Annotated in this window: 92 protein-coding genes, 3 tRNA genes and 1 pseudogene; 50 read left to right on the top strand and 46 right to left on the bottom strand. The window is 59.0% G+C overall.

The window, feature by feature from the left end; translation table 11 throughout:
• Nucleotides 1-203: 203 nt before the first annotated feature.
• From H8K11_07995 to H8K11_07985, 3 genes are all read right to left on the bottom strand, one after another.
• Nucleotides 204-1,253 (bottom strand): hypothetical protein, encoded by a 1,050-nt coding sequence (locus H8K11_07995; GenBank protein ID MCS6263686.1) that lies wholly within the window; start codon nucleotides 1,251-1,253, stop codon nucleotides 204-206.
• Nucleotides 1,254-1,900: 647 nt separating this feature from the next.
• Nucleotides 1,901-2,614 (bottom strand): hypothetical protein, encoded by a 714-nt coding sequence (locus H8K11_07990; protein MCS6263685.1) that lies wholly within the window; start codon nucleotides 2,612-2,614, stop codon nucleotides 1,901-1,903.
• Nucleotides 2,611-2,820: a helix-turn-helix domain-containing protein gene (locus tag H8K11_07985; protein MCS6263684.1), complete on the bottom strand. Its 210-nt coding sequence runs from the start codon at nucleotides 2,818-2,820 to the stop codon at nucleotides 2,611-2,613. The genes H8K11_07990 and H8K11_07985 overlap by 4 nt, the downstream gene beginning before the upstream one ends.
• A gap of 202 nt (nucleotides 2,821-3,022) precedes the next feature.
• Here H8K11_07985 and H8K11_07980 point away from each other — a divergent pair, with 202 nt between their 5' ends.
• Nucleotides 3,023-3,688, top strand: coding sequence for a hypothetical protein (locus tag H8K11_07980; GenBank protein MCS6263683.1), 666 nt, complete (start codon nucleotides 3,023-3,025; stop codon nucleotides 3,686-3,688).
• A gap of 52 nt (nucleotides 3,689-3,740) precedes the next feature.
• Nucleotides 3,741-4,868 carry a site-specific integrase gene (locus tag H8K11_07975; GenBank protein ID MCS6263682.1) on the top strand — a complete coding sequence of 376 codons (1,128 nt, stop codon included), beginning with the start codon at nucleotides 3,741-3,743 and terminating at the stop codon, nucleotides 4,866-4,868.
• On the opposite strand, the gene H8K11_07970 is transcribed toward H8K11_07975, so the two are convergent.
• From H8K11_07970 to rph, 4 genes are all read right to left on the bottom strand, one after another.
• Nucleotides 4,819-4,895 (bottom strand) — tRNA-Arg (locus tag H8K11_07970). The two genes, H8K11_07975 and H8K11_07970, sit on opposite strands and share 50 nt — an antisense overlap.
• Before the next feature lie 105 nt (nucleotides 4,896-5,000).
• Nucleotides 5,001-5,077: transfer RNA gene (locus H8K11_07965), tRNA-Pro, on the bottom strand.
• Nucleotides 5,068-5,682, bottom strand: coding sequence for an XTP/dITP diphosphatase (locus H8K11_07960; GenBank protein ID MCS6263681.1), 615 nt, complete (start codon nucleotides 5,680-5,682; stop codon nucleotides 5,068-5,070). The genes H8K11_07965 and H8K11_07960 overlap by 10 nt, the downstream gene beginning before the upstream one ends.
• A 2-nt stretch (nucleotides 5,683-5,684) precedes the next feature.
• Nucleotides 5,685-6,428 (bottom strand): ribonuclease PH, encoded by a 744-nt coding sequence (gene rph / locus H8K11_07955; protein MCS6263680.1) that lies wholly within the window; start codon nucleotides 6,426-6,428, stop codon nucleotides 5,685-5,687.
• A 473-nt stretch (nucleotides 6,429-6,901) separates the two neighbouring features.
• On the opposite strand from rph, the gene H8K11_07950 reads away from it, so the two are divergent.
• Both H8K11_07950 and H8K11_07945 read left to right on the top strand, forming a co-directional pair.
• A complete protein-coding gene (locus H8K11_07950) occupies nucleotides 6,902-8,080 on the top strand; it encodes a response regulator (GenBank protein ID MCS6263679.1) in 1,179 nt (392 codons plus the stop codon).
• Complete coding sequence (locus tag H8K11_07945; protein ID MCS6263678.1) at nucleotides 8,077-8,574, top strand: hypothetical protein; 498 nt, start codon at nucleotides 8,077-8,079, stop codon at nucleotides 8,572-8,574. The genes H8K11_07950 and H8K11_07945 overlap by 4 nt, the downstream gene beginning before the upstream one ends.
• Before the next feature lie 107 nt (nucleotides 8,575-8,681).
• On the opposite strand, the gene metH is transcribed toward H8K11_07945, so the two are convergent.
• Complete coding sequence (metH, locus tag H8K11_07940; protein MCS6263677.1) at nucleotides 8,682-12,365, bottom strand: methionine synthase; 3,684 nt, start codon at nucleotides 12,363-12,365, stop codon at nucleotides 8,682-8,684.
• A 187-nt stretch (nucleotides 12,366-12,552) separates the two neighbouring features.
• Here metH and H8K11_07935 point away from each other — a divergent pair, with 187 nt between their 5' ends.
• Nucleotides 12,553-13,332, top strand: coding sequence for a hypothetical protein (locus H8K11_07935; GenBank protein MCS6263676.1), 780 nt, complete (start codon nucleotides 12,553-12,555; stop codon nucleotides 13,330-13,332).
• 68 nt (nucleotides 13,333-13,400) lie between these two features.
• Here H8K11_07935 and H8K11_07930 read toward each other — a convergent pair whose 3' ends face one another.
• The gene (locus tag H8K11_07930; protein MCS6263675.1) at nucleotides 13,401-14,054 is read right to left on the bottom strand and encodes a DUF4124 domain-containing protein; all 654 of its coding nucleotides are present in this window, start codon (nucleotides 14,052-14,054) and stop codon (nucleotides 13,401-13,403) included.
• A gap of 168 nt (nucleotides 14,055-14,222) precedes the next feature.
• On the opposite strand from H8K11_07930, the gene H8K11_07925 reads away from it, so the two are divergent.
• Nucleotides 14,223-14,675, top strand: a complete 453-nt coding sequence (locus H8K11_07925; protein ID MCS6263674.1) for a hypothetical protein — start codon at nucleotides 14,223-14,225, stop codon at nucleotides 14,673-14,675.
• Between the two features lie 39 nt (nucleotides 14,676-14,714).
• Here H8K11_07925 and H8K11_07920 read toward each other — a convergent pair whose 3' ends face one another.
• Both H8K11_07920 and H8K11_07915 read right to left on the bottom strand, forming a co-directional pair.
• The gene (locus H8K11_07920) at nucleotides 14,715-14,984 is read right to left on the bottom strand and encodes a DUF2007 domain-containing protein (protein ID MCS6263673.1); all 270 of its coding nucleotides are present in this window, start codon (nucleotides 14,982-14,984) and stop codon (nucleotides 14,715-14,717) included.
• 228 nt (nucleotides 14,985-15,212) lie between these two features.
• Nucleotides 15,213-15,497: a hypothetical protein gene (locus H8K11_07915; GenBank protein MCS6263672.1), complete on the bottom strand. Its 285-nt coding sequence runs from the start codon at nucleotides 15,495-15,497 to the stop codon at nucleotides 15,213-15,215.
• 62 nt (nucleotides 15,498-15,559) lie between these two features.
• Here H8K11_07915 and H8K11_07910 point away from each other — a divergent pair, with 62 nt between their 5' ends.
• The 4 genes from H8K11_07910 (at nucleotide 15,560) to H8K11_07895 (ending at nucleotide 19,187) form a co-directional block, all read left to right on the top strand.
• A complete protein-coding gene (locus tag H8K11_07910) occupies nucleotides 15,560-16,297 on the top strand; it encodes an iron-containing redox enzyme family protein (protein MCS6263671.1) in 738 nt (245 codons plus the stop codon).
• 5 nt (nucleotides 16,298-16,302) lie between these two features.
• Nucleotides 16,303-17,193, top strand: a complete 891-nt coding sequence (locus H8K11_07905) for a formylglycine-generating enzyme family protein (GenBank protein ID MCS6263670.1) — start codon at nucleotides 16,303-16,305, stop codon at nucleotides 17,191-17,193.
• A 174-nt stretch (nucleotides 17,194-17,367) separates the two neighbouring features.
• On the top strand, nucleotides 17,368-18,513 hold the full coding sequence (locus H8K11_07900) for a response regulator (protein ID MCS6263669.1): 1,146 nt from the start codon (nucleotides 17,368-17,370) through the stop codon (nucleotides 18,511-18,513).
• 38 nt (nucleotides 18,514-18,551) lie between these two features.
• The gene (locus H8K11_07895) at nucleotides 18,552-19,187 is read left to right on the top strand and encodes a response regulator (GenBank protein MCS6263668.1); all 636 of its coding nucleotides are present in this window, start codon (nucleotides 18,552-18,554) and stop codon (nucleotides 19,185-19,187) included.
• An 11-nt stretch (nucleotides 19,188-19,198) separates the two neighbouring features.
• Here H8K11_07895 and H8K11_07890 read toward each other — a convergent pair whose 3' ends face one another.
• The 3 genes from H8K11_07890 to H8K11_07880 are packed head-to-tail and all read right to left on the bottom strand — an operon-like array spanning nucleotide 19,199 to nucleotide 20,468.
• Complete coding sequence (locus H8K11_07890; protein ID MCS6263667.1) at nucleotides 19,199-19,888, bottom strand: hypothetical protein; 690 nt, start codon at nucleotides 19,886-19,888, stop codon at nucleotides 19,199-19,201.
• Nucleotides 19,889-19,891: 3 nt separating this feature from the next.
• Nucleotides 19,892-20,209: a hypothetical protein gene (locus H8K11_07885; protein MCS6263666.1), complete on the bottom strand. Its 318-nt coding sequence runs from the start codon at nucleotides 20,207-20,209 to the stop codon at nucleotides 19,892-19,894.
• 31 nt (nucleotides 20,210-20,240) lie between these two features.
• Nucleotides 20,241-20,468, bottom strand: a complete 228-nt coding sequence (locus H8K11_07880) for a zinc ribbon domain-containing protein (GenBank protein ID MCS6263665.1) — start codon at nucleotides 20,466-20,468, stop codon at nucleotides 20,241-20,243.
• 81 nt (nucleotides 20,469-20,549) lie between these two features.
• On the opposite strand from H8K11_07880, the gene H8K11_07875 reads away from it, so the two are divergent.
• The 5 genes from H8K11_07875 to H8K11_07855 all read left to right on the top strand — a co-directional run bounded on the left by H8K11_07875 (nucleotide 20,550) and on the right by H8K11_07855 (nucleotide 23,461).
• Complete coding sequence (locus H8K11_07875) at nucleotides 20,550-20,804, top strand: hypothetical protein (protein ID MCS6263664.1); 255 nt, start codon at nucleotides 20,550-20,552, stop codon at nucleotides 20,802-20,804.
• A gap of 14 nt (nucleotides 20,805-20,818) precedes the next feature.
• Nucleotides 20,819-21,970, top strand: coding sequence for a radical SAM family heme chaperone HemW (gene hemW / locus H8K11_07870; protein ID MCS6263663.1), 1,152 nt, complete (start codon nucleotides 20,819-20,821; stop codon nucleotides 21,968-21,970).
• 69 nt (nucleotides 21,971-22,039) lie between these two features.
• Complete coding sequence (locus tag H8K11_07865) at nucleotides 22,040-22,237, top strand: hypothetical protein (protein ID MCS6263662.1); 198 nt, start codon at nucleotides 22,040-22,042, stop codon at nucleotides 22,235-22,237.
• Nucleotides 22,238-22,336: 99 nt separating this feature from the next.
• A complete protein-coding gene (locus tag H8K11_07860) occupies nucleotides 22,337-23,053 on the top strand; it encodes a hypothetical protein (protein ID MCS6263661.1) in 717 nt (238 codons plus the stop codon).
• A 114-nt stretch (nucleotides 23,054-23,167) separates the two neighbouring features.
• A complete protein-coding gene (locus tag H8K11_07855) occupies nucleotides 23,168-23,461 on the top strand; it encodes an ATP-dependent Clp protease adaptor ClpS (GenBank protein ID MCS6263660.1) in 294 nt (97 codons plus the stop codon).
• 49 nt (nucleotides 23,462-23,510) lie between these two features.
• Here H8K11_07855 and H8K11_07850 read toward each other — a convergent pair whose 3' ends face one another.
• A complete protein-coding gene (locus H8K11_07850) occupies nucleotides 23,511-23,858 on the bottom strand; it encodes a hypothetical protein (protein MCS6263659.1) in 348 nt (115 codons plus the stop codon).
• Between the two features lie 247 nt (nucleotides 23,859-24,105).
• Between H8K11_07850 and H8K11_07845 the strand changes: the two genes are divergently transcribed.
• The 6 genes from H8K11_07845 to H8K11_07820 all read left to right on the top strand — a co-directional run bounded on the left by H8K11_07845 (nucleotide 24,106) and on the right by H8K11_07820 (nucleotide 28,653).
• Entirely contained in the window at nucleotides 24,106-24,783 is a 678-nt protein-coding gene (locus H8K11_07845; protein MCS6263658.1) for a DUF3386 domain-containing protein, read from the top strand.
• Nucleotides 24,783-25,214, top strand: a complete 432-nt coding sequence (locus tag H8K11_07840) for a DUF5069 domain-containing protein (GenBank protein ID MCS6263657.1) — start codon at nucleotides 24,783-24,785, stop codon at nucleotides 25,212-25,214. Before H8K11_07845 ends, H8K11_07840 begins: the two co-directional genes overlap by 1 nt.
• Before the next feature lie 74 nt (nucleotides 25,215-25,288).
• Nucleotides 25,289-25,846, top strand: a complete 558-nt coding sequence (locus H8K11_07835; protein MCS6263656.1) for a hypothetical protein — start codon at nucleotides 25,289-25,291, stop codon at nucleotides 25,844-25,846.
• A gap of 502 nt (nucleotides 25,847-26,348) precedes the next feature.
• Nucleotides 26,349-26,945: a hypothetical protein gene (locus tag H8K11_07830; protein MCS6263655.1), complete on the top strand. Its 597-nt coding sequence runs from the start codon at nucleotides 26,349-26,351 to the stop codon at nucleotides 26,943-26,945.
• Between the two features lie 341 nt (nucleotides 26,946-27,286).
• Nucleotides 27,287-27,844: a universal stress protein gene (locus H8K11_07825; GenBank protein ID MCS6263654.1), complete on the top strand. Its 558-nt coding sequence runs from the start codon at nucleotides 27,287-27,289 to the stop codon at nucleotides 27,842-27,844.
• Between the two features lie 62 nt (nucleotides 27,845-27,906).
• Nucleotides 27,907-28,653, top strand: a complete 747-nt coding sequence (locus H8K11_07820) for a zinc ribbon domain-containing protein (protein MCS6263653.1) — start codon at nucleotides 27,907-27,909, stop codon at nucleotides 28,651-28,653.
• A gap of 81 nt (nucleotides 28,654-28,734) precedes the next feature.
• Here the strand turns inward: H8K11_07820 and H8K11_07815 are convergent, their stop codons facing one another.
• The 3 genes from H8K11_07815 to H8K11_07805 all read right to left on the bottom strand — a co-directional run bounded on the left by H8K11_07815 (nucleotide 28,735) and on the right by H8K11_07805 (nucleotide 31,040).
• Nucleotides 28,735-29,157: a CBS domain-containing protein gene (locus tag H8K11_07815; GenBank protein MCS6263652.1), complete on the bottom strand. Its 423-nt coding sequence runs from the start codon at nucleotides 29,155-29,157 to the stop codon at nucleotides 28,735-28,737.
• Nucleotides 29,158-29,264: 107 nt separating this feature from the next.
• Nucleotides 29,265-30,122 carry a universal stress protein gene (locus H8K11_07810; protein ID MCS6263651.1) on the bottom strand — a complete coding sequence of 286 codons (858 nt, stop codon included), beginning with the start codon at nucleotides 30,120-30,122 and terminating at the stop codon, nucleotides 29,265-29,267.
• Between the two features lie 561 nt (nucleotides 30,123-30,683).
• On the bottom strand, nucleotides 30,684-31,040 hold the full coding sequence (locus H8K11_07805; GenBank protein ID MCS6263650.1) for a hypothetical protein: 357 nt from the start codon (nucleotides 31,038-31,040) through the stop codon (nucleotides 30,684-30,686).
• Between the two features lie 296 nt (nucleotides 31,041-31,336).
• Here H8K11_07805 and H8K11_07800 point away from each other — a divergent pair, with 296 nt between their 5' ends.
• A complete protein-coding gene (locus H8K11_07800; protein MCS6263649.1) occupies nucleotides 31,337-31,723 on the top strand; it encodes a nuclear transport factor 2 family protein in 387 nt (128 codons plus the stop codon).
• Between the two features lie 381 nt (nucleotides 31,724-32,104).
• Here the strand turns inward: H8K11_07800 and H8K11_07795 are convergent, their stop codons facing one another.
• The 6 genes from H8K11_07795 to H8K11_07770 form a co-directional block, all read right to left on the bottom strand.
• Complete coding sequence (locus H8K11_07795; protein MCS6263648.1) at nucleotides 32,105-32,797, bottom strand: hypothetical protein; 693 nt, start codon at nucleotides 32,795-32,797, stop codon at nucleotides 32,105-32,107.
• A 367-nt stretch (nucleotides 32,798-33,164) separates the two neighbouring features.
• Nucleotides 33,165-33,902: a TPM domain-containing protein gene (locus tag H8K11_07790; GenBank protein ID MCS6263647.1), complete on the bottom strand. Its 738-nt coding sequence runs from the start codon at nucleotides 33,900-33,902 to the stop codon at nucleotides 33,165-33,167.
• Nucleotides 33,899-34,657 (bottom strand): hypothetical protein, encoded by a 759-nt coding sequence (locus H8K11_07785; GenBank protein MCS6263646.1) that lies wholly within the window; start codon nucleotides 34,655-34,657, stop codon nucleotides 33,899-33,901. The genes H8K11_07790 and H8K11_07785 overlap by 4 nt, the downstream gene beginning before the upstream one ends.
• Nucleotides 34,658-34,888: 231 nt before the next feature.
• Nucleotides 34,889-36,166 (bottom strand): FAD-dependent monooxygenase, encoded by a 1,278-nt coding sequence (locus H8K11_07780; protein MCS6263645.1) that lies wholly within the window; start codon nucleotides 36,164-36,166, stop codon nucleotides 34,889-34,891.
• A gap of 12 nt (nucleotides 36,167-36,178) precedes the next feature.
• Entirely contained in the window at nucleotides 36,179-36,724 is a 546-nt protein-coding gene (locus H8K11_07775) for a hypothetical protein (protein ID MCS6263644.1), read from the bottom strand.
• 214 nt (nucleotides 36,725-36,938) lie between these two features.
• Nucleotides 36,939-37,316 carry a hypothetical protein gene (locus tag H8K11_07770; protein MCS6263643.1) on the bottom strand — a complete coding sequence of 126 codons (378 nt, stop codon included), beginning with the start codon at nucleotides 37,314-37,316 and terminating at the stop codon, nucleotides 36,939-36,941.
• A gap of 395 nt (nucleotides 37,317-37,711) precedes the next feature.
• On the opposite strand from H8K11_07770, the gene thiS reads away from it, so the two are divergent.
• From thiS to H8K11_07725, 9 genes are all read left to right on the top strand, one after another.
• A complete protein-coding gene (gene thiS / locus H8K11_07765) occupies nucleotides 37,712-37,912 on the top strand; it encodes a sulfur carrier protein ThiS (GenBank protein MCS6263642.1) in 201 nt (66 codons plus the stop codon).
• A complete protein-coding gene (cysK, locus tag H8K11_07760) occupies nucleotides 37,909-38,838 on the top strand; it encodes a cysteine synthase A (GenBank protein MCS6263641.1) in 930 nt (309 codons plus the stop codon). The genes thiS and cysK overlap by 4 nt, the downstream gene beginning before the upstream one ends.
• 316 nt (nucleotides 38,839-39,154) lie before the next feature.
• A complete protein-coding gene (gene moeB / locus H8K11_07755; GenBank protein ID MCS6263640.1) occupies nucleotides 39,155-39,982 on the top strand; it encodes a molybdopterin-synthase adenylyltransferase MoeB in 828 nt (275 codons plus the stop codon).
• 13 nt (nucleotides 39,983-39,995) lie between these two features.
• Nucleotides 39,996-41,246 (top strand): threonine synthase, encoded by a 1,251-nt coding sequence (locus H8K11_07750; protein ID MCS6263639.1) that lies wholly within the window; start codon nucleotides 39,996-39,998, stop codon nucleotides 41,244-41,246.
• Nucleotides 41,243-41,515: a MoaD/ThiS family protein gene (locus H8K11_07745; GenBank protein ID MCS6263638.1), complete on the top strand. Its 273-nt coding sequence runs from the start codon at nucleotides 41,243-41,245 to the stop codon at nucleotides 41,513-41,515. The genes H8K11_07750 and H8K11_07745 overlap by 4 nt, the downstream gene beginning before the upstream one ends.
• Before the next feature lie 2 nt (nucleotides 41,516-41,517).
• Nucleotides 41,518-41,757, top strand: coding sequence for an NIL domain-containing protein (locus H8K11_07740; protein MCS6263637.1), 240 nt, complete (start codon nucleotides 41,518-41,520; stop codon nucleotides 41,755-41,757).
• 85 nt (nucleotides 41,758-41,842) lie between these two features.
• Nucleotides 41,843-42,646 (top strand): molybdopterin-synthase adenylyltransferase MoeB, encoded by an 804-nt coding sequence (gene moeB, locus H8K11_07735; GenBank protein ID MCS6263636.1) that lies wholly within the window; start codon nucleotides 41,843-41,845, stop codon nucleotides 42,644-42,646.
• Nucleotide 42,647: 1 nt separating this feature from the next.
• The gene (locus tag H8K11_07730) at nucleotides 42,648-43,160 is read left to right on the top strand and encodes a M67 family metallopeptidase (GenBank protein MCS6263635.1); all 513 of its coding nucleotides are present in this window, start codon (nucleotides 42,648-42,650) and stop codon (nucleotides 43,158-43,160) included.
• Between the two features lie 97 nt (nucleotides 43,161-43,257).
• A complete protein-coding gene (locus H8K11_07725) occupies nucleotides 43,258-43,587 on the top strand; it encodes a hypothetical protein (GenBank protein ID MCS6263634.1) in 330 nt (109 codons plus the stop codon).
• Nucleotides 43,588-43,693: 106 nt separating this feature from the next.
• Here H8K11_07725 and H8K11_07720 read toward each other — a convergent pair whose 3' ends face one another.
• The 13 genes from H8K11_07720 to H8K11_07660 all read right to left on the bottom strand — a co-directional run bounded on the left by H8K11_07720 (nucleotide 43,694) and on the right by H8K11_07660 (nucleotide 57,483).
• Entirely contained in the window at nucleotides 43,694-43,903 is a 210-nt protein-coding gene (locus H8K11_07720) for a hypothetical protein (protein MCS6263633.1), read from the bottom strand.
• Between the two features lie 44 nt (nucleotides 43,904-43,947).
• Nucleotides 43,948-44,142, bottom strand: a complete 195-nt coding sequence (locus H8K11_07715) for a hypothetical protein (protein MCS6263632.1) — start codon at nucleotides 44,140-44,142, stop codon at nucleotides 43,948-43,950.
• A 185-nt stretch (nucleotides 44,143-44,327) separates the two neighbouring features.
• Complete coding sequence (locus H8K11_07710) at nucleotides 44,328-46,007, bottom strand: ABC transporter ATP-binding protein (protein ID MCS6263631.1); 1,680 nt, start codon at nucleotides 46,005-46,007, stop codon at nucleotides 44,328-44,330.
• Nucleotides 46,008-46,076: 69 nt separating this feature from the next.
• The gene (gene def / locus H8K11_07705) at nucleotides 46,077-46,607 is read right to left on the bottom strand and encodes a peptide deformylase (GenBank protein MCS6263630.1); all 531 of its coding nucleotides are present in this window, start codon (nucleotides 46,605-46,607) and stop codon (nucleotides 46,077-46,079) included.
• Nucleotides 46,608-46,717: 110 nt separating this feature from the next.
• Nucleotides 46,718-47,521, bottom strand: coding sequence for a HEAT repeat domain-containing protein (locus H8K11_07700; protein ID MCS6263629.1), 804 nt, complete (start codon nucleotides 47,519-47,521; stop codon nucleotides 46,718-46,720).
• Nucleotides 47,522-47,548: 27 nt separating this feature from the next.
• Nucleotides 47,549-50,653, bottom strand: a complete 3,105-nt coding sequence (locus H8K11_07695; GenBank protein MCS6263628.1) for an efflux RND transporter permease subunit — start codon at nucleotides 50,651-50,653, stop codon at nucleotides 47,549-47,551.
• Between the two features lie 52 nt (nucleotides 50,654-50,705).
• Nucleotides 50,706-51,851, bottom strand: a complete 1,146-nt coding sequence (locus H8K11_07690; protein MCS6263627.1) for an efflux RND transporter periplasmic adaptor subunit — start codon at nucleotides 51,849-51,851, stop codon at nucleotides 50,706-50,708.
• A complete protein-coding gene (locus H8K11_07685; protein ID MCS6263626.1) occupies nucleotides 51,848-53,194 on the bottom strand; it encodes a TolC family protein in 1,347 nt (448 codons plus the stop codon). The genes H8K11_07690 and H8K11_07685 overlap by 4 nt, the downstream gene beginning before the upstream one ends.
• Nucleotides 53,195-53,291: 97 nt before the next feature.
• On the bottom strand, nucleotides 53,292-54,341 hold the full coding sequence (locus H8K11_07680) for a spermidine/putrescine ABC transporter substrate-binding protein (GenBank protein ID MCS6263625.1): 1,050 nt from the start codon (nucleotides 54,339-54,341) through the stop codon (nucleotides 53,292-53,294).
• Between the two features lie 21 nt (nucleotides 54,342-54,362).
• On the bottom strand, nucleotides 54,363-55,136 hold the full coding sequence (locus H8K11_07675; protein MCS6263624.1) for an ABC transporter permease: 774 nt from the start codon (nucleotides 55,134-55,136) through the stop codon (nucleotides 54,363-54,365).
• The gene (locus H8K11_07670; protein MCS6263623.1) at nucleotides 55,133-55,936 is read right to left on the bottom strand and encodes an ABC transporter permease; all 804 of its coding nucleotides are present in this window, start codon (nucleotides 55,934-55,936) and stop codon (nucleotides 55,133-55,135) included. The genes H8K11_07675 and H8K11_07670 overlap by 4 nt, the downstream gene beginning before the upstream one ends.
• 89 nt (nucleotides 55,937-56,025) lie before the next feature.
• Nucleotides 56,026-57,165 carry an ABC transporter ATP-binding protein gene (locus H8K11_07665; GenBank protein MCS6263622.1) on the bottom strand — a complete coding sequence of 380 codons (1,140 nt, stop codon included), beginning with the start codon at nucleotides 57,163-57,165 and terminating at the stop codon, nucleotides 56,026-56,028.
• A 39-nt stretch (nucleotides 57,166-57,204) separates the two neighbouring features.
• Nucleotides 57,205-57,483, bottom strand: coding sequence for a hypothetical protein (locus H8K11_07660; protein MCS6263621.1), 279 nt, complete (start codon nucleotides 57,481-57,483; stop codon nucleotides 57,205-57,207).
• 135 nt (nucleotides 57,484-57,618) lie between these two features.
• Here H8K11_07660 and glgC point away from each other — a divergent pair, with 135 nt between their 5' ends.
• Genes glgC through H8K11_07645 form a run of 3 tightly spaced genes read left to right on the top strand, consistent with a single transcriptional unit; the run spans nucleotide 57,619 to nucleotide 61,761 of the window.
• Entirely contained in the window at nucleotides 57,619-58,857 is a 1,239-nt protein-coding gene (gene glgC, locus H8K11_07655) for a glucose-1-phosphate adenylyltransferase (protein MCS6263620.1), read from the top strand.
• Nucleotides 58,832-60,694, top strand: a complete 1,863-nt coding sequence (locus tag H8K11_07650; protein MCS6263619.1) for a hypothetical protein — start codon at nucleotides 58,832-58,834, stop codon at nucleotides 60,692-60,694. The genes glgC and H8K11_07650 overlap by 26 nt, the downstream gene beginning before the upstream one ends.
• The gene (locus H8K11_07645) at nucleotides 60,691-61,761 is read left to right on the top strand and encodes a DEAD/DEAH box helicase (GenBank protein ID MCS6263618.1); all 1,071 of its coding nucleotides are present in this window, start codon (nucleotides 60,691-60,693) and stop codon (nucleotides 61,759-61,761) included. The genes H8K11_07650 and H8K11_07645 overlap by 4 nt, the downstream gene beginning before the upstream one ends.
• 190 nt (nucleotides 61,762-61,951) lie before the next feature.
• Here the strand turns inward: H8K11_07645 and H8K11_07640 are convergent, their stop codons facing one another.
• The gene (locus H8K11_07640) at nucleotides 61,952-62,983 is read right to left on the bottom strand and encodes a hypothetical protein (protein ID MCS6263617.1); all 1,032 of its coding nucleotides are present in this window, start codon (nucleotides 62,981-62,983) and stop codon (nucleotides 61,952-61,954) included.
• 509 nt (nucleotides 62,984-63,492) lie between these two features.
• Here H8K11_07640 and H8K11_07635 point away from each other — a divergent pair.
• The 14 genes from H8K11_07635 to H8K11_07570 all read left to right on the top strand — a co-directional run bounded on the left by H8K11_07635 (nucleotide 63,493) and on the right by H8K11_07570 (nucleotide 76,308).
• Complete coding sequence (locus tag H8K11_07635) at nucleotides 63,493-65,157, top strand: hypothetical protein (GenBank protein MCS6263616.1); 1,665 nt, start codon at nucleotides 63,493-63,495, stop codon at nucleotides 65,155-65,157.
• A gap of 114 nt (nucleotides 65,158-65,271) precedes the next feature.
• Nucleotides 65,272-65,347 (top strand) — tRNA-Arg (locus H8K11_07630).
• Nucleotides 65,348-65,947: 600 nt separating this feature from the next.
• Nucleotides 65,948-66,274 carry a YtxH domain-containing protein gene (locus H8K11_07625; GenBank protein ID MCS6263615.1) on the top strand — a complete coding sequence of 109 codons (327 nt, stop codon included), beginning with the start codon at nucleotides 65,948-65,950 and terminating at the stop codon, nucleotides 66,272-66,274.
• Between the two features lie 67 nt (nucleotides 66,275-66,341).
• Nucleotides 66,342-66,656 (top strand): BON domain-containing protein, encoded by a 315-nt coding sequence (locus tag H8K11_07620; GenBank protein MCS6263614.1) that lies wholly within the window; start codon nucleotides 66,342-66,344, stop codon nucleotides 66,654-66,656.
• 365 nt (nucleotides 66,657-67,021) lie between these two features.
• Nucleotides 67,022-68,497, top strand: coding sequence for a DUF4403 family protein (locus H8K11_07615; GenBank protein MCS6263613.1), 1,476 nt, complete (start codon nucleotides 67,022-67,024; stop codon nucleotides 68,495-68,497).
• A 176-nt stretch (nucleotides 68,498-68,673) separates the two neighbouring features.
• A complete protein-coding gene (locus H8K11_07610; GenBank protein MCS6263612.1) occupies nucleotides 68,674-69,090 on the top strand; it encodes a hemerythrin domain-containing protein in 417 nt (138 codons plus the stop codon).
• A 74-nt stretch (nucleotides 69,091-69,164) separates the two neighbouring features.
• Nucleotides 69,165-70,283 carry a Gfo/Idh/MocA family oxidoreductase gene (locus H8K11_07605; GenBank protein MCS6263611.1) on the top strand — a complete coding sequence of 373 codons (1,119 nt, stop codon included), beginning with the start codon at nucleotides 69,165-69,167 and terminating at the stop codon, nucleotides 70,281-70,283.
• A gap of 135 nt (nucleotides 70,284-70,418) precedes the next feature.
• The gene (locus H8K11_07600; protein MCS6263610.1) at nucleotides 70,419-70,769 is read left to right on the top strand and encodes a hypothetical protein; all 351 of its coding nucleotides are present in this window, start codon (nucleotides 70,419-70,421) and stop codon (nucleotides 70,767-70,769) included.
• A 16-nt stretch (nucleotides 70,770-70,785) separates the two neighbouring features.
• Nucleotides 70,786-71,193, top strand: coding sequence for a phage holin family protein (locus H8K11_07595; GenBank protein MCS6263609.1), 408 nt, complete (start codon nucleotides 70,786-70,788; stop codon nucleotides 71,191-71,193).
• Nucleotides 71,157-71,840: a hypothetical protein gene (locus tag H8K11_07590; GenBank protein MCS6263608.1), complete on the top strand. Its 684-nt coding sequence runs from the start codon at nucleotides 71,157-71,159 to the stop codon at nucleotides 71,838-71,840. The genes H8K11_07595 and H8K11_07590 overlap by 37 nt, the downstream gene beginning before the upstream one ends.
• A 144-nt stretch (nucleotides 71,841-71,984) precedes the next feature.
• Nucleotides 71,985-72,914: a YihY/virulence factor BrkB family protein gene (locus tag H8K11_07585; protein MCS6263607.1), complete on the top strand. Its 930-nt coding sequence runs from the start codon at nucleotides 71,985-71,987 to the stop codon at nucleotides 72,912-72,914.
• Between the two features lie 118 nt (nucleotides 72,915-73,032).
• Entirely contained in the window at nucleotides 73,033-74,145 is a 1,113-nt protein-coding gene (locus tag H8K11_07580; protein MCS6263606.1) for an AI-2E family transporter, read from the top strand.
• Entirely contained in the window at nucleotides 74,142-75,893 is a 1,752-nt protein-coding gene (locus H8K11_07575; protein ID MCS6263605.1) for a pyruvate oxidase, read from the top strand. The genes H8K11_07580 and H8K11_07575 overlap by 4 nt, the downstream gene beginning before the upstream one ends.
• 43 nt (nucleotides 75,894-75,936) lie before the next feature.
• On the top strand, nucleotides 75,937-76,308 hold the full coding sequence (locus H8K11_07570) for a sensory rhodopsin transducer (protein MCS6263604.1): 372 nt from the start codon (nucleotides 75,937-75,939) through the stop codon (nucleotides 76,306-76,308).
• Nucleotides 76,309-76,337: 29 nt separating this feature from the next.
• On the opposite strand, the gene H8K11_07565 is transcribed toward H8K11_07570, so the two are convergent.
• From H8K11_07565 to H8K11_07545, 5 genes and pseudogenes are all read right to left on the bottom strand, one after another.
• Nucleotides 76,338-76,598, bottom strand: coding sequence for a hypothetical protein (locus H8K11_07565; GenBank protein MCS6263603.1), 261 nt, complete (start codon nucleotides 76,596-76,598; stop codon nucleotides 76,338-76,340).
• 148 nt (nucleotides 76,599-76,746) lie between these two features.
• Nucleotides 76,747-79,356, bottom strand: a pseudogene (gene ligD, locus H8K11_07560) (DNA ligase D).
• A 45-nt stretch (nucleotides 79,357-79,401) separates the two neighbouring features.
• A complete protein-coding gene (locus tag H8K11_07555; GenBank protein ID MCS6263602.1) occupies nucleotides 79,402-81,423 on the bottom strand; it encodes a glycogen debranching enzyme family protein in 2,022 nt (673 codons plus the stop codon).
• 70 nt (nucleotides 81,424-81,493) lie between these two features.
• Nucleotides 81,494-83,401 (bottom strand): malto-oligosyltrehalose trehalohydrolase, encoded by a 1,908-nt coding sequence (gene treZ / locus H8K11_07550; protein ID MCS6263601.1) that lies wholly within the window; start codon nucleotides 83,399-83,401, stop codon nucleotides 81,494-81,496.
• A 49-nt stretch (nucleotides 83,402-83,450) separates the two neighbouring features.
• The gene (locus tag H8K11_07545; protein ID MCS6263600.1) at nucleotides 83,451-84,311 is read right to left on the bottom strand and encodes a Ku protein; all 861 of its coding nucleotides are present in this window, start codon (nucleotides 84,309-84,311) and stop codon (nucleotides 83,451-83,453) included.
• Nucleotides 84,312-84,777: 466 nt separating this feature from the next.
• Here H8K11_07545 and H8K11_07540 point away from each other — a divergent pair, with 466 nt between their 5' ends.
• Entirely contained in the window at nucleotides 84,778-86,511 is a 1,734-nt protein-coding gene (locus tag H8K11_07540; protein ID MCS6263599.1) for an HAD family hydrolase, read from the top strand.
• A 227-nt stretch (nucleotides 86,512-86,738) separates the two neighbouring features.
• Here the strand turns inward: H8K11_07540 and H8K11_07535 are convergent, their stop codons facing one another.
• Nucleotides 86,739-87,590, bottom strand: a complete 852-nt coding sequence (locus H8K11_07535) for a hypothetical protein (protein MCS6263598.1) — start codon at nucleotides 87,588-87,590, stop codon at nucleotides 86,739-86,741.
• A gap of 235 nt (nucleotides 87,591-87,825) precedes the next feature.
• On the opposite strand from H8K11_07535, the gene H8K11_07530 reads away from it, so the two are divergent.
• Nucleotides 87,826-88,263, top strand: a complete 438-nt coding sequence (locus tag H8K11_07530) for a hypothetical protein (protein MCS6263597.1) — start codon at nucleotides 87,826-87,828, stop codon at nucleotides 88,261-88,263.
• Nucleotides 88,264-88,361: 98 nt separating this feature from the next.
• Here the strand turns inward: H8K11_07530 and H8K11_07525 are convergent, their stop codons facing one another.
• Both H8K11_07525 and H8K11_07520 read right to left on the bottom strand, forming a co-directional pair.
• On the bottom strand, nucleotides 88,362-90,560 hold the full coding sequence (locus H8K11_07525) for a catalase (protein MCS6263596.1): 2,199 nt from the start codon (nucleotides 90,558-90,560) through the stop codon (nucleotides 88,362-88,364).
• A complete protein-coding gene (locus tag H8K11_07520) occupies nucleotides 90,529-91,101 on the bottom strand; it encodes a hemerythrin domain-containing protein (protein ID MCS6263595.1) in 573 nt (190 codons plus the stop codon). Before H8K11_07520 ends, H8K11_07525 begins: the two co-directional genes overlap by 32 nt.
• Nucleotides 91,102-91,209 lie beyond the last annotated feature (108 nt).

Here is a 91,209-nt window from a genome sequence, read left to right as displayed (position 1 = left end):
ACAGTCGAACCCGGACTCCAAACGTAGCTGCTACTCAAGATGGGGGGACGTCGGCACCACCACCCCCCTCTGAACCTCTGCCACAATCGTTTAATCGCACGCTCGCATAATGCGGGATGTTTTTTTATTTCAAATCCTTACCAGACGATACAGCTTTGCCACCGAGGATAACCCTTAAAAGTGCAAGTAAGTAACTCGACGCATTACACACTTACCAATAGGTAGATACAATATACAGTGATCATATGACCAATCATCGGAATGACGATATAAGCGGAATGCATATACCATCTCGTATCAGAGAGGCCCCACCACACGTGGTTCATAGGAAAAATAATCCCTGGGAATAGGGTGAAAGCAATCACTGAGACTATGAGAATCCTCTTTGTTCGTGGGCTACGCATTTTTTGATAATGATCGTAGATAGCGAAAGATGCCCGCATTTCGCTCAAAAGATTTTGCGCCTTCTGAATCCTCCCCCAAATATCTTTGAATGAGTCCGCGAACATGTGCTCTACGTGCGAGATACTTTCGCGAAAACTCCTAATTCCACTCACAAGGCTTTCTTTTTCCAGATCCTTACTAAGTTTATTTGAATCTCTTAAAAAACTATCGGAGGAAGCGTCTTCGAGGTGGCCTTTTTCTAATTCCCGAAGGCGAATTTCCCATTCGCCTAGAGTCTTCTTCAAGGATGCCAACACCTCACCTTCGTTGTCGGCAGCCTCAACCATCCTTAACAATTTCTGGCCATGCAATTTCTCAATCCACAAAAGAAAAGACACTGAATCCTCTAACTCTTTATGCCACGTCCTGTAAGCTTCCACACTTTGCTCCCCCTCACTCAATCGAATCGGCCGAAGGGAACCATCCGGGAGGGATTCTGTCCGAGGAATAAATGGATAATGATGCACGATAGCTACCAAGGACTCCATCACGAGTACACCACGCTTAGCTGCCTCATTAGGCCCAGGCAGTGAATGATGGGGATTTTCCATCCCTAACAACAACAGCCTAGAGGAAATCTCCTGTCGTTTAGTCTTATCACCTGTGTCGTACTCGGGTTGCAAAGCCGCTTTTATGCTGAGGGTCCCCGGGAACAAAGGTTCAATTTGCCGATAGGCGAGAAATATTCGTTCGAGAGTTGCTAGATTGCGATCACTAAGCAAGGAAATGAATATGCCAAATGCGGCCATTGTGATCGCCAAGATTGTCGCATTGATGCTCGCCACAGTAAGAAGATTGCCCTCATTCATCGAGCCCACCTTTAGCCTTGAGGAATTCGACGTAGCTCTGGAGCTACGAAAGAATGTTAACAGTTTCATAATGCCCCCTCTAACTCCTGGATTCTGTGTGCTTACGTTGCGATACTACTTTGACCATATATATCAAGTGAAGCGGGGGCTGCGCCCCCGATCCCCCCGGCCGTCCGGTCCAGTGGTCCGGAACGGCCGGGCGGCCTCGTTGGGCGGATCTTTGCGTGACCAATCTCCCCATGGTTTGAGTATCCCTATTCTCTCTTCTGTCTTTATAAGCAACGATCCAACAGAATGGCGGCCAAGCTGACGCATCGCCGCCTTGTGTATGGAGGAAGCATCGTTCCCTCTCACCCGTAGCGGATGGTGGACGGGTGACAGGGAGAAATTGATTTGATGGCTTCACCGTCGCCCCGTCAGCCCTGCACACTCCACACAAAGCCAGACTTCGCACATCACGTCGTTCTCCGCATAACAGAAGCGTGCCCAGGCTCGTTCGAAATGGCAGAATTCGCAGAGCCGTTCCTTGGTATGTTCGGGACAGAGCCAAGCTTTTCGTGCCCGGTCGTACGTGGTCGCTTCTCGTCCACAACAGGTCGGTCCAAATAGACTCGGCAGCTTAAGATCGCATTGATGCCAGATCATCCTCACACCTCCTGATAGACAAGCCCCTTTCCCAGCACCAATTGCAGAATCGTGCCGCTGAACCAAATCGGATGCCCCGAGAGCAGATCCTCCCAGGTCTTCAGAAACACAATGCGCGGGATTTCAATCTCACCCCTAATCCGGCGATAGGCATTCCGAGTCGACCATTGGTGCCGCATTTCTTCCCACAACCGACTGATAGGAAAGCCCAAGGACCGCTTCCAGGACCAGCACATATTCACGTAGCCACATTGATCCTGGACGTACTGGCTGATGACATAGCGGCTGAGACGGTTTCTTGAACGATGGCTGGGCTGATAGGCCTTGATCCAGACCACCGGAGCCCCGTGGAGGGCTTTCCACTGAGACGAGAGCCATTCCTGGGAGATCCAGAACCGGCGAGCACGTTCCCCATCCGGCACCCGCCAGGCCCAGAAGATGTGGAGGACGCCATGTCCTTCTTCCGTGCGAACCTGGTAATACTCCAACCCCTGAAAGCCCAGCTGGCGTTCGATTCGCTGCCGCAGTTGCTTGTGATGGTACGTCAGCTTCTCCGCATCCCCGCCTTCTGCCGTAGACAGAGTGACCCAGAGGACTTGGAATTGGTGGCATTCCCAGAACCACAGCAACGACCGCACCCGGTGATAGCCCCGTTTCTGCTTCCTGGTCCATTCCCCGGCGACTGGCTCCCGCCGGAACTCCTTCCAGCGGCTCATAGGGCACCTTCCGCCTGAGGAATGGCCGGCCTCAGACCGACAGCTAGAATCCGTTCCAGTTCCTCAATGGGAATCCGCACAGCGCGCACCGACGGCTTCACATAAGCGATCTGCCGTTTCAGGATGTATTTCCTGATCGTGCTTTCTTTGAGCCCTAACCGGTTCGCCGCTTCTCGAATGGTGATCAATTTTGTACTCGGGACCATCGGGCACCTCCTTGAAAGAATGGTTCAAAAATGATCACGGCTGATATTCGTGAGCCGTGATTCTTCTTGACACCCATTAGCAAGGCGGAGGTACACTTGCCAAACACATTCCGGTGGAAACGGCCCGTTCGCACGACACATTTTTCGGTGGTGTTGGGATCAGGAACCTAGGGAGGGGTCGGCATGAAAAAGGAGCGAAGGCATGAGCGCACAGGGACACGCGGAGCAGGACTTCCAACTGGAGTATCAGAAGGCGATGGAGCGTATCCAGACGATGCCGGATGGCGCCGTGGGGTGGGTGCTCCGGTTTTTACAGACCGATCTGGAGACCTTGACGCCCACGGAATGGACGCTGGTGGCGTTTGAGGTCGCGGCCTTTGTCGATGAGACGGGGGAGCGGTATGGCGGGATGGTGGCCCCTGAGAGTGGCTGGAGCGTGGAAGGCGTGCCTAACGCGAAGAACTATCAGACGATACCCAGTCGCAAAGAAGCCCTGGACATTCAGGCTGCCGTCTTGGAGCAGTTAGAGCTCTATTGGCATGAAGGATACACCGCCTTCACGTTTCCACAGATGACGCTGGTCGTGGTGTCGCCGGGTGAGGGCTCTGACGAGGCCGGGACGGTCATCGTGAGCGCGAAACGCAAGGCGAAGGAGTTTGAATACCGATTTGTCCACCTCCTGGCCCAAACGGGGGACTACATTCGGCGCTGTCCGGAATGCGCCACGATCTTTTTCGCGATCCGACGCGACCAGCTATACTGTCAGCCGCGCTGCCAAAACCGCGTCGCAGCGAGAAAGTGGCGCGAGTCCAATAAGAGCGGGGAACGAAAGGAGAGCCACCTTGGCAAGAAAAGCGGGAAAGGATAGAGGCATCGTCGAAAAGCCCGCGGGCTCGGGGAAGTGGTGGGTACGGCTAATCATGAACGGCCGGGAAAAATGGTTCCGTGCCACCAACAAGAGCCAAGCGAAAGCGCTGTATGGTCGACTCAAGGCAGAAGCGCGAGAAGAAACGTACTTCCCAGAGAAATATAAGAAGACAAAACAGGTCACGTTACGAGCATGGATTGCTCGCCATCTTGAGGGTTGTTCGAATCGAAGCGTGGCTAATTCACGACGGCATGGCCGTTTTTGGTCACTGTTGCTTGGGAATCGAACCCTGCGGGACATCTCTACGGAAGACCTACGGCGGATTCAGGCACAACTGAAGGCACGTTACGACTTGAAGAAGGCTAACGGAACCCGGCGCAAGGCTCCACCGACTATCAATAGATATTTCTCCTATCTAAGGCATGTCCTCACGTTGGCGGTGAATGACGGCAAGATTGACCGCAACCCGATGAGCGGCGTGAAATTCTTTCCAGAGGCCATCAAGACCCGGTTTCTCACAGACGACGAAATTGCTCGCCTCCGCCACTTGATGGAGCCGCGAGTTTGGGAAATGGTCGCATTCGCGATTGAAACAGGGTTGCGGCGATCGGAACAGTTTAATCTCCGATGGTCGCAGATCGACATGGAGAATCGAGTCCTCAGCTTACCGATGCCCAAAGGTTCGAAAAGCCGTTATGTGCCATTGACCGACGGGGTATGTGCGCTACTCTCCAGGTGGGATTCATTCACGAAGTCCCCTTTCGTGTTTCCCGCAAAAGACCCTCTCAAACCCCTGGACGCGCGCTCATTTGTCAGATGGCACTTTGACCCAATGCTACGGCGAGCCGGAATCGTTGGCGCAAGCTGGCATTCCCTGAGGCATACGGCAGCCACCCGGCGGGTATTATCCGGCGCGAGTCTCTACGGGGTACAGCAGCTTTTAGGACACCGCGATATCAAAACGACGGCGAGGTACAGCCATCTGACGCCCGGCTTCATGCAGGAGACCGTAGCCAAGGGCAGCTTGTTTACTTCGCCGCTAGAAAGTCAGGCCGAAGTGCGAACCGGGAGTAAAACCGGGAGTGGTCTAAGTAAACTTGGAGGGACTGCTTCACAACCTGTTGATTTTGTGGTGCGCCCGGTTGGAATCGAACCAACGACCCTCAGCTTAGAAGGCTGATGCTCTATCCGACTGAGCTACGGGCGCGATACTGAGAAACTCGTGAGGGGTCAGGCGTCCGAGGGAAGGGCGAACCATGAGGCAAGAAACTAGCGACCACCCCCTACATTCCACGCCTCACGTCGATTTATTTGGTCGGGGCGAGAGGATTTGAACCTCCGACATCCTGGTCCCAAACCAGGCGCGCTACCGAGCTGCGCTACGCCCCGACTGAGTTCTGTTCCGTCATCATCTGCTCAAGAAGAGTCCTGGCTTGGGTAAAGGCCCGGGCTCGATGGCTGATTCGATTTTTCACATCCGGCGACAGTTGGGCCAGAGTCTGATGATACTCCGGCAGAAAAAAGACCGGATCATACCCGAAACCACGGGAGCCCGCCGGCTCTTCGGCAATGCGTCCCTCTAACACCCCTTTAGTCGAGATGGTCTTGCCGGAAAGAAACGCAATGGCCGCCACGGTCACAAAGCGGGCACCTCGATTTTCTACCGGAACACCCTGAAGCTCGTTCAATAACTTCCGGCAATTGTCTTCATAGCTGGCATGTTCTCCAGCATACCTCGCGGCAAAGGCACCGGGACGCCCGCCAAGGGCATCGACTTCGAGGCCGGTATCATCTGCCACCGCCGGCAAACCCGTATACCGGGCGATCTCGACCGCCTTTTTCATCGCGTTGGCTTCACAGGTCTCGCCGTCCTCCACCACGTCCGGCGCGTCGGGAAAATCGTCCAGGGTACGGATCGTGATGTCCATACCGCCTAACAGGGCAACCAGCTCCTGCTTCTTATGCTGATTCCTGGTCGCCAGCACGATCTGCATGGTTAACTCAGCGCGCCGATCAACGACTTTTGCAAATCGACCAATTCACGGATCGCGCCCCAACCGAGGTCGAGAAACTCATCCATATCTTTCTTATTGAACGGCGTCTTTTCAGCCGTCCCCTGCACCTCGACATACTGCCCGGCGCCGGTCATCACCAGATTCAAATCCACCTCGGCATGCGAGTCTTCTTCGTAGGCCAGGTCCACCATGACCTGCCCCCCGACCTTGCCGATACTGATGGCCGCCAGGTAATCGGTCAACGGATTAACCTTGATCAAGTCCTTTTTCTTCAGCACTCCCACGGCATCCGCGAGGGCAATAAAGGAGCCGGTAATAGAAGCCGTGCGGGTTCCACCATCGGCTTGAATCACATCACAATCGATCCAGATGGTCCGCTCGCCCAAACGCGATGTATCAATAACCGCGCGGAGGGCACGTCCCACCAACCGCTGAATCTCCAACGTGCGGCCGCCCTGCTTACCCTTGACCGATTCCCGGGGCGAACGATCATGCGTGGCGCGAGGCAACATGGCATATTCGGCTGTCACCCAGCCGGCGCCCTTACCCTTCAAAAACGGCGGAACTTTATCTTCAATCGACGCCGTGCAAATGACCTTGGTGTCCCCCATTTCGATCAAGACGGAGCCCTCGGCATGTTTTGTAAAATTGCGCGTCACTTTGACCGGACGGATCTGATCCCGCCGACGGCCATCGATTCGACCTAGCCCTGCTCCGCTCGCCATTGAGTCGCACTCCTTCCTGCACAGCAAATCTAAAAGAGCGGATTATAGTGAACGGGGCTTCAAAGAGCAAATCCAGCCGCGCAACCGGTGACTGGTTTCTCAAACTGCGTTTCGGCTGGCAATCGGGAAAGCCCCCTGTATAATTCAGCGTGATGGCGCAGGTTGCTGGTTCCTCGGGAACGTCGCCTGCTCGAAAGCCGACGAACGAGCGTCAGAGTTGACGATCAGCGCCCCGGGCCTGGCAGAGCGGCCGGAAACCGCCACTCGTCGGATCTTGTCCCGAGAGAACAGATTTCCCAGCATTGATGCAGCAATGGGCGGGCGGCACGAGACAGTTGGTCGCACCGCGGCTTGAGTGGCATAAAAGGTGCTTTTCCCCTCAATCCATCATGCACTTCAGACTTTACGCCCAACGACCGATACTGACTCTATTGCTGATCGGCCACCACGATTAACCTAGCCCGGCGAACCATATGAGCATTCCGAGCGTCACCGAAGTCACCACTCAGCAAGCGATCCTCGAAAACCGCAACATCCTGATCGTGGACGATGAAGAGCCTATCCGTCGATTATTGGGCTACCTTCTCGAACCCCACGGCTACAAAGTGACCCTGGCTGGAGAAGCACGCGAAGCCCGTCAACGGATGGAGAGCGGTTCCTATGCGTTGGTGCTGTGTGACGTGAACATGCCGGGCGAATCCGGCATGGATCTCATTCGCCACATCCTGACGCAATACCCCAGCACCGCCGTGATCATGATTACGGGTCTCGACAGCCCCGTCCTCGCGAATGCGGCCTTGGATATGGGCGCCTTCGGCTACGTCATCAAGCCGTTCGAAGCGAACGAAGTCCTGATCAACGTGGCCAACGCGTTGCGACGACGCAAGTTGGAAATTGAAAACGCCATGCACCGGGAGAATCTGGAAGAAGTCGTCCGGACCAGGACGATTGCCCTGCAGCAAGCACTTGAATGGCTGGAGCGGAGCGAGAAGGAACTGCGCCTCTCCCGCGAAGAAACCATTCAACGGCTCGCGATCGCGGCCGAATACCGCGACAGTTCGACCGCGCAGCACATTCAACGGATGAGCCACTACTGCGAACTGCTGGCCCGTCGCTACGGGCTCTCACCCGAGCGATGCGATCTCATCCGCACCGCCAGTCCGATGCACGACATCGGCAAGATCGGCACCCCGGACCATGTGCTGCTCAAACCCGGCAAGTTCACCCCCGAAGAATTCAAGGTGATCACCCAGCATACGGAAATCGGGTATCGGATTCTGGCCGGGTCCGATTCGGAACTCTTGAAAGTCGCTGCGCTCATCGCCTGGACGCACCACGAACGCTTCGACGGCACCGGCTACCCGCGTGGACTCAAAGGCGAGACGATTCCGCTCGAGGGTCGGATCACCGCCATCGCCGATAACTTCGACGCCCTGACGACGCAACGCGTCTACAAGCCGGCCTATGATTTCGATCACGCGAAGGAACTGATGCTCAAGGAGCGAGGCAAGCACTTCGATCCGGAACTGCTGGATATCTTCTTCGACTCGATGGAGGAGATCACACGCATTTACGATCAATTTGCCGATCCGACGTGGTTGTCCACCTCCCGCCACCGCACCATTACGCAGGACCAGGGGGAAGTCGCATGACCCGCGCATCACGCAATTGGATCGCGTATCTGTGCGAGAACCTCGCCTCCTCCGGCATGATGCCGACCTGGGAAGCCGCCACCTACCTGACCGACAACCTGTTCGGCGACAAGCCCAACCCCCGGCTCTTGCGAACCGCCTGCCCCTATGAGGATACGACGCACCTGCTGCACCGGCTGTATCAACCGCTGGTCGAAGCCGCCACGCGCGATATCCCGATTCCCGCAGCAGCCATGATCCACGTCTTCACGGATATCAGCCTCACCGGAAAATCGGCAGTGCTGGTGGTGTATTTCCCGGGGCAGAATCAGCCGCACCAGCTCTTACTGCTGGATGCCGCCAAAGCCTGGGAACTGGTGTTTGAGAATTCAGAAGACTTCAATACCTGGGCGGAGGAACGGTATCACTGGATTAAGTCCTCGCTCACGAGTGTCATGGCAGGCGTATCCGTCTCCTCCGCCATTCCCTCGCCCCTCGAAGCCGTCAAGAACTGATTGGAAGGTAAGAGCCTATGGCCCGTGGCGGATAGCCTAGCCCGGAGCCTTCCTCGTCTTTTCTGTCCGCCATAAGCTATATGCTATCTGCCATCGGCTCTTCGCAATTACGCATCGTAGTTCAGATTGGGAGCCAGCCACCGCTCGACTTCGCCGACCGATAGTTTCTTGCGGGTCGCGTAATCCTCCACCTGATCGCGATTGATCTTGCCCACGGCGAAATACTTCGCCTCCGGATGCGCAAAATACAAGCCGCTGACCGCAGCGGCCGGCAGCATGGCATAGGATTCAGTCAGGGTCACGCCCGATTGAGCCTCGGCATTGAGTAGATCGAAGAGCGTTCGCTTCTCCGTGTGATCCGGACAGGCCGGATAACCGGGAGCCGGACGGATCCCGCGATACCGCTCGCGAATCATGTCCTCATTCGTCAACTGTTCGCTCTTCCCATATCCCCATTCGAGCCGCGCCTGTTTGTGCAGCCATTCGGCAAAGGCCTCCGCCAGCCGGTCCGCCAAAGCCTTGACCATGATGGAATTGTAGTCGTCATGATCCTTCTCATACTTCGCACAGAGCGCCTCCACGCCGATGCCGGCTGTCACCACAAACGCACCCACGTAGTCGGCTCGTCCTGACTCCTTGGAGGCGACGTAATCGGCGAGCGCCAGGTTGAACTGGTCGGCCGGCTTTTCCATCTGTTGCCGGAGCGTGTGGAAGGTAGCCAGCGGCTCACGTCGATCCTGATCCCGATAGAGATGAATGTCATCGCCCAGGCTATTGGCCGGAAAGAACCCGTAAACGCCGCGAGCGGTCAGCAACTCACCCTGAATGATCTCCTCCAGCAAGGCCTGCGCATCGGCAAGCAGTTCCTTGGCCTTCGGTCCCACCGTGGCATCGTCCAGAATCGACGGATACCGGCCGCGCAATTCCCACGTGTGAAAGAACGGCGACCAATCGATGTAGGGCACCAGGTCGCGCAAGGGCATGCGATCGATCCGGCGCACGCCGGTAAATGACGGCACGGGGATATCGGCAGCAGCCCAATCAGTCGGCAATTTGTGTTTTCGCGCCTCGTCCAGACTACGGAGGACTTTCTGCCCACGATCCTGATGCGCCTGCCGGATACGGTCATAGTCAGCACGGACGCCGGCCGAGAACCCCTCCCGCTGCTCGTCGTTGATCAAACTCCCCACGACACCGACGGCACGGGAGGCGTCGAGCACATGCACCGTTGCATGGCCGTACGAAGGGGCAATTTTTACGGCCGTGTGAGCCTTGCTGGTGGTGGCGCCGCCGATGAGCAACGGCACCGTGAAGCCTTGTCGCGTCATCTCCTTGGCCACATGCACCATTTCATCCAACGACGGAGTGATTAAGCCACTCAACCCGACCATATCCACCTGCTGCTCGCGGGCCGTCGCCAGGATCTTTTCGCAGGAGACCATCACCCCGAGATCGATCACCTCATAGTTGTTGCAGCCCAACACCACGCCCACAATGTTCTTGCCGATATCGTGCACATCGCCCTTGACGGTCGCGAGCAGAACCTTGCCGTTCGCGCGGGAGGTGCCCAACCGTAACTTTTCGGCTTCCATAAACGGCATGAGATAGGCCACGGCTTTCTTCATGACCCTGGCGCTCTTCACCACTTGCGGCAGGAACATTTTTCCCGATCCGAAGAGATCACCGACGATGTTCATGCCCGCCATCAACGGTCCCTCGATCACGTCGAGCGGCCGGGTGGATTTCTGTCGTGCCTCCTCCACATCCTGATCGATGTAATCGGTCAGTCCCTTCACCAGCGCATGGGCCAACCGCTCCTCGACCGGCCTGGTCCGCCACTCGTCGTCCTTCACGGCCGCCTTCCCCTTCTGCTTGACCGTGTCGGCGAACGTCACCAATCGTTCGGTCGCATCGGGCCGGCGATTCAACAACACGTCTTCGACCAACACCAACAGGTCCTTGGGAATTTCCTCATACACGGCCAGCTGCCCCGCATTGACGATCCCCATGTCGAGACCGGCCTGAATGGCATGGTAGAGGAACGCGGCGTGCATCGCCTCACGCACGACGTTGTTGCCGCGGAACGAGAACGAAATATTGCTGACGCCGCCGCTGACCTTCGCCAGCGGCAGATGCTGCTTGATCCATCGGGTGGCTTCGATAAAATCGACCGCGTAATTGTTGTGCTCTTCCAGGCCGGTCGCGACCGTGAGAATGTTCGGATCGAAAATAATATCCTGCGGCGGCACCCCGACCTGTTCCGTCAGCAGGCGATAGGATCGCTCACAAATCTCGATCCGTCGCGCGACCGAGTCGGCCTGCCCTCGTTCATCGAACGCCATGACCACGATCGCCGCGCCGTACCGACGGATGAGCCGCGCCTGTTCGAGAAACTTGGCCTCGCCTTCCTTCAGACTGATGGAATTGACGATGCCCTTCCCCTGCATGTTGCGAAGGCCCTCTTCGATGACCTCCCACTTGGAACTGTCCACCATGATCGGCACCCGGGCGATGTCCGATTCCGCCGCCAGCAGCCGCAGAAACTTCTGCATCGCCGCTTTGGAGTCCAGCATGCCTTCGTCCATATTAATGTCGATGACCTGCGCCCCGCCTTCCACCTGCTGACGCGCGACGGTCAGCGCCTTGTCATAATCGCCGGCCAGAATCAGCTTGGAAAAGGCCGGTGAGCCGGTGATATTGGTGCGCTCCCCGACATTGACGAAATTCGACTCAGGCCGCACCGTCAAGGCCTCCAGGCCGCTCAGCCGCAAGTAGGGCTCGACCTTGGAGGGCTGCCGTGGCGTCACACCTTTCACTGCCGTGGCGATCGAATGGATATGGTCGGGCGTCGTCCCGCAGCAGCCGCCGACGATATTGAGCCAGCCGTTCTGCGCCCACTCCCGCAACTGCGGCGCCAGCGAGTCCGGCGTTTCGGGAAAACCGGTCGGCAGCAAGGGATTGGGCAAGCCGGCATTCGGATGGCTGCTCACAAAAATCGGCGCGATCTGCGACAGCTCTTCGATCAGGGGCCGCATTTCTTTCGGCCCCAACGCGCAGTTCATGCCCACACTGAGCAACGGCACATGTGAGATGGAGTTCCAAAACCCTTCGACCGTCTGTCCCGAAAACCCCCGATTGCTTCCGGCCTGAATGAAGGTAACCGAAGCCATGATCGGCACCTGTCGGGCACCTTCCGCAAACAGCTGCTGGATCGCGAAAAATGCCGCCTTGGCGTTGAGCGTGTCGAAGATCGTCTCCACCAGGAGCAGATCGACGCCGCCGTCCAGTAAGCCGCGCACCTGCTCCCCGTAGGCTCGCACCAGTTCAGGATAGGTCGTGCCACGCGCCGCCGCATCGTTGGAATCGGTCGAGACCGAGGAGGTCTTGGTGGTAGGGCCGATCGCGCCCGCTACGAAACAGCGCCGCGCGGGCTGCGCCGCGACGACCTGTGCCACGGCCCGCTTCGCGCACTCGGCACCGGCTTTCGACAACTCATATCCCAGGTCGTCCATGCCGTAATCGGCCAGCGACACGGACTGCGAGTTAAATGTATTGGTTTCGATGATATCCGCGCCGGCTTCCAGGTACTGCCGGTGAATGGCCTCAATGACATCGGGCCGGGTGACATTCAGAAGATCGTTGTGTCCCTTGAGATCTTTGGTCCAATTTCGAAAACGCTCCCCGCGAAACGCGGCTTCGTCCAGCTTATACCGCTGGATCATGGTGCCCATGGCCCCATCCAGGATCAGGATGCGCTCTCGCAGGAGGTCGCGAACTTCATGTACCGGCATGACTACCTATGTCTTTCTGCCACCGGACGTCAGGCGTGCGACGACTGCGTCGATGACTGGCAATTGGACGGCCATCATATCGGGAACGGACTTTTTTCAGCAAGCTCTTGCACAGTCTTCGCCTTGACATTGACTACCCCGGCCGATACGATGCCCACCGTTGTCTGCCCGAGCCTGAGACAATCCTATGGCGCATCAGACAGTCTCCCGCCTGTTCATCTTGTCCCTGTTCTGTATCGGTATCGTCTTGCTGAGACTCGATCTCCTGTGGGCGGGCCCCTACTTTGAGGACGGCTACCTCGGTCTCACACAAACGGAACTGCACGACAAACTCGGCCTGCCGCAGGCCGTCCGGGACCGCAAATCTGCGCTGCGTGTCTTCACCTATTATCCGATCACCGATTGGGATCAGTACTTCAAGAAGGTGGCCTCACCGGAGAATGGAGAAGATGTGTACACGTTCAAACGTGACGGCATCGACGTGCGCTATTCATTCAGTTACACCTTCGATCCGAACGACCACAACGACCAACGGCCGCTCTTCGTGCGCCTGGTGGATATCGAATTCACGCCGCCGGTCGGGTTGAGCAAGGTTCCCCAGCTCGTCCCTGAGTTCAAACCTTCCGAAGACGCCAACGCGCCGGTCTTCCGTTCGAACATCATGTTGTTGTTTTTCTCCGGAAGCCCTTCGCCGGAGGCGCGTTTTCTTGTGCGAGAGAAAGGGAAGGAAGCCCTGGACTGGTCACTCGCCTTTCAAATGTTCGCCCTGCAGGGCCTCCCCGATCCGCTGACCTCGAAGGCCCCGATCGACCGACTGGAGATCAGCACGCAGAGTTTACCGCTGGTCAAGCTCCGCCAACGCAACACCCACGAACCGGTCCTGAACCCCTACTCCAAGGCCTTCGCGCAACAGCCGCCGCCCGCGCCGGCCGTGAAAAAGATCCCGGTGCCCAAGTACGCCGACTGACAAACTCCGGACGGGTCCATTCCCTTCCCACTCGTTGCGAAATAGTGGGCGAAGTTCTCCCGAGATCGTTACTGAGTGGGCGGTTCGATCTGTTCCAATTGGCGGGCCGTGCGGGCGTCTTGCGCGCGATAACTTTGCTCAGTCTGACTTCTCATTTTCCCCAGCACATTCTCCATGGCCTGTTCCGATCCCTGCTGAGGCGAGCCGGTCACCGCCTCGAGGGAAGGCATGCCTGAGATCGCCACCTGATAGAGGGCGGCGACGCCGACCAGCACCAGGAGAAACTTGCAGAGCAGCCGGATGCCGGGATTGGAACTCACAAATATCGGCACCAGCAGTGCCAGCCAGCATAACCCGGCCAGGACGATGACGGCGGTTTGATGGGCCGTGAGGCCCTTGATCGTATGGGACCCGACTTTTGCCGCGATGACCGTGAGAAGGTTCTCCAGCACTCCAGAAGCAGACGGTGACCGGCTGACGGTTGCACCAGCCGCCGGCGCGGGGGCAGCGGTCGGCGAAGGCTCCGTAGCGGCCATCGTTCGTACACGCCCGCGAAATGCTGCCGGTACCTGCTCGAGGTTATCGGTCAGCACCGCCTGTCCCTGGGCATCGGTGTACACATAGAGCGGTCCCGCCTCCGCCAGGCCGCAGCATGTCAGGAAAATCACCAGCAGGATCAGCCAATTCTCACATCGATCGATCGAATGACCACATCCCCTCATGCGCGGCCCTCCACGGTCCTCCTTCAAGCATAGCAGGTCGAAACCGTGGCGCACGGATGGGACACCCGCCCCTCATGCCCTCCCCCTCCCTTGACGGACCGAAAAACGATTGTTTAGCATGCAGGAGTACCGTGACGCTTCTCCCCATTCGATGACGGAAGGACCATTGTGACCGATCAGACGACCTCTGCAGCTCCCGTTTCCTCCCTCCCCCCGGCGGCGGAGCCGACGCCCTTCATCCGCCAGCGGCCGGTCCGGATCATTATCCATACGTTTCTGGGCCTATTCGTGGTCGCCCTGATTGCGTTTCGTTTCGTGCCGGGCTGGCTGGATCCGGACTTTTCGAAGCACATCGAAAGCCACCGGGTGATGGTCGGCATGGATCGCAAACAGGTCCTCGACTCCTGGGGTTCCCCGAATACGATGAACGTGACGCACACCAGCGACGGCTTGCGGCGTGAAGAATGGATTTTTGAAGACTGGGAGAGTCCGGCGGTGGTGAAACACCGCTACTTGTATTTTGAGGAAGGCAAGTTGATCGGCGGGCATTTTTCGGGATCAGATGTTCGTCTGCCCATTCCTACGACACCGGAGCCGGTCAAGCCGAAGGGTCATCCCTAGGCGGCCGGCGATCCAGCCGGTAGGCCGCTGCTCGATACGTCATCCGTCCACATCACCGGTCGTGTCACGAATCTGCAGAGCCAGACGACTGAGCAGCACCTCGGCCCGCTGCTTGTCCCGCTCCTCCACCATCACTCGGCTGCCCAACAGCGCAACCCCGGGGTATAGTGCCCCGACGTGTTCATGCTGCACGGCGTAAGTAATCCCATTGCCGTCGAGCAGGCTCTTGATCAGCGCCAACTCACCGACGTCTCCCGATTCGCACAAGGGCACCAGCTTCGTGGAGTGTTCGGGGTGGTGTCTTGGCATGAAGGTCGGTCTCTCGGTCCGCGGTTGGAAGCCACATTCCGAACAGGCTTGTCTGGAACCGGCAGGCCGGGCGGCTGACAGTGCGCGATTCGTTGCAATTCTGTCGGTCGGTCAATACACTGACTGATGAGTGAGTGCAGGATCTTCCATCAGGTCGGGCAGCTACCCTGTGAACGAGGCGATCATGAATCCTTCGAAGCCAGGGCCCGGCGGCCCGGCACGGACGGCTTAGGGGGTTTCAGTGATCTGCACGCGCCGTTCCTTCCCGGTGCCCCCCGACACGGTCAGTACTCGCTTCCACTCGCGAACTTGGTAGATGGCCCAGGCGTGAGGCTGATCCTTATAGAAGGCATCCGGATCCTCACCGGAGGCGTTCAGATAGATCGGTTCGGTAAATCCCTCGTCCAGGACATAATCCAGCAGGCAGTCGGTGGTAAACCCCTTGCCACGCAGGGCCACTTCGGCGAGGAAGTTGAGGATCTGGTCGGAGTCTTGAATCGTGATAGGCTTCATCTGATCGGTGGCTGATTGTAGCCAGTGAGAAAGAAGGAAGGCAAGGCATGGCACACAAGAGATTGACCCGCACGCAATTTCTGGAGCGGTTGTTGGCGATCATGGACCGCAAACACCACTGGGCCTGGCCGATCATCATGGGACCGGGAATTTCAAAAGCCCAGTTAAAACTCCACTATCAACAGGAATTCCTGGTCTACGTCCGCGACTTTCCTGTCCTCCTGGCGCGCGTGCACGGGCAGAACCCGCCTCCCGATGTGCGACGCATGTTGGCCGAGAACATTTATGAGGAAGATACCGGCGGGCTGTCATTCGGTCGATCCCATCCCGAACTGTTCAACGAAATGATGCGCGGCCTGGGCTTCGACGGCGAGATGTTTCGCCGGGCAAAGCTCCTCCCGGCCAGTGCGCGATATCGGACCTGGCTGGAGAAGGTCACCGCCAGTCGCGACTGGGTGGTCGGGGCAGCCGCCCTCGCCGTGTTCGTCGAAGGTAGCATCAAGGACCGGCAGGAGATCCAGGCGCCCTCCAAGCCGAAAACCGAGACGGAGATTGAAGCCTATATCGATGCCCATCCTCTTATTCGTCACCATGGGATCGACCGTCAGCACATGGATTTGATTCGCGCCCACCAGAAAGTTGAAGCGGGTCATCGACAGGACGCGTACACGATGGTCGTCAACTACGCCGAAACCAGAAGCCAACAAAACGCTGTGCTCGCCTGCGTCACCAAAGGCCTCTCCTTGTGGATGGCCTACCGCGACAGCATTGCCAAAGCCTGCAAGCTGAAGAAGGCCTAACCCGGATGAGACTGACACGGTTGCTACTGCTGACACTCTGCCTCTTTCCGGCCGTCGGCTCTCTGCCATCAGCCCTCGGAGCCCTTCGGGTCGATGACATGGTTCTCGTTCCGGCCGGTGAGTTTCGGATGGGGGCGACCGAGGAGAGCGGCGGGCTTCCGGATGAACGTCCGCTGCGGCTCATCTACCTCAGCGCATTCCGGATCGATCGGCACGAAGTCACCAACGCGGCTTATCAGGAATTCGTGCAGGCCACCGGATACCAGGCACCTGCCAACTCGAATCCGGCATTGACGTTGTGGGAGCACAATGTGCCCCTGCCGGGCATCGAGCAACATCCCGTGGTCAACGTCAGTTGGCTTGATGCCGTCGCCTTCTGTCGCTGGGCGAACAAACGCCTCCCGACTGAAGCTGAATGGGAAAAGGCGGCACGGGGAACAGACGGGCGAACGTACCCCTGGGGCAACGAGTGGAACTTTGAAAACGGCAACAGCGCGAGCTACTGGGCCCGTCAGACGGTGCAGTTCGCCGACAGCACGGAATGGGACGCGTTCTGGGTCAAGGGCGTCGGCGCAGCCATCTCCAAAGAAAAGGGCCTGAAGGGAGAACTCCTGACCTTGCCGGTGGGCAGCTTTCCGGGCGGTGCCAGCCCCTATGGAGTGCTGGACATGGCGGGCAATGCGGCCGAATGGGTGCAGGACTGGTACAACCCCAACGACTACCGCACGGCACCGCTGACTAATCCCCAAGGCCCGGAACGCGGGGCCATCAAATCGATGCGCGGCGGCTCCTGGCTCAAACCGGCGATCAGCTTACGCACGACTGATCGCGACTGGGGCACGATGGATAGCCGCCCCTCTGGAACCGGGTTCCGTTGTGCCCGGGACGCCTACTGATCGGGGCACCTCCCGTCGCCGCTTCAAACCTCATGCTGAGTGCCCCTCTGCTATCCTGTTCTGCCTGCTCGAATTTCAGGAGATCCTAGGTACCCTACGCAATCGCCGCTATACTGCAGGTGAGCGCGACGCATCATCCGCGTCGCCGGGGGCCGATCGTTCGAGCACCGCACCATGACACTCCACACCGCCCGATTCACGACGACCGGGATCCTTGTCCTGCTGACAAGCCTCGTCTTCCTCGCCGAACTGCACACTGAATTCAGACTGGCCACCTGGGTCGCGTATCTCCTGCTGCCCGTTCCGGCCTCCCGGCTCTATCCCCGACACATGTTCCTGTTTGCCGTGGGAGGCTGGTCGCTGTTGATGGCGGCCGGATGCCTCGCACCCCTCCCGACCGACGAAGCGACGAATGCGCTCGTGAGTCGCACGATCGGTATCCTTGGTCTATGGATCATCGCCTATCAGCTCGATCGACAGCCTGCCGCTTGCGGCCTGCAGGAGGTCAGCCGACCCGCGTTCCCAGGCACGGACCATCCCCGGCGACAAGGACCGGCATCTCAGGCCACGGAGCCGGTCCTGCCGCGCGTGCCCGCGGAACCGACAGAACAGAAAACCCGCGTCTTGCTGGTCGACGATTCAATTGAGTCGCATACACTGATGCGGTTCTATTTCCGGAATACCCCGTACGACCTGGAGATCGCCTCGGATGGCGAGCAAGCCGTCGCGACCTTCCAGACAGGCCGATTCGACTTCGTCCTCATCGACCTGCACCTGCCCGGGATGGACGGCTTCACCGCCACCCGCGCGATGCGTGCCTGGGAAGCCTCCCACAAACGCCCCCCCACCACAATCGTGGCACTAACAGCCAGCAGCGTGGCTGACACTCAGGCACAGAGCCTGGCGGTGGGCTGCACGGACTTCCTGATCAAACCCATCACAAAAGCGCACTTGTTCAGCACCCTACGCAAGTACCGCCGGTCTTCTCCAGTCACCGACACCACCCCGGCACAAGCTGCGGGAACACCGGACGTGACAGAGCGCATCGACGACGAGCTCCGGCGACGCCGGCCCGCGTTTCTCGCCAATCGCCGCACGGATCTCACCCTGATGCAGGATGCCCTGGTTCAGGGAGACTATGAAGCGATTCGCACCACGGGACACCGCATGAAAGGCCTCGCAGGCTCGTTCGGGTTTCCCGACATCGGGGCGGTAGGACAACGACTGGAACAGGCGGCTCGATCCCGGGATCGGGAGGCGATTCGCCGGGAACTCGACGGACTGGCGACCATCCTCGCCGGTGTCGATCAAGCCGCCTGAGGGGATTTCAGGAGACCCTTCGAAGGAACAGAGGGACCATGAGCATTCTGATCATCGACGACTTCCAGGAAGAGCGGGACCTGCTCTTCACCATTCTTAACAGTGCGGGGTTTGGCCCGCTCCTCCCGGTCGGCACCGCGCGAGAAGGGCTGCAACTCCTGGGGGTCGGGAAACGTGGAAAGCAGACCAGCGGAATCGACTTAGTGTTGATGGATATCGAAATGCCCGAGATCGATGGATTGGAGGCCTGCCAGCGCATCCGGATGGAGGAGCACCTGCAGGGGCTGCCCATCATCGTCATTACAGCGCATACGGAGGCGAAGGATATTCAAGCGGCTTATACATCCGGCGCCACAGACTACATTCGGAAACCGGTGATCCCGGCTGAACTGGTCGCCCGGGCGGCCAATGCGTTGAGCCTCAAACAGGAGATCGATGCCAGAAAACTTCGTGAGCAGGAACTCCTTGAGCGAACCAAGGAACTCGACCATGCGTTCGAGCAGATCACCACGCTCCATGGTACGGTCCACATTTGCGCCAAGTGCAAACGCGTCAAAAGCGACGGCCCGCATTGGCAACGCGTGGAAGATTACCTACGCCGGCAGGCCCGCGCCAAAGTCGCCGAAACCGTGTGCGACACCTGTCTGCATCAGGCCTATCCCCACCTGAAATAAATACGTCCCGGTTAGGGCTGAGTTTCCTCTCCGCCCTCCAGCACAAAGTCCACCGCCTCGACACGCACTACCGGCATGATGAGCCCCAGCCCCTCCGCTTCATGGGAGAAGTCGTACATCAACGACTCCTCCGGGATCAGCCGACCGGTGATCAGCACCGCAACGGGGACAGGCGTTCCTCGCTGGATCCTCGCCCTGAGCCTGGCGGTCTCCTGCCCGGCCAAGGCAATGAGCGTGGACGGCAGGTCCTCATGCTTGAACCGCACCTCACCCCATGCGGTTCGATTGAACTTCGGCCCCAGGACGACGCGGAATCCGCCCTCCTGCTCATCGAACCCGGACAGTTCGCCGAGCCAGACAAAGGCAATCAGCCACTCCAGCGGCGCCTTCCCCTCACGCCGGGCATCGCGCTCGCGGTTGAGCGCAAAGAGCCGTTCGTCATGCCCCGGGTCATGGTGCCCCTGCCCATAGACCGTGACCCAATCGGGCGGCGCACCGTCCAGTTCAACAAGAAACTGTTCAATCGATGGCTGATCGAGAAGGAGATGGGTCTGAGCGGGAAGGCTCTCCAGAGCGGCAGCCAGGCCGTTGCGCAACGGCCTGACACCCGCCGATTCTTCGGCTTCCGCCGTGCCTGGAATCAGAGATCCACACAGCAGGAGGGTCAGGAGGAGTCGCACCCCTCTGTCGAATCGAATCATGGCTCAGGCGGCGGGTACCGACATCCGCTGAAAGAGGTCGCGAAGGTCTTGTGTTCCAGGATGGTCCCACGACAACACGCCCATATCGACCAGCACCTGAAGCCGTGGTGAAGGATCCAGGCGGGGTAACGAGGCCGCAGGCAGCGGCTGGGATTTCAAGACCTGCGCATAGACGCCGATCCAGGATTCCGTCACCGCCCGTAAGCCGGGGTCGGTGGCTTTCATCCTTCCCATCCTGACTTCCTGCAGCAACTTGATCAACGGATCCGACTGTAAGAGCGTCCCGATCGCACGACGCACCTGCGCTTCCTGCTCGTCCATGATGAGGATGATCCAGTAAAATAAAAAAATATCAGTTCATCGAACAGGAACCGGGGCCGCGAGGATCCCCGCAGGAACCACAGCCACCGCCGGAACTGGAGGTGACTGGCCATCCGCCGGTTGCGCCGACTCCGAAGGCGGAAAACTGCTTGTCGAGGCCCGTGCCCTTGCACGCGGGACAGGCCGGCACGACGTCGCCCCGGACCAGCAGTTCAAACCGATGGTTGCATTCCTTACAGACGTACTCGAATATGGGCATGGTGCTGTACTCCTTGAGATTTAAAATATTATAAGTAAGGTCGGTTCCTGTTCGCAATCATCAGCCGATAGGAGTCCACAGATGTGGTCAGAAGATAAATCGTTTGTCTTTCGAATCAGTCTCGAAGCGCAATTCCCCGACGATTATGAAGGTCCCCACGATGAACATGCGTGGCTTCGTGAATGGGAGCTGCAGATCAAACCGGTGCTCATCAAAAATCTCTTCGAGACGCTACGGGAATATCCCGCATGGAAGGCCCATGTCCGCAATCGCGGGAAATCGCCGACGGAAGAAATTGAAGTCGCGATGACCCGGGATTTTTCACCCGCACCCTAACCGGACGAACAGCCATGCGTCAGGCGACCGGCCGCGGCCTCTACATTCACGTGCCCTTCTGCCATCAGCGCTGCCATTTCTGCGCCTTCTATCTCGAAATCCATCACGCGCGCGCCGCGGAGGAGTTTCTGGGGTCCCTGATGACCGAACTGCGCCTCTACGGTGAGCAGCGGCTCTTTGGATCCGAACCGTTGCAATCGGTCTACTTCGGCGGCGGGACGCCCACGACCCTGACCGCTACGCAACTCGCCACCGTCCTGTCTGCGGCCAGGGAGACGTTCGGACTCGAGGATGCGGCCGAAATCACCGTCGAAGCCCACCCGGGATCGGTGACGGCGGACACCGTGTCACACCTCCGCAAAGCCGGATTCACACGGATGAGTTTCGGCGCCGAATCCATGAGCCAGCTCGAATTGGATCGAGTCGGACGCCCCGGCAGTCCCATGAGCACCGTACAGATGGTGGCCGCTGCGCGGCAGGCCGGCTTCACCGATCTGAACCTCGACCTCATGTATGGCCTCCCCGGACAAACCATCGAGAGTTGGGCGTCCTCGCTGCGCCGGATCGTCGATCTCGCCCCGACGCACCTCTCCTGTTATGCCCTGACGGTCGAAGAAGGCACCGCTTTGCAGACGGCGATCCGGCGTGGGACGGTTCCTGCCCCTGACGAGACACTCCAAAATGAGATGGAAGATCTGGCCGAGGAAATACTGGACGAGGCAGACTTCACCCGCTACGAAATTTCCAACTACTGTCGTCCCGGATTTGCCAGCCGGCACAATCAGTTGCACTGGACCGGCGGAGACTATCTCGGCCTGGGCCCCAGCGCACAATCCTATGTCGCAGGCCGGCGGTTTGGAAATGTGAGTGATCTGCGCGCCTACAACGCCTCTCTCCGAACCGGCACCCTCCCCGTCACAGAATCCGAACACCTCACGACAGCCGACGATGCCTGCGAACGACTGGTGTTCGGACTCCGGCTGACCGAAGGCATCACCCTCAGGGAAACGGGAGCCCTGGCATTTTCAGGCTTAACCGGCAAAGTAGACGAATTGATCGGCGGCGACATTCTCGAACGGAAAGGCGAGCGGGTGCGACTCACCGCCCGAGGCCGGCGCTACGCGGATACTGTCGCAGTAGCCCTGCTGGCAAGCCTGGAGTCCTAACTATCCTCCTGCCATTGACTTCATGACCCGACAGAGGGGAGACTGACGAACCGAAAGGAGGCCTCCGTCATGCCAGTGAACATGGACCCCGCCAAGCGGCGCCGACGTCAGTCCGTTGAACAGGCTGCGGCCGCAGCCGACCAGGACAGCAGCCAGACCAAGCAATTCGGAGAAGATACCGAAGCCGATCGGGAAAAGGCCATTGCAGAAGCGGAACTGAAAAACCTCTGGGACGCGACCGAAGTCATCGATATGGATACCTGGTGATTTAGTGCCGCAACCAGCAAGGATCGATTCGACCATTCCCGCATACCAGTTGTGCACACACCGGCCCGATCTCACCGTCGATCGACCATCATACAATCCATGAACGCCTCGTCCTCCCGCAACGCTCTCTTTCACCCGTTCCACCTCTGTGCCCCGCACACCCTTGAGGCGCTGCTCGCGCGGTACGATACCGTTCATTTCCGCGACTACATGGCGCTTCGTCTCACTCCGCTGATGGGCACCACGGCCTATCAGGACCGCATGGGAGACGAGCATCCGACACTCGTCACGAGCGGCCGCCTGGTGCAGGGATATCCGGTCAGCGGCCCGTTGGACGAGACCGCCGCGGCGGGTATCGATCGTGACCTGAGCGATTCCTATTGGCGCACCCTGTTCCATGACGGGCTCAGAAACGATCGACGTTTTCAACGCGGGCTCTTCGACCTGACGCATGCGATGAGGATCGGATCGTCGCTGGTGCCCGGCCCGGCCGCGTTGCTCCGACTGCTTGAGCCGGACCGTGCAGCCGCGCTCTACAACGTCGCCCTCGTGCAACGCCTCGCAACACCGACCCTGACGCTGGACGAGGCCTATCAATTTGAATATGGTCTGGCCTTGTTGAAGACCGCCGCCGCGCAGGTCTATACCATTCGCCTGGCCCGCGCGCACAACCTGGTGCCGGTCACCGACTCCCACACCCACCATGTCCTGCTGAGCCGGACCCTGGCCCGCGAGAGGATCGACCTCGCCCACGAATCTATCGGCGCGTCCGTAGAAGCACCGTTGTCGCAACACGCATCAAGGGTGCATGAATAACTACGAGTTGGAATACTTAAGGAGCGTGATACCGTCGATGGACCGCTGGCATCGGTTCCGGTTGCATTCAGCCCTATCTCACCTGCTACACTCCGCGCCTGGCGAGACGACCGCATGAGCACACTGACCCCTGCCATGACCCCTGAGGCCCTCGACACGACCGACGTGGGCACAGGCGACGACCTGGAAGCACGAGTCATCGTGTTCAACTGCGACTGCCACACCTATCAGCAGGTCATCGCGCTCTTCTGCAAATGCATTCCCGGAATGAACTCTTCCCGGGCCTTCGAACTGGCGTGGCGCATCGACCACGAGGGCCAGGCGACGGTCTATTCGGGAGAGCGAAAGGCGGCGGAGGAGATCGGGAAGAAACTGGCGGCCGGAGGGTTACGGGTCGGAGTGCAGTAGAGAAGGGAACGGGGCTGGTCTGCGCCGATGATCTCGACGCAGACCGACTTTACTTGGCTCGTTTCTTTGCCCCTGTTGCCTTGGTGGTTGTGGGCTTGCCGGCTGCTACAGGCTGGGATGTGGAGGGCTTCGGACTGCTCTTGGCGCTGCCATGCGCACCCTTGGCCACCTTCGCCGGTTTGCTGCTCGCCTGACTGGCCTTTTGTTCCTGCGCAGCCGCCGCTTTATAGTAGGATTTATTGAGTTTGCTGAGCATGTCGCCGTTCAGAACACGCACCTGGTACAACTCGAACAGCTTGCTGATGGCCTTGGGGTCGCCCTTGCGCGCCAGTCCCAGAAGCCGCCGCCGTTGATTCATTTCTTCTTCTTCAGTATGAGACGCTGCTCGCCGCTCCATAGCGCTCCTTTCAAAGGATGCCCGAAACTCACTGCCCAAATACGCCAAATTGCCGGATGAAATGCCCCGCAGTATAACAGATTCGGCCTAGCCAGTACTACACAAACATCGGTCATCCGGGAGAAAATATCGCGCCCTGGCCTGTTCGAGCCGATCCGGTCCACCGATCAGGCCTCGGGTTGTAGAGGGGGGATTGAGGTCTCTATAATCAGCTTTTAGCCTTCACCACGACACAAAGGAGCACCTGATGGAACATACTGCAGCGATCGATACACAAACCACCGTAGCCGACGACCCCCAAGCCCGCGCCCTGCTCCAACGGGCCTTCGAGAGCACGGCCAGATGGCAGCCTGATTTTCGAGGATTTTCGGCCGACCTTACGGTGAATACCAACGGCCAGCAGGTGCGTGGAACCGTGGTGGTCAAGGGACCGCGTGAGGTCACGGTGCAGTTGCCGGACGAAACCATTCAGAAGTGGGCCCAGGAACAGATCGGCATGATCGCCGTGCACCGCGCGCCCCGCAAGTTCGAGGAATCGGACGGCAAACACCGCCTCACCATGGAAGCCGGCGAAGACCACCCGCTCGGCCGTCGGTTAGACATCCACGGCGACGGCATGCAGTCTTTCTACCGAATCAAAGATAACCGCATCACGCAGATCAACCGGAAGATGCCCCATGTGGCGTTCACCATCAACGTGGAAGAAAGCAGCACCACCCAGGACCAGAAGCAGCTGACCACCAAGTACACGGTGTATTATTTCGCGCCGCAGGACGCCAAGCTGCGCAACGTCGAGAGCTTTACCGACACCCATGTCCGGGTCGGTAGCTCGGATCTGCCGGCCACACGCCGGATCATCTCGTACGAAAACGGGGCGGTGCTGGTTCGGACCCTGACGTTCACCAACCACAAGTTGCTGGCCTGATGGATTTGCGCACGACGTTCCCGCGCAGCATGCGCGTCACACTGGAAGGATATGTGCACCTCGCGCGCATGATCGATAAGTGCCGCGCCGTGCTCGCGGGAACCGAAGGCGAATATATCTACCCCTGCCCCATGGATGACCGGCTCATGGCATTCGCCGGCATCACCGCGGCGCAGTTCACCGCAGCCGTGAAGCAACACCCGAATGACGAAGGCGTCATCCGATGGTTTCGCGGGATAGCCACGCCGCACGCCCAAACCGAGCTGGATGAGTGGAACCGGATGATGTTGAGTCGGGGGCCCACCACGCCGGAGAAGCAGGCTTCATTTAATAAGTATCGGGACGCCGTGGATCCCTCCCGTACCGACCTCACCAGTTGGGCCGACCTCCAGGACCTTGAAGAAGGACGGACGGTCCCACGAAGAGCCTAGGGGTTAATGGTTGACATCGGCTCCGCCTGCGCGTCGGGAACAGACGCGTCCGACATTTTCATAGGAGACACACCATGGCCTTGTTACAACAGGATCTTGTTCCTGCAAGCGGTGACTCGCTCATTACGTTCGACACCGATACCAACCTCGAATGGTTGAGCCTCACGAAGACCGTGAATCTTTCCATTTCAGACGTGCGGAACGGCGCCGGGGGCTATGCCACCACCCACGGTTTTCGTTACGCCAACGGCGCTGAGCTCCAGGCGCTGTGGAACCATGCCGGAATCACAAGGTTTGCCCCCAACCAGCCTGTCCCAGTGCCCGATAGCAACTCCGCGGGAATACAAACGCTCATCGACTGGATGGGCGGCGCGACGAGTTATCCGACAACCGGCACGATCCAGACGCAAGGAATCTTCATGGTTCCACCGGCACCCGGCCATCCGGGGGTGGGACAACTCTGGTTCTTCACCAACAACCCTGGTGGGTCGTACGCAACCACGGATATTTTTCCCAATGTACCTCAAGGAGTGACGCCCGACGACTACCGGAGTTCTTCGCTGGCATCGTATCTGGTACGCAATCACGTGGCCCCTACTCCTCCCCGTAACCTTCGGGTAGGCGAAAAGTAAGGCGCGGCCATCGACTCGTTGTTTCATGGCAACTCTGCGCATCAGGGAGGAAGCCCATGACGCAGAGAAGGCCGTTTCATCGACAGCAATCCTGCCAGCTCCATGAAGCCCGAGTGAATCAGCTTCATGGAGCGCCGGCATCCCGGCAGAACAATTCACCACCGCAGTGAAGAAGAGCCGGCACGACGCAGCGGTCATTCGATGGGTTGGTCAAACAGCCATGCTCCGCAGCCAGCCTGAACAGGTGCCGGAACGAAATCGTATCCAAACAGATTCCCCCGCTGTATCTCTCCCGATACGTGTCGTTCACGATTCTCTGTACTTAGCAGGCGCGTTCTTGCTGCGCCCCTGGTCCGGCCGCCGGAGCCACGTGTCTCATTCGGACTGGTCACAGAGTCAGGAAATGATGGCATTGTGACGATCTGGCATATATATCGCATAGCCCCTGACGATAGACCTCGCGCAATCGCCCACTCCACCACCATCCGCAGGAGGTACCGACATGGCTCTCGTTCAACAGAATCTTGTTCCCGCAACCGGCGACCATCTGGTGACGCTCGACACCGAAACCAACCTTGAATGGTTGAGCCTGAATGCGACGGCGAATCTGTCCTACCTGGAGGTGCTGGGTGGCGCCGGAGGGTACACCACCACCTATGGCTTTCGTTATGCCACCGGCCAGGAAATCGGACTGCTGTGGCAGCATGCAGGCATCACAAAGTACGGCGTCACCCAAGTGGTGCCCTTCCCTCAAAGCAATCACGTGGCGATGGAAACCCTCATCGAACTCATGGGCGGCACAACGCTGTATCCATCGGTCACCAGCGGTTCCGTCCTGGTCCAGACACAGGGCATGATGAAGTTTCGAGGAGCGGGCGTCCCGACTCCCATCACCCCCATGAGCGTCGGACAGCTCTGGCTTTTCAAGAACAATCCCGGCGGATCCTACGCGGACACCAATCCGGCTGGAAACGCTGGCAAGCGAACGCCTGAAATCGCCTCCTATCTGGTGCGCGATCGAATCACGCCGGCCGGCTCCGTCTCTCGTGGAAAATCCGCCAAGGCTGTGAAAACCCGTAGCGCGAAAACGAAGGGCTGATCCCAACCAGCAGTGCAGCTCCATGAAGCCGGGTGATCGGCTTCATGGAGTGCCCGCCTCCACTCATTTCAGCTCTCTCGAAGAGCGCCTGATCTGCCGTTCCTCCCACATTGATTTGTCCTCCGCAGAAGCATAGGCTAGTGTTTGTTTCGTCGCGGCAGGTCGTAGCCCATGACGGAGCATACCCACTTCGCCACCGTCCACGATCACCCGCGCCATAACAAGAGGGGTCGTCATGGAAGACCTCACTCCACCGGATCATCGCCAAACCCCAATCACCTGACCTGAACTCCTCGGATGCACTCTGAGGCAGTCTAATTTCGTTCGCGCATGGTGATACTATGACGACCAAGACAACGGGTGACCAATCCCTCTTCACAACGGACCAGGCGCTCAACAGCCACGCCTCCGCCAAAACCATTCTCATCGCTGTCGATGACTCGGACGAGTCCGCCCGCGCCCTGCACTATGTCGGCGCGCTGCTCCGGGACATTCAGGACGTGAACGTGACATTGTTTCATGTGCTGAACCCCATGCCCCGGGAACTGATGGAGCACGGCGGCTCGGAGAACCCTGAGACTGAACACCATCTCGGCGAACAACTCCGCAAGGACCAGGAAGAATGGATACGTACTGAAGGCGTCATCGAATATCCCATCCTGGTGACGGCGATGGAACGACTCGGGCAGACCGGATTTCCTCTCGACCGTGTCACGCTCAAGTTGGGACATGAACGCGATATCGCCGACAGCATCATGGATGAAGCCAGGGCCGGAGGATATGGCACCGTCGTGGTGACCCGACACGGGCCGACGGGAACCAAGCGACTCTTCAGCAGCCGCATCACCGACCGCCTGGTGCGGGACCTGTCCGGAGTCGCGCTCTGGGTCCTGGGATAATCTTGTGACAGGCGCAACTATCGTCCTGAAGCATGAGCGTTAGGCGCGCCTCGGAGGCTACCATGAACTGCACCAGTTGTGAGACTGCGCTCCCGTTGCGGGCCCGCTTTTGTCCCGCCTGCGGGGTGCACGTGACATTGCCGGAGGATCCGGCGTTCGATGAAGCAGCCTTGCAAGCGGCCGGGTGCGGGGACGAGTTGAACCAACGAACGGCTCCGGCGCCCCTCGACCATGAAGCCTTGAAGGCACGGCTGATCGATTGTTATGTGAATTTTTCCATGGCCAGGGAACTATCCGGATGGCTGCAAGCACTCGGGCGTCCATCAACGGGAACGATGCAGGAGAAACTCACTCGTGTGCGACAACAAGCGGATTCGCTGGTACTGCCGGCCGAAAGTCTTCCTCGCCAGACCATCTGGTACCTGAACCGATATGACGAGAAGATTCTCACGGAGATTTGCGAAGAGCTTGGTATCGACAACAGCGGACCAAAGGAGCGGCAGATCACCAGGATCTATCATGCCGTGGGTCTGCGTGAGGGCTGGCTCCAACCGCTGTCGGAAGATGCTCGAAACATCATCACCGAGACGTTTCTGCCTATCCTGAGGGCGGTCGATCACAGGAATTATGCTGACCTCGACCAGTGGGGTGAACTCGGAGACCTGCTCGACAGGGAAAGTAGGAATCGGCCCGATCATCAAGGCCATGGGAGCGCCTTCATGGCCGTCCTGATTCCCAGCTTACTCCAAGAGGCGCATCGGGATCTGCTTCAACATGAACTCGATGCCAGAGCCGGGAAACCCTTCTGACGACACAACACCGGTCCCCTCGGGCCTCTGACAGCAGAGGCCCGAAAGCCCTCCCCTCTGCCGAACCGACCGTCGCAGTCTTCATGAACTGATGTATTGGTGGAGATAGGCGATGAGCGCCTCCTTTTCCTCCATCAGCAGCGCAACCATATCCCGGAGCGAGACAATCCCGATAAACTCCTCGTTGTCGAACACCAAGAGGTGGCGACAGCGATGTTCCTTCATCAGATTCAAACAATGGTTCGCAGTATCCTTCGGGCTCACGGTGACCATGTTTTTCGTCATCACATCCTTGATCTTTACCTTCTCAGGATCTCGCTTCCGACCGACGACGCGCATCATCAAGTCTCGCTCCGTGAAAACGCCGGTGATCTTGGAGGAACTGGTGATGAGCGCCGATCCGACGAATTCCTCGGCCATCAGCGTCGCGGCATCGAGCACGGTATGATTCTCGTCGATCGTCACCACCCTGTGAACAATTTTCGAGGCAATATTCCACGCCATCGCCGCCTCCTTTCCGTTGGATGCAAGGTGGAGGGAGCCTGTCCTTTACGCCAGGGACAGGGCCCGCGTAACGCCGACGCCCATCGAAACCGGAGTCAGAACCTCCTTCATCGAAGGATCAGGATGGGGCAGGTCACTTTGTGCAAGACCGCATGTGACACGCTGCCGAGCAGAAAGTGTTCGAGGCCTTTCCAACCATGCGAGCCGACAATCACAAGATCGGCATGGCCTGCCGCGTTGATAATGCAATGCGCCGGATCACCATGCTCGACTTGCGCGGTGACGCCGGAATACATGGTTCGCAAGGCTGCCGCCGTTTCGTCCACAAGCTGCCGGGCATACTGATCCATTTCAGCCGTCCATTTGTCGTATCGAAAGTCCATCGTCGAATCGCCGATGGGAATGGTCGGCACGACGGTCAAGAGCGACAGTTCGATCGGCCGGCTGAACCGGTGAGTGCTCAACCAGGTACGCAGCCGGAGTGAATCCTCATACCCTTCCACGGTGAGCAACACCCGTCGAATGCTCCCCGGGTCGTCTCTGACCAGCAAGGCCGAGCAGGGGGCATGCAAAACCACCCGATGCGAGACGCTGCCCAAGACCAATTCCGCAAGGCGTCCACGCCCCCGTGATCCGACCGCAACCAAGTCGGCATGAGTCGAACGAATCGCCTCCAGCACAACCGGCGCCGGGTTCCCGATCTTATAGACTCGCTGGATGGAAGGAACCGTGACCGGCACCAATGCCCCGGTTTGATCAAGCAGGCGCTCTCCTGCTGCCACCATTCCCTCGCGCAATGCTCCAGCGCTGTTACGGCCGAGCGGTTGCGCAAAGAGCGGGTTTTCGAACGGCCGGAGGTCCACCGCGTGGATGAGGGTCAATGCTTCATGAGTGAAGAGACGGCAGACGACCTTGACGGCGTTGAAAGACTGCTCGGACCAGTCGACGGCAACGACGGTGCGCATCGCAGCCTCCTGAAGCGAAGGCGTGTCGGCAATCGCTCTTCTAGGAGGCAGAGAACCCTCATTCAGTAGAGCGACATCCGCAGATTGCAGGATGCGCCATCATACTCCCTATCCGGCGATGGAGGTCAAGCACAGCGAAAATATTTGGCTGGTAGGGCTCAGAACGGAGCTGGCCGATGGGGAGAAACCCATCGAATATCGCAACGTGCAATAGAATAAGCACGCCCGAGTCGTGAATGGGAACAGGAGTATGCCGCCGGGACCGGATCAGCTCCCTGTGTGCAAAGACCGCTAGCAGTGCGTTGACAAACTACATACTCAGAGCCGAAATGTGGGGACCAGCCTAGTTACAGACGTTCGCAGAATCCGCCGCAGGCTGTTGAGAAAGGCGGTCCGGCAAGGCCGCAGCAAGCGAAGAGGCGAATCGTACTCGTGCCGTACGGTGAGCCTCTGAGGTTCACGACGCGCGGAGTAACGCGCGTCACGTTTGTGAACGCCGCCGAGCCGGTGAGGCGGCAGTGTCTTGCGAGAACGCCGCTGGCGGCCTTTGTCAACAGCCTGCTAGCCGGCGTAACGCACATCACGGACATCGGCGAGGGACAGATACGCCTCTCCCCATTGATGGGAGCTCTGGAGACTCCAAGGCTCATCGACTTGGATGGGCCTGAACCGTAGACCATAGAGCCCTCCATACACGAGGTACGCCAACCCCGATCCCGAATCTTCAATCAGCTGGACGTAGGCGGGACATGTGGGAACCTGTTCATTGTCGCTCCAGCCCGTCACCCAGCACCACTCACCGGTAGGGTTTCGCTCATACAGCCGGACTTGAACCACCGGTCGAGCCGGCCCGACTTCCTTGAAGCGCGCGAAGAAGCTGGTGTCGCAATTGTCGTTCGATTCAACTTCCACGATCATGAGGCCCTCACGTAACTGCTGATAGGTTCATCGCGGAGGATGGCCGGTTGAAACACTGCCCTTACCGAAGGGGCGCGCGATCAATTCAATCATAGATTGATCTGTTGCCACCAGCATAGGCATCATCTTCAGGGCTACGCCTGAGGATGCTCCTCAGGCTAAGTTGTCGCTGTGCCGGCGAAGAAATTTTCCGGAATGAGAAATCCACAGGATGCTACGCCTCCGTAATTCATCTGAAGGCCAGAGTTTCCACCACGGTGCACACAACAGTCCATCCGAGCAAAGGAAAATCAAGCATGACCTCTGAGAACGTTCCGGCAGTGGTGGCCCGATATTTTAGCGCCATAGGAGAGATGGACCCTGACGCCTGGGTCGCCTGCTTCGCAGAGCAGGGAACCAGTTACGAACCGGGAGCACCCGCACCGCTACAGGGCCATGCGGCATTGCGACAATTTCTAGCGGGGGTGCTCGGAGCCTTTGAAAAGATCACCATGACGCAGGACCACGTCTTCCTATCCGGCAACCGGGTCGCGGTGAAGTTCACGGGGCACGGCACCGGCAAAAATGGCGGGCAGGTGAGCTTCGAAGGCATCGATGTGTTCGAGATCAACCAGGAAGGAAAAATCCAAACGATGTGGGGCTACTGGAACCCAGCGGCCATGCTGGCGCAATTGCAGGGGTAATCAGTGAAGATCATAATGCAATAGACGGTTACGTCCGGTGTAAGTACTGATCAGAATGCAATGAAGTCAGTACTTTAAAGCATGTGAAATCGACGCATGGACGCCTCGATTAGAGGACGAACACCGGGCGGGCACGGCACCTGCCGCCTTGCTCTTGATCGTCTGTTCGGCGCAAGCCGTAGGCGCAGTCCATTTAACTCGTTCACATGAGCTATCCAGCAAGTTTTCACAGTTCGTCCGTGTCGCTTCTTCACATCGTCCTGGATCTGGCGATACGTAGCCATTCTTCCTCCTAATCAGCCGATAGCGGCATTCGAGTCTGTGTTTTAACGGATTGCTGCTGATCAACCTCGCGTAGAACGATCCGCCTCTAGCGGCGTATTAGCCCGATCCTTCGCCGAAAAACACGGTAGCTGTGCAGTGCCCGTAGAAAGCGAGCCGCATTAGACATCGGTATTGAACCATTGACTTATGGACTCTGTACCAGAATACGTCGGGGTTCTCGCCGTACTGTGTCTGCGCGGCGAACAGCTGCTGCGCGCAATTGAATAGGACGAGTCGGTTGGCGTCGACGTCGGCTTGGGCAGGAGCCTCGGGGAACGCAATGAAGTCTGGTAACACAAGGACTTTGCCAGTCCAGCGTTGGCCAAAGTGGTGAGAGTAGAGACCGCGTGCTATCAACTCGAGCACTTTCTGGAAACGTGCGCCATCCAGCGGTATTTCGACTGCATCGTGCTTCGTACATGAATGACTATCGGCTACGACGACATCCTTGGCATAGCTCAGGACTGAACTGCCGAGAGCCGGGCGTCGAGTATGCGCACGCTTGAGCTTGGTCGCCACTTGCCCTCTGGCTACGGCGTTCGCTGGCAAGCTGGTGCTCAAGACCCACAAGAAGTATGAGTCATCATCGGACTTCGCCAAGTTGTGATCTTTGCATGCTGGTACAGTGATGAGGTTGCGCCGGTAGTCTTGCGTGCCGTCGGTATCTTTGGCCTCCGGGAAGAGGCATGCTGGCGGCACGTGCTCGCGCGACATCGCAGGATTGCTGCATGCAAAGCAGGTGTCGTTCATTTATTCCTGGCCAACACTATATTATCTTGTTCCGTAGTTAGATACCGACTGCCTTGCGGTACTGAATAAGCACTGTCGGACATCCTGCCAGGATTGCGACGCAAATCCAAGGATTTCGTAGGGGTGTTTCTCTGCCTCTCCTCTAGAGGGTGGGCCGATTGGTCTCCCACTGCGCGCGTCCAACGAGGGGAGTCCTCGACCGCGCGTTGCGCGAGCAAGAGAGACTAACGGGCCTCCTTCTTTCCGCAATTACTCCCCCGCCTAACAAAAGAGGGTGGGCTGATCGATCCTCAACTGCGCGCGTCGAACGAGCAGCGTCCGAGGTGCGCGTTCCGCGAGCAAGAGGACGACCAGCCCGCCCTCTCCCCTACTTCCACCCCTCCCCGCTCGTCCCTCCGCCCATGCCGCCGAAGTTCCCGCCAAACCCTCCTTGGCCGCTGCCCCAATACTGGCCTTTTCTAATCCGCCCATAGGGATGGCGCAGATCGGGCCGGCTGAGCCACCAGAGAAACCACAATGCGCCGCTAGCCGTGGTGATGGTGATCCAGAAGCCGAGTCCGCGAAAGTGTGCCTTCTGCACGTTGGACACACGAATGTCCTGCGAGACCGACGCCAATCCCACGACGGTTCGATAGAGTCCTTCGCCGAAGTGGCCGTTCTTGATGGCAGGGTCGAGATATTCATGCCCGACCTTCCCGACCACATTTCCACCCATCACCGGCAACATCCGTCGTCCCATGGTGACGGCCGCCTGGCGCTCCTGCACCGACAACAGCACCAACACCCCATGCTCATTCTGGGCCGAACCGATGCCCCATTTCTGATAGAGACCGACCGCATAGTCATTGGCCGAACCATAGGGTTTCAGCGTGGGCACGGTGACGACCACCATTTCGACCCCGGTCTTGCGTTCAAGATCCTGGCAGACCGAACGGATTCTGGCGCGCCACTCCGCATCGATCACCCCGGCATGGTCGCTGACATAGCCCTGCGGGTCATATGATGGCACAGGCTCACGGGCAAACCCGACCGGCACTGTAGCCAACAGCAGCAGAAGGCCCAACCCCACAATGGAACCGATGATGATCCTGAATCGATGACTCATCGCGGCGTCACCGCCCCATCCGGGCGTATCAGCGCAATCAATGCGTCGAGGTTCGCTGCATACCGTTCGAACAACCGCGGCACCTCCACCGGACCTGGAGAAATAATACCCCGCTTCAGCTCCAACACATCAGTCAGTCCGGCGAGATCGAGCCCCGTCAACGTGCGAATCCCGGCGAGCAACGCATCCGACTGAAACAAGGCCGGTTGTCCGGCAATCCGTTGCAAGCCGCGCAAGCAGGGCAGCAACGCGGTCAGCGAGAGCGGCAACAACATGGTCATCGCTTCTTCCGTGCCGCCGCCTTCGATATATCGCTGCCGCAGACGCACCAGGTTCCCTTGAATGCCCTGCTGCACTTGATAGGCCAAATGCGTCCGGTCGATGTGCATGCCGATGAACGGATCCCGCCCCCAGAGCACACGATGTTGTTCCTGAATCTCCAGATACTCCAGGGGAAAGACGGTGCCGGGTCGCGTGAGTTCGGCCTCCGTCACCAGGAGCGGCACCACGAATTGTTCACGACTCCAACGCTTATGCGCCTTCGCATACCGCTTCATGCCCTCGCGCTCGTACCCGGACAGCATGAGCAACAGATTCAGATTCGACCGGCCGGGCAGGAATTCCCCTCCCACGGCGCTGCCGTAGAGCAGAATGCCTTCCAGCTGCGACCCAAGCAACGCGGTGGTTTCCTTCACGTATCGCTTGAGTAGTTGCTGAACCTCGGAGGGAATATCGAGTGCAGTGGGTTGTGTCACAAACACCTCTCTCGTCGTGTAGGCAGGATGCTGAAAAATCCCGCCGGCGGCGTTCTCGCTGCGTACCAAGTCTGAGTTGTCTTAAGACACGGCCGGCTCACCGTCTCGCCGGCGTCCACAAACGTGGCGCTCATTATGCTTCGCGCCGTGGACCTCGCTGCGGCCTTGCTGGACGGCCTTTTGAGCATCCTGTGCTGGGTTTATTGTTGCCCGAACCGAAATATCTCCCTGTCACGATTCATTCGATGATCGCACCTGAGCGCGCGGATCGGGCAGGAATCCCGCCGCCATCACCCGATCGAGCAGTGAAAACGGAGGACGACTTCGCAAGCCGGCGGTCGTCGAGAGCACACGATAGCGCAGCCTGGCATTCCGGTCGAGCGTCCGGAACACCCGATCCCGCAAATAGGCCACCAGCGGATTGCCGGTATTCCAAAATCGACATTGCTCATCGGCCAACCGCTGCAACATGGACACCTGCGGCCGCCGGGCCACCTCGAACGCGCGTAACGACTCAGCAGAGAAATCGTTCTTCTTCAACCAACCGGGAATGAGATCCGCCACGACCACCGCGTCCACCATCGCCTGCATCCGCCCCTGAGACGCATGCGGGTTCATGGCGTGCGCCGCATCCCCGATGAGCAAGGCGCCATCCGCCACCCATCGATCGGTTTTCACACGTCCGGTGGGCATGTAACCCGTCTGGCTCCAATCGACCAGTTCTTGGACAATCCCTTCCATGCCGGGATCGATTCGGACCCAGGCCCTCCGCAACGCCTCCAACCCCTGAGCTTTGACCGCCTCATACGATCCGGCCTTGATCATATAGAAGGCGTAGACCTGTTGCCCGGCGGCAGGAAAGAGGCCCAGGATTTCGCGCTTGCCCACCAGATACCGTGCCTCGTCGAAGCCAGGCGGAGCCTTGAGAATGGCAATGAGATAACTTTGGGGATACCGATGGAGTTGGGCGGTGATACCGAGCGACTCGCGTACTTTGGACAACGCACCGTCGGCGCCGACGACCAGCCGCGCCGAAATATCGACCGGTTCCCCGTGACGTGTTGCCTGCAAACCGATCACCCGCGAACCGTCGAACCGGAGGCCGGTAAAGGTGGCGTCGTACCAGAGCGCGCCGGGATTCTGTTGTTCCAGCGCATCGAGGATGGCATGGTGCGCCACGTTGGGCAGCGTCACCAGAGCACGATTGTAGGGAGCCGGCAAGTCGCCATAATCCACCGTACAGAGCCGTTCACCGCCCGCCCGGCAAAAGTTGAATCGCCGGACCGACCGCACCGCGTGGACAGGAAGCTTGTCCAATAATCCGAGGCGATCGAGCACGCGCTGCCCGTTCGGCTGCAGGATCTCGCCCCGCAATCCCTGCGGCGGCCCGGCGGCCCGCTCCAACACCAGCGACCGCACGCCCTGTTGCGCAAGCATCAGGGCCAATACGGCGCCCCCGCCGCCCGCCCCGACAATCGCCACATCTGTCTCGATCATTGCACGGCCCATAGGCGGCTCGCCCTACTGAGTCCAGGTCATAAATCGTTCGTGGTCGTTCCACATGGTCAGAAACTTCTCGCGGGCCTTCGCTGTCAATCGCGCATCGGTGATGACATCGAGACGTTCGTCATTGTACCGGTTCCCGCTCGTCGTATGGTTGGCTGAGCCGGACGTATTGATGGCATCGTCGATCACGACCTGCTTCAGATGCATCAAGGCCTCATGCCGGTTGATCCTGATGGGCACGCCCGCCAGTCGCAATGTATTCACGGCGCTGTGCTGCTTCGGATCGTTGAGACGTTCGCGATCGGTGATCACCCGGACATCCACGCCCCGGCGTTTCGCCTCCACCAGCGCCTTCACCACCGAAGGCGCCGTCAACGCATAGACGGACACGTAGATGTACCGCGTCGCATGGGCATAGAGACCGACCACCCGGTCGATGGGCTGATCCTCAGGCGCATAGTAGACATCAATCGTGGCGGAGGCGCAGACAGGAACGTGCGTCAGGCAAATTACAGCAACGACAGTCCAGGCGACCAGCTGAGAAGAGATCAGACGACTCATGCGGAGACTAGCTGGCAGCAGAGGTTTGATGAGCGCATGTGATGTTCGATGAGTTACACATGAGATACGGATGGATTCCCGCAGGATGCTCAAAACGTTCGTCCAGCAAGGCCGCAGCGAATGAAGATCCGAAGCGTACCCTTGCGATACGTTGAGGACCTGAGCGATGCGAGAACGCCGCTGGCGGAGGTTTTCAGCATCCTGCTAGCACAGATCACTCTAGGTCGAAGAGCGTTCGAAAATGGTCGTCGGATTCTTCCCAAGCTTGAGGCGAGGTCGTGGACAACCACTCGCGCAAAAAGCCCTTCTGCTCCGGCGTCAACATCTGCTTGATCTGATGCGACCGTCCCTGCAAGGGTTGGAGAAAACCGGCGCGCGTACGAAAATCGAGTGTCGCGGTCCGCACATAGATATTCGTGTACATGGAGGGACTGTCGTCCTCGCCTTCCCCCTGCACCCACACCGACAAAAATTTTTCCATCTGCAACCCGGCGCTATCCAAGGCCGGTTCCGCATCATGAAACAGCTCGTTTTCCGACTCTTTCAGCGGAGCCGCCTCGTGCGCGCGAAATAAGAAATTTTTCTTCCACATGCCCTACCCTCCAGACCGGCGCATACTGTAAGCTAGGCATGGTGAAAGTCAAGAAAGCGGCCGCCTGCCCCGTGCGACTCCGCAGCAGCCTCCGCCACATCGACCCACCGGGGTCTGTTGCCTTGACAAAACAAGAATGCGTTTGCTAACTTCTTGAAATTATTTAGCAGTTTACAGAAAATCACTGTGAGCTCATCGAAACACTGAGCACCTACACGTAAGGCGCAACAAGAATACCTTTTCACAGGATACTCAAAATGGCCGTCCAGCAAGGCCGTAGCGAACGAAGGAACGAGGCGTACCCTTGCGGTACGTTGAGGACCTGAGAGATGCGAGAACGCCGCTGGCAGACATGTTCAGTATCCTGCCGGACCCTTACCTTCTCAGGAGCAGATATGCAGGTCATGATCAACGGCAAGTCCGAAGAGATCGCAGGAGGCAGCGTGCTGGATCTCTTGAAAGCCAAGAGCATCGAACCCCAAATGGTGGCGGTTGAAGTGAATGACATCATGCTCGAACGGACACACCTCGAGACGACACAGCTGAAAGACGGCGATCATGTGGAATTTCTGTTCTACATGGGCGGTGGCCGGTGACCGTCAAGGCCCATGCAGATATCACCGAGCTGATCGGCGGAACCCCGCTGGTTCGACTCAACCGCCTGAGCAAACCGGGCGGGGCCACGATCTACGCCAAGGTGGAATCGTTCAATCCGGGCGGCAGTATCAAGGACCGCATCTGCTTGAACATGATCAACGAGGCCGAGCGCCTGGGCAAACTAAAGCCGGGCGGCACCATCGTCGAACCGACCAGCGGCAATACCGGCATCGGCCTGGCGCTGGTGGCGGCGGTACGGGGATATAAACTCATTTTGGTGATGCCCGAGAGCATGAGCATGGAACGAGCCAGCCTCCTGTCGTCCTATGGAGCACAGCTCGTGCTCACCGCGGCATGGGAAGGCATGAAAGGCTCGATCAAGGAAGCGGAGAGCATCGTCGCGCAGAATCCGTCTTACTATATGCCCGACCAGTTCTCCAACCCGGCCAACCCGGATATGCACCGGAAAACGACCGGCCCGGAAATTGTGAATGCCCTGGATGGACGCGTGGACGCCTTCGTGGCGGCAGTCGGTACCGGCGGCACCATCACAGGCTGCGGCGAGGTGATCCGCCAACGAAATCCGGCTGCCAAAATCGTGGCCGTGGAACCCGCCGGTTCGCCCGTGTTGTCCGGCGGAGACCCGGGGCCGCACAAGATCCAGGGCATCGGCGCCGGGTTCGTGCCGAAAGTGCTGAACCGCACGCTGCTCGACCGCGTGGTGACCGTGACCGACGATGAAGCCTATCAAACGGCGAAACTGCTCGCGAAGAAAGAAGGACTGCTGGTCGGCATCTCCGCAGGAGCCAACGTCTTCGCCGCGCAAAAGATCGCCGAAGAATTGGGGCCGGGGAAAAACGTCGTCACCATTCTCTGCGACACCGGCGAGCGGTATATCAGCATCGAAAAGTATTTCAACATTTGATCATTCGTAATGAATGATTGAGGGCGGATGCTCAAACTGGTCTCTCCGCAAGGCCGCAGGCGAGAGGAAACCGGAGGCATACCCGCTGGGTACGTTGAGGATTTCGTCGAGCCGAGAACGAAGCTGAAGGCCATTTTCAACATCCGGAAGATTTTCAACATCTGAGTTTGGTACAGATTACCTAGGGAGAGGAGGCTCAAAAGCGTTACCCGGCAAGACCGCAGCGAGTGAAGGGCCGAGGCGTACCCTTGCGGTACGTTGAGGGCCTGAACGATGCGAGAACGCCGCTGGTGACGGTTTCCAGCCTCCGTTGGACATGGAATTCACAGAAACACAGATCAACCGCTACAGCCGGCATATTCTTCTGCCTGAAGTCGGTGGCAAGGGGCAGAAGAAGATCGTGCAGGCGAAGGTCCTCATCGTCGGCGCAGGAGGGCTCGGCTCCCCTGCCGCGCTTTATCTCGCGGCCGCCGGAATCGGCACGATCGGCCTCATCGACAGCGATGTCGTGGACCTGAGCAACCTGCAACGGCAGGTTATTCACCAGACGCCGGACGTGGGCCGCCCGAAGGTCGTCTCCGGCAAGGAAAAGATTCAGGCGCTGAATCCCGACGTGAACGTGGTGATGTACGAAGAGCGACTCACCGCCGGCAATGCGCTGAAAATCATGAGCGGCTACGATGTGGTCATCGACGGCGTAGATAACTTCCCGACGAAGTTTCTGATCAACGATGCCTGTTATTTTGCCGGTAAACCCCTGGTGCATGGCGGCATTCTTCGATTCGACGGTCGTGTCACCACCATTATTCCGAAGAAGTCGGCCTGTTATCGCTGCGTGTTCAAAAAGCCGCCACCAGAGGGACTCGTCGCCTCCTGTCAGGAAGCCGGTGTCATCGGTGTGCTGGCCGGCATCATCGGAACCATCCAAGCCACCGAGGCTCTGAAACTGATCCTCGGCATCGGTCGCCCGTTGACCGATCGGCTGTTGGATTTTGATGCGCGCCGCACCCAGTTCAGAGAAATCCGCATTAAACGGAATCCCGATTGTCCGCTGTGCGGCGAACGGCCCACGATCACGGAGCTGATTGAAGACGGCGACGTCGCCGGGCCGACTTGTGCGCTCCCGGGTCAACGTAACTTGTAGCGAAGGTGTCTCCATGTCGAAAATGAAAGCGCTCGTGTGCCGGGAATGTGGGAAGGAATATCCACCCAAAGCCATCCACGTCTGTGAGATGTGCTTCGGCCCGCTGGAAGTGAAATATAACTACGATGAGATCAAGAGCACGATCTCGCGGAAGAAAATCGAGCAGGGTCCGAACAGCATGTGGCGCTATATCGACCTGCTGCCGGTCGAAAGCACCGCGATCATCGGCCCCCATGCCGGACTCACACCCTTGGTGCGGGCGAAAAATCTCGGCGCGCACCTGGGCATCGACGAGCTCTATATCAAGAACGATACGGTGAACCATCCGACCCTGTCGTTCAAAGATCGGGTCGTCTCGGTCGCCCTTACGCGCGCGCGGGAACTCGGCTTTGAAACGGTGGCCTGCGCCTCAACCGGCAACCTGGCCAACTCCGTCGCGGCTCACGCGGCGGCGGCCGGCATGAAGTGCTACGTGTTCATCCCGGCCGACCTTGAAGCGGCGAAGGTGCTCGGCAACCTGATTTACAAGCCGAACGTGGTCGAGGTCGAAGGCAACTACGACGATGTGAACCGGCTCTGCAGCGAAATCGCGGGTGAACATGGCTGGGCCTTCGTGAACATCAACATTCGCCCCTACTACGCCGAGGGTTCCAAAACGCTGGCGTTCGAAACCGTCGAACAACTCGGCTGGCGCACGCCGGATCAGGCCGTGATTCCGATGGCCTCGGGCTCCTTGCTGACGAAGATCTGGAAAGGCCTGCACGAAATGCATGCGCTGGGGCTGGTCGATTCCGTCCGCACCAAGATCAACGGTGCGCAGGCTGAGGGCTGCTCCCCGATCGCGACCGCCTTCAAGGCAGGCCGGGACTTCTTCAAGCCGGTCAAGCCGAAGACGATCGCCAAGTCGCTCGCCATCGGCAACCCGGCCGACGGCTACTACGCCTTGAAAGCCACCGCAGAAAGCAAAGGCGCGATGGACGCGGTGACAGACGAGGAAGTCGTGGAAGGCATCAAGCTGCTGGCCCAAACTGAAGGCATTTTCGCCGAGACCGCCGGCGGCGTGACCATCGGCGTGTTGTGCAAGCTCGTGAAGCAGGGATTGATCAAGAAGGGCGACGTCACGGTCGCCTATATCACCGGCAACGGGCTCAAGACCCAGGAAGCGGTTGTGGACGCCGTCGGACGTCCGTACCGCATCCAGCCCAGCCTGGTGAACTTCCAAAAAACATTCAAAATGGGAAAGAACAGTGGTGGTGACTCATGATTAAGGTTCGTATTCCAACGCCCCTGCGTCCCCTCACAAAGGGTCAGGGCGAAGTTGAATCCGCGGCAGCCAACATTGTGGACATGATCGGATCGCTCGACGCGACCTATCCGGGGCTGAAGAACCGTCTCTGCGATGAAAAAGGCGACTTGCGCCGCTTCGTCAACATCTACGTCAACGAGGAAGACATCCGCTTCCTCAACGGGAAAGAGACCTCGCTGAAAGACGGCGACGAAGTGTCGATTGTTCCCGCGATCGCCGGAGGGTAATCATGACGAGCCTACGATTCCACATTCGCTTCCCCGAAAATAAGATCAAAGAGCCGATCATTTATCAGATCGGCCATGAATATAAGGTGGTGACCAACGTGCGTCGGGCCGATGTACGCGAGACGACCGGATGGATGGATCTCGAACTGACCGGCGAGACGGAAGAGATCGAGCGAGCCATCGACGGCATTCGCACCAAAGGCTGCGTGGTCGATCCCATTGAGTTGAACGTGGTGGAATAACATCGGGTGAAGCGCACCTCGTGAAGTGACTCCCGGTTGAAGGCCGGACCGCTTCACGTTTCACGAACGACGAGAGACGAGTCGAATGGAATTTACCGAACAGCAAATACAGCGCTATAGCCGGCACATCATCCTCAACGAGGTCGGCGGCAAGGGACAGGTCAAACTGTCCAAGGCCAAGGTCCTCCTGATCGGAGCCGGGGGACTCGGCTCGCCCGCAGCCCTGTATCTGGCGGCTGCCGGCATCGGCACCATCGGCCTGGTGGACGGCGACGTGGTGGATCTCTCGAATCTCCAGCGGCAGATTCTCCATACGACTGCCACCATCGGGGTGCCCAAGGTGGAATCCGGGAGAAGGATGCTGTCGGCCATCAACCCCGACATCACGATCAAGACCTATCAGCTGAACGTCGATACCGAGAATATTCTTGGACTCGTGTCCGACTATGACATCGTGCTGGACGGCTCCGACAATTTCACCACGCGCTTCCTCGTCAACGATGCCTGTTTCTTCGCGAGGAAGACACTCATCTCGGCCAGCATGTTTCGCTTCGAAGGACAGCTCACAACCATCAAGCCGCATGCCGGTTACCCTTGCTACCGATGTCTCTACCCGGAACCGCCGCCGGCCGGATTGGTCCCGAACTGTCAGGAAGCCGGTGTACTGGGGGTCCTGGCCGGAACCATGGGCATCCTCCAAGCCTCTGAAGCCATCAAGGAAATTCTGGGCATCGGCGAGACAATCGCGGACAAGCTCGTGATCTACGATGCGCTGGAGATGAAGTTCCGGAAGGTGTCGCGCCCGAAAGATCCGCGTTGCCCCCTCTGTAGCGCCACGCCGACGATCAAAGATCTAGGCGGAGATTACAGCGTCGCCTGCACCATCTGATATGCCCGATCTATCGATTCCGCAACACATCCTGGATCAGATCGTCACGCATGCGCGCGAGTTAGCGCCGTTCGAATGCTGCGGCCTGCTCGCCGGGACGAACAAGACCGTCACACACCTCTACCGCATCACCAACATCGTGGCCGTCGAAGGGGCGGAAAAACTCTCGACCTTCGATGACGACAAGGTCGCCCACCTCGAACGGCTATCCCCTGAGGAGCGGGCTGAGATCGCCTTCGTGATGGACATGGGGGATTTTTCGGCCGCTAAGAAAGACATCCGCAAGAACGGCTTGGACCTCCAGGTGGTCTACCACTCCCATCCGAAAGACCCGGCGCGCCCCTCGCACACCGACATTAAGATTGCCACCGATTACGAAGAAATCTGGGAACGCATCAATCTCCCCGTCCCCGCCTATCTCCTCGTGTCTCTCATGCACTCCCCCGCAGCGGACATCCGCACCTACTGGATCGCCGGCGGAAAAGTTCGCCCGGCCGACGTGCACATTATCTAGCCTCTGCTCACTCCAAGAATTCCAGCGGTCACCTCTACCAATCGCCCGGCAACGATGCCATAATCCGGCTTTGTCCTCTCATCCAAGGGAGCAATCGATGCGATTCACGCCATTCATCATCGCACTCATCCTCTGCCTGACCGGGATCACGAACCCCGGACACTCATCCGCCGCAGAAAAGAGCTACTACAGCCCGATCATCAATGTAGATGTCGATAACAGCCGCATCCTGATCTCAACCCTTGGTGCGGTCTTTTGGGTAGACGTTCCTGAGGAGGCAAAGCCTCACATCGAGAAACTGCCGCAATCCGGTCTCGTGGATATCGTCGTGGAAACGCGCGAGGGGCAGCCGCCGCTGCTGAAAAGCTGGAAGGTGAAGTCCGGCGAGTCGACCTGCCTGCACTTCGACGGGAAGGTCTGCAAGTAGCCTTCGCAGCCAGGTCGAGAAGGCCGACCCGCAGGCCGTCCTACCAGATGAGCTGCAATGGTTTCCGAGAATCCTCCTGCGACACTTGACGAAGGGCGCGAGGCAGCTACTCCGAACTCCCCAACATGTCGTCGACCAGGGGTCGATTGATATCCGTGCACCCGATGCAAATGGTATCGAACAACGATTCGTGGTCGGACACGAAATTCCGCTGATCGACCAGATTCTCGGCAAAGACCTGTTCGTAGCATACGTCACACAGCATCATGAGCCCGCGTGACACGGACACTGTTTTCCGGCCTGTACTCCCTGCCATAACGACTTCCTTTCATCTATATGATTCGGTGCGCACAGTCTTCGCTACACCGATCCCTTTTGCCTCGCGATCCAGAAATCTTCAGGCTCCAAATCAACACCACACACCGCGCACTCGTAAATCGACTCTCCCTCCGGCAACCGGATTTCCGTCCGGTCGATCCGGCCCCGACAGACATGATAAAAATGCCCCCGGGCGTCCTCATTGTCGAGCGGATCACTCTCGTAAATCAGCACCATACCCTTTACTCCCTTTGATCATCAGTCATGAAGTCTGCGCAACTGTAACACTCAATACTCGAAGGATGCTCAAAATGGGCGTCCAGCAAGGCCGCCGCGACGTGAAAGAGCGAGGCGTAGCCTTGCGGTACGTTGAGTTCTTTCACGATGCGAGAACGATGCTGGCGGACTTTTTCAGCATTCGGTTAAATTTTAAACTGGGCCTCGTACAGACCGGCATACACCCCGCCGCGTTTCATCAGGGCCTCGTGATCGCCTTCCTCAATAATCGTCCCGCGCTCCACCACGATGATGCGGTCCACGTCATGGAGTGTGGCCAGGCGATGTGCAATGATAAAGGTCGTTCGACCCTTGGTCAGATCGTTCAGGGCTTCACGGATTTTCACCTCGGTTTCCGTATCGATATTGGACGTCGCCTCGTCGAAGATCACGATGGGGGGATCTTTCAGCAGCACGCGCGCAATCGAAACCCGCTGCTTCTGCCCGACCGATAATTTTACCCCGCGCTCCCCGATCCAGCTATCATACCCGTCCGGCAGTCGGGTGATAAAGTCATGGGCTCGCGCCGCCCGGGCGGCCGCTTCCACACGCTCATGGCCGGCCGAGAGGTCGCTATAGACGATATTCTGGCGCACGGTGCCGTTGAAGAGAAAGGGCTCTTGCTGCACCAAGCCGATCTGCCCTCTCAGAAAGTCCAGCGGCAGATCTCGCACATCATGCCCATCGACCAGCACCGCCCCGCTGCGCACGTCGTAAAACCGCATCAACAGCTTCAAGAGCGATGTTTTGCCCGCTCCGCTCGGCCCGACCAAGGCGATCCGTTCGCCCGGCCTGACCGTGAGATTCACGTCGGAGAGAACGGTGCCGTCCTTCCGGTAGCCGAACCCCACATGCTGATACTCCACCGCGCCTCTCAGTCGTTCGACGGGCCGCACCGCGCCGGGACGGTCTTCAACCTCCGGTTTGGTATCGAGGATTTCAAACACACGCTCACTGGCCGCCAGCGCATGCTGCAGCATGTGATTCAACGAGTGGATTTCATTGATCGGCGTATAAAAGAGCCCGAGGTAAGAGAGGAACATCACCAACTGACCGACCGTCAGTTCTCCGGCCAGCACTTCTCCCGCGCCGTGCCACAGAATCAACAGCGTGCCGGTGCTGCCCACAAACACCATACCCGGCCAGTACCAGGACCACAGGAACATGGCCCGCAGGCTGTTTTGACTGTACGTCAGGCTCAATGTCTCGAATCGTTTGCGTTCATACTCGTGTTGATTGAAGCCGATGGTCTCTTTGATGCCCGACAAGGCATCCTGAAGATAGGCATTGAGGTCCGCCACGCTTTTTCGGATCTCGGCGTAGTACCCGTGCACCCGTCGCGTAAACCAGGCGGCACAGACGATCAGAATCGGAATGGGGAGCAGCGAAAGCAGCGCGAGCTTCCAGTTCAGCACGAACATCATGATCGTGATGCCGACCAGAGTCAGCGAGGCCGTCAGTAATCCCTCCAGTCCATCGACGAAAATCCGCTCGACATGTTCGGTGTCGCTGGTCACCCGGGTCATGATCTCACCCGTCGAGCGGTTCTCGAAATAGCTCAACGACAGGCGTTGCAGCGCCCCGAACACCTGCATGCGCAACGCATGCACGGCCTTCTGTTCGAGCAGATTGTTGAACCGGACCCGCATCGAGCTCATGAGATTCCGCAGGACATAGGAGCCGAGTAGCGCTCCCAACACCCAAGGCAACATCTCAGGACGCTTCGACTGGATCACATCGTCGATGACGATCTTAACGAGATACGGCGGAACCAATTCCAGCGCCGTGGCGAGACCCGCGCACACGAAGGTCACCACCGCCAGCATCCGGAACGGCTTGAGGTAAGACAGAACGCGTAGAAGCGAGTTCACGACGACTCGACGATCCGGGACGGATCAGATGACACTGGCCGGTTCCTTCTGCCAATACTTCTGAAATTCATCCATCTGGGTCAGTGTGGAGAAGTCGGTCATCCGGTCGATGAACAATTTGCCGATGAGATGGTCCAGCTCATGTTGGATACAGACGGCATACAATCCGCTGGCTTCGAAATCGAACGGCTTCCCGTTCCGATCCAGCCCCGTCACTCGAACGGTCGAGGGACGCGTCACTTTGCCCCGCAATCCGTCGACGCTCAAGCAGCCTTCCCATCCTTCGACCTGCTCGGGCCCGTAAAACTCGATCGTCGGATTAATGAGCACCGTCTTGGGAAAGCCCCCTTCACCGGGGCAATCCATCACGACGAGTTGCTGCGACCGTCCCACCTGCGGAGCGGCCAGGCCGATCCCCGGTTCGTCGTACATGGTTTCAAACATGTCGTCGATGAGTTGCTGGAATGCAGCTTTTTTTATCTCCGCCGGGGTCAGAGGCAGGGCCTTCTGCCGGAGAATCGGATTACCGAGTTTGCTGATCGCCAAGATCGCCATCCTGCACCTTTTCTATCAATGTCATCGCGCGAGCGACTCACCCCGCGCAATCGGTTCCTTCAATTCCTACCACGGGCTTTTGATTCTCCGCAACCGCCCGAGTCCGGTCGTCACCCGGCCCGTTTGCGGCTCTTCGGCTCCGGCATTTCAAACGTTTCTTTCGACTGATTCCACCATTCAATCCATTCCTGCGCCCAAGCCTGACGATCCTGTTTGCCGGAAGCATCCCAATCGTGAAACTCCGTCTCATGCCGGGTCAAGGTCCAGAGCGACTGCACAGCAGACAAGGCCACGAACCGTTCGTCGTCCCCCAACAGATCGATGAGGGGCTGAATCACCTCTTTCCGACGAACATACCGCGCTTCAACCGCCGCTGCTTTGCGAATCGACGCATTGGCATCTTTCGCCATCACCTCAATGGCCGGCGCGGCCTCCATCGGATCCAGGCGCACCGCGACCCGGAGCGCATGCTCGCGAATGCGAGGCAGTTCGGTTCCCAGCTTCGCCGTCTCCAGCAGGGCCGGCACGGCAGCCGGAGACTTGATCATGGAGAGCGTCTCAATGGCATTGTACCGGATCCGCGGACCGGGCATGGCCAGCGCCTTGGTCACCACCGAAAGAACCGGCTCACCCAGGTGCACGAATTCGCCCATCGCCCAGAATTCCTGCTTCCCCTCCAACAACGGCAACAGCGCCTCGGCCCGCTGTAGTTCCTCAGGCGTCAGGGCCTTGGTATTCGGGGCCACCGAAACATCCGGCACCGGCTCGGACTTGGGCGGCGCCTCATACGGCATCTGCACCGGCCATACGGTGGCATCGGACCAGGCTTGATCTGCCGTGATTCCTACCAAGCCCAGGCACACCAGGCCCCGCACCAACAATCGACCGACCATGCGCTGCTTCACACCCATCATAGTGACCTACCCCTTACAGCATGACCATTAATGTGGAACCACCGGTTCCTCCTCTGCTTCCACTGTGCGCGTGCTCGCCGTGCGACGATGCACCACTTCATACAAGACCGGCAGCACAACCAGGATCAGCACCGCCGCAGTCAGCATACCACCCACCACCACCCGGGCCAACGGTTGTTGCGCCTGTGAACCGATCCCCGTGGCCAGGGCTGCAGGGAGCAACCCGATGGCCGCAGCAAGCGTAGCCATGAGAATGGGACGCATCTGCACATCCGCCCCCTTCAAGACGGCCTCTCGCAAATCGAGCCCATGCCGGCGAAAATCCTCGATACGTGAGATTAACAGGACTCCTCCGAGAATCGCTACTCCCAGCGTCGAAATCACCCCCACCGCCGCGGAAATGCTGAAGTGGGTTCCGGTGAAGACGAGCGAAAAAATGCCGCCGATCAAGGCAAACGGCACCGTGACCAACACCAGCAGCGCGTTCGTCAGAGAGTTGAAGGTCGTGTAAAGCAGAAACAGGATGATCACCAGACTCACCGGCACGATCATCGTCAGGCGCTTTTGTTCTGCCGTAAGTTGATCGTACTGGCCGGCCCATTCAAGCCGATAGCGTTCCGGAAGCGACACCGCTTGAGCCATCTTGGTCTGGGCCTCCTTCACCGTGCTCTCCAGGTCGCGGTCGCGGACGCTGAACTTGATCGGAATATACCGTTCGTTGTTTTCCCGATAAATGATGAAGGCGCCGGTCTGGGTTCTGATCGTCGCCACTTGTTTCAATGGAATCCGCGCGCCGTCCGGCGTATTCACCAGAATATTGCCGATGGTTTCGGCATCCCGCCGAAACTCGGGAAGAAACCGAACCACCAGATCGAACAGGCGCTCGCCCTCGTAGACCTGAGTCACCCCCTGACCGCCCACCGCCGCCTGCACCACCGCGTTGACGTCGGACACGCGCAACCCGTACCGGGCGCTGGCTTCCCGATCCACCTGGATCAGGAGATTCGGCTGTCCTACCAGCCGGAAAATTCCCAAATCCTTGACGCCTCGGACCCCCTTCATCACCGCTTCGACTTCGACGGCCTTCGCCTCCATGGTCTTCAGGTCGTTACCGAACAACTTGATGGAATTCTCCCCCTTCACGCCGGACATGGCCTCTTCCACATTGTCCTGAATCACCTGAGAGAAGTTGAAGACGATCCCGGGAATGACCTTCAGCCGCGCCTCGATCTCCTCCACCAACTGGTCCTTGCTGAGCCCCGGCCGCCACTCCTTCTGCGGCTTCAGATTTGCGAGGAACTCCGCGTTGAAGAAACTCGTGGGGTCGGTCCCGTCGTCGGGTCTCCCGAGCTGAGACACGATCGTGACGACCTCGGGCGACTGCCGGAACATCTGCCGGATTTCTCCGGTCAAGCGGGCGGCCTCGTCGTAAGAAATATCGACCGGCATGGTCGCACGAACCCAGAGGTTGCCCTCCTCCAACGCCGGCATGAATTCTCCGCCGATGAATTGCAGCGCGCCGAACGCGACGACCAGCAACAGCAGCGCCGCGCCGATCACTTTCACGTTATGGCGCAAGGCCCATTGCAACACGGCCAGATAGGTCCGGCGAATCGCGCTCACGAACTTCGTATCCTGTTCATTGACCACACCGTTCAATAGCAGCGAGCAGAGGACCGGCGCCAGCGTGAAGGCCATGAGCAGCGCGCCGAAGAGGGCAAAACCATAGGTGATGGACATAGGAGCGAAAATCTTTCCCGGCACGCCGGTCATCGTGAACAGGGGAATGAAGGCCACGACAATGATCGCCGTCGAAAAGAAAATCGGCTGGCCGACCTGGCGGGCCGCCCGCACGATCTGTTGCGGCACGGTCAGGCCCAGGCGGCGATCATGGCCGAGATGGAAAAAGATACTTTCCACCATCACCAGGGTGGCATCGACGATGATGCCGAAATCGATCGAGCCGAGCGAAATGAGGTTGGCGGACTGCCCGATCATCACCATCATGGTGAAGGTGAACAGCAGCGACATCGGAATGGTCAACGCCACGATGAGGGACGCGCGGAAATGGCCGAGAAACACGAACAGAATCACGAAGACCAGGACCATCCCGCTGATCAAAATATCGGTAACCGTTTCAACCGTGGTGTGGATCAGGGCCGTCCGGTCGTAGAAGGTCTTGACCTTCACCCCTTCCGGCAATTTCCACTTGTTCAGTTCCTCGACCTTTTCCCGGACCCGCTCCAGCACGGACAGCGCCTTGTATCCGCGCTGCAAGAGGATCACCCCTTCCACGACGTCGTCATTGTCGTCGATGCCGACCTTGCCCAACCGCACCCGATGCCCCACCGACACCGTGCCCAGCGTCTTGACGAAAATGGGGGTGCCTTCCTTTTCGGCCACCATCACATTTTCGATATCCGGCAGCCCATTGATCAGTCCCAGGCCGCGGATGTTGTAGTTCTGCGCGCCGACAGTGAGATAGTTGCCGCCGACGTTGGCGTTGCTGTTGGTCAAGGCCTCCATGACCTGAGCCAGGCTGACTTGATAACTGATCAACTTCCCGGGATCGATATCGACGTGATATTCCTGGGTGGTGCCTCCGAAGGCCGTCACATCGATGATCCCAGGTACCCGCCGGAACTCCCGCCGGACCTGCCAATCCTGGATCGTCTTGAGGTCGGTCAGACTCGTCTTCCCGTCTCCGGCCAGTTCATAGCGGTAGATCTCCGCAATCGCCCACCAGGGAGACAAGGCCGGCTGCACGTTTTGAGGCAGACTGACCGTGGCCAGGCGATTGATGACTTCCTGCCGGTCGAAGAAATATTGCGTCCCGAAATCGAAATAGATCTTCACGTCGCTCAACCCGAAGATCGACAGCGAACGGATATCGGTGAGACCCGGCATGCCATTTAAGGCCACCTCGATGGGAATCGTGATTTGCCGCTCGATCTCTTCCGCGGACCAGCCGGGAAATTGCGTGATCACCTCCACCATCGGAGGCGATGGATCCGGATAGGCGACGATGTCGAGTTGTTGAAAGGCATAGAGCCCGCCGAAGAGGAGACTAAAGCCCAGCGCGCAGATCAGGAACCGCTGAACGAGGGAAAGCTCGACGATACGGACAATCATGAGGCGGAATACCTCTGGGGGAGGCGAGAGCACATGAGCATGACCTCGATCATTACTTCGCCGCCTGCCCCTTCACCAGCACTGCGCCCTTGATGACGATGCGCTGGCCGGACGTCAGTCCCTCCAGAATGCGGACCTGTCCGCTGGACACATTGGAGACCACCACTTCGCGTTTCTCATAGTGATTGGGAGCGTCCACCAGATAGACGAAATGTTTGCCGTCGATCTCGACGACCGCTTCCTTGGGAATCGTGAGGAACGGCGTGGCGTCGCCGACGTCCAATCTCAGCCGCGCGAACATCTCCGGTTTCAGACGCTGCTCCCGATTGTCGACCCAGGCTCGAACCTTGATCGTGCGGGTGTTCGGATCGACGACATCTCCGATCGAGGCCACGACGGAGGCAAAGTCGGTCCCCGGATAGGCTTCCACATTGATCCGCCCGACCTGGCTGACCTTCACCAAGGCGAGGTCCCGTTCGTAGACATCGGCCACGACCTGCAACCGATCCAGATCGGCCACCGTGAACAAGACCTGGCCGGCATCGCTTCCGACGGACTGCCCCGGGGTCACGGCCCGCTCGACGACGGTACCGGTCAGGGGACTCTTCATCTCGAAGCGTGAGGTAATACGCTGTTGGGCGAGGGGCTTCTCCAACTCTTGAGCAGGAATGCGCAGGGACAACAGGCGTTCCTTCGCCCGCCGGAATTCCGCGCGCGCTTTGATCAAATCGTTCTCGGCCTGCTTGAGATCTTTCAGGGCCAAGGCCTTGGTCGCAAACAATTCCTTCGCAAGCTCCTGCGCCCGGGTGGAGTACTCCAACTCCGAAGCTTCTTTCACGAACTCCGAATAGGCGGCAGTAATATCGGAACTGTCGATCACCAGCAACGTCGCGCCTGCCTCCACGCGATCGCCCAGCTTGGCTCGCACCTCCACCACCCGTCCTTGTAGTGGAGAGGAAATTTTGGAGTACCGGTCTTCCCCGTAGGCGACCTTTCCCACCAGGACCAGCTCGGGCTGGATCGGTTTGAAATCCACCACGGCCGTCTCAATCTGTCCGGTGGACTGCGACGGAGGCTGAACGGCAACAGGTTCCGGAGTCACGGGAGGCTTCGAAGAGGCCGGCTCTTGCGTTTGACTGCAGGCACACAGCGACAGCGCCACGGCTACCGCTACGACCGATCGCACGCCAGTGATCATGAGGAGATCTCCTGCCCGACCGAACTCTCCAATTGGAACAGGTTCCGCTGATAGGAAAAGAGGGCCTCGATGAAATTCTGTTGGATCGTACGGGACGTCCGCGCCGCATCGAGGAGATCCAGGATGGTGGCGCCTCCCCGTTCATAGGCGCGCTCGACGATGGTGAAGGTGGAGCGGGCGTCTTCCAGCACTCCCGCCAGATAGGCTTCCACCAGCCGGCGACTCTGGAGCAGATTCTGATAGGCCACATCCACCTGGTTTTCCACCTGGTTGACCGTGCGATCCAATTCCGCCTGCGCCGACTGCACGCCGACTTCAGCCTGGACGATCCCGCCCTGGTTACGATTGAACAACGGCAGGGGCACACCGAGATTCAGGATCCCCATCTGCTGGTTGTCGGGACCTCGTGAGCCCTGCACCGAATAGCCTGCGCCGATCGTCACATCCGGAACCCGAAAGGCTTTGGCCAGTTTGAGATCCGCCTCCCGTTGCGACAAGGCCGCCCGCCGGCTCTTGATATCGGGGCGGACGTCGAGGGCCACCGACCTGAGCCGTCCCATGTCGGGATCCACCCGCCGGTAGTCCATTTCGGTCGTCAGCTCCAGCTTCGACGCAGGAGAGAGACGCAGCAGTTGCCGGAGATCGGCTCGGGCGGACTCGCCTTCCTGAATCGCCTCGATCACCTGTGCTTGAAAATCGACCACCTGCAGACGAATACGAATCAGATCGACTTCCGCGATATACCCTTTCTTAAACCGGATCGTGTTGACGTCTAAAATACGCGCAAACCGGTCCCGATTTTCTTCAGCCAGAGACAACCGGCGCTGCGCCACCAGCACTCGATAGTAGGCGTCCTTGATCGTGAACCCCAACTGCCGAACGGCATCTTCAAAATCCGCTTCCGCCGACTGCACCCCGAAGCCGGCGCTTTCGATGCGGTAGCCACGCTTGCCGGCCAATTCAAACAATTGCTGTACCTGCATGGTGAGCGCGCCGGTTTTGGCCAGCGTATTGCCCTGCGTAAACGAGGCCACGTTTCCCAACTGCGCCACCGGATTCGGAAAGAGCCGTGCCGTAATCTGCTGCCCCTTGCTGGACTCGATCCCGTACTTGGCGATCAGCAAATCCAGGTTCTGCCTCAGAAAGAGAGCCATCGCCTCGGACAAGTTCAGACGGACCACCGGCGGAGAAAACGGGAGCGGCGGAGGTGAGGTTGATTCAGCCGCCTGCGCAAGCCCCCCCCCGATTGCGAAGAAAACCAGCAGGCCGACCGCCAGCCAGGCACGAAGGACCAGGGCCGATAGGCACGGGCCTACCCGCCGGCGATCTCTAAAGTGGAGCATGTCGTCACGCATTGTGCAGGAGTATCGAACCATCGAGGACAGCGCGCGCATTATACTGATTCTGCAGTGTTTTTGAAACAAGACCCGCGATATTCGGTCATTGCATTTTCAGTTCCGTCCAGGCCCGATCATAGAGACGGATGCCCCTGCCGACATCCTTCATCCACTCCAACCGATCAAGTTGATCGAACGGCGGATACACTGCGGGATTGTCCCTCGTCGAGGCGTTCACCAATTCCCGGGCCGACCGGGAAGCAGAAGCAAAATGCAGCCGCTCCGACGTGCGCGCCGCGACGTGAGGCTCCATTAAATAGTTGATAAACCGCATGGCTAACTGTTTCTGCGGCGCCGTCCGGAGCACCACCAGACAGTCGGCCCACAAGGTGGCCCCTTCCTTCGGGACGACATACCGAATGGACGGCCGCTCGACCATGGCCCTCGCCACTGGTCCACCCCAGGCATGCGCTAAGACCACCTCCCCTGAAGCCAACAACTGATCGTAATGGTCGCTCGTATAGGTCTTCACCAAGGGTTTCTGTTGCAGCAACCGCTCCTTCGCCGCCTCGATCACCTGCGGATCCGTGCTGTTCATCGATTGCCCCATGGAACGCAACACCGCGCCGAACACCTCCCGCTGGTCGTTCAACATGCTGATGCGGCCTTTGTACCGCTCGTCCCAGAGGATTGCCCAACTGTCCGGCGGCGTCGGGATCACCGCAGAATCGTACCCGATCCCCACGCTGCCCCACAGATACGGGATCGAGTACCGCCGCTCCGGATCGAAGGGCAGGGCTTGTAAATGCGGTTCCAAGAACGACGCGTTGGGCAGCGCCTGCGGGTCCAATTCACTCAGCAGCCCTTGCTGGATCATGATGGCCACCATGAAATCCGAGGGTACCGCCACGTCATACCCCGTGGCCCCGCTCTGGAGTTTGGCCAACAACTCTTCATTGCTGCTGAAGGTATCGATCACCACCTTCACTCCCTCGCGCCGTTCGAATTCCTGAATAAGCTCCGGCCCCACATAGTCGGACCAGGTGAAGTAATGCAGGACCGGTCCGGACTGGGCAGAATCACTGCCCGCGCTTTGGCCGCAGGAAGAGAGCGCCCCTGCCAGCCAGAGCAGACACAGCCCCCAAAGGCTCATTCGTCGGAGAAAAGTCCCCACTCAGACCTCGCGGCGTTGAAGATGAAGGGAGAGGGCGACGCAGGCCATGGACATGACCAGCAACAGCGCGGAGAGCGCATTGATCTCCGGCGTGACGCCGGACTTGATCATCGAATACACCTTCAACGGCAGCGTCGTCGCGCCGGGACCGGCCGTGAAGAACGTCACCAGAAAATCATCGAGCGAGACCGTAAACGCCACCAGCACCGCGCCCCAGATCGCCGGACGTAAGAGCGGCAACGTGACATGCCGGAAGACCTGCCAGGAGTCCGCGCCCAGATCAGCCGCCGCCTCGCGCAACGCCGGATCCAGTTTTCGCAACCGCGTGCGGATCATAATGGTCACCAGCGGGATATTGAACACGATGTGTCCGAGCATGACCGTGGTGAGACCGAGCGGCATCTTGAACATCACGAACAACAGCATCAGCGCCACGCCCATCATGACCTCAGGAATGACGAGCGGCAGCACCAGCCCGCCTTCGATGAGCTGCTGTCGGCGAAGCGGCATACGCTCCATGCCGAGTGCCATCAGCCCGCCCAGCAAAGTCGCGCCGATGGTCGAAACCACGGCAATGAGCAGGCTGTTTGCGGTCGCAGCCAGCAGCGCCTCGTCATGCCAGAGGGCGGCATACCACTTGAGGGTCGTCCCCCGCCAGGCCATCGACAGGTGGGCGGCATTGAACGAATAGAGCACGAGCACGAGAATGGGGCCGTAGAGAAACAGCATCGCCAGACCGCTCACGAGACTCAAGCCGATCGATCCTCGCCTCATCGTCCCTCCAACGGTCCGGCAGTCCGGGCGGCATGGCGGTAATACAGCGCGACCGCGGCCATGACGATGGCCATCAGCACAAAAGACACCGCCGATCCCAACGGCCAGTCCCGCACGACCAGATACTCATGTTGAATGAGATTGCCGATCATCATGCTTCTCGCCCCGCCCAGCAGGTCCGGCGTGATGAACGAGCCGATCGACGGGATGAACACCAGGACACAGCCACCGACGATGCCCGGCATCGTGAGAGGAACCACCACCCGCGCAAATATCGCCCAGCGCGAGGCGTACAGATCCCAGGCCGCCTCCACCAGGAGCGGATCCAGTCGTTCCACGGCGACATAGAGCGGCAGCACCATAAAGGGAAGGTACCCGTAGACCAGTCCGATCACGACGGCCGTCGGTGTGTAAAGGAATTCAAGCGGGGCGTCCACGATTCCAAGCGCCAGCAACAGGCCGTTCACCAGGCCGTCCTGTCGCAGCACGATCATCCAGGCGTAGGTTCGCACGAGAAAGTTCGTCCAGAACGGTAACATCACCAGCAGCAACAACAGCGGCTGCCACCGGGCCGGACTTCTGGCGATCGTGTACGCGAGCGGAAACCCGAGCACAAAGCAGATCGCCGTGGTGAGACTCGCATACCAGAGCGATTGCCCCAGGATCTTGCCGTACAGCGGATGCCACAGGTCCAGATAGTTCGCCGCCGTGAACTCCCACACAATGCCGCCGTAGGTTCCACGTGAGGCAAAGCTGATTGCGAACACCAGGGCCAGCGGCGCCAGAAAAAACAGGCCCATCCACAGCAGGCCGGGAGCGGCTAACCAACAAGAACGGCAGGAGGATTGGCAAGGCGCAGGAGGTGAGGACAGGTCGTGCGAAGGCATGGTCACTCGAAGAACAATCGCGCATCAGCCGGGGACCAGTGAAGAAACACCGGGTCTCCTGCCGCGAACGGCGAGGGAGAGGTATTCGAGGTCATCCTGGTTTCCCAGAAACGGTCGCGGCCGACCCGCACCAGATACTTCGTGTCGCTCCCGGCAAACAGGACCTTCTCAATTCGGCCGGAGAGCACCGGATCGGATATCGACGGTCGCTCCTGCGCCATGCGGATGTGCTCCGGCCGGAGCGAGAGCGTGGCTGAACGGCCGGCCGGTTCCGTAGATACGGTGTGCACGGGGAACGGCGACTGCTCGTTGTCCTCCGGTTGGAAGAGGCGGTCCTCCCTGCTTGAAACTCCGATCGTACCCGGCAGCTCGTTCGAGACGCCGAGAAACCGGGACACGAACAGATTGCAGGGCCGCTCATACACCTCGCGCGGGCTTCCCACCTGCCACATGCGCCCCTGATGCATGACGGCAATACGGTCCGACATCATCATCGCCTCTTCCTGATGATGCGTCACACAGACACAGGTCAGCCCGGCCTGCTCTTGAATGGATTTTAGTTCCACCTGCATGGCCTGCCGCAGTTGTTGATCCAACGCGGCTAACGGCTCATCGAGCAGCACCACGGCCGGCTTGTTCACCAACGCACGGGCCAACGCGACACGTTGCTGTTCGCCGCCAGATAATTGAGACGGCATCCGCGCTTCTTTGCCGAGCAGCTTGACCATCGTCAACACCCGGCCTACCTGCTCAGCGATGAGCGCCGCGGACACTCGCCGCATCTTCAAGCCGAAGGCCACATTCTCGAACACCGTCAGGTGGGGAAACAGCGCGTAGGACTGAAAGACCAGGTTCACCGGCCGGCGATTCGGCGGCACACCGAGCATCGACTGTCCGTCGATCAACAGATCGCCTTCGTCCGGATCTTCGAAGCCCGCCAGCATGCGAAGGACCGAAGTTTTCCCCGCGCCGCTCGGACCAAGAATGGAAAAAAACTCGCCCCGACGGACCTGGAAACTCACCCGATCCACGGCCGTGACCGCACCGTGGCGGCGCACGATCCCGCGGATATCGATCGTTGGAAGTGTTGAGGAAAGAGACTGGTCAGAAGTGTTGAACGGAGGAGTGGACGACGTGGCCATCGAAGGCTGAATTCAAACCGCCGCGCCGACAGCCACGGCTCAATGCTCCAAATCGACTTTGGAGCTGACATCGCGCAGATGTTTGCGCACCCGCACCCGATGCTCATGTTTCCGCAAAAGTTCGCGGCGAATGACGTCCCGATCCTCGGCCACAATGCGCACGAGTCGGTCGTTGTCTTCGGCATGGTTCCGCACGAGCTCGGAGAGGCGCTGTACCTGCCGCTCCAGCCGTTCCAGCCGCCACACCATTTCCATCATCGGATTCGCGGCTTCGATCTCGGGCTTGACGACCGCCTGACGGGCATTCTGTTTCTTCATGTCCGCTCCTTCGCATTGAGCCCGACCGGATGTCGGAGCCGCACGTTGAATCGTAGTATCGTCCGAGATGGAGTTGAAGTCAATCATTCTGCGTCCTTTCTATTCATCCGTCGTCCTGCTACAATCGGCCCGTCTATGGCTAAGATCTTCACTATGGTGCTGGCGGGCGGGAAGGGCGAACGCCTGAATCCGCTCACCGAGCAACGCGCGAAACCCGCGGTGCCGTTCGGCGGGAAATATCGCATCATCGATTTCACGCTGAGCAACTGCCTGAACTCCGGCCTGCGACAGATCGCCGTCCTGATCCAATATAAGTCGCACTCGCTCGATCGACACATCCGCATCGGCTGGAACATCCTCAACGCGGAATTGGGCGAATACATCACCTCGGTGCCGCCCCAACAGCGCATCAGCGAAGACTGGTACCGGGGCACCGCCGACGCGGTCTTTCAGAATCTGTTCTTGCTCGATCCCGACCAACCCGAATACCTGCTCGTTCTGGCCGGCGATCACATCTACAAGATGAATTACGCCGACATGTACAACCTGATGCAGGAGAAACAGGCCGACGCCGTGGTGGGCGCAATCGAAACGCCCCTGGCCGATGCCAATCGTTTCGGCGTCATCGGCGTGGACGAAGACCACCGCATCCTGAGCTTCGACGAAAAACCGGACAAACCCATGGCGATTCCGGGCGACCCGACCCATGCCTACGTCTCAATGGGCATCTACCTGTTCCGCACCGAGGTGGTCCGTGAGCAGCTTATCCGGGATGCCAAGGAAGGCACCAAGCACGATTTCGGCCGAAATATCATCCCACGCATGATCAAAGAGAATCGGGTGTACGCCTTCAAGTTCCAGGACGAAAACAAGAAGGCCGTGAAGTACTGGCGCGATATCGGAACCCTTGATGCCTATTGGGAAGCCAACATGGATCTGGTCGCCGTCGACCCGCTGTTCAATCTTTACGACAAGGCCTGGCCCATTCGCACGTATCAAGGGCAGTTTCCGCCCGCCAAATTCGTCTTCGCCCAGGATTTTCAGGGCGGCCGCATGGGGGTTGCACTCGACTCCATCGTGTGCGGCGGCTGCATCATTTCCGGCGGCCGCGTGCAGAACTCGGTGCTCTCGCCGCACGTCCGGGTCCACGACCATGCAGATGTACGTGAATCGGTCGTGATGGAAAACGTCGTCATCGGCGAGCATGCCCGCATCAGGCGGGCGATCATCGACAAAGACGTGATCATCCCGCCCAAAACCGTGATCGGCTTCGACCCGGTTGCGGATCGTCAACGTTTCAAAGTCACCGATTCCGGATTGGTGGTCATCTCAAAGGGAATGAAACTGCATGCCGCCGTCGATTCATCCGGTTGATCTGGTCGCGACGCTCCGCCAAAGAAATCTCACTCCTGCGATTATCTTTCTCACATCGAGACGGGCCTGCGACGAAGCGATGCAGTCGTTCGAGCGCAGCCAGGTCATCCTGCCCAAGACGCAGCAAGAACAGATCGCCCGCGTCCTGGCCCAGGTCACCGAACAATATCCCAGCATCGCGGAACACCCGCTGATCGAAACGGTTCAGCGCATCGGTGTAGCCGCGCATCACGCGGGCCATCTCCCCTCCTGGAAGATCGCCGTCGAAGAACTCATGCGCACCGGGTCCCTGGATGCCGTCTTCGCCACCACTACCCTCGCCGCAGGCGTCGACTTTCCCGCCCGCACGGTGGTCGTGACACAATCCAGCATCCGGAAGGCGCGCGACTTTACCGACTTGACCGCCAGCGAGATTCAGCAACTGGCCGGCCGGGCCGGCCGCCGCGGCAAAGACCTGGTCGGATTCGCCGTCATCACCCCGTCGCCCTACATTGATCTCACCGTCCTGACCAAAGGACTCACGGGACAACCGGAAGCGATTCACAGTCAATTCGTCATCAGCTACCCGATGGTGCTGAACCTGCTCAAAGCCCACCCGCGCGAGCAGATTCAATCCATCCTCGCCAAGAGTTTCGCCCAGTTTCAGTTGAACCAGCGCACGGCCGTGCTCGAAACCAAACTCGATGGACTGCGCGCCGAAATGGAACCTTTCGGTCCGCGGGTCTGCTCGGATTGGATCACGCAGTGGCAGGTATTCGATCAGGCCCGGAAACGGAAGAAACCGCGAGGCTTGTCGGCCAGGCAGGACTCGCCCGATGTCGCCGCGCGCCTGCATTTTCTCACGCCGGGACGCGTCGTGGGGCTGATCCGGGGACGCGGCATCATCCTGCGCCAGTATCGAAGCAAGGGCCAGCATGCGCCGATGGTGACGTTGCTGCGGGACGGCGGCTCCCTCAATGAATGCCCCGCGTCCATCGTGACACAAGTCTTCGATCGCACGTTCGACTGCGAGGAAACCTCCTCCTACCCCTGGTGTACGCCGCAGACATTGGAGCAACTCACCCACCATCTGCTGGATCTGCCGCCGCGGCTCCCGATTCTGCCGATTCTGACTCATCAGAACGAAGAGATTCCGCTCGACAGCTCCATCATCCAAACCCTTGGCGATTTCGCCTGCCCCACCTGTCCTTCGCGTCAGGCCTGTCAACGCGACTTCCCCAAGGCCTCACGGATCCGCCAGGAAATCCAGCGGCACATGAAATCGATTCAAGCACTCCAGACCAGCTTGTGGCACCGGTTTCAAGAGCGCATCGATGTCCTCGAGCGCTTCGGTTATCTCAACGCGACGGCACAGCTCACCGCCGACGGCGAGTGGGCACGCTTGATTCGCATCGACCATTCCCTCCTGATCACGGAACTGATCCGGGCCGAGGCCTTCGGTGCCATCGATCCACCGCTGCTCGCCGCCGTCATGGCCAGTATCGCGCATGACGACGATCGTCCCGGCTCGTTTCCACGCGGCAGCGCGGGGCTCGTCACGCTCCTGTTCCAGGTCCGGAAGCTGGCAGAAAGTCTCGCGCCGCACGAGGCGCCTCCGATGCTCCGTGCCGATGTCGCGGCCTTGACCGAACGCTGGGTCGCAGATCAGACGCTGACCTGGATCGGCCTGGCCCGCCTGACCACGATGGCCGAGGGCGACATGTTCCGGCTGTTCGCGCGCACGATCGAGTTTCTCTCTCAATTGAAAACCCTCAAAGCGACCCACCCGTCGCTGGCCGAATCCGCCGATCGGGCCATCGCAGGCATGCGCCGGGGCGTGCTGGAGGAGCTGCCATGACAACGCACGAACTCGAACAGCTACTGCTGGAGCAACCGGTCTCTCTGCTGCACCGATTGGCACGTGGACGGATCAGCCGGCACTTTCGTTCCGGCAAACGCAAACTCATCGACCTCCTGCTCCAGGCTTCCGCTGAAAATCGCCCGGGGCTGGAGTCCGACCTGGCTGCGCTGATCGAGGAACAATCACACAGACGGCAGGCCGCGCCGGTTGAGCACGCGCCCAAACCGAAGGTCCACCCGAGACCGGCTGCAGCGTCTACGACGCCACGCCCGCACCGGGCTGAGGAACACGGCCACCATGAGCCGCCTGTCTCGCTTCATGAATGGTTGTCGGGAATCGGAGTTCCACAGGCACAGCCGTTCGTACCGGATGCCTGGCAGGTGGATGCGTTGGCGAAGCTGGCGGAAACCGACGTGGTGGTCAGCGTGCCGACCGGCAGCGGAAAAACCTATGTCGCCATTGAGGCCACGAAGCGGGCGATGCAGGAGAATCGTACGGTCATCTATACGTCTCCACTCAAGGCCCTCTCCAATACGAAGTTTACAGAATTTTCGCGCCTATTCGGCCCGGGGCAGGTCGGGATTCTCACCGGCGACCGCCGGGAGCATGCCCAGGCGCCGCTGCTCATCATGACCACGGAAATTTTGCGCAACCTGCTCTACGATGCGGCGGGGGGCGAAATCGATGTGCGCCTGGATACGCTGGGGCTGGTGATCATGGACGAATCACAATACCTCGCCGATCCGGAACGCGGGGTGGTGTGGGAAGAGACCTTGATCTTCTGTCCATCCCAGGCACGCCTGCTGTTGTTGTCCGCCTCGATCGGCAATCCGCAGGATATTGCGGATTGGCTGACGGCTATCCGCCCGAATCCCTGCGCCCTCATCCGCCACACCAAACGATCGGTCCCGCTCCGGGCCGGTTATCTGCACCCGAACGAGAAACTGACGCCCCTCTTCCGGACCGCCGGAATCCCCTACGGTCAGCCGCATCTTCTTCATCCCGAAGCCAAACGGCTCTTCGCGGAATACGAAGACGAAACCGGCCCATCCCGATCGCGCTGAGCGCTGCCGCCGAATCCCGTCACTCGTGAAGCGTAAAACGTCTCTCGGCAGGCATCCGAGCTGATGGCGGGAAAGAAGAGCGTATAGCTCAAGGGTACAGGCAGAACGCCGCGGGTTGCTGCCGTTCCCGACCATACACCATAAGCAATACGCTATACGCTCCCGTTCTGCATCGAGAGACGGATGACGGCTAGAACGAATACGTCAGTCCGATGGTGGGGCCGTGCCGGAGAGTTTGAAACTGGTTCAGGGAGGCGGTCGTCGACGAGCCGTCGGAGCCATACAGCTTCCACTGATCACCGACGAGCACGCGGTTCCAGAACACGCGATACCCGCCCGTCAGGTAGAGCCGGTCCCAAATCCTGATTCGCAGATTGATATCCGAATTGGTACCCAGGCCCAGCCCCGTCATTCTGAAGCTCGGATCCTGCCCGAGATCGGTTCTGAGGTGATGCACATCCTCATTGTTCAAATAGGACAAGAGCATGGCTATTTTAGCCTCAATGCTGATGCGCTTATCGACCCGATATTCGACCTCACCGCCGAACCGGCCTGATACCCAGGTAGACGTGTTGGTAATCACCGTCTGGTTACGAAACCCGACCGTACCGGCAGGCGAACAACGAAAATCCTGGTTCGGAGAGGATGCCGTGGTACATTCGGCCTGTGTGACCCCGTTTGCCACATGCCGCTCCCGCCAGTACTGCAACCCCACAAACATCCCCAGGGTGCCTTTGTTTTCGGGAAAGGTGAACGTCGTCGCACCGATATCCCCGTTCAGATACCAGAGATTGTCTCCCCCGATGTCACTGAAGGTGCGCGAGAACCGATGTTCGCCGCTGACGGTCGCACCCTGAGCTGCAGCCCCCTGTGCGCTGAGAAAGTCGTCATCCGTCAGCCGGCCTCCGCCGATCGAACCGTACCCGAAGGCGCCGCGGAAGAAGATTTTGTTCTTCAACTGCACCCGACCGCTGATTTCGGTCACATTGGTGCCCGTATCCTTGTACTTGAGTTTGGAGCTTGGATTTCCAAGGTTGGCATCCAGGCCTGAGGCATTGTGGCTCCACACCGTCTCACCCTGACTGAACCATTCAGACACGCCGATGTCGACACGGGCGATAGAGGAAGACTGGGCAGGAGCGACTTCCGCCGCAGCAGGAAGCGCGCCGAGACCGGCCAGGCAGGCGCACACCGCACACAGTAAACGTCGTAGTGAGACCATGTCGTCGCCCCCTCGGTTCCGCCGCCCCGCATCGATAGCAAGGTACTACGTATCCCCTTGGAAACGGCGCGCCCACAGATACCCTACCTGCAGAACATGGTCAACAACTTTCTCTCACCCATGCCCGTAGGCCCGTATGGCCACCCGCAAACGTCTCTGGTGCTTACCTAGGGAATCGCTCTATTCTGTAACCGGTAAGGACGTCGGTTTTGTACAGACAGGTGCCGACACCCTACAGGGGTCACTGCTCTCATCGACCTCTTTTCTACCAGATGTCTTGCCACGCGTCGTACGGGAAGCAAGTGAAATTTTTACTTGCCTATTCCGCTCTCTTCCGTTAGGGTCGGCACTGATAGTAATCCTGACGGGATTCTCACCGAACTCCGCTGAGCGATTCCCGACAAATAATTCCGAAGAACGCCGAAGCGATTTGTTGTGGCACGACTGTTGCTCACCAACGATCGTTTCCTTTTTTATTTTCGGGAATATCACCTAAGGGAGTACTGACTATGAGGTTGCACGATACCACCGTGAATCAGCATCCAGCCCGGCTCGTCGGACGACGCGCGAAGGGATTGCTTACGGCCTTGATGCTGACTCTGTGGTTCTGCGACTTCGGCACGGGAGGATCGGCACTCGCGCAGAACATCCAGTTTACGCCGAGCGCACTGTCCTTGACCGTCGCCAAAGGAGGAACGGTCAGCGGCACCTTGAGTCTTAAAAAGTCGGATACGGCGCAACACACCTACTTCATCAGCGCCAACCAATCCTGGATCTGGCTGAATCCCCCCTACGGCAGTACCCAAACCATCAGCACAGAAACGGATGTGCTCACGGTTACGGTGAATACCGCCGCCATGGGACTTGCGGCCGGAACCTACTCGGGGACAATTTACATCGGACAGGCCGGACCCGGTGTGTCTACGACCTGGCGGATCCCGGTGACCACCACCGTCACTGCGACGAGCACGACACCGCCGCCTCCCCCGCCGCCCCCTTCAAGCACGACGCCGCCTCCGCCCCCACCATCCACCACGCCACCACCGCCGCCCTCGACGACGCCGCCCCCTCCGCCGCCGCCGACCGGCTCATTGACGCCCATGCTCCAGGCCTTCCCGTCCGCACTCTCGCTCACCGCCGCGAAGGGAACCACTGCATCCGGCGTCTTCAACCTGCAGAAGTCCAGTACGCAACAGAGCTCGTATAGCATCAGCGCGAACCAATCCTGGACGGCCCTCAACCCACCCTATGGCAGCACGCAGACCATCACCACCGAGGTCGATCCCATCACGGTCTCGGTGAACACGGCCTCCATGAACGTGGGAACTTACTCAGGTGTCGTCTATATCGTCGAAAGCGGCCCCAACGGATCGCAAACCTTGCGCATCCCGGTCGCACTCAACGTCACGGCAACCGGGACCACACCGCCGCCGCCCCCGCCGCCCCCTTCAAGCACGACGCCGCCTCCGCCCCCGCCATCGACCACGCCACCACCGCCGCCCTCGACGACGCCGCCCCCTCCGCCGCCGCCGACCGGCTCATTGACGCCCATGCTCCAGGCCTTCCCGTCTGCACTCTCGCTCAGCACAGCGAAGGGAAACACCGTGTCCGGAATCTTTAATTTGCAGAAATCGAGCACCCAACAAAGCACGTATAGCATTAGTGCGAACCAATCCTGGACGGCCCTCAATCCACCTTATGGCAGCACGCAGACCATCACCACCGAAATCGATCCCATCACGGTGACGGTCAATACCTCGGCCATGAACATCGGGTCCTACTCCGGTGTCATCTATATCGTTGAAAGCGGCCCCAATGGCTCGCAAACCTTGCGTATTCCGGTGTCGCTTTCCGTCCTTGCAAGCGGCACGACTCCCCCGCCGCCACCGCCTTCGCCGACCGGCAGCACAACGCCGCCACCCCCGCCTTCCGGCACGGCAACCGGCACGGTGACCGTCACCTGGACTGCAAACAGTGAGTCGGACCTCAGAGGTTACCGGGTTTATGTCGGTACAAGATCCGGCGTTCGTTCTCAGTCATTCGATGTCGGCAACGTCACCTCGACACGCCTGACCTTGCCGCTGGGATCGACCTATTGGTTCTCCGTGACGGCCTACGACTCAAGCGGCAACGAAAGTTCCCCTTCCGGAGAAATCAGCAGAAGCCTCTTCTAAAATATGTATGCCGGATAGACTTGACCGTTCTTCCCTCAAGCCTGTATAACCAGCGCTGCTCCTTTGAGCCCGCTCCGAAGGGACTGCTCTTCGAACGGGCTCAAAACATGATGTGCGCCCGTAGCTCAATGGATAGAGCATCTGACTACGGATCAGAAGGTTACAGGTTCAAGTCCTGTCGGGCGCACCACAATCCAGCCCCACGTTCACACCGTTCATAACTTCAGCCGCTGCTGTCGGGCACTTCAACCGATCCCTATTGCCGCACTTTGCCGACCTCCGCTCGTGATGTCCTAGAAACGCTTTGGATGGAACAGTCGCTGAGTCCCTGGTTCAGGGATACTCGCTGCAAACCCCTATCATGCACGATAATCTGTTCGGCAGACAGGCCGCTTGAAGATTCTGATTGCGCACGCTCATCGCTCGAACCGTCGAATCCACACGATTTCATTTTTCCTCGTTCCCTGCTCAACATTGCCCCGAATCTTCAGCACCTACGCTCTGGAGATATCGTTGACGAGCAACTCCGCCGACTTACCTGCTTCTACGCGCTTCCCCCCGATCCCACTCATTCCGATATGACTCGCCGTCACGCCTAGTCAGAGCAATCTCCCGCGTTCACACGCCGCACACCACTCAACTAGGGCCATGCCTAGTGGGAGCTGCACGGCATCCTGTTACTGTGGAGTCACGCAGAGGGATCGAGCGATGAGCCGCGTGACGACCCCATCCCTGCTGAGCTCGAGGTCAGGTCATCGAACAACATCGTCAATTCCAAGGAGGTCAAGAGATGCACACAGAAGAGTCTTCCAACTGGTCAGCATTCGTAGCCGGCGCATTCATCGGTGCCGGGGTCGCGCTGCTTTTGGCGCCGCAGTCGGGAACCGAGCTCCGTTCGACCTTGCGCGATTATGCGTCCAAAGCCAAGGACGAACTGGACGAGGCCACTGAGCAGGGACGGGCTGCTTGGGATCACGCCGTGGATCGGGGGCAGGAATATGTCGAAGGCGGAAAGCAAACCCTACGGAACGCAGGACGTGCCGCACGGGAATTCGTGGATGAGACCGTACAAACCGCGGAAAAAACCGTGGGTGATGTGACTTCGCGACGAACGTAGCAGTCGAATTGCCGGCGCCGGACTCGCGCCGATTCACAACCGAATGACATTCTGAAAGGAGCCCATCATGCTCGTACAGCTGACCCGGTTCGTGTTCGCTCTGGTCATGCTCTCGCTTGTCGGATGCCAATCGACCACCGGCAAAACCGCGGGGCAAACCATCGATGACGCCAGCATCACGGCTGCGGTGCAATCCAAACTCTCTTCGGATCGCCTGTCCAACTTTTCCCGTATCGACGTGGATACGGAACGAGGCGCGGTCAGTCTGAACGGGACCGTCACATCCGCTGAACAGAAAACGAGGGTGGCGGAATTGGCACGCGGAGTGAACGGCGTGAGGACTGTGAACAACAACCTGCAAATTCAACCGCAACCACAGTAAGGATGCGGAAGACGATCTCGAGCAGGGAGATGGGGAATCCCAGGCGTGGCAGGGCTGGTCTGCAGCCCTCGCCCCTTAGGCGGCCTGCAATAGGGAACCACCATGATGCGATAGTCGTGAGGGAACGCAAGAAAGATTGCCCGACAGGGACATGTGGAGCCTGTCATCCCCCAAGAGACCTTCTTGAGGCCCCTGATCGCTGGAACACCATAACGCTGTCTCCCCGTTTTTCATAGAGGATGATGGGAGCGCCCCCTCCTTTGTCAGCAGCAACCACCCGACCGTCGTGAGCCTTGCCCACAGGCCTCGAACATCGGCACAAGAGTTCAGAGAACGCCGTTACCGCATGCTTTACGGAGGCAATTATGAAGCACCATACACAACCTGTTCTACCGGCGCTCTGCGCAGTCTTGCTGCTCGGTAGCGCCTGCAGCCATTCCATCCCGCAGTCCACATCCAAACCGGTTCCCCCTCCGATCACCAGCGCGGTTCCTTCCTTCTCCGCGATGGCGAAGGAAGAGTCACGGGCTCCGCTCTCGCAGATGCCCTTCCAGGTTAAGACCGATCTGACGCCGATTCAGACGGCCCTTCGAGATGCTGTTCCGGAACGCATCACGGAGTCGGGGCATCCACTCGGACAGGAATTCCGTTGGACCTTTGTCAGGATCAGCTCTCCACAGGTGCATATCCAGGACGGCCTCGTCGCGATTCATGCCGAATACAAAGGAGAAATCGAATCGCGCGGCAGTGCACGGGCCTGCCGCCTGGATCCTGTTTTTGCCACGATGGACATCACAGGCACACTCGCCCTGCTGCAAGAAAGCGAATCGGTCTCGTTCGGATTCGAACCCACTCATCTCACGGTGAGAACCAAACCGGAGAGCGACGCGCGTTGTAACATGTTCAACATCCCGGTGACCGATCAGGCGCCCGACTTGTTCGGGTTACCCGAGATCAAGATCGCCCTGACGGACGCCGTCCATGCCGACGCATTTACGATTCCATTGCAACGGCTCTGGGATGATCTCGACGGTCCCCTGTCACTCTCGATGGCGACACTGAACACCCGCGCCTGCCTCTACGGCAATCCACGAGAAATGATTCTCGGACAGCAGAAAGGCACGACTCAGGACATGGTGATTCTGGGCTCGGCAAAACAAATGCCCTTCATCACTTATGAGCCGACCTGTGCGGAGGCAGCTCCCACAGTCGCCCTCGTCAATTCGGGCCCCCTGTCGGCCGCCAACAAGCCCTATACGATGCTCGCTCGGGTCCCATTTTCTTATCAGCAACTCTCGCATCAACTGCAGAGCAAGCTGTTCCACCAGACGGTGGTGTTCGATTCCACCGCCGCAGATAGGGCCGTGATTGAACAGGTCTCCGCCGCAGACGCCAGTGGCCGCGTCCTGGTGACGGTCGAGCTCAGCGGCGATCTCAAAGGGACGATCTACTACTGGGGAACCCCACGCCTGGATGACGGGGGACGAAGCCTCTCCGTGCCGGACCTCCAAATGGCCACTGAGTCGAAATCCGCCATTGACTCCATTCGTGTCGGCTACTGGCAACTCGTGGATCGGGAACTCAATCCGAAACTCCGGCAGGCTATGGCGGTCGACATCTCTACGCACGTCGACCGATTGAAACAAACACTGACAGGAACATACCGGTCGGGAGGCGTCACGATGGACATCCTAGTGACACGGCAGATGCCCGACCAGGTCCGCTCCTCGCCGCAGGGCCTGACGGTCATCATTTTGCTGGAGGGGACCGCCAACGCCACCGGCCAGGTCACACTGGAGGGACAACGGACCAGGGCGTTGCTCCCGCGGGAAAGCCGCTGACTCGCACCACAGGGAGGGGAGGCGTCCAACGACGCTTCCCCTCCGCGCCGCGCATGTCACCGTGCACCCTGGCGTCGATGATTAGGGTCCTACCCAGTGCGCGCGCGAATGATGGACTGATACGGTGGCGTTGAGACTCACCACCGACCGGCCGTCACTCATTGGGAGGCAGCCTCATGGCGAATACACCGACGATTTTGAACTCCCACGACGCGGTTAAATTGATACGCAACGACCATCGTCATATTCTAGCCCTCTTCCAGCTATACCGTGCCGCACAGGCAGACTCCCGACAATCGTACGTCGACCAGATCCTGCAGCGATTGGCAGACCATTTCCACATGGAAGAGCGGCTGACGGAGGACGTCCGGCATCAGGGTAACGAAGGCCGGATTCTCGTGGAGCAACTCCTCATGGAACATGAGGAGATCAAAGCGATGAGAGATGAGTTACAACGGGCTGAAAACGACGACGACGAAGCATTGGATGCATTCTTTGAAGACATGATGCAAACCGTCCGTGCCCATTTCATCGCGGAGGAGCGCGATCTCTTTCCGCTTCTAAACATGGGACAGCACCATGCGCGACGGTAGCTGGACATCCCGTATGCGTCGCAGGATGACGAGTCTATGACGGACAATGCCATCCCCTTCCCCGGGAGGGAGAAATGGAGCGGCACTCAATGAGTCTTCCACCACTGCGCTTTGCGGTCGTCGGTCTTGGACATATTTCCCAGGTTGCCGTGCTTCCCGCCTTCGCCCATGCAAAATCGTCGGCACGATTGACCGCGCTGGTTTCGGACGACCCCCTGAAGCGTCGCCTGCTCGGCCGGCAATACGGGGTCGCCAGAACCTATGCCTATAGAGACTACGAGCAGTGTTTGCGGAGCGGCGAGATCGATGCCGTGTACATTGCCCTGCCGAACAGTCTCCATCGCGAATACGCCGTGCGGGCGGCCCGTGCCGGCATACATATCCTGTGTGAAAAACCTCTTGCCGTGACGACCGCCGATTGCCGGAAGATGATCCAGGCCGCCGAACGCTACCGCGTCAAACTGATGGTCGCGTACCGTCTGCATTTCGAGGCTTGTAATCTTCAGACCATCGCCCTGCTGCAGTCCGGGCGCTTAGGTGAACCGAGGCTCTTTCATTCCGTCTTCACCCAACAGGTTCGTCCCGGCGACACCCGGTTGAGCCAGCAATTGGGCGGAGGACCGCTGTATGATATCGGGATCTATTGCATCAATGCGGCACGATACCTCTTCCGCGACGAGCCCACGGAAGTCAGCGCGCTGGTCGGCCGCGGCTATGATCGCCGGTTCCGGAAGGTCGAAGAATCGGCCGGCGCAATCCTTCGTTTTCCCCACGATCGCCTGGCGACAATGACCTGCAGCTTCGGCGCGACCGATGCCGCCATGTATGAAATCGTCGGTACAAAAGGCCGGGTACGCGTGGAGCCGGCCTACGAATACCTGGGCAGCTTGAAAGCGTCCATCACCGTGAACGGGAAGACGCGCATCCGCACGTTCAAGCCGGGCGATCAGTTCGCCCCGCAACTCATCTACTTTGCTTCCTGCGTACAGGACAATCGCCAACCCGAACCGAACGGGCTTGAGGGCCTGCTCGATGTCCACATTATCGAAGCCCTGCATCGTTCCGCCCGGCAAGGTCGCAGCGTCCCGCTCCGACTAGCGACGAAACAGGCGCGACCGGACGTCCGGATGCAAATCCACCGGCCGCCGGTCGTTAAACCCAAACAGGTTCGTACGACCTCCCCCACTCTCTGAGAACAGATGCTGGAGTCGTACCTGCACCGGCGTGACTAGGGCTTTGCCCAGTTCATGCGAGGAACGCAGACCGCTACCTTGAGCATATTGAAAACGCCGAGCCACAACCGTAGTCGAGCATGAAGGAGAGTCCCGATGAACCAGGAGAAGAGCACAGTGGAGCACACAGCCGAGCAGGTGAAAGCAACCGTTCATGACGCCGTGACCGACACCATGGCTGCGGCCGATCGAACGACGAAGCGAGCCGGTGAGGCGCTGGAATCCGCCGCCGACCGACTGCGTGAACGGCTTCCACACGAGGGTGCAGCCGGTGCCGCAACGGATGCCGTCTCCCGAGGCGTGAAACAAACCTCGCGCGTGCTCCATCAACAGGGGGTGAGCGGGATCGTCGAGGATCTTGGGGTGCTCATGCGGCGTTACCCTCTCCAAACCCTGCTCCTCGGGCTTGGGTGCGGGTATGTGATCTCCCGATCGCGGGCCGACTGAGGAAAGGGGTTCGGACATGGACAATCCACACCCAATTTCATTCGGCGCGCTGGTCAACGGGCTCATAGTCGACCTCCGCTCTCTGCTGCGACAGGAAATTCAGCTGGCGCAACACGAAATGCAGAATGAACGGAGCAAGCTCATCTCCATCGCCATCCGAAGCGGGATGGGACTCTTGTTTGGCATGTCGGCCAGTCTCTGTGTCCTGCTCATGCTGGTGCATGGTCTGCACGCCGCCACACCGCTCCCCCTCTGGGCCTGCTATGGCATCGTAGGACTGCTCTCGCTGGTCACGGCTGCCTCGGTGTTGCTCAGCGTCGCCAGACTCGGGGAAACGCTACGGCTGTGGCCCTTTCGTACTTTTCACTCATTGAAGGAAGACCTCCAATGGATCAAAGAACAAGTGCTATCGACCAGGACCTGAAAGACATCGTACAAACCAGAATCGCGATAGCCGAGAAACTGCGACTGCTGGAGCAACGGATCCTAGACCAGACGGAGGATGTCACGATGACCTGCTCAGAGATGGTGAATCGAACGACAACCAATTTGAATCAACTGATGGACAAGGCAAAATCGGCCATGACTCCCTCGCCGCAAGTCGCGCAGCACCCCTGGCTGCTATTGGGCGGCGCACTCTGTGCGGGATATGCGATCGGCCTCATTGAACGGAGGACCAGGCATGCCCGGAATGGCGTGTATCCCTACTATCCGCCGGGTGCCCGAGGCTCGAGGGTCATGCCGGGACCGGCGCAGGCGAAAGCAGCGGCCGGCAAAGAGGAAGGAGTCTACGACTACTATCCTCACAATGCGCGCGCGTCGCACAAGGCCTCCGGCGCAGGCCGAGGGAGTCTGTGGGACTCCGTGACACATGAGTTCGGACAAGAAACCGAAGAGGCGAAGCGTATTCTTATACAGGCGGGACGTTCGCTGATTCTTGAGCTGGCGCGTAAGGCCATGCCGGAAATCGCTCGCACGTTGGGCGTCAATCTGCCTATGCTGGTATCCGATGATCGCCGCGCACCAGCCGCACCGGCGCCAGCGAACACGGCGGAGGGGTCCGGCAAATAGCCACCCAATTCCGGACGTCAGAGACTCCCGTAGCCGCACCCGGCCTACATAAGTTCGTGGCCATGAGGAGCGACATTCGACGGAGAGGCAAGAGTAGCTCATGCTCACGTCGTCATATAGTTGGCCGAAAATGGAGAGAGACCCGTGCCTGCGTCCCTGAGTAGTTCATCGCCCCGCTGGAATCCCTGGAAACTGGGCGGCCTCGGTTGGAAGGCATTGGTCCGCCGTTTGTGGCGGGAAAGTCTGCACGATGAAATTCTCGGACGCGCCGCACAGTTGGCGTACTACTTTCTGCTGGCCCTCTTTCCGGCGCTCTTGTTCCTCACGGCATTCATCGGTCTCTTTCCCCTGAAACAAACGATGCCGGAGTTGATGCAATACCTGAGGACCGTCCTCCCTGCGGATGCCCTCTCCCTGCTGGAGAAATATCTGGAAAATGTGATGAAGGGCAGCAGTGGCGACATCCTGTCCCTTGGACTGTTAGGCGCCCTCTGGGCTTCCTCCAGCGGTGTGACGGCCATCATGGAAGCGCTCAATGTAGTCTATGGAGCCAAGGAAACGAGGCCGTATTGGAAGGTGAGGCTGGTTGCCTCGTTGCTCACGATCGGCCTCGCGGGGTTCATTATCGTTTCCATCACGCTGATTCTCTATGGCGCCCGCATCGGTGAATGGATCGCCGATATCGTCGGGCTCGGATGGCTCTTCCTCATCACGTGGAACCTTGCGCAGTGGCCGGTCGCCGTGACGTTGATGCTCCTGGCCCTGGCAATTATTTATTACGTCTGTCCGGACGTGAAGCAGAACTGGCGTTGGGTCACACCTGGATCTGTCTGCGCGGGGGCGCTCTGGCTCCTGGTGTCCCTGGCATTTAAGGTCTATGTCGAGCATTTTGGAAACTACAATGCAGCCTATGGCTCCATCGCAGGGGTGATCGTCTTAATGTTATGGCTTTATCTCACCGGGGTGGTGATCCTGCTCGGAGGAGAAATCAATGCCCAGATTCAACAGGCCGCCTCATCGCTCCGCATCCGGCAGGAAAAGGCGCCACAACCTGTCCCGGCCCCTGCGAATTGAATGAACGGCTCACACGGAATGGACACGATGTTCTATGACGCCCGTCTATCCTGACCCGCTGATAAAACAAGAGGTGCCTTTTCCACCGAGGGAACAGGCCTCCCCTGCGGATCGGCACTTGTGGCAGATCACACCGATCAGAGATCTCATGTGGTTGAGCGGGATTCTCTTCTGCCTCTGGTTCGGCTACTACCTGCGCGGCGTGTTTACGCCGGTCATCATCGCGTTATTGCTGGCCTATCTGTTCAACCCGCTGATCAGACGAGCGGAGAGCCGCTGGCGTGTGCCCCGTCCCGTCACGATTTCCGTCATTCTCTTCGTCTCAGCCGTCGTGGTCCTCGGATTGATCACGTGGCTTGGCCCGCTGCTGTCGGAACAGGTGCAGTCGTTCGCGGAGCGGGTTCCGTCTTATATACAAAGCGTCGCTCAGCGCTATCATGTGCGCATGGGTGACTTCTCGGAGCACCTCTCGCGTCTGGCCACAAGTCTCAGGGATGATCCGCTTTCAATCCTGCAGCCGATCTTCTCCGGAACCGGCCAGGCCTTTGGTGTTCTGGGGACCGTTATCGGCACAACAACCGACGTCGTCCTGGCATTCATCCTGATCCCGATTTATTTCTTTTTCTTCGCCTGGCATTTCGACGGCACGCTCGACCGGATAAAACGATACATCCCGACCGCCTACCGCTCACGGGTCCGGCATATCGTGCAACGGATGGATGCCGCCGTCAGCGGATTCTTTCGCGGCCGTCTTGCGATCGCCCTCGGGTCGGCGGTCCTGTACTCACTCGCCTGGGCGTTCACCGGTATACGCTATTGGTTTCTCCTCGGCTTGATCACTGGCATACTGACGATCATTCCCTATGCGTCGTTGATCGGCTGGCCGCTTGCCATTGCGCTGAAATATCTCGACGTCCTTTCGTCCAATGCGGGCGGATTCGATCTGATGACGATCGTGATCTGGCCCTCTCTCGCATACCTTCTGGTGCAGTTCATCGAAAGCTGGCTCCTGACGCCCTGGGTACAGAGCCAGTCGATGGATATGAATGCCGTCACGGTTTTGATCGTGATCTTCATCGGTGGGGCGTTGGGCGGCTTTTACGGGCTGTTGCTCGCCATTCCCTTAGCAGCCTGCCTGAAAATCCTTATACAGGAACTGCTGCTTCCCCGGCTCGCCCGCACGGCCGTTTTATCCGGACCGCTCGACGAGCAAAGGAGGGCGACATCATGAGCAGCACCGTCGCAGACCTGTTAGTCGACCGTTTGATCGCCTGGGGGGTCGACACGGTCTTCAGCCTGCCGGGTGACGGCATCAACGGCATTTACGAAGCCCTCCGCACCAGGCAGGAACGCATCGCTCTCATCCAGGTGCGCCACGAGGAGTCTGCCGCCCTGGCTGCCTGCGGCTACGCCAAGTTCACCAGGCGATTGGGAGTCTGCCTCGCCACGTCCGGACCCGGTGGCATTCACCTGCTCAACGGACTGTATGACGCGAGGAGCGACGGTCAGCCGGTGCTGGCGATCACCGGGCATACGTTCCATGACTTGATCGGGACGCACTATCAACAGGACGTCAGCCTGGACAAACTGTTCAGCGACGTGGCCCTCTACAGTGAACGGGTGATGGGGCCGGCGCACGTAAGCAATGTGGTCGATGAAGCGATCAAGACCGCCATCTCCCGTCGCACGGTGGCCCACATCACCATTCCAAAAGATATGCAGGATTGGAGCGCACAGGATCACGGCTCCAAGGCCAATGTGCAGGGACATAGCGGAGACCGGTACAGCGATCCGTTGCCGTTACCCGCCCCATCCGTGATGGAGCGTGCCGCCGACCTCATCAATGCCGGGTCGAAGATCGCGATCCTCGCCGGCCGCGGCTGCCTGGGCGCGAAATCTGAAATTCTCCAGCTCGCGGAAACGCTCGGGGCTCCGATCGTGAAGCCTCTGCTGGGAAAAGGCGTCGTGCCGGACGATCATCCCTTGACCACCGGAGGAATCGGCCTGCTGGGCACCGCCCCCTCGCAGGAAGTCCTCGAGGCTTGCGATACCCTCATCATCGCCGGCAGCAGCTTCCCCTATCTGGAGTTCTATCCCAAACCGGGTCAGGCCAGGGCCGTTCAAATCGACCTCGATGCGAGCCGCATCGGCCTTCGATATCCGGCCGAGGTGGGATTAGTCGGACAGTGCTGGGATGTCCTCCGCGCGCTGCTTCCGCTCCTAAAGCACAGAGCCGACCGCACATTTCTGACGGAAGCTCAGGGGTGGATGGCGCAATGGAACACATTGATGGAGGAACGCGGCCGTCGCATGGACATGCCGCTGAAACCTCAAGTCGTCGTTCGAGCGGTGAATGAGTTCCTTGCAGACGATGCCATCGTCTGCTGTGATACCGGGACTGTGACGACGTGGGTCGCCCGGCATATCAAGATGAGAGAACAGATGGAATTTTCCGCCTCAGGGACACTGGCCACGATGGGCAACGGACTGCCCTATAGTCTGGGAGCCGGCATAGCCTATCCGGGACGTCAGGTAGTCTGTATCGCGGGAGACGGGGGATTCACCATGTTGATGGGCGAGTTGGCCACACTCGTGAAATACGCCTTACCCGTCACAATCATCGTCTTGAAGAACAATCTGTTCGGCATGATCAAATGGGAGCAATTGGCTTTTGAGGGTAACCCGCAATACGGCGTCGATCTCCAGCCGATCGACTTTGCGGCCTATGCGAGAGCCTGCGGCGCGACAGGATTCACGGTGGAAAACCCAAACCAGGTTCGGGAAGTACTGCGACAGGCATTTGCCACCGTAGGTCCTGTCGTCGTGCAAGCCGTCATTGACCCGCTGGAGGCCCCGCTGCCCGGAAAAATCACCACAGAACAAGCCTGGCAATTCGCGAAGGCGCTGGCGCGTGGACAGGAAGACCGCTGGGGCATTATCAAGACGTTGGTAGCCGGAAAAATCAGGGAAGTGATCTGAGGTCACCCGCGTGGCCGCTGCAAGTTGAACGGAGGGAGAAGCGGTGGAATCGATCGGTCGCAGACGATGGGCCATTGCGGATGGATACATCCCCGGGACTAGTCACGGCCCGGCTCCACAAATGACAAGCCATGAGACTCTGTGTATTCTGAACACGTCGGACCAGCCCGCGGAGGTGCGGATCACCATCTATTACGCCGACCGGGAGCCGGTCGGACCCTACACGGTTTCGGCGCCGGCTCGGCGCACGAGACACATTCGATTCAACGACCTGACGGATCCAGAACCTATTCCCGTCGATACCGATTATGCGGCCGTCGTCGAATCGAACGTGCGCATCGTGGTCCAGCACACCCGCCTGGACTCACGCCAGGCAGAAAACGCGTTGTTCAGCACGATGGCATTCCCCGGCTGATCACCGGGCCGGCCTCGCCCCTTCTCACTCTAGGCGGCTTGCACGACTGCCGTGACCTGTTCCTGCGGCCGGCAACGGTTTCGCATAATCACTTCGTCCACGATGTCGCCGCATTGAATACAACGCATGGCCCAAAACCAGTAACCGCCCAGGCTTTCGCCGATATCCATGCAACGTTCGCCGATCATCAGGCCTCCGCAGCGCGCACAACCGGAGGACGAACTGCGAACAAATTCGGCGGTCTGTCTGCTCCGATTGATGTGTGCCATGGTCATGTTTGTGGTATTCATGCGGCTCTCCTTTCGTTGTGAGCACTAGTGGGATAGGCGGCCCCTCCCACCGTTTGTCATGCTCACCAATATCAGCCCGCCCTGAATCACTCCACTAGCACTCCCCCCAGGTCTCTGTTGAAAGCACCCTGGCCACCAGGCTCATGCCTTACGCGAGTCTATGCCGCATTGCTTTCGTGAGTCGTTGTTTCGTCGCACCGTACTCTGCCCAGGGGTCTTTCGGAAGTCGGCGGAGTCGATCCGGCAGATTGACGAGCGTGAAACTGTCGGAGCGCAGGTCGATCGAGAGTTCGTCCCATGCCAGCGGAACTGACACCGGAGCGCCCGGCCTGGCGCGCGTAGAAAACGCGGCAACGGCCGTTGCACCCTGCGCATTGCGCAGGTAATCGACATAGATCTTTCCCTTGCGCCTGGCCTTCGACATGGTGGCCACGAACCGTTCGGGAATCAGGCGTTCGAGATGTTCCGCGAGAGATTTCGAGAACGTCTTGACCTCATCCCAGGTGTGCACGCGCTGCAACGGCACAACGACATGCAGACCTTTCCCGCCCGTGGTCTTGACGAAGGACGTCAGATTCAATTCGCGCAACAACGTACGGAGCAGTTGAGCCCCTTCAATGACGGACGACCAGTCCACAGCGGGGCCCGGATCCAGGTCGAGAATCATCCGGTCGGGACGATCCAATTTATCCTGCTTCGCTCCCCAGGTGTGGATTTCCAGGACACCCATCTGCACCAGCGCGAGCAACGCGTCGAGCGTGTGAGCGGCCATATAATAGGCCGTCCCGTGATCTTCGGGCACCTCCACTCATCCGATGACAGCGGGCATCTGATCGTTCGCGTGTTTCTGATAAAAACATTCTTTTTGATATCCCTCAGGGCAGCGCAGAAGGGTCAGAGGTCGGTCCTTCACATGCGGAAGGATCCATTCGCCGACCGTCTCGTAATACCTGGCGAGTTCCAGTTTGGTGACGGCTTGCTCCGGAAACAGCACGCGATCCGGATGACTCAGGGTGACTCCCCCGACCATGGTCGCTTCAGCAGCAGCTCGTTCTGAATCCCCTTGCACGGCGCGGCTTTTTCGTCCAAGTCCCTTCGTGGAACCGTTCGGTTGTCCGGACCTCTCACTTGAAGCGCTCTCCGATGTATGTTCGACGAGGACGGAACGAGCGTCTTTGTCCTCTCGCAAGCCTTGGAAGGAGGCCTGTCTCAATCGACCGTCGTTGGTCCACTCGGCGAATGCGACCTCAGCGACCAGCGTCGGCTTCACCCAATGCACGCCGGCCGCCTGGCTCCCGCCCGGTGGATTCATAAAGGGTGAGTTCGGTTGTCGCAATCGTTTCAACCGCGCATGGAGCGACTTGAGGGAGCGGTCGGAAAATCCGGTTCCGGTTCGTCCGGCATACCGCAGCCGGCCCTGCTCATCGTACACACCGAGCAGCAAGGCACCGAACGCGCTTCGAGAGCCGGAGGGGTCGGTGAATCCGCCGATGACAAATTCCTGCCGCCGTCCACATTTCACCTTGACCCAATTGCGATTCCGCCCTGCCACGTAAGAGGCGGCGGCGCGTTTGGCAATCAGGCCTTCCATGCCGCGTCGACAGGCCGCGGCAAAGGCCGCCTCGCCCCGCCCGGCGATGTGGTCGCTATAGCGAATCAGCGTTGACGGATGGCTGTCCTGCACCAGGACTGACAGGAGACGCTTCCGGTCGAGCAAAGACGACGCTCGAAAGTCGTACCCGTCAAGATAGAGCAAATCGAACACGAAATAGATCAGCTCATGGTCGATTTGCGCATCGAATGCGTTCTGCAAACGTTGAAAGCTGATTCGCCCGTTCGGCAGCAAGGCGACCACTTCACCGTCGAGCCAGGCCGTCTTGGCCGGAAGCCCTGCCGCCGCCGCGGCGATGTGAGGGAGCTTCGCAGTCCAGTCATGGCCGTTCCTGGTCAGCAAGGTTGCGGTGCGGTCTTTTACCCGACAGAGCATTCGATAGCCGTCATACTTGAGTTCATGGACCCAATCAGGCCCCTCAGGAGAAGTTGGGACCAGGGTCGCCAGCTGCGGAGCCATCCATCGCTCTAGCGAGGCTTTTCGAGCTCCCGGAGCAGGAGTTCTCTTGATAGAACGCTGCCCGGAGGCAGCCGGGGGTTTTTTCCGCGATGGTTGCTTCGATAGCCGGACTGTATGTTCTCCGGCGGCAACCTCCGCCAGAGTTTTTCCGCTCACCACACTCTCTTCAAGGGTCTGCGTAATTTCTCCCTGTTTTCCGCGCTGGGCTTCTTCATCATCCTCTTTGATGAGGAGCCAATTCCCCTTGCCTTCTTCGTGCCGACCACCCATGCGCACCAGATTCCAGAGACCGTGCAATTTTTCTCCATGCAAGGTGAACTTGAGCCGTCCACGACGGTAGCCCGAAGCGGGGTCCCCGATCGGTTCCCAGTAGCCGCGATCCCAGAGCAACACCGTGCCACCACCATACTGCTTGGCAGGGATAATCCCCTCGAATTGTCCATATTCCAGAGGGTGATCTTCCACATGCACAGCCAGGCGCTTTTGCGCCGGATCCAGACTGGGCCCCTTGGGGACGGCCCAACTTTTCAGGGTGCCGTTCAATTCGAGGCGAAAGTCATAGTGCAGCCTGGTTGCGGCATGCTTCTGGATGACGAACTGCAGCCGACCTTCCGGCTCGGCATTTTTACCCCGAGGCTCCGGCGTCTTCTTGAAGTTTCGCTTGTTCCAATATTGCTGAAGACCCACGCAGCTCCTCTCCCCTGAGTCGATCCGGTACAAGAATCGATTCGTTCACGCCTGCTCCAACGCCTGTCGCGTTTTCCTATAGATCCGCAAGAGTTCCGCGACGCTCCAGGCTTGGGCGATGCATCCTCGTGCATGGTAGGGAGGCTCTGCATCGAAAATCTCGCTCACCGTGCCGATACCGTCCTCGAGCAAATGGGAGCGGAAGCCTCCCAAGAAATCTCTCGCCTTGGCAGCATCCTTGTAGACCTTGAGCCAGGCGTCGACAAAAGGCCCGATCAGCCAGGCCCAGACGGTACCTTGGTGATAGGCGGCATCCCGGTCGCGGAGGTCTCCGTAATACATCGGTTTATAATCGCGATGGTCGCGCGAGAGGCTGCGCAGGCCCACCGGCGTCAGCAGTTTGTGTTCCACGGCATCGACCACCGGGCGCCACCGCGGTTCGTCAAGGATCGGGTGGTGCAGGGCAATCGAGAGAATCTGGTTCGGGCGAAAGCTGGCGTCATCGCCCTGCTCGCCGTCGATGACATCGAACAAACAGCCCTCATCCGGCCGCCAAAAACGCTCGTTGAAAGAGTGTCGCGCCCGGGACGCCATCGCCTCCCACTGGCTTGTTTCCTCCCCGGCGATCTCACCCCACCGCACCATGCACCGGAGCGCGTTATACCAGAGCGCCTGAATTTCTACCGGCTTGCCTCGACGGGGCGTCACCACCCACCCGTCTACCTTCGCATCCATCCAGGTGAGTTGGTAGCCCTCTGCCCCGGCCTGCAGGAGCCCATCGTGCGGATCTACTCCGATACCGAAATCGGTTCCCTTCACATGGTGTTCGATGACGGACTTCAAAACAGGTCGCAGCGCCGACAGGGTCTCGTTGTCGCCGGTCACCTGGTGATAGCGATCCACTGCATGAAAATACCAGAGCGTCGCGTCCACGGTATGGTAGAGGGCCTTTCGCTGCCCTTCCGGGAACAGATTGGGCACCAGTCCATCATGGATATAATTGGCGAAGGTGCGAAGAATCGACCGCGCTTCTTGACAGCGGCCGGTACAGAGCGTGAGCCCCTCCAAACTGATCATCGTGTCGCGGCCCCAGTCCGTGAACCAATGATAGCCGGCGATGACCGTCCGCGCTTCATCCCCCGAAGCCCTTGCCAGCGCCTGCTCTTCCATGCGTGAACCGGGTAGGACGATAAACTGGTCGGCTGCAAGCGTCAGCCAGCCCTCCATATCGTCCGGAGTTCGATCTTGTCCCTCGGCCAGCAATTTGTTTAGCCGCTGCGCTTCCGCTTCAAAAATTTCCTCGGGAGCAAACTCGAGGTGCTCCCACGGTTCGGTGCTGGCGACAAACGCGATCGGCCGATCGGTCGTCAGATCCGCGCTGAAATACCCCGGACTGGTGAGGCTTTCGACATGCTCGGACCCGCGATCCCGGTCCACGCGGTAGGATACTCCCGGACTGAGCAACGAGTCGGCCACGAAAACTCCGGCCTGAGGGCGCAGACACATTTTTAACGACGGCGCATGTTCACACAGGAATAGTTCATAACGACCGTCGAGCACCGTGAGCGGAAAGGGAGGCTTTCTCGCGTCATGAAGCGGTGCGTCCAACATGCGAAAGGTTACGAACGGTCGGAGACGAACGCGGACCGGATCACCCTCCCGCAACCGGTATTCCACATACACCGAGTTATGCCCGTACGGCATGATGACACGCTTCTCCAGTCGCCGGCCATTGAATGAGCAACGCCAGACCGGAGTCTGCCACTCGCGGGTAAATGCGCTGATGACCTTCGTCAGGTCGCTTTGCAAGCGTCCATTTTCAAACTCGACCCCGCTGAGGAGCATGGACTCTCCATCCACCACAACTTCTTCGTCCAACCGGGGAATCATGACCGTCCGCCCCCAGGGCGAGGGAAGATCGGGCACGAACATCCCGTGGTAACGGCGAGTCGGGGCACCGAGCAAGGTTCCGGAGGCGTAGCCGCCGAGCCCATTCGTCACCAGCCATTCTCTGGAAATCAGGGCATCGCTGTCCTGAAGCTGCTCCGGAGGCACTGAGAGCGTCATATTGTCGACGTGCACCACAGCCAACCAGTTTCTCCCCGACCTCGCCCCTCCGGAGAAGGACCTCCCGATCTCAAGCTTGGACGGAATACAACGCTGCCGATCCGCCAGGAATGACCCAACCGGTTTCACCCAAGGGCGGGATGACACCGGGTCCTCCGTACTCAGGCGCATCGCTCGACCAGACCAGGCACCACGTTCGCCCATCGGGCGGGGCGAGCAACGGTTCAGGAGCGGGACGATAGTCACAATCCGCCCCCAAGTTAATGAGCAGCAATCGATCATCACCCTGCTCACCGGCATACCGCAGGACCAACGCAGCAGCTCCGACTACCGCGCCGTCCACCCGGTCGCGAGCCTGTTGTGCGATGACCGGGTCTTCCCGCCGGAGGCGAAGCAGATCTCGATGTAATCGGACATACCCGGCATGCCGCTCGCGCTCCGACCAATCGAGTTTGGACCGCTGGAATACGGCAGGACCGCGAGGATCAGCGACGGCCGCCTGAGCTTCCGCAGAGCCATAACTCGGAAACTGAGCGAGGAACTGCTTTCTACCTTGATGGATCTGCCGGGCCAACTCTCCTGCTGGAAAGTCGGCGAAGAATAAAAATGGAGCGGAAGCCCCGAACTCCTGTCCCATGAACAACATCGGCGTCTCAGGGGCCAGCAGGAGGAGCGCCGTCAAGGCGCGATATACACCGGGACTGGTCTGCTGGTGCAATCGATCTCCCCGCAACTGATTGGCGACTTGATCATGGTTTTGAAGAAAGAAGACGAACTGTTTCGCCGGCTCGGCGCGAACGGGCGTACCACGCGGGCCGTCTTGCCACTGATAACGTTGTCCCTGGTAGAGAAACGCCCGCTTCACGCAGGAAATCAACTCCTGCGGCCCGCCCCGATAGTCGGTGTAATACCCCTCGCTTCGACCCGTGGCGGCCACACGTGCGCTGTGGTGAAAATCTTCGCTCCAGATCGCATCCAGCCCCCATCCCTGTTCGACTGTCGGTTGAATCGTACAGACCCACTGCGCCTCACATTCGGCGATCAGGATGATCGACCGCGCTCCTGCCGCCGTTCTGGCCGCCTGAGATAATTCTGCGATCACGTGCAGCGGTCCCTCATCATGAAATGCGTGGACGGCATCCAGCCTGAGGCCATCGAGGTGAAATTCCTCGATCCAATAACAGGCATTCCGGATAAAAAATTCCCGCACCTCTTTGGAGCCGGGTCCGTCGAAATTGATCGCTTGCCCCCACTCGTTGGGATATCGATCGGTGAGGTATTCGTCGCTGAACGCGGGCAGATAGTTTCCATCCGGTCCCAAATGGTTGTACACAACGTCGAGAATCACACCCAGCCCCCGCTGATGCGCTTCATCCACAAATCGCTTCAAGGCATCGCAATCCCCATACACATGCGCAGGCGCATACAGGCCGACCCCGTCATAGCCCCAATTCCATCGACCGGGAAACTCCGCCACCGGCATGATCTCGATGACGGTGATACCGAGGTCCTTCAGCGCGTCGAGACGCGTGGCAGCCGCATCGAATGTCCCTTCCGGGGTGAACGCACCGATATGCAGCTCATAGATCACCTGTCCATGGATCGTCAGGCCAGGCCACCCGGAATCCTTCCAAATGAACGCGTCCGGATCGACGATCAGCGAAGGACCATGGGGTCCTTCCGGTTGATATCGGGAACAGGGATCAGGAAAGAGGCGTTGGCCATCCAGGCGATAGCGGTAGGTCATGCCGGCCCGGGCCTCCGGGATACCACCGGTCCAGTAGCCATCGGCGCCTCTTGTGAGGGGATGCACGGTTCCGTGGGGCTCGAGGACGACATCAAGTTGCGCAGGCTTGGGTGCCCAACAGCGGAATTGCACGCCATCCCGAACGACGTGAGCCCCCAATCGGTTACGACCGGACGACGGGGCCTGATTGCCATGTGGTTGCTCCGGCACGACGGTAGCCGACCCGCTCATGATGCGATTCCTTTGGGAGCCCTCACGCAAACTGATTTTCCTGGTCGATTCATGCCGTCTTGCGGCTGACATGCCGCTCACTACCCCGCGACGGTGGCTTCGGTTTCACGGAGCGCTGCACACTTCGCTTGAGGAGAGCCATTAAATCTACGACCTTGGCGCGACCCGGCTGATTTTGGGCCTCACCTTCTTCAGGTACCGTCACGACTTCGGTTTTTCCTGCCTTGATCCGCTTGTGGATCAATCGCATGAGATCCTCATGGTAGGTGTCCTTGTATTGGGCCGGCTTCCAACGCTCCGACATTTCCTCTACCAACTTCGTGGCCATCTCCAACTCCCGGGAGGTCACTCCGGTCGTCTTTAAACTTTTCGCGGGAATCCCGAGATCCTTGGTCGGCCGGAGTTCGTTGGCATAGCGCAGCGTGTTCAACACCATCATTTCACTCCAGGGAATCAGCGCGGCGATATATTGCCGCGTCCTGATCACAACCGTGGCAACGGCAACTTTCCCTGTCTTGCTCAAGGTTTCGCGCAAGAGCGCATAGCCTTTTTCTCCCCGTTTATCCGGCGCCAGGTAGTACGGGGTTTCGAATGAGGTAGGCGGGATTTCTTCGGCCCGCACAAAATTCAGAATATCGATGGTCTGTGTCGCTTCGACATTCGCACGTCGAAAGTCTTCGTCCGTCAGTACGACGTAACGGTCCTTCTCATATTCGTATCTTTTTACGATCTGGTCCCACGCCACCTCCTTGCCCGACTCCTTGTTGTAGCGCTTGAATCCGACCGGTTTCATGTCGCGACGGTCGAGGAGCGTCAAATCAAAGCTGTTCCGGTTTTCGGCCGAATAGAGCACAACAGGAATATTGACGAGCCCAAAACTGATGGATCCTTTCCAGAGCGATCGCGGCATGACATCACCTTGAGTGAAGCACCTTCCGGGGGACCGAAGACAGCTCCTGTCCTACAGTGAGGGAGCACATCACACAGAGCTCCAGACAATTGACACGTGATACCGGTTCGCCGCAGCCATCGCAGACGAAAGAACGCATCTCTGTGGCCAGCCGACAACCCTCCCGCCGGCACAAGGCATCCCTGCAGGGACTGCAGTCGTAAAGACAGATCGTCATCATTGAAATTTCCCCGGACATGCTCCGGAATTTCACGATACCACGAGAACTTCTCTCGCCAACTCGGACAATCCCTAGCCTGGCGGCATCGTGAAACTAGGCCCCTGCCTAGCTGCATTCACTCGCCTATTGTCACTAGGCTCAAGGCCTAGACACCCTCCGATGTTTTGGCAAGCGCGCAATCTCCGTCTCACAGGGCAGAAGAATCCAGGTCCGCAGGCGAACTCGGCACAAAGGAGAAGCACTTACATGCGTTATTTAGCATTGGCCGCCGACTATGACGGGACATTGGCGAGCGGGGGAACTGTGAGCCAGGACACCGTCCAGGCCATCGAACGCCTTGTGGCCTCGGGTCGCAAACTCATTCTGGTCACCGGCCGAGTATTGCCGGAGATCCTGGAGATTTTTCCCCAGATATCACTCTGCGAAAGTGTCGTGGCGGAAAATGGCGCAGTCCTCTACCGACCGGCCACTAAAGAAATCACTCTTCTTGCCCCTCCTCCTCCACCGGCATTCCTGGAAGAAGTGCAACGTCGCAAGGTGGAACATCTCACCATCGGTCATTCGATCGTGGCGAGCCGGGTCCCTTACGAAACAGTCCTCCTCGACATCATTCGTGACCTCGGTCTTGAACTGCGCATCATCTTCAACAAGGGCGCGGTGATGGTGTTGTCACATGGCATCAATAAGGCCACGGGGCTGAGCGCAGCGCTCAAACAGGTGGAATTGTCGCCTCATAACATTGCTGCGATCGGAGACGGAGAAAACGATCATGCCATGCTGGCATGTTCAGAATATGCCGCGGCGGTCGAGAATGCCGTGCCGATGTTGAAGGAAACGGCGGATCGCACCACCGTCGGCGACCATGGCCACGGAGTCATCGAGCTGATGAATGAGCTGGTTGAGAATGACCTGGAGGTAGCGGAACGATCCGTGGCGCGACATCGGATTGCGCTCGGCACACAGGAGAACGGGGGCGACATCACGTTTCATCCGGCGCGACAAAACCTCCTGCTTGCCGGCACGTCAGGCAGTGGGAAGTCTACGCTGGCGACGGGGCTACTCGAGCGACTTGGCGAGCGGGCTTATCAATTGTGTGTGATCGATCCGGAGGGAGACTACGAAAGTTTTCCACAGGCGATTATCCTCGGAACCGCACAGGATGGTCCCAGTCACGCCGAAATTCTCACCGCATTGGCCAATCCGAATAACCACGTGGTCGTCAACCTCGTGGGACTGCCGTTGCAGGACCGGCCTTCATTTTTTCTCACCCTGTTGCCCAAGCTTCAGGAACTCCGATCGAAATCAGGCCGTCCCCATTGGATGCTCGTCGATGAAACGCATCATCTCCTGCCGGTCGATGGGAACCCCACGACACCGGGACTGATGAAGGATCTCACCGGCATGATTTACGTCACCGTTCATCCCGACCACATCGAACATTCGATTCTCAAGACCGTGGATATCGTGTTCACCCTGGGCAAATCGCCGGACGGGACGTTGAAACAGTATTGCGCGGCGATCCAACAGGCGCCTCCGGCCGCGACGGCCGCCCGGCTTCAACCGGGCCGAGCGATTATGTGGGATCGCACCTCCGGGACGACGCCTTTCGTGCTTGAGATCGCTCCAAGCACCATCGAACGCCGCCGGCATCGACGGAAATATGCGGAAGGCGAACTGCCTCCGGAGCAGAGCTTTTACTTTCGCGGACCGGCCGGACAGCTCAACCTTCGCGCACACAATTTACTGCTATTCATGCAACTCGGCGAAGGCGTCGACCAGATGACATGGACTCATCACCTCCGCTCTCACGATTACTCGACCTGGATCAAGCAGGTGATCAAGGACGAGGCACTCGCGCAGCGCGTTCTCGAAGTGGAACAGGAGACTCATCTGCCCGCAGAAGCGAGCCGGCAACTGATCCGGAGGGCGATCGAGGAACGGTACACCGTTCCGGCAGGCGGGGATGAACACACCTCTTGATCCGGGCCACGATTGCCCGCAACGCCAGGGGATCGCCTAGTAGCGCCGTTCGCCTCCCTGCGGCATCGTAATGACAGCCGCAAAGATTGAACTGAGAAACAGTGCTGCGGCCAGTAACGTTTCACTTCTGCCAAGGAGACGACATCATGCCGATCCTTCTCTGGCTTCTGGGAGTGCCGATGAGTTTGGTTCTGGTGCTATGGTTGTTCGGTGTAGTCGGGTTCTGATCACGAGCCCTGGGATAGGCTGTGCAGGTCGTCAATGAGACGTTGGATAGACGTCACCGCCTTACGCCTCTGTTGAACGGTCAGAAGTCGGTCGGTTTCCAACAGCAGGCGTGTAAGGGATGCCCGCAATTCCTTCACCATCTCACGAAAGACGACCGGCGCGGTCTGGTCCGACTGTACGAACATCATCCGCAATTCCAGGCTCATATCATCGATTGACGCAGGGCGTCTGAGCACCGTCAGGAGTTCCTGCTGGCGCTGCCGGCGGTAGTGCCACAACACAGGTTGAGTATCGGGAAGAGCCCTTGTGAAGGGGCTGATTCTTGCCACCTGCTCAGGGCTCAAGGGACCCAGCCAATCCTCGGCAATGGCCAGGAGTTTTCTTGTACGCTCGTCGAGACGGTTGGCGCTCGATCCCTGCAGCGCCCGGATGGCTTTCTGCTCCTCTTTACGAAACACGTCTTCAAGATTTCGAATCTGCCGCTCGTTGACGGTCACCAATAGGGCGCTGCCGTCCGGTATTGCCCGCTCGAGCAGGTCCGCTCGAAACCGGTCGTAAGACGCGTACACCCACTCGAGATCATCCCCTGTCAGTCCCCCGCTTACCCGTTGTTGCAGCTCTTTCAGAAACTGTTCGTACCGTGGAATCGCCTCGGCACGGTGTCTTGTAAGCAGCGGTTTTAAGCGGGCCGTCACATCCCGGCGCTGGCCCGCCGTAAGGTCCAAATAGTGATCCAATTGCCAGCTGATCAGCCAATCGGCATGCCGGTACCCAAAAGTCAGGGCACAACCGCTCAAGAGAACGACAACCGACAGGAGGCAGAGCCCCGCAGCTCGAACCGTCCCCCACATGCGCTTCCTTTTCATTGTCGGCCGAACCTCCGAAAGCGGTATATGCACAGCTCCCGCTCGCAATCGTCCTTCTTCAACTAATAACCAGTCAGGTCTCACAGGCATACTGGGGGTCTCCCGAGTATGGTCTCGCACCAGGCCTCTGTACTGTGAGCTATCGAGTGCGATGGCCTGCAAAACTTTGTGAGGACGGCATTCCTGTAACACCATGTTCATCTTACCAAGGAGGAAATCGATGAAGACCGCACTGCATTCGCTGCTCGCGTTGGCGCTTATCTCATTGGCTGCCTGCTCCCATTCACCGACCGCATCGAAAACACACTCGGAAATGGAGGTAGGCACGAAAACCGGCATGGTCAAGAACATCGTCATCAAGGACACCATCGTCCCTGATGCCTTGACGGTTCGGGCCGGAGACGAGGTTCGGTGGATCAATCAGCGGCAGGACTCTGTTACTGTCACGATCGACGAGCCGCTCGAGCATAATGTCTCCTGCCGGAACGGGTTCTCCAAGGCCATGGGTATGGGCGTGGACAACTCCACCACCTTGTCCAGCAATGAGACCGCTGGCCTCTGTTTCAGTCGGGTCGGTACCGTGAAATATTCGGTCCGGCCGGCTGCCGACACGAAGACCAGCATGGCCAACACCCACGGCTCCATCAACGTTCAGTAGGCCGGCTCCGCCTCTACATACACAACCGCCCTCCACATCAACGGTGTGGAGGGCGGCTGCGTTCAACACGACCAGCGTAAGGCCTCGCGACATACGTTCTAGGATGTAGGTCTGGCGAGGGGCACTTCCCTTGTCCAATGCCGATGCATCTCGATTCCCTCAATGAAGGGGGCCGCAATCTGCTTGGGTAACGGATCCGGCGACAGAATAATCCCCGGATCACCTGACCAGTTTTTCGTCAGTCCCTTGAGGTTTTCGCGAGGTTGCGCACTCGGATCGACCGCCCCGACCGCCTCTTCAACAAAGGCAACCCCCTCCCCCGTTGCGGCAATCGTCTTGCAATGCAGGTAGGCGTCCTGAACAAACATCCTGGCTTTGGCGGTGCGCAACAATGCACTGACGCTCGCTTCACCGCCGGGAACATAGACCGCGTCGAATAAGACCGATCCCGTCGTCAACAGGCTGAAATCGATCTTCATCTGACTGCCGTTCGCAGCTTTGAGGCTCCCCGAGCGGGTTCCCACGATCTTGCCCTGCCCTCCGGCAGCCGCCAGGGCCGTCTGCATTCCCTTGACAGCTTCTGCGTTCACTCCATCGGCAACAAGAATCGCCACTTTCCTGGTTTGGATGCCTTCCTTGGGAGCCAGCACCATGCTCAACGCCGCGGATTTCTCCAGTGAGGTCGTCGCCCGCTTGGGCTGAAAATCCTTCGGATCCCCGTCCGCAGGAATACTCAAATTGAGCAGACCGTCGACCTTCTTGACCGGCAGCCCCAGCCCCTCGGCCACTCGTGAAGCCAGATTTTTGTCGATCTGGGACAGCATGCCGACCATTCGCTCGCGAATGGGAAGACTCTCGACCTTGCCCAATTCAAACTGCAACGCCTGCACCAGATGTTCTTGCTCCGGCGCAGACTGGCTCCGCCAAAACAGCGCAGCCTGGCTGAAATGGTCGAAGAAACTCCTGCTCCGCTCCCGCACCTTGCTGGCAGGCAGCCGTTCTGCATAACTCAGGAACCCACCCATGTCCGCCCTGGCCTGCATGGGACAACCACCCCCCAATGTGTTCGGTTGATAACTCACCTGTCCGGGATTGATCGTTTGCCGCATGTGCCCGTCACGCTGGTTGTTATGTATGGGCGCAAGCGGACGATTGATGGGAATCTCATGGAAGTTCGGACCGCCCAACCGGATGAGTTGGGTGTCCGTATAGGAGAATAGTCGGCCCTGCAACAACGGATCGTTGGTGAAATCGATGCCGGGAACGAGGTGCCCGGGGTGGAAGGCCACCTGTTCGGTTTCGGCAAAAAAGTTATCCGGATTGCGATCCAGTGTCATTTTTCCGATCCGGACTACCGGCACCAGTTCTTCAGGAATGAGCTTCGTCGGATCCAAAAGATCGAAGTCGAACGTATGTTCGTCTTTCTCCTCCACAATCTGCACTCCTAGCTCCCATTCCGGATACTGCCCCGCCTCGATCGCCTCCCACAAATCACGCCGGTGAAAATCAGGATCCAGGCCGGAAATTTTCTGGGCCTCATCCCACAAGATGGAATGCACACCCAGCAGAGGCTTCCAGTGGAACTTTACAAATCGAGCGACCCCCTTGGCATTCACGAAACGAAAGGTATGCACCCCGAATCCTTCCATCATGCGAAAACTCCTCGGAAGCGCTCGATCCGACATGACCCACATGATCATGTGCATGGACTCCGGCATCAGCGAGATAAAGTCCCAGAACGTATCATGCGCCGAGGCCGCCTGCGGCATCTCATGATGAGGCTCCGGTTTCACGGCATGGACCAGATCCGGGAATTTCACCGCATCCTGGATGAAGAAGACCGGGATGTTGTTGCCCACCAGGTCGTAATTCCCTTCCTCCGTGTAAAACTTCACGGCGAAGCCGCGCGCGTCCCGCGCCAGATCACTGGAGCCTCGCGACCCGGCGACGGTCGAGAAACGCACAAAGACCGGGGTCTTGACCTCCGGGTCCTGCAGAAACTTCGCCCTCGTCAGCGAGGCAAGCGACTTGTACACTTGAAAGTAGCCGTGCGCCGCGGCGCCCCTCGCGTGCACCACTCGCTCCGGAATACGTTCATGGTCGAAATGCGTGATTTTTTCCCGGAGGATAAAATCTTCCAGCAGTGTTGGACCGCGCGCACCGGCTTTGAGGCTATTCTGATCATCGTTGACGCGCAGGCCTTGATTGGTAGTCAGGAACTGATCGCCGGACTTCTCCCGTGCGCTGTCAAGGGCAGCGGTTTTCTCATTCTCCCGCTTGGAACGATCTTTGGGCATGGCACAGTCCTCCCCTGGTTGGCCCTCGCCGGCATGGTCGTCTATCGAGTGGTTTTCCTGGATGGCGGGCGCCGGTTTTTCGACCGGATGCTTTGGCCATCAACGTTTCCTTGCGCTTGAGGACCGTTGCCTCCAGAGATTCCCAGTCGATGTCGCATGCTTCGGCTTTCGGAAACATTTCATCCTCTTCTTCCTGGATGTGATGCTTCACCAGTTCGCTGAGCACGCTGAACTTGGCCTGAAATTTCTCGTCCCCCGATTTGAGTTTCTTCAGCTCAGCGATGAGCACATGGACGAGGTGATGTTCCTCCACCGCCTCGTTCATCATGTCTGCGTCATCGAGTTCCGCCCGAATAGCGGGATAAATCAAGCGTTCTTCCAGGTCGGCATGGATTTCCAGCTCCTGGATCGCCGTTTTTGCGATCTCGCCCCGCTCTCGCCCCTCCGCCGATTCGAAATCCTCAAACAGCTTCTTGACCTTGTCGTGATCCTCTTTCAGCATTTCGAAAACCGTCGAAACGAATCCTGCCGCTCGTGCCATGGTCAGCTCCTTTCGAATGAAGAGATTCCTTACTGCCAGGCGCAACCTATCACGCGGGTCGAACCGGGTGAGCTCGTGGAAGCCCTAGTTATCCTGACTCCGCCACCA

This window comes from Nitrospira sp. (assembly GCA_024998565.1).
GTDB lineage: Bacteria > Nitrospirota > Nitrospiria > Nitrospirales > Nitrospiraceae > Nitrospira_A.
This window is presented reverse-complemented; position numbering and strand designations above follow the sequence as displayed.

Bases quoted from the DNA above. Each gene is read 5' to 3' on its own strand.
- H8K11_07995 (MCS6263686.1), bottom strand. From the start codon at position 1,253: ATGAATGAGGGCAATCTTCTTACTGTGGCGAGCATCAATGCGACAATC.
- H8K11_07990 (MCS6263685.1), bottom strand. From the start codon at position 2,614: ATGAGCCGCTGGAAGGAGTTCCGGCGGGAGCCAGTCGCCGGGGAATGG.
- H8K11_07985 (MCS6263684.1), bottom strand. From the start codon at position 2,820: ATGGTCCCGAGTACAAAATTGATCACCATTCGAGAAGCGGCGAACCGG.
- H8K11_07980 (MCS6263683.1), top strand. From the start codon at position 3,023: ATGAGCGCACAGGGACACGCGGAGCAGGACTTCCAACTGGAGTATCAG.
- H8K11_07975 (MCS6263682.1), top strand. From the start codon at position 3,741: ATGAACGGCCGGGAAAAATGGTTCCGTGCCACCAACAAGAGCCAAGCG.
- H8K11_07960 (MCS6263681.1), bottom strand. From the start codon at position 5,682: ATGCAGATCGTGCTGGCGACCAGGAATCAGCATAAGAAGCAGGAGCTG.
- rph (MCS6263680.1), bottom strand. From the start codon at position 6,428: ATGGCGAGCGGAGCAGGGCTAGGTCGAATCGATGGCCGTCGGCGGGAT.
- H8K11_07950 (MCS6263679.1), top strand. From the start codon at position 6,902: ATGAGCATTCCGAGCGTCACCGAAGTCACCACTCAGCAAGCGATCCTC.
- H8K11_07945 (MCS6263678.1), top strand. From the start codon at position 8,077: ATGACCCGCGCATCACGCAATTGGATCGCGTATCTGTGCGAGAACCTC.
- metH (MCS6263677.1), bottom strand. From the start codon at position 12,365: ATGCCGGTACATGAAGTTCGCGACCTCCTGCGAGAGCGCATCCTGATC.
- H8K11_07935 (MCS6263676.1), top strand. From the start codon at position 12,553: ATGGCGCATCAGACAGTCTCCCGCCTGTTCATCTTGTCCCTGTTCTGT.
- H8K11_07930 (MCS6263675.1), bottom strand. From the start codon at position 14,054: ATGAGGGGATGTGGTCATTCGATCGATCGATGTGAGAATTGGCTGATC.
- H8K11_07920 (MCS6263673.1), bottom strand. From the start codon at position 14,984: ATGCCAAGACACCACCCCGAACACTCCACGAAGCTGGTGCCCTTGTGC.
- H8K11_07915 (MCS6263672.1), bottom strand. From the start codon at position 15,497: ATGAAGCCTATCACGATTCAAGACTCCGACCAGATCCTCAACTTCCTC.
- H8K11_07905 (MCS6263670.1), top strand. From the start codon at position 16,303: ATGAGACTGACACGGTTGCTACTGCTGACACTCTGCCTCTTTCCGGCC.
- H8K11_07900 (MCS6263669.1), top strand. From the start codon at position 17,368: ATGACACTCCACACCGCCCGATTCACGACGACCGGGATCCTTGTCCTG.
- H8K11_07895 (MCS6263668.1), top strand. From the start codon at position 18,552: ATGAGCATTCTGATCATCGACGACTTCCAGGAAGAGCGGGACCTGCTC.
- H8K11_07890 (MCS6263667.1), bottom strand. From the start codon at position 19,888: ATGATTCGATTCGACAGAGGGGTGCGACTCCTCCTGACCCTCCTGCTG.
- H8K11_07885 (MCS6263666.1), bottom strand. From the start codon at position 20,209: ATGGACGAGCAGGAAGCGCAGGTGCGTCGTGCGATCGGGACGCTCTTA.
- H8K11_07880 (MCS6263665.1), bottom strand. From the start codon at position 20,468: ATGCCCATATTCGAGTACGTCTGTAAGGAATGCAACCATCGGTTTGAA.
- H8K11_07875 (MCS6263664.1), top strand. From the start codon at position 20,550: ATGTGGTCAGAAGATAAATCGTTTGTCTTTCGAATCAGTCTCGAAGCG.
- hemW (MCS6263663.1), top strand. From the start codon at position 20,819: ATGCGTCAGGCGACCGGCCGCGGCCTCTACATTCACGTGCCCTTCTGC.
- H8K11_07865 (MCS6263662.1), top strand. From the start codon at position 22,040: ATGCCAGTGAACATGGACCCCGCCAAGCGGCGCCGACGTCAGTCCGTT.
- H8K11_07860 (MCS6263661.1), top strand. From the start codon at position 22,337: ATGAACGCCTCGTCCTCCCGCAACGCTCTCTTTCACCCGTTCCACCTC.
- H8K11_07855 (MCS6263660.1), top strand. From the start codon at position 23,168: ATGAGCACACTGACCCCTGCCATGACCCCTGAGGCCCTCGACACGACC.
- H8K11_07850 (MCS6263659.1), bottom strand. From the start codon at position 23,858: ATGGAGCGGCGAGCAGCGTCTCATACTGAAGAAGAAGAAATGAATCAA.
- H8K11_07845 (MCS6263658.1), top strand. From the start codon at position 24,106: ATGGAACATACTGCAGCGATCGATACACAAACCACCGTAGCCGACGAC.
- H8K11_07840 (MCS6263657.1), top strand. From the start codon at position 24,783: ATGGATTTGCGCACGACGTTCCCGCGCAGCATGCGCGTCACACTGGAA.
- H8K11_07835 (MCS6263656.1), top strand. From the start codon at position 25,289: ATGGCCTTGTTACAACAGGATCTTGTTCCTGCAAGCGGTGACTCGCTC.
- H8K11_07830 (MCS6263655.1), top strand. From the start codon at position 26,349: ATGGCTCTCGTTCAACAGAATCTTGTTCCCGCAACCGGCGACCATCTG.
- H8K11_07825 (MCS6263654.1), top strand. From the start codon at position 27,287: ATGACGACCAAGACAACGGGTGACCAATCCCTCTTCACAACGGACCAG.
- H8K11_07820 (MCS6263653.1), top strand. From the start codon at position 27,907: ATGAACTGCACCAGTTGTGAGACTGCGCTCCCGTTGCGGGCCCGCTTT.
- H8K11_07815 (MCS6263652.1), bottom strand. From the start codon at position 29,157: ATGGCGTGGAATATTGCCTCGAAAATTGTTCACAGGGTGGTGACGATC.
- H8K11_07810 (MCS6263651.1), bottom strand. From the start codon at position 30,122: ATGCGCACCGTCGTTGCCGTCGACTGGTCCGAGCAGTCTTTCAACGCC.
- H8K11_07805 (MCS6263650.1), bottom strand. From the start codon at position 31,040: ATGATCGTGGAAGTTGAATCGAACGACAATTGCGACACCAGCTTCTTC.
- H8K11_07800 (MCS6263649.1), top strand. From the start codon at position 31,337: ATGACCTCTGAGAACGTTCCGGCAGTGGTGGCCCGATATTTTAGCGCC.
- H8K11_07795 (MCS6263648.1), bottom strand. From the start codon at position 32,797: ATGAACGACACCTGCTTTGCATGCAGCAATCCTGCGATGTCGCGCGAG.
- H8K11_07790 (MCS6263647.1), bottom strand. From the start codon at position 33,902: ATGAGTCATCGATTCAGGATCATCATCGGTTCCATTGTGGGGTTGGGC.
- H8K11_07780 (MCS6263645.1), bottom strand. From the start codon at position 36,166: ATGGGCCGTGCAATGATCGAGACAGATGTGGCGATTGTCGGGGCGGGC.
- H8K11_07775 (MCS6263644.1), bottom strand. From the start codon at position 36,724: ATGAGTCGTCTGATCTCTTCTCAGCTGGTCGCCTGGACTGTCGTTGCT.
- H8K11_07770 (MCS6263643.1), bottom strand. From the start codon at position 37,316: ATGTGGAAGAAAAATTTCTTATTTCGCGCGCACGAGGCGGCTCCGCTG.
- thiS (MCS6263642.1), top strand. From the start codon at position 37,712: ATGCAGGTCATGATCAACGGCAAGTCCGAAGAGATCGCAGGAGGCAGC.
- moeB (MCS6263640.1), top strand. From the start codon at position 39,155: ATGGAATTCACAGAAACACAGATCAACCGCTACAGCCGGCATATTCTT.
- H8K11_07750 (MCS6263639.1), top strand. From the start codon at position 39,996: ATGTCGAAAATGAAAGCGCTCGTGTGCCGGGAATGTGGGAAGGAATAT.
- H8K11_07745 (MCS6263638.1), top strand. From the start codon at position 41,243: ATGATTAAGGTTCGTATTCCAACGCCCCTGCGTCCCCTCACAAAGGGT.
- H8K11_07740 (MCS6263637.1), top strand. From the start codon at position 41,518: ATGACGAGCCTACGATTCCACATTCGCTTCCCCGAAAATAAGATCAAA.
- moeB (MCS6263636.1), top strand. From the start codon at position 41,843: ATGGAATTTACCGAACAGCAAATACAGCGCTATAGCCGGCACATCATC.
- H8K11_07730 (MCS6263635.1), top strand. From the start codon at position 42,648: ATGCCCGATCTATCGATTCCGCAACACATCCTGGATCAGATCGTCACG.
- H8K11_07725 (MCS6263634.1), top strand. From the start codon at position 43,258: ATGCGATTCACGCCATTCATCATCGCACTCATCCTCTGCCTGACCGGG.
- H8K11_07720 (MCS6263633.1), bottom strand. From the start codon at position 43,903: ATGGCAGGGAGTACAGGCCGGAAAACAGTGTCCGTGTCACGCGGGCTC.
- H8K11_07715 (MCS6263632.1), bottom strand. From the start codon at position 44,142: ATGGTGCTGATTTACGAGAGTGATCCGCTCGACAATGAGGACGCCCGG.
- H8K11_07710 (MCS6263631.1), bottom strand. From the start codon at position 46,007: ATGCTGGCGGTGGTGACCTTCGTGTGCGCGGGTCTCGCCACGGCGCTG.
- def (MCS6263630.1), bottom strand. From the start codon at position 46,607: ATGGCGATCTTGGCGATCAGCAAACTCGGTAATCCGATTCTCCGGCAG.
- H8K11_07700 (MCS6263629.1), bottom strand. From the start codon at position 47,521: ATGATGGGTGTGAAGCAGCGCATGGTCGGTCGATTGTTGGTGCGGGGC.
- H8K11_07695 (MCS6263628.1), bottom strand. From the start codon at position 50,653: ATGATTGTCCGTATCGTCGAGCTTTCCCTCGTTCAGCGGTTCCTGATC.
- H8K11_07690 (MCS6263627.1), bottom strand. From the start codon at position 51,851: ATGATCACTGGCGTGCGATCGGTCGTAGCGGTAGCCGTGGCGCTGTCG.
- H8K11_07685 (MCS6263626.1), bottom strand. From the start codon at position 53,194: ATGCTCCACTTTAGAGATCGCCGGCGGGTAGGCCCGTGCCTATCGGCC.
- H8K11_07680 (MCS6263625.1), bottom strand. From the start codon at position 54,341: ATGAGCCTTTGGGGGCTGTGTCTGCTCTGGCTGGCAGGGGCGCTCTCT.
- H8K11_07675 (MCS6263624.1), bottom strand. From the start codon at position 55,136: ATGAGGCGAGGATCGATCGGCTTGAGTCTCGTGAGCGGTCTGGCGATG.
- H8K11_07670 (MCS6263623.1), bottom strand. From the start codon at position 55,936: ATGGGCCTGTTTTTTCTGGCGCCGCTGGCCCTGGTGTTCGCAATCAGC.
- H8K11_07665 (MCS6263622.1), bottom strand. From the start codon at position 57,165: ATGGCCACGTCGTCCACTCCTCCGTTCAACACTTCTGACCAGTCTCTT.
- H8K11_07660 (MCS6263621.1), bottom strand. From the start codon at position 57,483: ATGAAGAAACAGAATGCCCGTCAGGCGGTCGTCAAGCCCGAGATCGAA.
- glgC (MCS6263620.1), top strand. From the start codon at position 57,619: ATGGCTAAGATCTTCACTATGGTGCTGGCGGGCGGGAAGGGCGAACGC.
- H8K11_07650 (MCS6263619.1), top strand. From the start codon at position 58,832: ATGCCGCCGTCGATTCATCCGGTTGATCTGGTCGCGACGCTCCGCCAA.
- H8K11_07645 (MCS6263618.1), top strand. From the start codon at position 60,691: ATGACAACGCACGAACTCGAACAGCTACTGCTGGAGCAACCGGTCTCT.
- H8K11_07640 (MCS6263617.1), bottom strand. From the start codon at position 62,983: ATGGTCTCACTACGACGTTTACTGTGTGCGGTGTGCGCCTGCCTGGCC.
- H8K11_07635 (MCS6263616.1), top strand. From the start codon at position 63,493: ATGAGGTTGCACGATACCACCGTGAATCAGCATCCAGCCCGGCTCGTC.
- H8K11_07625 (MCS6263615.1), top strand. From the start codon at position 65,948: ATGCACACAGAAGAGTCTTCCAACTGGTCAGCATTCGTAGCCGGCGCA.
- H8K11_07620 (MCS6263614.1), top strand. From the start codon at position 66,342: ATGCTCGTACAGCTGACCCGGTTCGTGTTCGCTCTGGTCATGCTCTCG.
- H8K11_07615 (MCS6263613.1), top strand. From the start codon at position 67,022: ATGAAGCACCATACACAACCTGTTCTACCGGCGCTCTGCGCAGTCTTG.
- H8K11_07610 (MCS6263612.1), top strand. From the start codon at position 68,674: ATGGCGAATACACCGACGATTTTGAACTCCCACGACGCGGTTAAATTG.
- H8K11_07605 (MCS6263611.1), top strand. From the start codon at position 69,165: ATGGAGCGGCACTCAATGAGTCTTCCACCACTGCGCTTTGCGGTCGTC.
- H8K11_07600 (MCS6263610.1), top strand. From the start codon at position 70,419: ATGAACCAGGAGAAGAGCACAGTGGAGCACACAGCCGAGCAGGTGAAA.
- H8K11_07595 (MCS6263609.1), top strand. From the start codon at position 70,786: ATGGACAATCCACACCCAATTTCATTCGGCGCGCTGGTCAACGGGCTC.
- H8K11_07590 (MCS6263608.1), top strand. From the start codon at position 71,157: ATGGATCAAAGAACAAGTGCTATCGACCAGGACCTGAAAGACATCGTA.
- H8K11_07575 (MCS6263605.1), top strand. From the start codon at position 74,142: ATGAGCAGCACCGTCGCAGACCTGTTAGTCGACCGTTTGATCGCCTGG.
- H8K11_07565 (MCS6263603.1), bottom strand. From the start codon at position 76,598: ATGAATACCACAAACATGACCATGGCACACATCAATCGGAGCAGACAG.
- H8K11_07555 (MCS6263602.1), bottom strand. From the start codon at position 81,423: ATGACGCTCTCAGTGCCTCCGGAGCAGCTTCAGGACAGCGATGCCCTG.
- treZ (MCS6263601.1), bottom strand. From the start codon at position 83,401: ATGAGCGGGTCGGCTACCGTCGTGCCGGAGCAACCACATGGCAATCAG.
- H8K11_07545 (MCS6263600.1), bottom strand. From the start codon at position 84,311: ATGCCGCGATCGCTCTGGAAAGGATCCATCAGTTTTGGGCTCGTCAAT.
- H8K11_07540 (MCS6263599.1), top strand. From the start codon at position 84,778: ATGCGTTATTTAGCATTGGCCGCCGACTATGACGGGACATTGGCGAGC.
- H8K11_07535 (MCS6263598.1), bottom strand. From the start codon at position 87,590: ATGTGGGGGACGGTTCGAGCTGCGGGGCTCTGCCTCCTGTCGGTTGTC.
- H8K11_07530 (MCS6263597.1), top strand. From the start codon at position 87,826: ATGAAGACCGCACTGCATTCGCTGCTCGCGTTGGCGCTTATCTCATTG.
- H8K11_07525 (MCS6263596.1), bottom strand. From the start codon at position 90,560: ATGCCCAAAGATCGTTCCAAGCGGGAGAATGAGAAAACCGCTGCCCTT.
- H8K11_07520 (MCS6263595.1), bottom strand. From the start codon at position 91,101: ATGGCACGAGCGGCAGGATTCGTTTCGACGGTTTTCGAAATGCTGAAA.